110 protein-coding genes and 2 tRNA genes (2 of these 112 cut by a window edge) are annotated in these 113,851 nt (G+C 76.7%); 40 read left to right on the top strand and 72 right to left on the bottom strand.

The genetic code is table 11. The features are described from left to right. The 4 genes from WA616_RS04515 to WA616_RS04530 all read left to right on the top strand — a co-directional run. Nucleotides 1-722 carry the end of an NAD-dependent succinate-semialdehyde dehydrogenase gene (locus tag WA616_RS04515; protein ID WP_336027695.1) on the top strand. 742 nt of this gene lie to the left of the window's left edge, so only the last 722 of its 1,464 coding nucleotides appear in the window; its start codon lies off the left edge, out of view; it ends in the stop codon at nt 720-722. A gap of 38 nt (nt 723-760) precedes the next feature. Beyond that, complete coding sequence (gene aroA, locus WA616_RS04520; RefSeq protein ID WP_336027697.1) at nt 761-2,056, top strand: 3-phosphoshikimate 1-carboxyvinyltransferase; 1,296 nt, start codon at nt 761-763, stop codon at nt 2,054-2,056. Between the two features lie 143 nt (nt 2,057-2,199). After that, a complete protein-coding gene (rsgA, locus tag WA616_RS04525; RefSeq protein WP_336027700.1) occupies nt 2,200-3,072 on the top strand; it encodes a ribosome small subunit-dependent GTPase A in 873 nt (290 codons plus the stop codon). A 9-nt stretch (nt 3,073-3,081) separates the two neighbouring features. Then, complete coding sequence (locus WA616_RS04530) at nt 3,082-3,522, top strand: VOC family protein (RefSeq protein WP_336027702.1); 441 nt, start codon at nt 3,082-3,084, stop codon at nt 3,520-3,522. On the opposite strand, the gene WA616_RS04535 is transcribed toward WA616_RS04530, so the two are convergent. Both WA616_RS04535 and WA616_RS04540 read right to left on the bottom strand, forming a co-directional pair. Next, the gene (locus WA616_RS04535; protein ID WP_336027703.1) at nt 3,510-4,292 is read right to left on the bottom strand and encodes a hypothetical protein; all 783 of its coding nucleotides are present in this window, start codon (nt 4,290-4,292) and stop codon (nt 3,510-3,512) included. The two genes, WA616_RS04530 and WA616_RS04535, sit on opposite strands and share 13 nt — an antisense overlap. A gap of 92 nt (nt 4,293-4,384) precedes the next feature. After that, nucleotides 4,385-4,921, bottom strand: coding sequence for a DUF2087 domain-containing protein (locus WA616_RS04540; RefSeq protein ID WP_336027706.1), 537 nt, complete (start codon nt 4,919-4,921; stop codon nt 4,385-4,387). Between the two features lie 53 nt (nt 4,922-4,974). On the opposite strand from WA616_RS04540, the gene WA616_RS04545 reads away from it, so the two are divergent. Continuing rightward, on the top strand, nt 4,975-5,151 hold the full coding sequence (locus WA616_RS04545; protein ID WP_073421631.1) for a DUF2795 domain-containing protein: 177 nt from the start codon (nt 4,975-4,977) through the stop codon (nt 5,149-5,151). A gap of 22 nt (nt 5,152-5,173) precedes the next feature. Then, a complete protein-coding gene (locus WA616_RS04550) occupies nt 5,174-5,983 on the top strand; it encodes an inositol monophosphatase family protein (protein WP_336027708.1) in 810 nt (269 codons plus the stop codon). Between the two features lie 74 nt (nt 5,984-6,057). On the opposite strand, the gene WA616_RS04555 is transcribed toward WA616_RS04550, so the two are convergent. The 4 genes from WA616_RS04555 to WA616_RS04570 all read right to left on the bottom strand — a co-directional run bounded on the left by WA616_RS04555 (nt 6,058) and on the right by WA616_RS04570 (nt 9,240). Then, complete coding sequence (locus WA616_RS04555) at nt 6,058-6,237, bottom strand: hypothetical protein (RefSeq protein ID WP_336027709.1); 180 nt, start codon at nt 6,235-6,237, stop codon at nt 6,058-6,060. Between the two features lie 104 nt (nt 6,238-6,341). After that, nucleotides 6,342-7,703 (bottom strand): FGGY family carbohydrate kinase, encoded by a 1,362-nt coding sequence (locus tag WA616_RS04560; RefSeq protein ID WP_336027711.1) that lies wholly within the window; start codon nt 7,701-7,703, stop codon nt 6,342-6,344. Next, nucleotides 7,700-8,203 carry an XdhC family protein gene (locus WA616_RS04565; RefSeq protein WP_336027713.1) on the bottom strand — a complete coding sequence of 168 codons (504 nt, stop codon included), beginning with the start codon at nt 8,201-8,203 and terminating at the stop codon, nt 7,700-7,702. The genes WA616_RS04560 and WA616_RS04565 overlap by 4 nt, the downstream gene beginning before the upstream one ends. Continuing rightward, nucleotides 8,200-9,240: an aldo/keto reductase gene (locus WA616_RS04570; RefSeq protein ID WP_336027715.1), complete on the bottom strand. Its 1,041-nt coding sequence runs from the start codon at nt 9,238-9,240 to the stop codon at nt 8,200-8,202. The genes WA616_RS04565 and WA616_RS04570 overlap by 4 nt, the downstream gene beginning before the upstream one ends. 100 nt (nt 9,241-9,340) lie before the next feature. On the opposite strand from WA616_RS04570, the gene WA616_RS04575 reads away from it, so the two are divergent. Continuing rightward, nucleotides 9,341-9,883: a hypothetical protein gene (locus WA616_RS04575; RefSeq protein ID WP_336027717.1), complete on the top strand. Its 543-nt coding sequence runs from the start codon at nt 9,341-9,343 to the stop codon at nt 9,881-9,883. On the opposite strand, the gene WA616_RS04580 is transcribed toward WA616_RS04575, so the two are convergent. Beyond that, nucleotides 9,880-10,698, bottom strand: a complete 819-nt coding sequence (locus WA616_RS04580; protein ID WP_336027719.1) for an alpha/beta fold hydrolase — start codon at nt 10,696-10,698, stop codon at nt 9,880-9,882. The genes WA616_RS04575 and WA616_RS04580 overlap by 4 nt on opposite strands. 91 nt (nt 10,699-10,789) lie before the next feature. On the opposite strand from WA616_RS04580, the gene WA616_RS04585 reads away from it, so the two are divergent. Both WA616_RS04585 and WA616_RS04590 read left to right on the top strand, forming a co-directional pair. Further along, nucleotides 10,790-12,172, top strand: a complete 1,383-nt coding sequence (locus tag WA616_RS04585; RefSeq protein ID WP_336027720.1) for a cystathionine beta-synthase — start codon at nt 10,790-10,792, stop codon at nt 12,170-12,172. After that, nucleotides 12,169-13,317, top strand: coding sequence for a cystathionine gamma-synthase (locus WA616_RS04590; RefSeq protein WP_336027722.1), 1,149 nt, complete (start codon nt 12,169-12,171; stop codon nt 13,315-13,317). The genes WA616_RS04585 and WA616_RS04590 overlap by 4 nt, the downstream gene beginning before the upstream one ends. On the opposite strand, the gene WA616_RS04595 is transcribed toward WA616_RS04590, so the two are convergent. The 9 genes from WA616_RS04595 to WA616_RS04635 all read right to left on the bottom strand — a co-directional run bounded on the left by WA616_RS04595 (nt 13,314) and on the right by WA616_RS04635 (nt 22,626). Continuing rightward, the gene (locus tag WA616_RS04595; RefSeq protein ID WP_442901969.1) at nt 13,314-13,496 is read right to left on the bottom strand and encodes a ferredoxin; all 183 of its coding nucleotides are present in this window, start codon (nt 13,494-13,496) and stop codon (nt 13,314-13,316) included. The two genes, WA616_RS04590 and WA616_RS04595, sit on opposite strands and share 4 nt — an antisense overlap. A gap of 8 nt (nt 13,497-13,504) precedes the next feature. Then, nucleotides 13,505-14,800 (bottom strand): cytochrome P450, encoded by a 1,296-nt coding sequence (locus WA616_RS04600; protein ID WP_336027726.1) that lies wholly within the window; start codon nt 14,798-14,800, stop codon nt 13,505-13,507. 91 nt (nt 14,801-14,891) lie between these two features. After that, a complete protein-coding gene (locus WA616_RS04605; protein ID WP_336027728.1) occupies nt 14,892-15,788 on the bottom strand; it encodes a polysaccharide pyruvyl transferase family protein in 897 nt (298 codons plus the stop codon). Between the two features lie 28 nt (nt 15,789-15,816). Next, nucleotides 15,817-16,104 carry a GNAT family N-acetyltransferase gene (locus WA616_RS04610; protein WP_336027729.1) on the bottom strand — a complete coding sequence of 96 codons (288 nt, stop codon included), beginning with the start codon at nt 16,102-16,104 and terminating at the stop codon, nt 15,817-15,819. Nucleotides 16,105-16,191: 87 nt separating this feature from the next. Next, nucleotides 16,192-16,265, bottom strand: a tRNA-Met gene (locus WA616_RS04615). A 150-nt stretch (nt 16,266-16,415) separates the two neighbouring features. Further along, nucleotides 16,416-16,489: transfer RNA gene (locus WA616_RS04620), tRNA-Met, on the bottom strand. Between the two features lie 59 nt (nt 16,490-16,548). Next, complete coding sequence (gene pgi, locus WA616_RS04625; RefSeq protein ID WP_336027731.1) at nt 16,549-18,195, bottom strand: glucose-6-phosphate isomerase; 1,647 nt, start codon at nt 18,193-18,195, stop codon at nt 16,549-16,551. Between the two features lie 185 nt (nt 18,196-18,380). Further along, on the bottom strand, nt 18,381-21,368 hold the full coding sequence (locus tag WA616_RS04630; RefSeq protein ID WP_336028530.1) for a UPF0182 family membrane protein: 2,988 nt from the start codon (nt 21,366-21,368) through the stop codon (nt 18,381-18,383). Nucleotides 21,369-21,600: 232 nt separating this feature from the next. Continuing rightward, entirely contained in the window at nt 21,601-22,626 is a 1,026-nt protein-coding gene (locus tag WA616_RS04635) for a YlbL family protein (RefSeq protein ID WP_336027732.1), read from the bottom strand. Nucleotides 22,627-22,729: 103 nt separating this feature from the next. Between WA616_RS04635 and WA616_RS04640 the strand changes: the two genes are divergently transcribed. Beyond that, on the top strand, nt 22,730-24,112 hold the full coding sequence (locus tag WA616_RS04640; protein WP_336027734.1) for a zinc-dependent metalloprotease: 1,383 nt from the start codon (nt 22,730-22,732) through the stop codon (nt 24,110-24,112). A gap of 170 nt (nt 24,113-24,282) precedes the next feature. On the opposite strand, the gene WA616_RS04645 is transcribed toward WA616_RS04640, so the two are convergent. Continuing rightward, a complete protein-coding gene (locus tag WA616_RS04645; protein ID WP_336027736.1) occupies nt 24,283-24,867 on the bottom strand; it encodes a M48 metallopeptidase family protein in 585 nt (194 codons plus the stop codon). A gap of 371 nt (nt 24,868-25,238) precedes the next feature. Between WA616_RS04645 and WA616_RS04650 the strand changes: the two genes are divergently transcribed. From WA616_RS04650 to WA616_RS04660, 3 genes are all read left to right on the top strand, one after another. Next, a complete protein-coding gene (locus WA616_RS04650) occupies nt 25,239-25,391 on the top strand; it encodes a DUF5679 domain-containing protein (protein ID WP_012950213.1) in 153 nt (50 codons plus the stop codon). A gap of 119 nt (nt 25,392-25,510) precedes the next feature. After that, complete coding sequence (locus tag WA616_RS04655; protein WP_336027744.1) at nt 25,511-26,608, top strand: ThiF family adenylyltransferase; 1,098 nt, start codon at nt 25,511-25,513, stop codon at nt 26,606-26,608. Further along, on the top strand, nt 26,605-27,927 hold the full coding sequence (locus WA616_RS04660; RefSeq protein WP_336027746.1) for an ABC1 kinase family protein: 1,323 nt from the start codon (nt 26,605-26,607) through the stop codon (nt 27,925-27,927). The genes WA616_RS04655 and WA616_RS04660 overlap by 4 nt, the downstream gene beginning before the upstream one ends. 109 nt (nt 27,928-28,036) lie before the next feature. Here the strand turns inward: WA616_RS04660 and WA616_RS04665 are convergent, their stop codons facing one another. The 4 genes from WA616_RS04665 to WA616_RS04680 form a co-directional block, all read right to left on the bottom strand. Continuing rightward, a complete protein-coding gene (locus WA616_RS04665; RefSeq protein ID WP_336027747.1) occupies nt 28,037-28,279 on the bottom strand; it encodes a hypothetical protein in 243 nt (80 codons plus the stop codon). Beyond that, the gene (locus tag WA616_RS04670; RefSeq protein WP_442901970.1) at nt 28,276-28,623 is read right to left on the bottom strand and encodes a WhiB family transcriptional regulator; all 348 of its coding nucleotides are present in this window, start codon (nt 28,621-28,623) and stop codon (nt 28,276-28,278) included. Before WA616_RS04670 ends, WA616_RS04665 begins: the two co-directional genes overlap by 4 nt. A 141-nt stretch (nt 28,624-28,764) precedes the next feature. Then, nucleotides 28,765-29,094 carry a hypothetical protein gene (locus tag WA616_RS04675; protein ID WP_336027748.1) on the bottom strand — a complete coding sequence of 110 codons (330 nt, stop codon included), beginning with the start codon at nt 29,092-29,094 and terminating at the stop codon, nt 28,765-28,767. 192 nt (nt 29,095-29,286) lie between these two features. Further along, a complete protein-coding gene (locus WA616_RS04680) occupies nt 29,287-31,326 on the bottom strand; it encodes an ATP-dependent helicase (protein ID WP_336027749.1) in 2,040 nt (679 codons plus the stop codon). Between the two features lie 180 nt (nt 31,327-31,506). Between WA616_RS04680 and WA616_RS04685 the strand changes: the two genes are divergently transcribed. The 3 genes from WA616_RS04685 (at nt 31,507) to WA616_RS04695 (ending at nt 33,174) form a co-directional block, all read left to right on the top strand. Further along, complete coding sequence (locus tag WA616_RS04685; protein ID WP_217651293.1) at nt 31,507-31,770, top strand: mycoredoxin; 264 nt, start codon at nt 31,507-31,509, stop codon at nt 31,768-31,770. Nucleotides 31,771-31,891: 121 nt separating this feature from the next. Next, nucleotides 31,892-32,506 (top strand): ANTAR domain-containing protein, encoded by a 615-nt coding sequence (locus WA616_RS04690; protein ID WP_336027751.1) that lies wholly within the window; start codon nt 31,892-31,894, stop codon nt 32,504-32,506. A 95-nt stretch (nt 32,507-32,601) separates the two neighbouring features. Further along, nucleotides 32,602-33,174, top strand: coding sequence for a uridine kinase (locus WA616_RS04695; RefSeq protein ID WP_336027753.1), 573 nt, complete (start codon nt 32,602-32,604; stop codon nt 33,172-33,174). Between the two features lie 73 nt (nt 33,175-33,247). Here WA616_RS04695 and nudC read toward each other — a convergent pair whose 3' ends face one another. The 6 genes from nudC to WA616_RS04725 all read right to left on the bottom strand — a co-directional run bounded on the left by nudC (nt 33,248) and on the right by WA616_RS04725 (nt 41,192). Next, nucleotides 33,248-34,198, bottom strand: coding sequence for an NAD(+) diphosphatase (gene nudC / locus WA616_RS04700; RefSeq protein ID WP_336027755.1), 951 nt, complete (start codon nt 34,196-34,198; stop codon nt 33,248-33,250). Further along, nucleotides 34,195-35,571: a M16 family metallopeptidase gene (locus WA616_RS04705; protein WP_336027756.1), complete on the bottom strand. Its 1,377-nt coding sequence runs from the start codon at nt 35,569-35,571 to the stop codon at nt 34,195-34,197. The genes nudC and WA616_RS04705 overlap by 4 nt, the downstream gene beginning before the upstream one ends. Continuing rightward, on the bottom strand, nt 35,568-36,878 hold the full coding sequence (locus WA616_RS04710) for a M16 family metallopeptidase (RefSeq protein ID WP_073421607.1): 1,311 nt from the start codon (nt 36,876-36,878) through the stop codon (nt 35,568-35,570). The genes WA616_RS04705 and WA616_RS04710 overlap by 4 nt, the downstream gene beginning before the upstream one ends. Nucleotides 36,879-37,407: 529 nt before the next feature. Then, a complete protein-coding gene (locus tag WA616_RS04715; protein WP_336027758.1) occupies nt 37,408-38,124 on the bottom strand; it encodes a DUF2510 domain-containing protein in 717 nt (238 codons plus the stop codon). A gap of 60 nt (nt 38,125-38,184) precedes the next feature. Beyond that, nucleotides 38,185-39,792 (bottom strand): serine/threonine-protein kinase, encoded by a 1,608-nt coding sequence (locus tag WA616_RS04720; protein ID WP_336027760.1) that lies wholly within the window; start codon nt 39,790-39,792, stop codon nt 38,185-38,187. After that, complete coding sequence (locus WA616_RS04725; protein WP_336027762.1) at nt 39,789-41,192, bottom strand: M20/M25/M40 family metallo-hydrolase; 1,404 nt, start codon at nt 41,190-41,192, stop codon at nt 39,789-39,791. The genes WA616_RS04720 and WA616_RS04725 overlap by 4 nt, the downstream gene beginning before the upstream one ends. A gap of 60 nt (nt 41,193-41,252) precedes the next feature. Between WA616_RS04725 and WA616_RS04730 the strand changes: the two genes are divergently transcribed. Further along, nucleotides 41,253-42,089 (top strand): alpha/beta fold hydrolase, encoded by an 837-nt coding sequence (locus WA616_RS04730; RefSeq protein WP_336027763.1) that lies wholly within the window; start codon nt 41,253-41,255, stop codon nt 42,087-42,089. A gap of 116 nt (nt 42,090-42,205) precedes the next feature. Here WA616_RS04730 and WA616_RS04735 read toward each other — a convergent pair whose 3' ends face one another. The 9 genes from WA616_RS04735 to WA616_RS04775 form a co-directional block, all read right to left on the bottom strand. Beyond that, entirely contained in the window at nt 42,206-45,619 is a 3,414-nt protein-coding gene (locus tag WA616_RS04735; protein WP_336027766.1) for an ATP-dependent helicase, read from the bottom strand. After that, a complete protein-coding gene (locus WA616_RS04740) occupies nt 45,616-48,816 on the bottom strand; it encodes an ATP-dependent helicase (protein WP_336027768.1) in 3,201 nt (1,066 codons plus the stop codon). Before WA616_RS04740 ends, WA616_RS04735 begins: the two co-directional genes overlap by 4 nt. A gap of 56 nt (nt 48,817-48,872) precedes the next feature. Beyond that, entirely contained in the window at nt 48,873-49,418 is a 546-nt protein-coding gene (locus WA616_RS04745) for a dihydrofolate reductase family protein (protein WP_336027769.1), read from the bottom strand. A gap of 61 nt (nt 49,419-49,479) precedes the next feature. Beyond that, nucleotides 49,480-49,830 (bottom strand): MGMT family protein, encoded by a 351-nt coding sequence (locus WA616_RS04750; protein ID WP_073421599.1) that lies wholly within the window; start codon nt 49,828-49,830, stop codon nt 49,480-49,482. Then, on the bottom strand, nt 49,827-50,744 hold the full coding sequence (locus tag WA616_RS04755; RefSeq protein ID WP_336027771.1) for a hypothetical protein: 918 nt from the start codon (nt 50,742-50,744) through the stop codon (nt 49,827-49,829). Before WA616_RS04755 ends, WA616_RS04750 begins: the two co-directional genes overlap by 4 nt. 87 nt (nt 50,745-50,831) lie before the next feature. Then, on the bottom strand, nt 50,832-51,416 hold the full coding sequence (locus tag WA616_RS04760; RefSeq protein ID WP_336027774.1) for a TIGR03086 family metal-binding protein: 585 nt from the start codon (nt 51,414-51,416) through the stop codon (nt 50,832-50,834). A 99-nt stretch (nt 51,417-51,515) separates the two neighbouring features. Further along, nucleotides 51,516-52,676: an adenylyltransferase/sulfurtransferase MoeZ gene (gene moeZ, locus WA616_RS04765; RefSeq protein WP_336027775.1), complete on the bottom strand. Its 1,161-nt coding sequence runs from the start codon at nt 52,674-52,676 to the stop codon at nt 51,516-51,518. Nucleotides 52,677-52,767: 91 nt separating this feature from the next. Continuing rightward, nucleotides 52,768-53,727, bottom strand: coding sequence for a DUF3152 domain-containing protein (locus tag WA616_RS04770; protein ID WP_336027776.1), 960 nt, complete (start codon nt 53,725-53,727; stop codon nt 52,768-52,770). Between the two features lie 129 nt (nt 53,728-53,856). Beyond that, a complete protein-coding gene (locus tag WA616_RS04775) occupies nt 53,857-54,903 on the bottom strand; it encodes an alpha/beta fold hydrolase (protein WP_336027777.1) in 1,047 nt (348 codons plus the stop codon). Nucleotides 54,904-54,971: 68 nt separating this feature from the next. On the opposite strand from WA616_RS04775, the gene WA616_RS04780 reads away from it, so the two are divergent. Together WA616_RS04780 and WA616_RS04785 are read left to right on the top strand one after the other, a co-directional pair. Continuing rightward, nucleotides 54,972-55,622: a TetR/AcrR family transcriptional regulator gene (locus WA616_RS04780; protein ID WP_336027778.1), complete on the top strand. Its 651-nt coding sequence runs from the start codon at nt 54,972-54,974 to the stop codon at nt 55,620-55,622. A 96-nt stretch (nt 55,623-55,718) separates the two neighbouring features. Further along, nucleotides 55,719-55,958, top strand: a complete 240-nt coding sequence (locus WA616_RS04785) for a DUF3107 domain-containing protein (protein ID WP_073421593.1) — start codon at nt 55,719-55,721, stop codon at nt 55,956-55,958. 211 nt (nt 55,959-56,169) lie between these two features. Here WA616_RS04785 and WA616_RS04790 read toward each other — a convergent pair whose 3' ends face one another. Next, a complete protein-coding gene (locus tag WA616_RS04790) occupies nt 56,170-56,778 on the bottom strand; it encodes a ferritin-like fold-containing protein (RefSeq protein WP_336027781.1) in 609 nt (202 codons plus the stop codon). Here WA616_RS04790 and WA616_RS04795 point away from each other — a divergent pair. From WA616_RS04795 to WA616_RS04810, 4 genes are read left to right on the top strand one after another with little or no spacing between them, the layout of a single operon-like run. After that, entirely contained in the window at nt 56,659-58,902 is a 2,244-nt protein-coding gene (locus WA616_RS04795; RefSeq protein WP_336027784.1) for a DEAD/DEAH box helicase, read from the top strand. The genes WA616_RS04790 and WA616_RS04795 overlap by 120 nt on opposite strands. An 18-nt stretch (nt 58,903-58,920) precedes the next feature. Then, on the top strand, nt 58,921-60,099 hold the full coding sequence (locus WA616_RS04800) for an outer membrane protein assembly factor BamB family protein (protein ID WP_336027785.1): 1,179 nt from the start codon (nt 58,921-58,923) through the stop codon (nt 60,097-60,099). Nucleotides 60,100-60,144: 45 nt separating this feature from the next. Further along, complete coding sequence (locus WA616_RS04805; protein ID WP_336027786.1) at nt 60,145-61,047, top strand: alpha/beta fold hydrolase; 903 nt, start codon at nt 60,145-60,147, stop codon at nt 61,045-61,047. Then, complete coding sequence (locus tag WA616_RS04810; RefSeq protein WP_336027788.1) at nt 61,044-61,907, top strand: oxygenase MpaB family protein; 864 nt, start codon at nt 61,044-61,046, stop codon at nt 61,905-61,907. The genes WA616_RS04805 and WA616_RS04810 overlap by 4 nt, the downstream gene beginning before the upstream one ends. A 9-nt stretch (nt 61,908-61,916) precedes the next feature. Here WA616_RS04810 and WA616_RS04815 read toward each other — a convergent pair whose 3' ends face one another. From WA616_RS04815 to WA616_RS04835, 5 genes are all read right to left on the bottom strand, one after another. Further along, on the bottom strand, nt 61,917-62,762 hold the full coding sequence (locus tag WA616_RS04815) for a RecB family exonuclease (RefSeq protein WP_336027790.1): 846 nt from the start codon (nt 62,760-62,762) through the stop codon (nt 61,917-61,919). 29 nt (nt 62,763-62,791) lie between these two features. Then, nucleotides 62,792-63,649 (bottom strand): PHP domain-containing protein, encoded by an 858-nt coding sequence (locus WA616_RS04820; protein ID WP_336027792.1) that lies wholly within the window; start codon nt 63,647-63,649, stop codon nt 62,792-62,794. A 43-nt stretch (nt 63,650-63,692) separates the two neighbouring features. Beyond that, nucleotides 63,693-64,334, bottom strand: coding sequence for a PH domain-containing protein (locus WA616_RS04825; RefSeq protein WP_336027794.1), 642 nt, complete (start codon nt 64,332-64,334; stop codon nt 63,693-63,695). A gap of 7 nt (nt 64,335-64,341) precedes the next feature. After that, complete coding sequence (locus WA616_RS04830; protein WP_336027797.1) at nt 64,342-64,500, bottom strand: hypothetical protein; 159 nt, start codon at nt 64,498-64,500, stop codon at nt 64,342-64,344. 118 nt (nt 64,501-64,618) lie between these two features. After that, complete coding sequence (locus WA616_RS04835; protein WP_073421587.1) at nt 64,619-65,242, bottom strand: DUF6758 family protein; 624 nt, start codon at nt 65,240-65,242, stop codon at nt 64,619-64,621. Between the two features lie 80 nt (nt 65,243-65,322). Between WA616_RS04835 and WA616_RS04840 the strand changes: the two genes are divergently transcribed. Then, nucleotides 65,323-65,748 (top strand): NUDIX domain-containing protein, encoded by a 426-nt coding sequence (locus WA616_RS04840; protein ID WP_336027798.1) that lies wholly within the window; start codon nt 65,323-65,325, stop codon nt 65,746-65,748. Nucleotides 65,749-65,850: 102 nt separating this feature from the next. Here WA616_RS04840 and WA616_RS04845 read toward each other — a convergent pair whose 3' ends face one another. Beyond that, the gene (locus tag WA616_RS04845; protein WP_142459307.1) at nt 65,851-66,360 is read right to left on the bottom strand and encodes a MaoC family dehydratase; all 510 of its coding nucleotides are present in this window, start codon (nt 66,358-66,360) and stop codon (nt 65,851-65,853) included. 140 nt (nt 66,361-66,500) lie between these two features. Here WA616_RS04845 and WA616_RS04850 point away from each other — a divergent pair, with 140 nt between their 5' ends. Next, nucleotides 66,501-66,989 carry a hypothetical protein gene (locus tag WA616_RS04850; protein WP_336027801.1) on the top strand — a complete coding sequence of 163 codons (489 nt, stop codon included), beginning with the start codon at nt 66,501-66,503 and terminating at the stop codon, nt 66,987-66,989. Next, a complete protein-coding gene (locus tag WA616_RS04855; protein WP_336027802.1) occupies nt 66,986-67,909 on the top strand; it encodes an MFS transporter permease in 924 nt (307 codons plus the stop codon). Before WA616_RS04850 ends, WA616_RS04855 begins: the two co-directional genes overlap by 4 nt. Nucleotides 67,910-67,915: 6 nt before the next feature. Here the strand turns inward: WA616_RS04855 and WA616_RS04860 are convergent, their stop codons facing one another. Further along, the gene (locus WA616_RS04860) at nt 67,916-68,209 is read right to left on the bottom strand and encodes a WXG100 family type VII secretion target (protein WP_073421584.1); all 294 of its coding nucleotides are present in this window, start codon (nt 68,207-68,209) and stop codon (nt 67,916-67,918) included. A gap of 156 nt (nt 68,210-68,365) precedes the next feature. Here WA616_RS04860 and WA616_RS04865 point away from each other — a divergent pair, with 156 nt between their 5' ends. After that, a complete protein-coding gene (locus WA616_RS04865; protein WP_336027805.1) occupies nt 68,366-72,436 on the top strand; it encodes an FtsK/SpoIIIE domain-containing protein in 4,071 nt (1,356 codons plus the stop codon). An 8-nt stretch (nt 72,437-72,444) separates the two neighbouring features. Here WA616_RS04865 and WA616_RS04870 read toward each other — a convergent pair whose 3' ends face one another. The 4 genes from WA616_RS04870 to WA616_RS04885 form a co-directional block, all read right to left on the bottom strand. Next, complete coding sequence (locus WA616_RS04870; RefSeq protein WP_336027808.1) at nt 72,445-72,957, bottom strand: DUF6912 family protein; 513 nt, start codon at nt 72,955-72,957, stop codon at nt 72,445-72,447. A gap of 69 nt (nt 72,958-73,026) precedes the next feature. Then, a complete protein-coding gene (locus tag WA616_RS04875) occupies nt 73,027-74,409 on the bottom strand; it encodes a WS/DGAT/MGAT family O-acyltransferase (protein ID WP_336027810.1) in 1,383 nt (460 codons plus the stop codon). Nucleotides 74,410-74,500: 91 nt separating this feature from the next. Further along, nucleotides 74,501-75,796 carry an AAA family ATPase gene (locus WA616_RS04880; RefSeq protein WP_336027811.1) on the bottom strand — a complete coding sequence of 432 codons (1,296 nt, stop codon included), beginning with the start codon at nt 75,794-75,796 and terminating at the stop codon, nt 74,501-74,503. Further along, a complete protein-coding gene (locus WA616_RS04885; protein ID WP_336027813.1) occupies nt 75,796-76,734 on the bottom strand; it encodes an SAF domain-containing protein in 939 nt (312 codons plus the stop codon). Before WA616_RS04885 ends, WA616_RS04880 begins: the two co-directional genes overlap by 1 nt. Before the next feature lie 201 nt (nt 76,735-76,935). Between WA616_RS04885 and WA616_RS04890 the strand changes: the two genes are divergently transcribed. Beyond that, entirely contained in the window at nt 76,936-77,244 is a 309-nt protein-coding gene (locus tag WA616_RS04890; RefSeq protein ID WP_336027815.1) for a helix-turn-helix domain-containing protein, read from the top strand. 2 nt (nt 77,245-77,246) lie between these two features. Here WA616_RS04890 and WA616_RS04895 read toward each other — a convergent pair whose 3' ends face one another. Next, on the bottom strand, nt 77,247-77,816 hold the full coding sequence (locus WA616_RS04895) for a hypothetical protein (RefSeq protein ID WP_336027817.1): 570 nt from the start codon (nt 77,814-77,816) through the stop codon (nt 77,247-77,249). 83 nt (nt 77,817-77,899) lie between these two features. On the opposite strand from WA616_RS04895, the gene WA616_RS04900 reads away from it, so the two are divergent. From WA616_RS04900 to WA616_RS04925, 6 genes are all read left to right on the top strand, one after another. After that, nucleotides 77,900-78,601: a hypothetical protein gene (locus WA616_RS04900; RefSeq protein WP_336027819.1), complete on the top strand. Its 702-nt coding sequence runs from the start codon at nt 77,900-77,902 to the stop codon at nt 78,599-78,601. A gap of 146 nt (nt 78,602-78,747) precedes the next feature. Further along, nucleotides 78,748-79,290: an Rv3235 family protein gene (locus WA616_RS04905; protein WP_336027821.1), complete on the top strand. Its 543-nt coding sequence runs from the start codon at nt 78,748-78,750 to the stop codon at nt 79,288-79,290. Nucleotides 79,291-79,781: 491 nt separating this feature from the next. After that, complete coding sequence (locus WA616_RS04910; RefSeq protein ID WP_336027824.1) at nt 79,782-80,582, top strand: helix-turn-helix domain-containing protein; 801 nt, start codon at nt 79,782-79,784, stop codon at nt 80,580-80,582. A gap of 144 nt (nt 80,583-80,726) precedes the next feature. Then, complete coding sequence (locus WA616_RS04915; RefSeq protein WP_336027826.1) at nt 80,727-81,620, top strand: SDR family oxidoreductase; 894 nt, start codon at nt 80,727-80,729, stop codon at nt 81,618-81,620. A gap of 121 nt (nt 81,621-81,741) precedes the next feature. Continuing rightward, entirely contained in the window at nt 81,742-82,413 is a 672-nt protein-coding gene (locus tag WA616_RS04920; protein ID WP_336027827.1) for a class I SAM-dependent methyltransferase, read from the top strand. Beyond that, nucleotides 82,410-83,048: a hypothetical protein gene (locus WA616_RS04925; RefSeq protein ID WP_336027830.1), complete on the top strand. Its 639-nt coding sequence runs from the start codon at nt 82,410-82,412 to the stop codon at nt 83,046-83,048. The genes WA616_RS04920 and WA616_RS04925 overlap by 4 nt, the downstream gene beginning before the upstream one ends. A gap of 72 nt (nt 83,049-83,120) precedes the next feature. Here WA616_RS04925 and secA read toward each other — a convergent pair whose 3' ends face one another. Together secA and WA616_RS04935 are read right to left on the bottom strand one after the other, a co-directional pair. Further along, a complete protein-coding gene (gene secA, locus WA616_RS04930; protein WP_336027832.1) occupies nt 83,121-86,198 on the bottom strand; it encodes a preprotein translocase subunit SecA in 3,078 nt (1,025 codons plus the stop codon). Between the two features lie 69 nt (nt 86,199-86,267). After that, nucleotides 86,268-86,969, bottom strand: a complete 702-nt coding sequence (locus WA616_RS04935) for an SDR family NAD(P)-dependent oxidoreductase (protein ID WP_336027834.1) — start codon at nt 86,967-86,969, stop codon at nt 86,268-86,270. 42 nt (nt 86,970-87,011) lie between these two features. Between WA616_RS04935 and WA616_RS04940 the strand changes: the two genes are divergently transcribed. Next, entirely contained in the window at nt 87,012-87,404 is a 393-nt protein-coding gene (locus WA616_RS04940) for a pyridoxamine 5'-phosphate oxidase family protein (protein WP_073421570.1), read from the top strand. 93 nt (nt 87,405-87,497) lie between these two features. Further along, nucleotides 87,498-88,049 carry a GNAT family N-acetyltransferase gene (locus WA616_RS04945; RefSeq protein ID WP_073421569.1) on the top strand — a complete coding sequence of 184 codons (552 nt, stop codon included), beginning with the start codon at nt 87,498-87,500 and terminating at the stop codon, nt 88,047-88,049. A 36-nt stretch (nt 88,050-88,085) separates the two neighbouring features. On the opposite strand, the gene hpf is transcribed toward WA616_RS04945, so the two are convergent. The 13 genes from hpf to WA616_RS05010 form a co-directional block, all read right to left on the bottom strand. Further along, nucleotides 88,086-88,784 carry a ribosome hibernation-promoting factor, HPF/YfiA family gene (gene hpf, locus WA616_RS04950; protein ID WP_336027837.1) on the bottom strand — a complete coding sequence of 233 codons (699 nt, stop codon included), beginning with the start codon at nt 88,782-88,784 and terminating at the stop codon, nt 88,086-88,088. 67 nt (nt 88,785-88,851) lie between these two features. Further along, nucleotides 88,852-89,604, bottom strand: a complete 753-nt coding sequence (locus WA616_RS04955) for a ComF family protein (RefSeq protein WP_336027838.1) — start codon at nt 89,602-89,604, stop codon at nt 88,852-88,854. Nucleotides 89,605-89,661: 57 nt separating this feature from the next. Next, entirely contained in the window at nt 89,662-91,377 is a 1,716-nt protein-coding gene (locus tag WA616_RS04960; protein ID WP_336027839.1) for an LpqB family beta-propeller domain-containing protein, read from the bottom strand. Continuing rightward, nucleotides 91,374-93,149, bottom strand: a complete 1,776-nt coding sequence (gene mtrB / locus WA616_RS04965; protein WP_073421565.1) for an MtrAB system histidine kinase MtrB — start codon at nt 93,147-93,149, stop codon at nt 91,374-91,376. The genes WA616_RS04960 and mtrB overlap by 4 nt, the downstream gene beginning before the upstream one ends. 4 nt (nt 93,150-93,153) lie before the next feature. Then, nucleotides 93,154-93,861, bottom strand: coding sequence for an MtrAB system response regulator MtrA (gene mtrA, locus WA616_RS04970; RefSeq protein ID WP_073421564.1), 708 nt, complete (start codon nt 93,859-93,861; stop codon nt 93,154-93,156). 166 nt (nt 93,862-94,027) lie between these two features. Then, nucleotides 94,028-95,527 (bottom strand): adenosylhomocysteinase, encoded by a 1,500-nt coding sequence (gene ahcY / locus WA616_RS04975; protein WP_336027843.1) that lies wholly within the window; start codon nt 95,525-95,527, stop codon nt 94,028-94,030. A 119-nt stretch (nt 95,528-95,646) separates the two neighbouring features. Continuing rightward, nucleotides 95,647-96,483: an HNH endonuclease family protein gene (locus WA616_RS04980; protein ID WP_336027845.1), complete on the bottom strand. Its 837-nt coding sequence runs from the start codon at nt 96,481-96,483 to the stop codon at nt 95,647-95,649. Nucleotides 96,484-96,568: 85 nt separating this feature from the next. Then, complete coding sequence (gene manA / locus WA616_RS04985) at nt 96,569-97,744, bottom strand: mannose-6-phosphate isomerase, class I (RefSeq protein ID WP_336027847.1); 1,176 nt, start codon at nt 97,742-97,744, stop codon at nt 96,569-96,571. A 96-nt stretch (nt 97,745-97,840) separates the two neighbouring features. Next, the gene (locus tag WA616_RS04990) at nt 97,841-98,797 is read right to left on the bottom strand and encodes a DUF808 domain-containing protein (protein WP_336027849.1); all 957 of its coding nucleotides are present in this window, start codon (nt 98,795-98,797) and stop codon (nt 97,841-97,843) included. A gap of 96 nt (nt 98,798-98,893) precedes the next feature. Further along, the gene (locus tag WA616_RS04995) at nt 98,894-100,036 is read right to left on the bottom strand and encodes an SIS domain-containing protein (RefSeq protein WP_336027851.1); all 1,143 of its coding nucleotides are present in this window, start codon (nt 100,034-100,036) and stop codon (nt 98,894-98,896) included. Further along, nucleotides 100,033-100,248: a Trm112 family protein gene (locus WA616_RS05000; protein ID WP_336027854.1), complete on the bottom strand. Its 216-nt coding sequence runs from the start codon at nt 100,246-100,248 to the stop codon at nt 100,033-100,035. The genes WA616_RS04995 and WA616_RS05000 overlap by 4 nt, the downstream gene beginning before the upstream one ends. After that, complete coding sequence (locus tag WA616_RS05005; protein WP_073421557.1) at nt 100,245-101,606, bottom strand: phosphomannomutase/phosphoglucomutase; 1,362 nt, start codon at nt 101,604-101,606, stop codon at nt 100,245-100,247. Before WA616_RS05005 ends, WA616_RS05000 begins: the two co-directional genes overlap by 4 nt. Before the next feature lie 78 nt (nt 101,607-101,684). Next, a complete protein-coding gene (locus WA616_RS05010) occupies nt 101,685-102,095 on the bottom strand; it encodes a DUF3499 domain-containing protein (RefSeq protein ID WP_336027857.1) in 411 nt (136 codons plus the stop codon). 244 nt (nt 102,096-102,339) lie between these two features. Between WA616_RS05010 and WA616_RS05015 the strand changes: the two genes are divergently transcribed. Further along, nucleotides 102,340-102,819, top strand: a complete 480-nt coding sequence (locus WA616_RS05015) for a metallopeptidase family protein (protein WP_073421555.1) — start codon at nt 102,340-102,342, stop codon at nt 102,817-102,819. A gap of 11 nt (nt 102,820-102,830) precedes the next feature. Here the strand turns inward: WA616_RS05015 and WA616_RS05020 are convergent, their stop codons facing one another. The 3 genes from WA616_RS05020 to WA616_RS05030 form a co-directional block, all read right to left on the bottom strand. Beyond that, nucleotides 102,831-103,724, bottom strand: coding sequence for a hypothetical protein (locus WA616_RS05020; RefSeq protein ID WP_336027858.1), 894 nt, complete (start codon nt 103,722-103,724; stop codon nt 102,831-102,833). Nucleotides 103,725-104,634: 910 nt separating this feature from the next. Then, nucleotides 104,635-105,678: a GNAT family N-acetyltransferase gene (locus WA616_RS05025; RefSeq protein WP_336027860.1), complete on the bottom strand. Its 1,044-nt coding sequence runs from the start codon at nt 105,676-105,678 to the stop codon at nt 104,635-104,637. A 128-nt stretch (nt 105,679-105,806) separates the two neighbouring features. Then, nucleotides 105,807-106,058 (bottom strand): WhiB family transcriptional regulator, encoded by a 252-nt coding sequence (locus tag WA616_RS05030; protein WP_175562932.1) that lies wholly within the window; start codon nt 106,056-106,058, stop codon nt 105,807-105,809. 313 nt (nt 106,059-106,371) lie between these two features. Here WA616_RS05030 and cofD point away from each other — a divergent pair, with 313 nt between their 5' ends. From cofD to rfbA, 3 genes are read left to right on the top strand one after another with little or no spacing between them, the layout of a single operon-like run. Continuing rightward, a complete protein-coding gene (cofD, locus tag WA616_RS05035) occupies nt 106,372-107,331 on the top strand; it encodes a 2-phospho-L-lactate transferase (protein WP_336027862.1) in 960 nt (319 codons plus the stop codon). Further along, entirely contained in the window at nt 107,324-108,436 is a 1,113-nt protein-coding gene (locus tag WA616_RS05040; protein ID WP_442901971.1) for a coenzyme F420-0:L-glutamate ligase, read from the top strand. The genes cofD and WA616_RS05040 overlap by 8 nt, the downstream gene beginning before the upstream one ends. Nucleotides 108,437-108,465: 29 nt before the next feature. Continuing rightward, nucleotides 108,466-109,332 (top strand): glucose-1-phosphate thymidylyltransferase RfbA, encoded by an 867-nt coding sequence (rfbA, locus tag WA616_RS05045; protein WP_336027865.1) that lies wholly within the window; start codon nt 108,466-108,468, stop codon nt 109,330-109,332. On the opposite strand, the gene WA616_RS05050 is transcribed toward rfbA, so the two are convergent. The 5 genes from WA616_RS05050 to gmd form a co-directional block, all read right to left on the bottom strand. After that, nucleotides 109,329-110,297 (bottom strand): DNA-3-methyladenine glycosylase family protein, encoded by a 969-nt coding sequence (locus WA616_RS05050; protein WP_336027867.1) that lies wholly within the window; start codon nt 110,295-110,297, stop codon nt 109,329-109,331. The genes rfbA and WA616_RS05050 overlap by 4 nt on opposite strands. Before the next feature lie 40 nt (nt 110,298-110,337). Further along, the gene (locus tag WA616_RS05055) at nt 110,338-111,108 is read right to left on the bottom strand and encodes an SDR family NAD(P)-dependent oxidoreductase (protein ID WP_336027869.1); all 771 of its coding nucleotides are present in this window, start codon (nt 111,106-111,108) and stop codon (nt 110,338-110,340) included. A 157-nt stretch (nt 111,109-111,265) separates the two neighbouring features. Next, entirely contained in the window at nt 111,266-112,363 is a 1,098-nt protein-coding gene (locus tag WA616_RS05060; RefSeq protein WP_336027870.1) for a mannose-1-phosphate guanylyltransferase, read from the bottom strand. Then, entirely contained in the window at nt 112,360-113,352 is a 993-nt protein-coding gene (locus WA616_RS05065) for a GDP-mannose 4,6-dehydratase (RefSeq protein WP_336027871.1), read from the bottom strand. Before WA616_RS05065 ends, WA616_RS05060 begins: the two co-directional genes overlap by 4 nt. Nucleotide 113,353: 1 nt before the next feature. Continuing rightward, on the bottom strand, nt 113,354-113,851 hold the 3' portion of the coding sequence (gene gmd / locus WA616_RS05070) for a GDP-mannose 4,6-dehydratase (protein WP_073421975.1). It continues 483 nt past the right edge of the window; only the last 498 of its 981 coding nucleotides appear in the window; its start codon lies off the right edge, out of view — the gene reads right to left on this strand; the stop codon is at nt 113,354-113,356.

Genomic DNA, 113,851 nt, shown 5'->3' on the forward strand with positions numbered 1-113,851 from the left:
TGCTCGAGCTCGGCGGCAGCGACCCGTTCATCGTGCTCGACGCCGAGGACATGGCCGCCACGGTGAAGGCCGCGACCATGGGCCGGATGCAGAACACCGGCCAGGCCTGCACCGCCTCCAAGCGGCTGATCGTCACCGAGGAGAACTACGAGCCCTTCGTCGAGGGCCTGCGGCAGGCGTTCGGCACCTTCGCCCCCGGCGACCCGGCCGACAAGGCGACGTCGCTGGCCCCGCTGTCGAGCGAGCGCGCCGCGAAGGACCTGCACGCCCAGATCCAGGACGCCATCGACAAGGGCGCCACGGTCGTCACCGGCGGCGGGCGCCCCGACCACCCGGGTGCCTTCGTGGAGCCGACGATCCTCACCGACGTCACGCCGGAGATGCGCGCCTACCGCGAGGAGCTGTTCGGCCCGGCCGCCGTCGTCTACAAGGTGAAGGACGCCGACGAGGCGGTCGCGCTGGCCAACGACAGCGACTTCGGCCTCGGCGCCACCGTCATGAGCAGCGACGTCGACCGCGCCCGCGCGGTGGCCGAGCGGCTCGAGGCCGGCATGGTCTGGATCAACCAGCCCACCGGCTCCTCCCCCGAGCTGCCCTTCGGCGGGATCAAGCGGTCGGGTTACGGCCGCGAGCTCTCGGAGCTGGCGATGTTCGAGTTCGCCAACCGGCGGCTGGTCCGCACGGTGCCGGTGAAGAAGGCCGACCGCCCGGTCGGCGGCTGAGCGTGGGCGGCGTCGGCCGGGCCAGGCAGGATGGACCCGTGAGCCAGGTCTGGTCGACGCCGCACCGCAGCACCCCGGTCGACGCCGTGGTGGCGCTGCCCGGCTCGAAGTCGATCACCGCGCGGGCCCTGGTGCTCGCCGCGCTGGCCGACGGCCCGAGCCGGGTGGTGCGCCCGCTGCGCGCCCGCGACACCGACCTCATGGCCGCCGGGCTGCGGGCCCTCGGCGTGCGGGTCGACGAGGACGGCGCCGACTGGCTCGTCACCCCCGGCCCGCTCCGCGGCCCCGCCGAGGTCGACGCCGGGCTGGCCGGCACCGTGCTGCGCTTCCTGCCGCCGGTGGCCGCCCTCGCCGACGGCCCGGTGCGGCTCGACGGCGACCCGCGGCTGCGCGAGCGCCCGAACGCCGGGCTCATCGCCGCGCTGCGCGCCCTCGGCGTGGCGGTCGACGACGGCGGCCGCGGCCGGGCGCCGTTCACCGTGCACGGCACCGGCGGGGTCCGCGGCGGCGCGGTGACCGTCGACGCGAGCGAGTCCTCGCAGATCGTGTCCGGCCTGCTGCTGGCCGCCGCCCGCTTCACCGACGGGATCGACCTGGCGCTGGCCGGCGGGGTGCCGTCGATGCCGCACGTGGAGATGACCGTGGCCGCGCTGCGCGAGCACGGCGTCGACGTCGCGGCCACCGACCGCGGCTGGCGGGTGGCGCCCGGGCGCCTGGCCCCGCTGGACCGCGTCGTCGAGCCCGACCTGTCCAACGCCGCGCCGTTCCTCGCCGCCGCGCTGGTCACCGGCGGCCGGGTCACCGTGCCCGACTGGCCGGCGGCCACCACCCAGCCCGGCGCGCAGCTCGACGCGCTGCTGTCGCGGATGGGCGCCGAGGTGGAGCGCACCCCGGAGGGGCTGCGGGTCACCGGCACCGGCCGGATCGCGCCGCTGGTGGCCGACCTCGGCGACGTCGGCGAGCTGACCCCGGTGCTCGCCGCGCTGTGCGCGCTGGCCGACGGGACCTCCCGGCTCACCGGCATCGGGCACCTGCGCGGCCACGAGACCGACCGGCTGCAGGCCCTCGACGAGGTGCTCACCGCCGTCGGCGCGCGGGTCGAGCAGCTGCCCGACGGGCTGGTGGTCACCCCCGGCCCGGGCCGGGCCGCGCTCGTCGACTCCTACGCCGACCACCGCATGGTGCACGCCGCCGCCGTCCTGGGCCTCGCGATCGACGGCGTGCGGGTGTCCGGGCCCGAGGCGGTCACCAAGACGCTGCCGGACTTCCGGGAGCGCTGGGCGGCGATGCTCGGCGCCGACGTGTCCGGGGCTCCCGCCGGGGTGGGCACCTGAGCCCCCGCAGGCTCGACAGCCGGTCGGACGAGGACGACGTCCGGACGCGGCCGAGCCGGCGTGGCTCGCGGCCGCGCACCCGCACCCGCCCGGCGCACGGCGACGCCGTCCCGGGGCTCGTCGTCGCCGTCGACCGCGGCCGGATGACCGTCCGCGTCGAGGGCCCGGACGGTGCCCCCGTCGAGGTCACCGCGATGCGCGCCCGCGAGCTCGGGCGGCACGGCGTCGTCGTCGGCGACCGGGTGCGGCTCGTCGGCGACACCACCGGCCGCCCGGACACCCTGGCCCGGATCGTCGTCATCGAGGAGCGGGCGACCTCGCTGCGGCGCACCGCCGACGACACCGACCCCACCGAGCGGATCGTGGTGGCCAACGCCGAGCTGCTCGTCGTCGTCACCTCGGTGACCGACCCGGAGCCCGCGCTGGGCTTCCTCGACCGGTGCCTGGTGGCCGCCTTCGCCGGCGGCCTGCAGCCGCTGTTCTGCCTGACCAAGACCGACCTGGCCAGCGCGCAGCCGCTGCTGGACCGCTACGCCGGGCTCGACGTGGACGCGGTGCCGATGTCGCGCGAGGCGCCGCTGGAGCCGCTGCTCGACCGGATCGGCGGACGCACCAGCGTCTTCGTCGGGCAGTCGGGCGTGGGCAAGTCGACGCTGGTCAACCGGCTGGTGCCCGACGCCTTCCGGGCCACCGGCGACGTCAGCAAGATCGGCAAGGGGCGGCACACCTCGTCGTCGGCGGTGCTGTTCGACCTGCCCGGCGGCGGCACGGTCATCGACACCCCGGGCATCCGGTCGCTGGGGCTGGCGCACGTCACCGCCGACGACGTCGTCGCCGCCTTCGACGACCTCGCCGAGGCCGCGGTCGACTGCCCGCCCGGGTGCGGGCACTCGTCCGACGACCCCGACTGCGCGCTGGACGCCTGGGCCGCGGCCGGTCCCGACAACCGGGAGGAGCGGCTGGCCAGCGTGCGACGGCTGCTCGGCGCCGTCGGTCAGGTCGGCCCGGGGTACTAGGAGGTCACCGTGGAGCAGCAGGTCCACTTCCTCACCCTCGCCACCGCCGACCTCGACGCGGCGCGGCGGTTCTACGTCGAGGGCCTCGGGTGGACGCCGCTGCTCGACGTCCCCGGCGAGATCGTCTTCTTCCAGGTCGCGCCGGGCACGGTGCTGGCCTTCTTCGAGACGGGGAGCTTCGCCCGCGACCTCGGCACCGGCCCGGCGCGTCCGGAGGTGTCCGGGGTGACGCTGGCGCACAACGTCGCCGACCGGCCCGCCGTCGCCGCGCTGGCCGCCCGGATGGCCGCGCACGGCGGGACGGTGCTCACCCCGCCCGAGGAGGGCGCCTTCGGCGGCGTCTTCCACGCGCTGGTGCGCGACCCGAACGGCGTCGTCTGGGAGGTCGCGCACAACCCCGGCTGGTCCGTCGACCCCGACGGCACGGTGCGGCTGGCTCAGCCGGACTGACGGCCCGGAGCGGCTGCCGGACCCGGACCCGGGCCCGGCGGCCGGGGCAGCGGGACGAACAGGTCGTCGGCCATCGGCTCGTCGACGGCCTCGACCACCACCTCGTGGCCGTCGCCGGCGGAGGTGCCGTCGAGGGCCTCGACGAGGACGCAGACGCCGGTGCCGACGTCCAGCCGGATCCGGGAGGCGGTCGGGTACACGACGTCGCGCGCCTCCCCCCACTCGCGGCGGTCGACGTCCGGGTCGTGCAGCAGGGAGCAGCAGCTGCAGCGCGGCTCGTACGAGCCGGTCGTCGTGACGACGGCCTCCCAGGCGGGCCGGCCCCCGTGCTCGACCTCACGGACCGGGCCGATCTCCAGCGGCGGCCCCGCGGGCTCCCCGGTGTCCCGGTCGCGGCCGTCGGCGAACTCGACGGGGTCGAGCAGGGCGACGAAGCCGTAGTCCTGCCACATCGGGTCCTCGGCCTGCGCGCGGTCCCACGGGCGGACGGCGACCAGCCCGTCGGGGCGCCGGACCGGCTCCCCGGGCGGCTCGGGGGCCGGGGCGACCCCGCCCGCCCACGAGGTGAGCACGACGGTCCCGCTGCCGGGGGACTCGTGGACGACGTCCAGCAGGTCCCCGCCCAGGATCTCGACGCGCAGCCGGTCCGGGCGCCGCAGCCGGACCCGGACGGCGCCGCCGGACCGCCGGGTGCGGAGGGTGAACCGCAGCGTGCGGAACAGCCACGGCGAGGACCGGGCGAGCGCGCGGAGGTCGTCGGCGTCGGGCACGGGCGGGAGTGTGGCCCCCGGAGGACGGTCCTGTCCTGCGAGTACTCGTGCTCTGCCCCGCCCGGCGGGGCAGAGCACGACCCGCGCCGGGACTAGACGTCGACCCAGCCGCCGGAGCGCCAGTACTCCCCCGCGTCCCGCGACAGCAGCCCCTCGTCGACGAGGTACCGGCGCAGCGCCGCGGTGTCGGGGTGCCAGACCGCGAGCAGCGCGTTGACCTCCCGCTCGGGATAGCGGACGCCGACGTCGAACACGCGCACCACGTGCTCGAGCACCACGCGGCGCTTGCTCAGCTGGGCCGGGATGGTGGTCAGCCGGCCGTCGCGGATGAAGGAGGCGAGCACCGCGGACTCCGCCGGGTCGTCCGACAGCGGCTCGGCCGGCGGGGCGGAGGCGGCCGCGGCCCGCGCGGCGGCGCCGAACCGGTCGGTCAGCAGCTCGAGGCCGTGCCCGTCGCGGCGCACCAGCCCGGCGCGGGCCAGCCGGCGGGCGGCCAGCGCGACGTCCTTGAGCGAGAGCCCGGAAGCGTCGGCGACCTCCTCGATCGTCCCGGCGCCGAGCGCCAGCGCCGCCACCACCCTCAACCGGGTGGGGTCGGCCAGGAGCCCCACGATCGTCGCCGCCTCCACGCCCGCGACGGTATCCGCGCATCGACGGACGGGGGCGGGGGTAGCGGGACGCCATGGTGAGCCCGATCGACATCCAGAAGGCCCTCAAGGGCATCGAGTACCCGGCCAGCAAGGAGCAGCTCCTCGAGCACGCGAAGGGCGGCGACAAGGAGGTGCTCGACGCGCTGCAGAAGATCGAGGACCGCGAGTACGAGGGTCCCAGCGGCGTGAGCGCCGCGGTGTTCGACTGACGTCCCGCTAGGTTCGGTGCCCATGACACCGGGCCGGGACTTCACGGGGGACATGCACCTGGCGCACGTGCTGGCCGACCAGGCGGACTCCATCAGCATGGACCGCTTCAAGGCCCTCGACCTCGCCGTCGAGACCAAGCCGGACCTGACGCCGGTCACCGACGCCGACCGCGCGGTGGAGGAGCAGCTGCGGATCACCCTCGCCCGGGCCCGCACCCGCGACGCCGTGCTCGGCGAGGAGTTCGGCGTCACCGGGCACGGCCCGCGGCGCTGGGTGCTCGACCCCATCGACGGGACGAAGAACTTCGTCCGCGGCGTGCCGGTGTGGGCGACGCTCATCGCGCTGTTCGACGGCGACGAGGCGGTCGTGGGCCTGGTCTCCGCGCCCGCGCTCAACCGCCGCTGGTGGGCGGCCAAGGACGTCGGCGCGTGGACCGGCCGGCGGCTGGAGTCGGCCACGCGCTGCCGGGTGTCGGGCGTCTCCGACCTCGGCGACGCGAGCCTGTCCTACTCCAGCCTGTCCGGCTGGGAGGAGCGCGGCCTGCTCGACGGCTTCATCGGCCTCACCCGCGCGTCCTGGCGCACCCGCGCCTACGGCGACTTCTGGAGCTACGTGCTCCTGGCCGAGGGGGCGGTGGACGTGGCGTGCGAGCCGGAGGTCTCGCTGTGGGACCTCGCCGCGCTCGACGTCATCGTGCGGGAGGCCGGCGGCCGGTTCACCGACCTCACCGGCGTCCCCGGCCCGGCGGGCGGCAGCGCCCTGGCCACCAACGGTCTGCTGCACGACGCCGCGCTGGCGCACCTGCGGCTGCCCCCGGACGACGCGGCCTGACGCGCCGGCCCGCGACACGACGGCGGCCCCTCCCCGATTCGGGGAGGGGCCGCCGTCGTCTGCGGTGCGGAGGCCTACGGGCGCGGACCGCCCGTGCCGCGGCCGCCGGAGAACCGGCGGCGCGCGTCGTCGATGCGCGCCTTCGTCTTCGGGTCGCTCGCCAGCTTCTGGGCCTTGGCCGAGACCTGCTTGAGCGCCTGCTGGCCCTTCGGACTGCGGGCGAACTGGGCCACCTTGTCGAACACCGACGCCATGTCGGGTGCCTCCTCTCGCCGGGGCCCGCGGCTGGGCCCGCTCGTCGAGGTCAACGGATGCCCCGCCCCCGCCGTTCCATGCGGCTGCCCGGGCGTCGGCCCGGTCACTCCCGCGGGGACACCGGCTCGCCCGCCGCCCGCTCCGGCTCCACCGCCAACCCGACCCCCCGCCCGGCCAGCACGGCGACCCCGACCGCGGAGGCGCTCCGCAACGCGAGGGGCACCACCGGCCGCCCGAGCAGGTCGGCGAGCACCTGCCGCACCAGCGGGGAGCGCCCGCCGCCACCGGTGAGCACGACCGGCCCGTCCGGCGGCTCCCCGAGCAGCCCGGCGGCGTCGGCGACCGCGGTCAGCACCCCCTCGACGGCGGCGCGGGCGAGGTCGGCGCGCGTGGTGCCCGCCGACAGCCCGGTCCACGAGGCGCGGTCACCCGGACCGGCCACTCCGCCGCGCTCGCCGGTGAGGAACGGCCGGAACACCGCACCCCCGGCGCCCGGCGGCGACGACGCGGCGAGGTCGAACAGGTCCCCGGGGGCGACACCGAGGACGCCGGCCGCCCAGGCCCACGCCGAGCCGCCGTTCTGCAGCGCGGCCATCGCGTACCAGCCGCCCTCGGCGTCGGCGTAGCCGTGCACGGGCGGGTCGTCGGCGGGCGCGGGCGTCCAGCCGGGCCGCAGCACCTGCGCGCCGGTGCCCAGGTTCACCTGCAGCCTGCCGGTGGTACCGGCCGCGAGCAGCGCCAGCGGGGTGTCGGCGCCGCCGACGACGACCGGCACCCCCGCCCCGCCCAGCACCGCCGTCCCGCCCAGCACCGCCGTCCCGGCGACCGCGGCCGAGGACCGCACCGCGGGCAGCAGGCCGGGCGGCACCCCGGCCACGGCCCGGGCGGCGTCGGACCAGGTGTCGGCGACGACGTCCCACAGCAGAGTGCCGGAGGCGTCGCTGCGGTCGGTGACCCGCCAGTCGGCGCCGGGCAGCAGGGTGGCCCGCAGCGCGTCCTTGGGCAGCAGCACGCCGGCCGCGCGGGCCACCAGGTCCGGGCGGTGCGCCGTGAGCCAGGCGAGCACGGGGCCGGTCATCCCGGGCACGAGCGGGTTGGCCAGCGCGGCGCGGGCGGCGTCGGGCAGCGCCCGCCAGCGAGCGACCTCCGCCACCGCCCGCCGGTCCGGCCAGAGCACCGCGGGCGCCAGCGCCGCCCCGGCCTCGTCGACCAGGACGGTGCCGTGCATCTGCCCCGAGAGGCCGAGACCGGCCACCGGGCGCCCGCCCAGGGCGGGCAGCAGCCGGGCGAGGGCGTCGTCGAAGGCGGCCCGCCACGTGCCGACGGCGCACTCGGCCCACCCCTCGTGCGGGCCGTCGACCGGGTAGCCGGCCTCCGTCTCGGCGGCGATCCGGCCGTCCTCGCCGAGGGCCACCAGCTTGAGCCCGCTGGTGCCCAGGTCGGCGCCGAGCAGGACGGCGCTCACCGCGGGCCGTGCGCCGCCCCGCCGCTGCGGCCGTTGCGGTCGGCGAGCAGGCCGGCGAGCGTGCTGAGCGCGATCTCCGCGGGCGCCCGCGAGCCGATGTCCAGGCCGATCGGCCGGTGCACGCGGGCGACCTCCTCCGGCGGCACGCCGAGCGCGGCCAGCGCCGCGACGTGCGGTCCCTCGTGCCGCGGGTTGCCCATGACGCCCACCCAGCGCACCCGCCGGGCGAGCGCGTCGCGCAGCACCTCGCCGAGCTCGGGCCGGTGGTGGTCGGTGACCACGACGTCGGCGTCGGCGAGGTCCTCCGGCAGGTCGGCGAGGGTGAGGACCCCGGCGCCGCGGGCCGGGTCGGGGTCGAGCAGCACCGTGCGGAAGCCGAGCTCCGGCGCCCAGCGCAGCAGCACCTCGGCCACCGGCGAGTCGAACACCGCCACCAGCACCCGGCCCGGCGGCGCCTCCCCCGGCGCCCCGTGCGCGACGCCGCAGGCCGGGTCGGTCACGCCGCGCCCCGCTCCGGGCTGTCGCCGTAGGCGTAGCCCGCGTCGGCGTAGCGGCCGCCGACGGCCACCCCGGGTGGGGCGATCTCGCCGAGCCGGGCGAGGTCCTCGGGCGAGAGCTCCACGGCGAGCGCGCCGGCGTTCTCCTCCAGGTAGGACCGGCGCTTCGTGCCCGGGATCGGGACGACATCGGGGCCCTGCGCGAGCACCCAGGCGAGCGCCAGCTGCCCGGGCGTGCAGCCCCGCTCCTCCGCCATGGCCCGCACGGCGTCGACCAGCCGCAGGTTGGCCGCGAACGCCTCGCCGGTGAACCGTGGGTGGGTGCGCCGCCAGTCGTCCTCGGCGAAGTCGTCGGGGCCGGTGATCGCGCCGGTGAGGAAGCCGCGGCCGAGCGGGCTGAACGGCACGATGCCGATCCCCGCCTCCCGGGCGACGCCGAGCACGGTGTCCTCGCCCGCCCCGCCACCCCCGCCGACCTCCAGGTCCCGGGTCCACAGCGACCACTCGCTCTGCAGCGCCGCGATCGGGTGCACCGCCACCGCGCGCCGGACCGACGCCGCCGACGCCTCCGACAGCCCGAGGTGGCGGACCTTGCCCTGCTGCACGAGCTCGGCCATCGCCCCGACGGTGTCCTCGATCGGCACCCGCGGGTCCACCCGGTGCTGGTAGTAGAGGTCGATCACGTCGACGCCCAGCCGCCGCAGGCTGGCCTCGGCACAGGCCCGCACGTTCTCCGGCCGTCCGTCGATGTCCATGCCCCCTGAGCCGTTGCGGCGCAGCGAGAACTTCGTGGCCAGCTGCACCTCGTCGCGCCGGCCGCGGATCGCCTCGCCCACCAGCTCCTCGTTGTGCCCGTCGCCGTAGACGTCGGAGGTGTCGAGGAAGGTGATCCCGAGGTCGAGCGCGCGGTGCACGGTGGCGATCGACTCGTCGCGGTCGGCGGCGCCGTACATCTGGCTCATGCCCATGCAACCCAGTCCGAGCGCGGAGACGACCAGGCCGTCCCGGCCGAGGGTCCGGGGAGACGCAGGAGAGGTCATGCCCCGCATCCTCGTCCCGGCCGCCGACGGGACGCCACCGGCCGTTTCCCTCGGGGTGGCCCGGGTAGCCGCCCGGGGTCGCGACTCCCCGGGAGGACCCATGAGCCCGCGCCCCGCCCCCCGCACCGCCCGCCTGCTCGGGCTGGCCAGCCTCGGCCTCGGCACCACGATGCTCGTCGACCCGCGAGGTGTGGCCCGCTTCGCCGGCGTCGACGACTCCCCCGTGGCGCTGCCGGTCGTCACCGCCGTCGGGGCCCGGGAGCTGGCGCACGCCGCCGGCCTGCTCGCCGGGCGCCCGGGCTGGGCGTGGACCCGCGTGCTCGGCGACGCCGTCGACCTCGCCGTCATGGGCGTCGCGCTGCAGAACCGCCGCGGCGACCGGCACGAGCGGCTGCGCACCGTTCTCCTCGGCGCGTCGGTGCTCGCGGCGGTCGACCTGCTCACCGCCCTGCGCTCGCGCCGCCGTCGCGGCTCCTCCGACGGGCGGGCCGGCAGCCCCACCCCCGTGCAGCGGCGGGCGGCGGCCCCGGGACTGCTGGCCCCGCTGGTCGACGTCCGCCCCGCGCTGGCCGGCGTCGCCCGGCAGCCGGTGCGGCGGCCGGCCGGGACCGACGCCGCCGCCGACGTCCCCGCGGGGAGCTAGTCCGCCGCGGTCAGGAACGCGTCGACGACCGGCGCGAGCTCCGGGGCGGCGAACACGTCGTAGTGGGTGCGCCCCGGCAGGACCGCCAGCCGCGACGCCGGCCGGCCCGAGCCGTCCCAGCCGGCGTCGCGCAGCCCACCGCCGAGCAGGGCGAAGAACTCCGCCGCGTGGGCGGGCGGGATGGCGTCGGCGTCGCCGTAGGCCAGCAGCACCGGCAGCGTCAGCGCGCGGACCTCCTCGGTCCAGTCGTAGTCGCCGCTGATCAGCGCGCCGGTCTTGTCCATCAGGGCCGGGAAGGCGTCGACGTCGGGCGCGACGGCCGCGTAGGCCTCGTACATCGGCGTCTGCCGCATCCAGTCCAGCCCCGCTGAGGACACCGACTCCTGCCCCGCCCGGACGTCGGGGAACCAGCCGTCCCGCCGGCAGGGCGCCGACACCACGACCAGCCGGCGCACGGCCTCCGGGGACCGGATCGCCGTCCGCAGCACCACCCCGCCGCCGAGCGAGTAGCCGAGCAGGTCGGCCGGGCCGGGGCCGAGGGAGCCGACCAGCGCGGCGACGTCGTCGGCGAACGCGTCCCAGGTGAAGGGCCGGTCGACGTCCGCGGTGTGCCCGTGCCCCTGCAGCTCGACGGCGACCACCCGCCGCCCCGCGGCCAGCCGCCCGAGGACGTCGCCGAACATCTCGACCACGCCGAACCCGCCGTGGACGACGACCAGCGGCGGACCGCCCTCCCCGACGCTGCGCCAGTACATCCGCACGCCACCGGTCACCGGCGCGTACCCCTCCTCGACCCGCGGGCCCGTCGTCGTCATGCCGCTACGACGCCGCGGGCAGCCGGGACTCATCGGTGGTGGTGGGATGGGGGCAGCGCGCCCGACCGGGGCGCCGGGCGAGGAGGTCCGCGTGCAGTACGCCGAGTCCGTCGTCGACCTGATCGGCGGCACCCCGCTGGTCCGGCTGTCGTCGGTGACCGCCGACCTCGGCCCGGACGCACCTCTGGTGCTGGCCAAGGTCGAGTACATGAACCCCGGCGGGTCGGTGAAGGACCGCATCGCCGTGCGGATGGTCGACGCCGCCGAGGCCAGCGGGGAGCTGAAGCCGGGCGGGACCATCGTCGAGCCGACCAGCGGCAACACCGGCGTCGGCCTGGCGCTGGTCGCCCAGCAGCGCGGCTACCGGTGCATCTTCGTGTGCCCCGACAAGGTCAGCCAGGACAAGGTCAACACGCTGCGGGCGTACGGCGCCGAGGTCGTCGTCTGCCCGACCGCCGTCGACCCGTCCGACCCGCGCTCCTACTACTCGGTCTCCGACCGGCTGGCCCGCGAGACGCCCGGCGGGTGGAAGCCCGACCAGTACGCCAACCCGGCCAACCCCCGCTCGCACTACGAGACGACCGGGCCGGAGATCTGGGAGCAGACCGAGGGGAAGGTGACCTGCTTCGTCACCGGCGTCGGGACGGGCGGCACGATCAGCGGCATCGGCCGCTACCTCAAGGAGGCCTCCGGCGGCCGGGTGCAGGTGGTCGGCGTCGACCCCGAGGGGTCGGTGTACTCCGGCGGCACCGGCCGGCCCTACCTCGTCGAGGGCGTCGGTGAGGACTTCTGGCCCGAGGCCTACGACCGGTCGATCGCCGACGACATCGTCGCCGTCTCCGACGCCGACTCCTTCCGGATGACCCGCCGGCTGGCCCGCGAGGAGGGGCTGCTCGTCGGCGGCTCGTGCGGGATGGCCGTCGTCGGCGCGCTGCGCGCGGCCGAGCAGCTGGGGCCCGACGACGTCGTCGTGGTGCTGCTGCCCGACGGCGGCCGCGGCTACCTCAACAAGATCTTCAACGACCGCTGGATGGCCGACTACGGCTTCCTCGACGTCGCCACCGGCGAGACGGTCGGCGAGCTGCTGCACGGCAAGGGCGGGGAGACGCCGGAGCTCGTGCACACCCACCCCAACGAGACCGTCCGCGACGCGATCGACATCCTGCGCGAGTACGGGGTCAGCCAGATGCCGGTGGTCCGCGCCGAGCCCCCGGTGACCGCCGGCGAGGTGGTCGGCTCGGTCGACGAGAAGGTGCTGCTCGACGCGCTGTTCGCGGGCCGCGCCTCGCTGTCGGACCGGGTGGAGAAGCACATGTCCGCGCCGCTGCCGATCATCGGCTCCGGCGAGCCGGTGAGCGCCGCCGTCGCGGAGTTCGGCGAGGCCGACGCGCTCGTCGTGCACGTCGACGGCAAGCCCGCGGGCGTGGTCACCCGCCAGGACGTGCTCGGCCACCTGGCGGGGGTGACCCGGTGACCGAGTTCCCCGGCTTCGACACCCGCGCCATCCACGCCGGGCAGGACCCCGACCCGGCCACCGGCGCGGTCGTCGTCCCCCTGCACCTGGCCACCACGTTCAAGCAGGACGGCGTCGGCGGGCTGCGCGGCGGCTACGAGTACGCCCGCAGCGCCAACCCGACCCGGGACGCGCTGCAGGCGCTGCTGGCGTCGCTGGAGGAGGGCACCGCGGGGCTGGCCTTCGCCTCCGGCCTGGCCGCCGAGGACACCCTGCTGCGCACCGTCTGCGCGCCGGGCAGCCACGTCGTGCTCGGCGGGGACGCCTACGGCGGCACCTTCCGGCTCATCTCGAAGGTGGTCTCGCGCTGGGGCGTCGAGCACACGCCGGCCGACCTCAACGACGCCGACGCGCTGCGCGCTGCCATCCGCCCGGGGTCCACCCGCGTCGTCTGGTGCGAGACGCCGACCAACCCGCTGCTCAACGTCGCCGACATCGCGCGCACCGCCGAGATCGCGCACGAGGCCGGCGCGCTGCTCGTCGTCGACAACACCTTCGCCAGCCCCTACCTGCAGCGGCCGCTGACGCTGGGCGCCGACGTCGTCGTGCACTCCACGACGAAGTACCTCGGCGGGCACTCCGACGTCGTCGGCGGGGCGCTGGTCGTCCGCGACGGCGACCTCGCCGAGCAGCTGGCCTACTCCCAGAACGCCATGGGGGCGGTCTCCGGGCCGCTGTCGGACTGGCTGGTCGTGCGCGGCATCAAGACCCTCGGCGTGCGGATGGAGCGGCACCAGGCCAACGCCGCCCGGATCGCGGAGTACCTCTCCTCGCACGCGGCCGTCTCGCGGGTGCTCTACCCCGGCCTGCCCGACCACCCCGGCCACGAGATCGCGGCCCGGCAGATGTCCGGGTTCGGCGGGATGCTGTCGTTCCGGCTGGCCGGCGGCGAGGAGGCGGCCCTGCGGGTCTGCGAGCGGGCGCGGCTGTTCACGCTGGCCGAGTCCCTCGGCGGCGTGGAGTCGCTCATCGAGCACCCGCACCGGATGACGCACGCCAGCGCCGCCGGCTCCCCGCTGGAGGTGCCGGGCGACCTGGTGCGCCTGTCGGTGGGCATCGAGGACGCCGACGACCTGCTCGCCGACCTCGAGCAGGCCCTCGGCTAGGCGTCCTCGAGGAGGCTGATCGCCCCGGTCGGGCACTGCGACACCGCGTCGCGCACGGCGGCGGCGTCGTCCGGCCGCTCCTGCAGCACCCGGACGGCGCCGTCGTCGTCGACCTCGAACGCGTCGGGCGCGAGCAGCTCGCACGAGCCCGCCCCGACGCACACCTCCCGGTCGGCCACGACCCGCATCAGCGGTCCCCGCCCAGCCGCGCCGGCAGCCGCTTGAGGCCGTTGACGAACGACGACGCCAGCCGGTGCGGCGGGCCGGTGACCTCCAGGTCGGGCAGCTGGTCGAACACGGCCCGGAAGGTCACCTGCAGCTCGCGGCGGGCCAGGTGCGCGCCGAGGCAGAAGTGCGGCCCCTTGGACCCGAAGCCAACGTGCGGGTTGGGGTCGCGGCCGACGTCGAAGCGCTGCGGGTCGGCGAAGACCTCCGGGTCGCGGTTGGCGGCGGCGTAGAACAGCAGGAACTTCTCCCCCGCGGCGAAGCGGTGGCCGTTCAGCTCGCCGTCCTGCGTGGCGGTGCGGCGCATCCAGGTCACCGGGCTGACCCAGCGCACGACCTCCTCGACGCCGGTGCGGTCCAGCGCCGGGTCGGCGGCCCAGCGCGCCCACTCGTCGGGGTGCTGCGACAGCGCCAGCAGGCCCTGGGAGATCGCGTTGCGGGTCGTCTCGTTGCCGGCGACCAGCAGCAGGATGAAGAACGAGGCGATCTCCTGGTGCGACAGCCTCTCGCCGTCGACCTCGGTGCTGACCAGCGCGGTGGTGAGGTCGTCGCGCGGCTCGGCCAGCCGCTCGGCCGCCAGCCGCTCCATCAGGGCGGCCATCTCCATGCCCGCGGTGAGGAAGGCGGTCAGCGGGTCGTCGTTCTCGATGAGCTCCGGGTCGCCGCCGGACAGGATGACGTTCGAGTTCGCCAGCACGGAGGCGCGGTCGGCCTCCGGGACGCCCATCATGTCGCAGATGACCCGCAGCGGGATCGGCGCGGCGATGTCGGCGACGACGTCGATGCTCCCGTCGCCGGCCTCCGCCTTCGCCCGGGCGCGGACCAGGACGTCGTCGACGACGGCGCGCACCGAGTCCAGCGTCCGCTCGAGCATCCGCGGCGTGAACGTCTTCGACACGATGCGGCGGATCTTGGCGTGCCGCGGGTCGTCCATGCTGATCAGCGAGCCGTAGAACTCGTTGAGGTCGGCCGGCACGTCCTGCATGGACACCGCGCCCTTGCCGGAGCAGAAGACGGCCGGCTGGGAGCTGATCGCCTCGAGGTCGGCGTAGCGGGTGACCGCGTGGTAGCCGGGGCCGGGCGGGAAGCCGGGGATGTCGGGCTCGGCGAAGAAGGCGAACGGGCGCTCGCTGCGCAGCCGGTCGAAGGCGGCGTGGCGGTACTCCGGCGGGGTCGTCCACCAGTCCCGGTCGGACAGGTCGACGGTCGCCAGGTCGACGTCGCCTGCGTCGGCCGGGGGCACGGCTGCGATGGTCACGGGACGACTCCCTCGTCGAAACGGTCACCTCTGACCGCACGCTAGAGAGGACCGGGTGTGAGGGGCAACACACCCGGGCGCGTCGGACGGCTCAGGACCGGCCGAGTCGCCCGCCGAGCCAGGCGCGGGCCTCCACGCTGCCGCGCCGCCCGCGCTCGCGCGCCCCGGCCACCGCGCCGTCGAGCTCGCCGGACAGGCAGCGGGCCAGCGCGGCGTCGAGGGCCGCGGCGCCGACCTCCTCGGCCGGCACCACGAGCGGCCAGCCCAGCGCCCCGGCCTGCCGGGTGACCTTGGCGCCGCCGGCGATCGGGTCGCAGGCCACCACCGGCCGGCCGGCCTTGAGGCCCAGCACCAGCCCGTGCAGCCGCATGCTCACCACGACGTCGGCGCGGGCGATCAGCGCCTCCACCTGCGCGGGGCGCCGCGGGTGCGGCTTCTCGTACATGTCCATGCCGAGCTCGAACCAGGGCAGCTGCCGGTCGGCCAGCCACTCCTCGATCTCCTCGCGGACGCCCTCGGCACGGCTGCGGTCGCCGTACTCGGCCTGCGCCGGGGTGAAGGCCACCGCGACCACCGGCGCGGTGGCGGCCGGGCCGTCGGCGGCGAGGTCGGGGCGGGCGATCCCGTCGGCGTCGCGCTCCCACACCTCGTCGAACAGCGCCCGCCCGGCCTCCTCGACCACCGAGACGTTGACGGCGAGGCGGCGGCAGCCGGCGAAGGCGCCCGTGAGCTCGCGCAGCAGCGGCGAGTCGCGGACCGGCCCGGTGACGAAGACCAGGTGCGTGTACGCGGCAGGGTCGGCGTCGCGCCAGTCGACGCCGCGGCCGTCCGCGCCGCCCTCGAGGAACGGCGCGACGGCGACGTCGTACGGCACGCCCAGCTCGGTGAGCCAGCCGGCGACGACGTCCCCGCCCAGTTCGTCGCCGACGGTGGCGATCACCTCGTCGAAGCTGAACCACCCGGCCACGAGGACGCGCACACGGTCCACCCAACCAGGCGGGCCGCGGCGTCGCGCGTCAGGAGTCGCGCGCGACCAGGTCGCCGTACTCCGGGTGGCGCTCGATCCAGCCGCGCACGAAGGAGCACTGCGGGACGACGGCGCCGCCCCGGCTCCGCACGTCGTCCAGGGCGGCGCGGACGAGCTTCCCGCCGAGGCCCGAGCCCTCGGAGTCGGGGTCGATCTCGGTGTGGGTGAAGACCACCGTCTCGCCGCGGCGCTGGTAGGCGGCCAGGCCGAGCAGGCGGTCGCCGTCGCGGATCTCGTAGCGGTCGGCGTCGGGGGCGTCGTGGACGGTCGGCTCCATGCCGTGCGCCAACCGGCGCCGGGCCGTTCCTGTTCCGGGACGACGACGAGGGCCCCGGAGCGGTGTGCTCCGGGGCCCTCGTGCCAGTAGCGGGGACAGGATTCGAACCTGTGACCTCTGGGTTATGAGCCCAGCGAGCTACCGAGCTGCTCCACCCCGCGTCGGTAGATCCCACTCTACACGTGCTCCGGGGCTCCTCGGCGCGGGCCTCCGGTGACCTCCGTCGCCCTCCGCCCGGCACGGCCCCCAGGGCCGGCCCCGGACGCGGCGAGGGCCCCGGATCGGGTGATCCGGGGCCCTCGTCGTGCGAGTAGCGGGGGCAGGATTCGAACCTGCGACCTCTGGGTTATGAGCCCAGCGAGCTACCGAGCTGCTCCACCCCGCGTCGGTGAGACCACTGTACCCCGCGGGGACGGCGACCGCAGACGGGGGTCGCCGGGCCGGTCAGGCCGGCCGGCCCGCGCCCTCCCGCAGCAGCCGGACCAGCGCGTTCGTCGAGGAGTCGGAGTCGTAGTCGGGCGCACCCTCGCTCTGCAGCTTCGGCGCCAGCTCGTTGGCCATGACCTTGCCGAGCTCCACGCCCCACTGGTCGAAGCTGTTGATCCCCCACACCACGCCCTGGGTGAAGACGCGGTGCTCGTAGGCGGCCACGAGCTGCCCCAGCGTCGACGGCGTCAGCTTCGGCGCCACGATCGCGTTGGACGGGTGGTTGCCCGGCATGACCTTGTGCGGGACGACGTCGGCAGCGGTCCCGTCGGCGGCGACCTCCTCCGCGGTCCGGCCGAAGGCCAGCGCGCGCGGCTGGGCGAGGAAGTTGGACAGGAACAGGTCGTGCATGCCGTCGAGGTCCCTGCCGTGGGCGAGGTCGTTCGGCTGCGCGAAGGCGATGAAGTCCGCCGGCACGAGCACCGTGCCCTGGTGCAGCAGCTGGTAGAAGGCGTGCTGGCCGTTGGTGCCGGGCTCACCCCAGACGATCTCCCCGGTGGCGACGTCGACCGGCGACCCGTCGAGGCGCACCGACTTGCCGTTGGACTCCATGCACAGCTGCTGCAGGTAGGCGGGGAACCGCGCCAGGTACTGCGAGTAGGGCAGCACGGCCTGCGTCTGGGTGCCGAAGAAGTCGACGTACCAGACGCTGATCAGCCCGAGCAGCGCCGGCAGGTTCTCCTCCCAGGGCGCGGTGCGGAAGTGCTCGTCGACGGCGTGGAAGCCGTCGAGCAGCTCGCGGTACCGCTCCGGGCCGATGGCCACCATGAGCGACAGCCCGATGGCCGAGGTGAACGAGTAGCGGCCGCCGACCCAGTCCCAGAAGCCGAACATGTTCTCGGTGTCGATGCCGAACTCGGCGACCTTCTGCGCGTTGGTCGACACGGCGGCGAAGTGCTTCGCCACCGCCGCCTCGTCGCCGCCGAGCCCCTCGAGCAGCCAGCGCCGTGCCTCGCGGGCGTTGGTCAGCGTCTCCTGCGTGGTGAACGTCTTGGACGCGACGATGAACAGCGTGCTGGCGGGGTCGAGGTCGCGGGTGGCCTCGGCGAGGTCGGCCGGGTCGATGTTGGACACGAACCGGACGGTGATCGACCGCTCGGAGTAGTCGCGCAGCGCCTGGTGGGCCATCGCCGGGCCGAGGTCGGAGCCGCCGATGCCGATGTTGACCACCGCGCGGATCCGCTCGCCGGTGTGCCCGGTCCACTCCCCTCCGCGCACCCGGTCGGCGAAGGACGCCATCCGGCCGAGCACCTCGTGCACCTCGGCGTTGACGTCGTGCCCGTCGACGTCGAGGCCGCTGGTCCGCGGGTCGCGCAGCGCCACGTGCAGCACGGCGCGGTCCTCGGTGCTGTTGACGTGCTCGCCGCGGAACATCGCCTCGGTGCGCTCCCGCAGGCCGGCGGCGTCGGCCAGCGCGGCGAGCAGGCGCACCGTCTCGCGGGTCAGCCGGTTCTTGGAGTAGTCGAGGTACAGGTCGCCGGCCGTGACGACCAGGTCGGTGCCCCGCTGCGGGTCCTCGGCGAAGAGGTCGCGCAGGTGCCGGTGCCCGATCTCGCCGTGGTGCTCGGCCAGGGCCCGCCACTCCGGGGTCTCGCTGATCCGCATGTGTCCTCCTGCTCGCGCGCGTCGGCCGCGTACAGCCTTCCCTAGCGGCCCGCGGGCGGCCATGCGGCCCCGGACGGCAGGCGGCTCCGGACGGCAGGCGGCCCCGGACGGCAGGCGGCCCCGGACGGCAGCGGGCCCCGGCCCTCGCGAGGAGGACCGGGGCCCGGACTGCCGTGCCGGAGACGTCAGCCGGTGGGCGACGCCGGGGCCGCCGAGCCCGCCGCGGCCTGCGCCGCCTCGTAGGCCTCGACGGCGGACTGCAGGTCGGCCAGCGCCTGCCCCTGGGCGGCGAAGTCGCCCGAGCGCTGCGCGTCCTCGAGCCGCTGCAGGGCCGCGTCGAGGTCGGACACCGCCTGGTCGAGCTCCGGCGTCGACGTGCCACCGCCGTCCGGCGGGGTGGTCGGGTCGGCCGGCGCCGACGGGTCGGCCGGCGGCGTCGTCGGGTCGGCCGGCTCCTGCGGGTCGGGCGTGGTGTCCGCGTCGTCGGAGTCGGTCGCGGTGTCGCCCGCGCCGGCGCCGAACACCTGGTCCAGCGCGTCGGAGAGCGTGTCGGCGTAGCCGACGCGGCCGCCGTAGTTGACCAGCACCTTGCGCAGCAGCGGGAAGGAGTTCTCCCCGGTGCCCTCGACGTAGAGCGGCTGCACGTAGAGCAGGCCGTTGGCGCCGATCGGCAGGGTCAGCAGGTTGCCGAACACCGCCTGCGAGTCCTCGCTGTTGAACAGCGTGAGGTCGCGGGCGACCTGGTCGTTGGTGTTGAACGACTGCTGCACCTGCTGCGGCCCGCGGAACGGGGTGTTGCCCGGCAGCTGCAGCACCTGGATCGACCCGTAGCTGTCCGGGTCGCTCGACGCGGAGATGAACGCCGAGAGGTTCTGCCGGCGGAAGGCGTTCAGCGCGCTGGTGAGCTGGAACGTCGCGCCGTCCTCCCCCGGCCGCGCGGCCAGGATGTAGTACGGCGGCTGCGCCTCACCGGTGGCCTGCGTCTCCTGCGACTGCGTGGGGTCGGTCGGCACCGCCCAGCGGTCGTTCTGCTGGTAGAAGTCGCTCGGGTTGCTCACGTGGTAGCGCGTGAGGATGTCCCGCTGCAGCTTGAACAGGTCCTCCGGGTACCGGACGTGGCTGACGAGCTCCTCGCTCATGTCCCCGCGCGGCTGGATGACGCCGGGGAACGCGGCCTCGTAGGCCTTGAGGACCGGGTCCTCGGTGTCCCACTCGTAGAGCCGCACGGTGCCGTCGTAGGCGTCGACGGTCGCCTTGACCGAGTTGCGGATGTAGTTGAACTGCTCGTTGGGCAGCGCCGTCGTCCCCTGGCCGGTGAGCGCGTCGGCCGCGGCCTCGCCGAGCTCCATGCGCTCGGAGTACGGATAGGCGTCCGACGTCGTGTAGCCGTCGAGGATCCAGGTGACCCGGCCGTCGATGACCGCGGGGTACGGGTCGCCGTCGACCTCGAGGAACGGCGCGGCCTTCTCCACCCGCTCGCGCGGGTCGCGGACGTAGAGGACGCGGGAGGCGTCGTTGACCGCGCTGGAGAGCAGGAAGTTCCGCTCGCGGTAGTAGATGGCGAAGGTCAGCTGCCGGAAGAAGCTGCCGATCGCGACGCCGCCCTCGCCGTCGTAGGTGTTGTTGACCTCGCCCTCGGAGCCGTCCTCGGGCCGGTCGAACTCCTGCGGGTCGGCACCCTCCGGCGCGCCGACCACCGAGTAGTCCTCGATGAGCTCGCCGTAGTAGATGCGCCCCTGCTCGACGTCGATGTCGCCGACCGTCGGCAGGTCCCGGCTGGTGAAGTTGGGCTCGCCGCCCTCCTGGCCGGTGACCACCTGGTTGGCCGGCGCGGCCACGAAGCCGTTGCCGTGGGTGTAGACGGTGTGCCGGTTGATCCAGGTGTCCTGGTTCTCCGACAGGCTGCCGCTCTCCAGCTCGCGGACGGCGACCACGTAGTCGCGCGTCTCGCCGTCGACCGTGTACCGGTCGATGTCGAGCTTGTCGGGGAAGCCGTAGACGTTGCGGATCTGCTGGCGCGCCGTGAACGTGTCGGACAGGACGTTGGGGTCCAGGAGCCGGGCGTTGGGGATCGTCGCCTGGTCGTCGCGCAGCTCACCGGAGGCGGCGTCGGTGTCCGCGTTGTCGCCGGTGGTCTGCTGCGCGTAGTCGATGTAGTCGACGTCGGTGAGGTCGTAGGCCTCGCGGGTCGAGGTGATCGCCCGCTCGATGTAGGCGGCCTCCCGCTCGTTGGCGCTGGGGCGGACCACGAACTGCTGCACGATCGCGGGGTAGGCCACGCCGATCACCAGGCTCGACAGCAGCAGCAGGACCAGCGCCGCGGCCGGCAGCCGGAAGTTGCGGACGACGACGTTGGCGAAGAACGCGATGGCGCAGAACGCGGCGGCGAAGACCAGGATCGTCTTGGCCGGCAGCAGCGCGTTGACGTCGGTGTAGCTCGCGCCGCTGAACAGCTCGCCGCGGTCGGAGTAGACGAGGTCGTAGCGGTCGAACCAGTAGGCGACGGCCTTGAGCGCCACGAACAGGCCCAGCAGCACCGACAGCTGCACCATCGCCGCGCCGGTCAGCTTCTGGCCCGGCGTCTGGAGCCGCAGCCCGCCGAAGACGTAGTGCGTGAGCAGCGACCCGATGAGCGCCAGCAGCACGATCGCGAAGCCGAAGCTGATCAGCAGCCGGTAGAAGGGGTACTCGAAGACGAAGAACGACAGGTCGAGCCCGAACTGCGGGTCGACGGAGCCGAAGGGCACCGAGTTGCGGAAGGTCAGCCAGGTCTCCCAGCTGCCCTGCGCGGTGAACCCGGCGAACAGGCCGACGACGACGGCGACGGCGGTGAGCACCAGGGTGCGGCGCGGCTCGAGCGACTGGCGGTAGCGCTCGAGGTTCTGCTGCTCCAGCGACATCGGCCGGAAGGCCGGGCGGAACCGGTAGGCGAGGTACACGGCCAGCGCGGTCAGCCCGCCGGTGGCCACGCCGGCCACGGCGAACAGCAGCGCGCGCGTCTGGAGCTCGGTCCAGAACACCTCGGTGAAGCCGGTCTCGTCGAACCAGAGGTAGTCGACGTAGACGTTGGTCAGCGTCCCGATGGCCGTGAACAGCACCAGCAGCACGGCGATGGACCCGATGACCACCTTCGCGCGCCGTGACAGCGTCGGCACGGACACGGGGGGCCGCATGGCCACGAGCGGTCTCCTTCAGTTGCAGGTGCGGGGCACACCGGGAGGTGCGTTCCCGCGGTGGGGCGACCGCGTGCGGTCGGACGCGCGCCGCCGCGACGGCGCGGACACCGGTCCGCCGGACGGCCCGGTGTCGCCCCGACCAACGTCCGGCGCGGCACCGGGTTCCCCGGCGGGGCCCGTGCTGGCCGACAGCATCCCCCACGCGGGGCGTCCCGTGCCGGGGCCGGGGTCAGCAGCCCTGCGGCGTGCGCCCGGCGCGGACGTCCTCGAGGGCGGTGAGCGCGTCGTCCAGCGTCGCCACCCGCGCCAGGGTCAGGCCGGCGGCCGGGGAGCCGAGCGCGTCGGCGCAGTTGTCGGCCGGCACGAGGAACAGCTCGGCGCCGATCTCCTGCGCCGCCACCATCTTGAGCTGGATGCCGCCGATCGGGCCCACGGTGCCCTCGGCGTCGATGGTGCCGCTGCCGGCCACCACGGCGCCCTCGGTGAGGTCGGTGTCGCCGACGAGGTCGAGGATGCCGAGCGTCAGCATCAGGCCCGCCGAGGGGCCGCCGACGTCGGCCACGTCGATGTCGACGTCGAAGGGCGCCGAGGGCTGCTCGGTCACCAGCACGCCCAGCACCGAGCCCGCGCGCCCCTCGGCGGCCGCCGTCGTCAGGGTCGCGGTCCCCGGCTCGCCGAGGCGGGTGTAGCCCACCTCGACCTCGGTGCCGGGCGCGATGCCGCCGAGGACGGTGGTCAGCGCGGCCGAGTCCGGGGTGGCCTGCCCGGCCACCGACTCGATCGCGTCGCCCTCCTCCAGCAGGCCGTCCGACGGCGAGTCGTCCCCGGACAGCCCGCGGACGACGACCTTCACCGGGTAGCCGAGTTCGCCGAGCGCCGCGGCCTCGGCCGACTCCTCCGAGGTGAGGAAGGCCTGCCGGTTGGCCTGCTCGATCTCCTCCTCGGTCTGGTCGGGCGGGTACACCGACTCCTCGGGGACGACGCTGATCTCGTCGTCGAACCAGCCGCGGACCGCCTCGACGAGGCTCAGGCCCGCGCGGCTGACGCCGACGGTGGTGAGGTTCAGGTTGCCGCTGACCTCGTTGCGGTCGCGGCCCCGGACGCTGATCACGGGGTCGCCGTCGATGTCGCCGAGGGTGTTGAAGGTCGGGCCGGGCACCTGGGCCACGTAGGGCACCGGCAGCGCCGCCCCGAGCACGCCGGCCACCAGCAGGAGCACCACACCGACGGCGAGGACGGCGACGCGACGGGTCACGACCGGCCAGCCTAGGTGGTGATGCCGGCGGCGTCCGCTGACGGCGGACAGCGGGGCCCCCGATCCGCCCGCGACGGGGTGATCACGCGTCTACCGTGGGGGCATGAGCGACGTGCCGTTCGGCTTCGGGCTCCCCGACCGGGACCCCGAGCGCCGCGACCAGCCCAGCCCGAACGACCCGTTCGGGTTCTCCGCGCTGTTCGGGGCCGGTGGCGCCGGGGGCACGCCGGAGGAGCTGCTGGGCAAGATGCCGCTGTTCGCCGAGCTGCAGAAGCTCATGAACTGGTCGGGCGGCCCGGTGAACTGGGACCTCGCCCGCCAGGGCGCGATCAGCGGGCTGGCCACCGGCACGCAGCCGACGTCGGAGGCCGAGCGCGCCGCCGTCGCCGAGGCGCTGCGGCTGGCCGACCTGTGGCTGGACCAGGTGACCGACCTGCCCTCCGGCGTCGACCGGGCGGTGGCCTGGTCGCGCGTGGAGTGGGTGGAGCAGACGCTGCCGGCCTGGAGCCGGCTCATCGACCCGCTGGCCGAGAAGGTCGTCGCGGCGATGACCAGCGCGCTGCCGCAGGAGGCCATGGCGATGGCCGGGCCGCTGGCCGGGATCATGGGCCGGATGGGCGGGCTGATGTTCGGCGCCCAGGTCGGCCAGGCGATGGGCCGGCTGGCCGGCGAGGTGCTCACCGGCACCGAGGTCGGGCTGCCGCTGGCGCCGGCCGGGTCCGGGGTGCTGGTGCCGCAGAACGTCGCCGCCTTCGCCGAGGGTCTCGACCGCCCGGCCGACGAGGTGCGGCTGTTCCTCGCCCTGCGCGAGGCGGCGTCGCTGCGGCTGTTCGCGCACGTGCCGTGGCTGCGCCAGCAGCTGCACGACGCCGTCCACGCCTACGCGCGCGGGATCACCATCGACCGCGAGGCGATCGAGCGCGGGCTCAACGACGCGATGGGCTCGATGGGCGGCGGCTTCGACCCGTCGAACCCCGAGGCGATCCAGGAGCTGCTGGGCAGCGGCCTGCTCGAGCCGGAGGAGACGCCCGAGCAGCAGATGGCGCTGCGCCGGCTGGAGACGCTGCTCGCGCTGGTCGAGGGCTGGGTGGACGCCGTCGTCGCCGCCGCGGCCGGCGAGCGGCTGCCGGGGCACGGCGCGCTGGCCGAGACGATGCGCCGGCGGCGCGCCTCGGGCGGTCCGGCCGAGCAGACGTTCGCCACGCTCGTCGGCCTGCAGCTGCGCCCACGCCGCCTGCGCGACGCCGCGACCGTGTGGGGCGCCATGTCCCAGCGGTACGGGTCGGCCGAGCGCGACCGGCTGTGGTCGCACCCCGACCTGCTGCCCACGTCCGACGACCTCGACGAGCCGCTGGACTTCGTGGCCCGCCAGGGCGTCGACGACGAGCTGCGCGCCCTCACCGAGGAGGCCGAGGCACAGGGCGGTGCGGCCGACGACACGGACGACCCGGCCGACGGTGCGGAAGGGGACTCCCCCGCCCGCTGAGTCGACGAGCGGGGGCCCGAGGCCTCCGCGAGGGGAGCTCGCAGCGGCTCAGCGCGTCGATCGGCCTCGGTGCAGGGGCCCGCGCCGAGCTCGCGAGGCGCGGGGGGCACCGAGGTCCGTCCGGGAACCTGGCCGCGGTGTGATCCGGAGGATCACGATGTCACCGCGACTCAGTCGACGAGGTCGTCGTCCCCGGCCGGGGCGGGGCCGTCGGCGCGGGCGGACTCCACGCCCTCGAGGAACCCGCGGGCCCGCTCGGCCTGCGGGTAGCGCGCCACCAGCGCCCAGAAGCGGGCGTCGTGCGCGGCCTCCAGCAGGTGCGCCAGCTCGTGGACGAGCACGTAGTCGACGACGTAGGCGGGCATCGTGCGCAGCCGGCTCGACAGCCGGATGCTCCCGTCGGACGGGGTGCACGAGCCCCAGCGCCGCTGCTGGTTGTCCACCCACCGGACGCTGGCCGGGCGGGCGGCGCCGTCGAGGTGCGCCTCCGACAGGGCCCGGGCCCGGGCCATCAGGTCGTCGTCGCCGCCCATCGACCGGCGGCGGCGCTCCTCGCGGGTCTGCAGCTTGGCCACCATCTGCGCCACCCAGCGGCGCTCCTCCGCCGGCGTGAACGCGGCGGGGATGAGCACGACCGTGCGACCGGACTCGCGGTAGGCGGTCACCGTGCGGCGGCGCCGGGCGCTGCGGCGGACCTCGATCGGCCCGAGCGCGGAGGCCGGGTCGTTCGAGGAGTCGGGGGTCGTTCCGGGCACGGGAGGACCGTAGTTGCCCGCCCCTCCCCGACGCGCCCGGGGGAGCCACCCGCTCGGGTACGAGTCGCACGGACGGTGGACAGCCGGGCGCCCCGCCGGGCCGTCCGCCGTCCACAGCTCCGGCAGCGGCGTCATCGCAGGTGACGACCCCGTTCCCGACGGTGAGGCCGGCTCCCTCCCCCGCCCCGTCCCCGGTCCGCGCACAGCGACACGCCGCCGGGTCCCCACGCCGCCCACAGGGTTGTCCACAGGCTGTGGGGAACCGGCCGCCCGGGACCGCCCGCCGGGCCGGGGCGGACGATCCCGTCCGGGTAGCGTTCCCCGCGAGGGCGCCCGGAGCGGGGGTCGAGCATCCGGAGGGGAGACGGACCGTGGCGGAGAGCTACAACGGCTACTGCGTGAAGTGCAAGGAGAAGCGGGACTTCGACGGCGAGGTCAAGGTCAGCGAGTCCGGCCGCCGGATGGCCCAGGGCACCTGCCCGGTCTGCGGCACCAAGATGAACCGGATCCTCGGCAAGGCCTGACCGGCCTCCCGGGAACCGCCCGGCGACGGCGGCGTCCGCACGGCGGGCGCCGCCGTCGCCGTTCCCGGGTCTGTGGACAGCGCGGGCGGGAGCGCGCCGGCCGCTGGCACCCTGCGCCGGTGCCCGACGCCCATCCCCTCCTGCCGCCCGGCACGCCGCTGCTGCACCGCGCTCCCGACGCCCTCCAGGTCGGCGGGGTCGACGGTCCCGGCGCGGTGCTCAGCGGCACCGACCCCGCCACCCTGAGCGGCCTGCTGCGCGGCCTCGACGGACGCCGCACCCGCCGCGCGGTCCTGGCCGACGCCACCGCGGCCGGGCTGGACCCCGGCCCGGTCGGCGCGCTGCTGGACACCCTGCGCGACGCCGGCACCCTGGACGACCTCGACGCCGCCGACCTGCTGGCCTCGGACGCCGGGCCCGCCGCCGCCGCGCGCACCGCCGCCGAGCTGCCGGCCGCGCGGTCGGGCCCCGGGCGCTGGCGGGCGCGGCGGGCCGCATCGGTCGTGGTCGACGGCGCCACGCGGGTCGGCGTGCCGCTCGCGGCGCTGCTGGCCGCCAGCGGCGTGGGCCGCACCGTCGTGGCCGACGACGGCGTGGTCACCGCCGCGGACGCCGTCGTCGGCGGGCTGGGGGCCGACGACGAGGGCCGCCCGTGCGGGCCGGCCGCCGCCGACGCCGTGCGCCGTGCCGCCCCGCTCGCCGACCTGCGCCCCCTGCCGCCGGGCGTCTCTCCGGACCTGGTCGTGCTGTCGCGGCCGTGGTCGGCGTCGGACCCGCTGGTCGCCGGACTGCACGACGCCGGGGTGCCGCACCTGGTGGCCACGGTGCGCGGGACGAGCGGCGTCACCGGGCCGCTGGTGGTGCCCGGGGTGACCAGCTGCCTGCGCTGCGCCGACCTGCACCGTCGCGACGCCGACCCGCGCTGGCCGATGCTCGCCGCCCAGCTCGCCACGGGTACCGGTCCGGCCGGCGGGTCGACGCTCACCTGCTGGGCCACCGCGCTGGTCGCCGCCCAGCAGGTGCTGGCCTACCTCGACGGCAGCGGGAGCCCCGCGGCACTGTCCGCCACGCTGGAGCTGCGCCCGCCGGACCTCGTCCCCCGCCGCCGACCCTGGCCGCCGCACCCGTCGTGCGGGTGTACCGGCCCCTCCATCGGGGACCCGGTCGGCCGTCCCGCCAGCGGCGACGGTGCCCCTGAGGGGACAATGGCACGGTGAGCGACGACGCACGCGGGATCCCGGGCGGCTCCATCTCGCGCACCGCGCGGCTGGCCGCGCTGCCCCTCGGTGCCGCCGGTCGCGCCACGCTCGGTATCGGCAAGCGGCTGTCGGGGCAGTCGTCCGAGGCGGTCACCGCCGAGCTGCAGCAGCGCACCGCCGAGCAGCTGTTCGCCGTCCTCGGCCAGCTCAAGGGCGGGGCGATGAAGCTCGGCCAGACGCTGTCGGTGTTCGAGGCCGCGGTGCCCGACGAGGTGGCCGCGCCCTACCGCCAGGCGCTGGTCAAGCTGCAGGAGGAGGCACCGCCGATGCCGGTGCGGACCGTGCACGCGGTCCTCGCCCAGCAGCTCGGCGGCACCTGGCGCACACGGTTCCGCGAGTTCGACGACCAGCCCGCCGCGGCGGCCAGCATCGGCCAGGTCCACCGGGCCACCTGGCGCGACGGCCGCGACGTCGCCGTCAAGATCCAGTACCCGGGTGCGGCCACCGCCCTGATGGCCGACCTCAACCAGCTCGCCCGCTTCGCCCGGCTGTTCGCCGCCGTGTTCCCGGGCATGGACGTCAAGCCGCTGATCGCCGAGCTGAAGGCCCGGGTGGTCGAGGAGCTCGACTACGGCCTCGAGGCCGACGCGCAGCGGCAGTTCTCCGCCGCCTACGCCGGCGACCCGGAGATCGTCGTCCCGCGGGTGGTGGCCAGCGCTCCGAAGGTCATCGTCTCCGAGTGGCTCGAGGGCGTCCCGCTCTCGCGCGTCATCGTCGACGGCACCCGCGAGCAGCGTGACCGGGCCGGCCACCTGATGGCCCAGCTGCACTTCTCCGCGCCGCACCGCGCCCGGCTGCTGCACGCCGACCCGCACCCCGGCAACTTCCGGCTCGTCGACGGCGACCGGCTCGGCGTCATCGACTTCGGTGCCACCGCCCGCCTGCCCGACGGGCTGCCCGAGCCGATCGGCCGGCTGGTGCGGTGGGCGCTGGAGGGCCGCGCCGAGGAGGTCCTGACCGACCTGCGCGCCGAGGGGTTCGTCCGGCCGGGGGTCCAGGTCGACGCCCAGGGCGTGCTCGACTACCTGCGGCCGATGCTCGAGCCCATCGAGCGGGAGACCTTCCGCTTCACCCGCGCGTGGATGCAGGAGCAGGCCGCGCGGCTCGCCGACCCGCGCAGCGATGCGAGCAAGCTCGGCCGCCAGCTCAACCTGCCCCCGGCCTACCTGCTCATCCACCGGGTGACGGTCGGCTCGATCGGGGTGCTCTGCCAGCTCGACGCCGCCGCCGGTTACCGCAGCGTCCTCGAGGAGTGGCTGCCCGGCTTCCGCGGCTGAGCCGGCCCACCGCCGGACGACAGGAGGCCGGGTCCCCGACGCACCGGGAGCGTCGGGGACCCGGCCTCGTCCGGGAGGGGCACGCCGTGCCCCGGGTGGTCGCCGTCGGTCAGCGGACGGCGGCGCTCGCCCGCGCGGCACGCCGGCTGGCGTACTCCGCGCGCCGGGCCCACCGGCGCGCGGCCCGCAGGCGCCGGACGCGACCGGCGGTGTCGGCCTCCGCGCGCAGCTCGGTGAGCCGCGTGGTGGCCAGGTCGTACTCGTAGCCGTACATCGTGGGTCCTCTGTGCTCGTCGGGCGTCGGGGCCCGGTGGGTGTGCTCTCGCTGTTCGCTGTCGCCGTCCCCGCTCACGCGGCGACGACCTTGCGGGGACGACCCCGCGGACGCTTGCGGGCGATCACGACGCCCCGCTCGAAGATCTCGCCGCCCCAGACGCCCCAGGGCTCGCCGCGGTCGAGCGCGCCCGCCAGGCAGGCGTCGCGGACCGGGCAGTCGCCGCACAGCACCTTGGCCTGCTCGAGGGCCGCGGGGCTCTCGGCGAACCAGAGGTCCGGGTCGTCGGTCCCGCGGCACGGCAGGGGCCGCCGCACGGGGGCCGGGGCCAGGGGCGTGTGCGGCGTCCGCGGGGTGGCGCCGCCGGTCCGGGGGAGCCCGGGTCGGCGGTGGGACGTCGGGCGGTCGATCGTCTGCTGCACTGCCGCTCCTCCTCGTACTCGTCGTCTCGCAGCCGGCGGGGGCCCGCCGACCGGGTGGTCGGGGCCGGGTGCCGCGAGGAAAGACGAAGGCCGCGGATCCCGGGTTCGGGTTCCGCGGCCTCGAGGAGGACCGGTCGAGCGCTAGCTCTGCGGTCTCCCCGGGGAGTGGATCCCGAGGGTGGTGCTGTTGTCGATGTCGGTGCGGTGGCCGCCGAGGACGGTGGCGGCGGGCTGCTCGGTGCCGCGCGGGTCAGCGGGCAGACCGGTCCCCTGGAACGGGGCGGTGGGCGCAGCAACGGAGGTGCCGGTCAGGTCGAACGGCGTCATCGAGCGGACGACGGCGTAGCGCGGACGGGCCCAGCGGACGTCGTCCGCGACGACGCCACCGGCGACGCAGCCGGCCGGACGCACGTCGAGGCCGCCCGTTCCGGAGACCCCGGCGGGGGCGAGAGCGAAGCGCGTGTCGATCATCGGAACCCCTCCTCCCGGGGTCGGAGCCGGCGGTCGGGCCGGTCTCGGTCTGGCGCGCCGACGGGGTCCCCCGCGGCGCAGTCAGGACAGTAGGGAAGGCCACACGGGCGGCGCAACGCAATTAACGAGCGCGTCCCCGGGCCGGGGGACGCCACGCCGGAGGAGCGTGCGGTGCGCACGCTCCGTGATCGGTCACTCCCCGACGGTCGCGAGCACGTCCTCGCCGTAGAGGTCGAGCTTCCGGGCACCGATGCCCGGCAGGCTCGACAGCTCCTGGATGCTCGTCGGCCGCGCCTCGGCGATGGCCTGCAGCGTGGCGTCGGTGAAGACGACGTACGCCGGGACCGAGGCGGCCTGCGCGGTGCTGCTGCGCCAGGCGCGCAGCCGCTCGAACAGCTCCCCGGCCTCGCCCTCGAGGACGACCTTGGCCCTCTTCGGCTTCCGCTGGGGCGCCGGTGCGGTCGGCGAGGAGCCCGGGACCAGCCCGTCGAGGAAGCGGCTGCGCGGGCGCGGGCGCTTGGCGCCGGGGTTGCGCACCAGCGACCACGACAGCGTCAGCTGCTCGCGGGCCCGGGTGACAGCGACGTAGAGCAACCGCCGCTCCTCCTCCACCGCGTCGGGCCGCGACAGCGACTGCGAGATCGGCAGCACGCCGTCGACGAGACCGACGACGAACACCGCGTCCCACTCCAAGCCCTTGGCCGCGTGCATCGAGGCGAGCGTGACGCCCTGGACGGTGGGTGCGTGCTGGGCGTCGGCCCGCTCGGCGAGGTGGGCCACGAAGCGCGGCAGGTCGGTGCTCGGGTCCTCGGCGACCAGGTCGACGGCGAGGTCGACCAGCGCGGCCAGCGACTGCCAGCGGTCGCGCGCCGCTCCCCCGGGCGGCGGCCGGTGCTCCACCCAGCCGGTGGAGGCGAGGACGTCGCGCACGGTGGGCACGAGCATCCCGGGCTCGCTGCCGCCGGCGGCCGCCCCGCGCAGCAGGACGACGGCCTCGCGCACCTCGGGCCGCTCGAAGAACCGCTCGCCGCCCTTGAGCACGTAGGGCACACCGGCGTCGGCCAGCGCCGACTCGTACACCTGTGACTGGGCGTTGATGCGGAACAGCACCGCGATCTCCGACGCCGGCGTCCCGGCCTCGACCAGCGCGCGGCAGGCCTGGGCGACGGCGGCGGCCTCGGCGGGCTCGTCGGCGTGCTCGAAGAAGCGCGGCTCGGGGCCCTCGGCGCGCTGGCCGAGCAGCTTGAGCCGGAAGATGCTCTTGCGCTCCGGCGCCTGCCCGATGAGCTTGTTGGCCAGCCCCACCACCTGCGGCGTGGAGCGGTAGTCGCGCTCGAGCTTGACCACCTCGGCGTCGGGATAGCGGTCGGCGAAGCCGAGCAGGTAGTCGGGGTCGGCGCCGGTGAAGGAGTAGATGGTCTGGTTCGGGTCGCCGACGACGCACACCGACGCCCGCCCGCCCAGCCAGGCGTCGAGCAGCCGCTGCTGCAGCGGGTTGACGTCCTGGTACTCGTCGACGACGAAGTGGCGGTACTGCGCGCGCACCTGCCGGGCGACGTCGGGGTGCTCCTCCAGCGCGAACGCGGTGACCAGCAGCAGGTCCTCGAAGTCCAGCATCCCGTCGCGCTGCTTGGCCGACTCGTAGGACGCGTAGACCCGGGCGACGGCGGCGGCGTCGAAGGGGGGCTCGCGGCCCGCCGCCTGGGCGCGCGCCGGGTAGTCCTCGGGCGTGGCCAGGGTGGTCTTGGCCCACTCGATCTCGCTCGCGAGGTCGCGCAGGCTGGTGCGGTCGGTGGTCAGCCGGGCGCGGGCGGCGGCGGTGGCGACCACCCGCAGCTTGTTCTCCACCAGCGCCGGCATCGGCCCGCCGAGCACGCGCGGGGCGAAGTAGCGCAGCTGCCGCATCGCGGCGGCGTGGAAGGTGCGCGCCTGCACCCCGCCGACGCCGAGGCCGGCCAGCCGGGACCGAAGCTCGCCGGCGGCGCGGGCGGTGAAGGTGACGGCGAGGACCTGTTCGGGCACGAAGGCGCCGGCGTGCACGCCGTAGGCGATGCGGTGGGTGATGGTGCGGGTCTTCCCCGTGCCGGCGCCGGCGAGGATGCAGACCGGCCCCTCCACGGCCGACGCGGCGGCGCGCTGCTCGTCGTCGAGCCCGGCGAGCACGGCCTCCGCCCCGGCGGACGGGGCGGCGGAGGGGGCGGCGGACCCGGGCAGGTCGGCGGTCCGCGGCATGCGGTCGTACTCCTCGGGGGGACGGGACGGGGCGTGCGGCTCCGAGTCTCCCAGCCCCCGCCGACATCCGGCCGGGACACCCCGCGGCTGTGGAGGGAAGGTCCGGCGGCCCCCGGGCGTTCACGTACTCCGGGATGCGCTGCGTCCCGGACCGATCGACCGCTCCCCGGGAGGACCCGAGTGACTGCCGCACCCGCCGCCGTGACGATGTACACCACCACCTGGTGCGGGTACTGCGTGCGGCTGAAGAAGCTGATGCAGCGCGAGGGCATCCAGTACGCCGAGGTCGACATCGAGCGCGACCCCGCGGCGGCCGACGTCGTCATGCAGGCCAACGGCGGCAACCGCACCGTCCCGACGCTCGTGTTCGCCGACGGCAGCGCGCTGACCAACCCGAGCATCGACCAGGTGAGGTCCCAGCTCGCCTCCCAGCCCGGCGCCTGACCGGCGGGTGCTGCGCGGTCCGCGACCCCCGGCGGTGCATCATCTGCCCCGGCGGGTCGCGACCGTGACCGCCGCCGGAGCCCCGGCCACCCGGCCGGTCACCCCCACGGGAGCCGCTGACGTGACCTCGGACGCCGTGCCCTCCCCCGCGACCCTGCAGTCCGCCGGGGACGGCCCGTCGGTGGTCGTCGCCCGCACCGGCGGCGGCTGGCGCGTGCTCGCGCCCGGCCGCGCCCAGGACGTCGGCGACCTGCTCGAGGGGATGTCGCTGGCCGACCTGGTGGCCGAGGAGCTGGGCGGCGCCACCGACCCCGACCGCACGGCCCGCCGCGCGGCCCGCGGCAACGGGGACGCCGCGCCGGACACCGACCCCCGCGACGCGCGGATCGCCGCGCTGGAGCGGACCGTCGCCCAGCTCGAGCACGCCCTCGCCGCCCGGGTCGCCACCGAGCGCGCCATCGGCGTCCTCGCCGAGCGGCACGCCACCGCGCCGCGCACCGCCTTCGAGGTGCTGCGCGGTCAGGCCCGCTCGCTCGGGCGCCCGGTGCACGAGCTCGCCCGCGAGGTGATGGCGACCCTCGACCGGCTCGCCGAGCCGACGACCCCCGCCGTCCCGGCCGCCGAGCCCGTGCCCGTGACCGTGCTGCCGCCGGTCCCCCGGCGCCCGCCGGGCCGGCGGGTCGAGCGCGGCGCGCACCGACCCGGCTCCGTGGTCCCGGCGGACGGCCGCCCCTGAGCGGTCCGGAGCCGCTGACCCCGGGCGCGCTGGCCGACCGGCTGGCCGCCCTCCTCGCCGACGCCGACCCCGAGCCGGGCGCCGCCGCGCTGCGCGTGGCCGTCGACGGCCCCGACGTCGCCGGACCCGGGACGCTGGCGCGAGCGGTCGCCGAGCGGCTGCCCCCGCTGGGCCGCCCCGCCGTCGTCGTGCCCGCCGCAGGGTTCCTCCGGCCGGCGTCGCTGCGGCTCGAACACGGCCGCACCGACCCCGACGCGCGCTACACCGACTGGCTCGACGCCCGGGCGCTGGCCCGCGAGGTGCTCGACCGGGTGGGTCCCGGCGGCCCCGCCGAGTACCTGCCGGTGCTGTGGGACGTCGCGCGGGACCGCGCGGCGCGGGCCGGCTACGAGCCGATGCCCCCGCGCGGGGTGCTGCTCGTGCCGGGCCCGCTGCTGCAGGGGGTCGGGCTGGCGTTCGACGTCGTCGTCCACCTGCGGGTCGCCCCGGCCGCCCGCCGCCGGCGCTTCCCGCCGGAGCAGGCGTGGGAGCTGCCGGCCTTCGACCGCTACGACGACGAGGTCGACCCCGCCGCCCTGGCCGACGCCGTGGTGCTCGCCGACCGGCCGGAGCACCCCGCGCTGGTGCTCCAGGGCCGCTGGGCGTCGTCCGGGGACCAGGGGACCTGATCGGAGCACCTCCTCCCTCACGGTGGGAGGTGAGGGAGGAGGTCCGGCGGTGAGGGAGGACGCCGCGCCGGCGTCAGATCTCGCCGTCGACCCAGCGGTCGATGAGGTGCCGGGCGATCGAGACCGGCGGCGGCAGCGCGGCGGGGCCGTCGCCGGAGGCCAGCTCGTCGCGGGTCCACCAGCGGGCCTCCTCGATCTCCGTGGGGTCGAGGGTCAGCTCGAGGTCGCCGACCGCGCGGGCGACGAAGCCGAGCATCAGCGACTGCGGGAACGGCCAGGGCTGGCTGCTGACGTAGCGGACGTCGGTGACGGTGAGCCCGACCTCCTCGGCGACCTCGCGGGCGACCGCGCCCTCCGCGGACTCCCCCGGCTCGACGAACCCGGCGAGCACCGAGAACCGCCCGGGCGGCCAGACCGCCTGGCGGCCCAGCACACAGCGGTCGCCGCCGTCGTGGACGAGCATGATGACGGCCGGGTCGGTGCGCGGGAACAGCTCGACGCCGGTCTCGGGATCGCGCTGCACCCAGCCGGCCCGCTCGATCGTCGTCGCCGCCCCCGACACGGGGCTGAACCGGGCGCGCTCGTGCCACTCGAGGATGCCGATGGCCTCGGCGAGCAGGCCGGCGTCGAGGTCCCCCAGGTCGGTGCCGAGCTCGCGCAGCCCCGACCAGGCGTCGACCGGCCGGCCGTTGACGGTGAGCGCCCGCTCCCCGCGGACGGCAGCGTAGGGCACGCCGTCGGCCTCGCCGAGGTAGACCGCGCCGACCGGGAGGGTGGGCTGCTCGTCCCAGACCAGCGCGGGGCCGTCGGGCCCCTCGGCCACGGGGACGGCGCGCCGCCCGTCGACGGTGAGCACCCGCACCGGCCGCCCGCGGGTGGGGTCGGGCAGCGAGCGGCCGAGGTGGTCGCGGTCGTGCGCCGAGCGCGCGAGCACCGGCACGACGCCGGTGGTGCGCGGCGTGCCGGACGGCCAGTTCCCGCGCGTGACGTCCTCGGGCGTGCTGCCGCCCGGCGGGACGGTCACGCCGGGTCCGCCGCGGCGGCGCTCGCGGTGACGTCGACCGGGCCGAGCGCCCGCAGCCCCTCGGTGACCCGCTCGGCGTCGCCGACGACGACGGCGGTCAGCGCGGCCGGGGCGAGGTACCGGCGGGACGCCTCCTGCACCTGCTCGACGGTGACCTCGGCCAGCGCCCGCTGGTGCTCGGTCAGCCACTCCGCCGACAGGCCCGACCCGGCCAGAGCCGAGAGCGTGCTGGCCAGCCCGGCGTGGGTGGCGGTGGACAGCGCCATCGAGCCGAGGACGTAGCGGCGGGCGGCGTCGAGCTCGGCCTCGGTGACCGGCGCGAGCGCCATCCGGCCGAGCTCGGCCCACGTCTCGACGAACGCCGCGCCGGTGACCTCGGTGGCGACGTCGGCCTCGACGAGGAACGAGGAGGCCGCGGCCAGGTGGTCGACGGCGCTGCGCGGGCTGTAGGAGTAGCCGCGGCGCTCGCGGATGTTCTCGACCAGCCGCGAGGAGAAGTAGCCGCCGAAGACCATGCTGGCCAGCCGGACCGCGGGCAGGTCGGGGTCGGTGCGCCCGGGCGCGGGGCCGCCGAGGCGGATGTTGGACTGCACCGCGCCGGGCCGGTCGACCACCTCGAGGTGTCCGGGGGCGAGCGCCGGGGCGGGCGGGGCGCCGGCGGCGGAGCCCTCGCCGGTCCACTCACCCAGCGCCGCGGCGACGGCGTCGGTGGCCGCGGCGGCGTCGAGGTCGCCGACGAGGACCAGCGTGCTGCCGGCGGGCAGGACCCGCTCGCGGTGCAGCTTGCGCAGCGCCGCGGCGCCGACCTTGCCGACGAGCTCGGGCGCGGGCAGCTGCGCGGCGTAGGGGTGGGTGCCGTAGCGGCGGGCGGCCAGGGCGGACCGGGCGATGACGCCGGGCTGGGACCGCGCGATGGCGATCCGCTCGGCGACCCGGTCGCGCTCGCCCTCGACCTGGTCGGCCGGGTAGGCGGCGCCGGTCAGCACCTCGGCCAGCAGCTCGAGCACCGGCGTCAGGCCCTCGCTGAGCAGGGTGGTGGAGAACAGCAGCCGGTCGGGGTCGGCGGCCACCGTCAGCTCGGCGCCGTGGCCCTGCAGCGCCTCGGCGAGGCCGGTGGCGTCCCGCCGGGCGGTGCCGAGCAGGACGGCGCCGGAGAGCACCGAGGCGCGGGCGGTGTGCTGGGCGGCGCCGCGCGGGGTGGTGGCCGCGAAGGGCACCCGCAGCCGCAGCTCGACCAGCGGGACGCCGGGCCGCGGCACGGCGACGACGGTCAGGCCGCTGGGCAGCGTCGTCGTCGTGCCCTCGGGGACCGGGTGCGGGCGCGGCTCGCCCAGCGGCGGGACGAGGTCGAGGTCGAGGACCGGCGCGCTCATCGGGTGCCTCCGGTGGCCTTCAGCTCGAGGATCGCGGCGGTGCCGGGGTCGAGGCCCCGCGCGGCGGTCTGCACCTGGTCGGGCGTGACGGCGGCGAGCCGGGCGGCGATCTCGCCGGCCAGTTCGGCGCGGCCGTGCACCAGCTCGGCGCCGGCGAAGGCCAGCGTGCGGCCGAGCACCGAGTCGGCCTGGCGCAGCAGCTGCGCGCCGGTGCGGGCCTGCACCCGGGCCAGCTCCTCGGCGCTCACGCCCTCGGTGGCCACGCGGCCGATCTCCTCGTGCACGGCGCCGAGCACGTCGTCGACCCCGACGGCGGCCGGGTGGTGGACCTGGGTGGTGAGCAGCGTGGCGTCGCGGACGTCGAACGGGTCGCCGAACAGGCCGACGTAGCTGCTCTGGGCGACGGCGAGGCGGTCGTCGTGCACGAGCCGGCGCTCGAGGCGGGAGGCGTCGCCCTCGCTGAGCAGCTCGGCGAGCAGGACGGTGCCGAGGTAGGTGTCGAGGTCGCCGACCGGGTCGGGCACCCGCCAGCCGAGGGCGACGGCGGGCGCGGGGGCCAGCCGGTCCTCGACGACGTCGCGGCGCACCGTCGTCGGCGAGGGCTCGCCGGTGGGCGGGGTCGGCGGGACCTCGCGGGCCTCGACCGGCCCGAACCAGCGGCGCACCAGGCGCTCGGTCTCGGCGACGTCGAGGTCGCCGCCGATGCACAGCACCGCGTTGCCGGGGGCGTAGTAGCGGGAGAAGAAGTCGGTGGCGTCGTCGACGGTGGAGCTCTCCAGGTCGACGAAGGAGCCGTAGCCGTCGTGGGTGTTGGCGAAGCTCTCGAACGCGATCTGCGGCAGCTGCAGCCAGGGGAAGGCGCCGTAGGGGCGGTTGAGGACGTTGACCCGGATCTCCTCCTTCACCACGTCGATCTGGTTGCGGAGGTTCTCCTCGGTGATGGCCGGGGCGGCCATGCGGTCGGCCTCGAGGAACAGCGCGCGCTCGAGCGCCTCGGCCGGCAGCGCCTCGTAGTAGTTCGTGTAGTCCTGGTGCGTGGAGCCGTTGAACGTGCCGCCGGCGGCCTGCACCAGGCGGGCGTGCTCCATCTTCGGCACGTGCGCCGAGCCCTGGAACATCATGTGCTCGAAGAGGTGGGCGAACCCGGTGCGGCCCTCCGGCTCGTTGCGCATGCCCACGTCGTAGAAGACGGTCACGGCGACGACCGGCACGCTGCGGTCGGGTGCGAGGACGACCCGCAGCCCGTTGTCGAGCGAGAAGCGTTCCACCGGGTGCCGCAAGGTCAGATCGGCCCCTACTGCTGTCACGGACCGACCCTAACCACGCGGGCGCCGGGGCCGCCGGGCGGCCGACGAGCGGGACCCGGAGGGTCCCCGAGGAGGCCACGACCGCAGCCGCGTCGCAGCGGCCAGGAACGTCACCTGGTCGCGGCACACGACGCAGGACGCCCTGCGAGGGCCGTGCCCGGTGACGGGCCCGGAGGGTCCTCACCGGGCACGGCGGAGCGGCTCAGCGCAGCAGGGGTACGGCACCTGGCCGCGGTGCAGGGCCAGCGACGAGCGGGGCCCGGAGGGCTCCCGAGGAGCGCAGCGACCGCAGGGCTCAGCGCAGCAGGGGTACGGCACCTGGCCGCGGTGCGGTCCGGAGGACCGCCATGTCACAGCACGTCGATGTCGCCCACGACGCGGTCGATGACGCCGTACAGCTCGGCATGGGTGTTGGGGATGGAGACGTAGAGCAGCGCGGGGTCGGCGCGGCCCACGTCGATGACGAGCAGCGCCGCCCGCTCGCCGGTGGAGTCGTAGCCCTCGACGTCCCAGCTGAGCTGGAACTCGATCAGGTGGGCGTTGCGGCCGTCGACGGTGAGGGCCTCGTCGCGCAGGATCTCGCGCTCGTTCGGGTACGGGTAGTACAGGGTCCGGACGCTGTCGGCCAGCGCCGTGACCGTGGCCTGCTCGCTGCCCGGGCCGGTCCAGCCGTAGCCGTCGGCGACGGGGCCCGAGGTGCACTGGGCGATGAAGATGCCCCCGGAGGGGACCCCTCCTGGGTGGTGAAGTACTGGCCGGCGATGGTCCGCGTCTCGGCCATGTCCCCCAGGTCGTACTCGAACCAGCCGTTGCCGAGGAACGGGTAGGAGATGCCCGCCTCCTCGTCGACGATCCGCACCGTGCCGGGCGGGAACTCCGTGCCCGAGGGGCCGGCCGGCACCGGCGGGTCGTCGGCGACGGCGCGGCCACCCCCGCCTCCGGACAGCCCCACGACGAGCGCCACGACCACGACGGCGACGACGGCGAGCACGGAGCCGGCCACCCACCACGCCGTGCGCGGACGGCGGGCGGGGGGCGGGGGGACGTCGTCCCACTGGCCGGCGCCCCAGCCGGCCTGCGGGCGCGGCGCGGGGGCCACCGGCGGCGTCTGCACGGCGACGCCGGGGCCGGCCGGCGTCGTCACGTCCGACCAGCTCTCCCCGTTCCACCAGCGCACCATCCCGGGCGCCCCGTCGGGGTCGGGGTACCACCCCGCGGGCGCGGTCGTCAGCCCAGGTCCGGTCACGAGGGTCAGGGTAGGACGGCGACGCCGCCGGTCAGGGCTCCCGCGGCGCGACGTGTCCCATCAGTAGCCGCGGTCGGCGTCGTCCCACCAGCCGCGCAGGTCGTAGAGCCCCGAGGCGCCGCCGCCGCGCTGCTCGGCGATGCCGTAGGTGCCCAGGTCGTCCCAGGCCCAGGCGAGCACCGCGTCGCCGTCGCCGTCGACCCAGCAGGCGACCCGGCCGACCTCGGCGTCGTCGTCGTCGAGGACGGGGAACCAGCCGGAGGGGCCGGGCTGGCCGTCGAGCTCCTGGCCGCAGTCGTAGCGCTCGTCGAGCTGCTCGAGGCCCTCCCGCTCGATGTCGGCGGCGAGGGCCCGCGCGGCGCCGTCGCCGTCGTGTGCGCGGACGGTGCTGGTGGTGACCCCGGCCTCGTCGTCGGCCGGGCAGGTGACCTCGCGGAGGACGCCGTCGCCGGGGTCGGCGCCGGTGCAGTCGCCGATCGCGACGCCGGCCGGCAGGGCGGCGGCGACCAACCGCTCCCCCGCGCCGGCCGCCGCGTCGCCGGCGTCGTCGGACCGCAGCGCGACCACCACGAGTGCGACGGCGAGCGCCAGGGCGACCAGCCCGGCCAGGGCGGCGACCACCCACGGCAGCCGCGGTGCCCGGGCGGGCGCGGGGCCGGCGGGCGGGCGCGGCCCGACGGTGGTCGGCGGCGCGGGCGGGCGGGCGGCGCCCTGCTCGCGGGTGACCGCCCGGCCCGGGGCGCCGCCCGCGGCCGGACCCACGGCGGTGCCGGCGTCGGCCGGGACGGGGACGCCGCTCTGGGCGAGCGCCGCCCGCGCGGCGGCGGCCATGGCGCCGGCGGTGGGCCAGCGCTGGTCGCGGTCCTTGGCCAGGCCGCGGAGCACGACGCCGTCGAGGGCGGGCGGGATGCCGGGCGCCAGGGCCGACGGCGGGGGCGGCGGCTCGTGCATGTGCGCGGCCATGAGCGCCACCGGCTCGGCGGCCGGGAACACCCGGCGGCCGGTGAGCGCCTCGAAGAGCACGCAGGCGAGGGAGTAGACGTCGGCGCGGGCGTCCAGCGTCGCGCTGCTGAACCGCTCCGGCGCCATGTACTCGGTGCTGCCCACGGCGGTGCCGGTGCTCGTCAGCGCGGGGCCGGTGCCCTCGGTGGTGCGGGCGATGCCGAAGTCGGCGAGGTAGCAGAAGTCCTCGCCGGGGGCCGAGCGCAGCAGGTCCCCACCGTCGCCGCGGCCGACGAGCAGCACGTTGGACGGCTTGACGTCGCGGTGCACCAGCCCGCCGGCGTGCGCGGCGTCGAGCGCGCGGGCCACCTGCCCGACGACGTCGACCGCGCGGGCCGGGGCGAGCCGCCCGCCGCGGCGGAGGAGGGAGGCGAGGTCCTCCCCCTCGACCAGCCGCATGTCGAGGAAGAGCTGGCCGTCGATCTCCCCGAAGCGGTGGATGGGGATGACGTGCGGCTCGTTGAGCCGGGCGGCGATGCGCGCCTCGCGGCGGAAGCGCTCGCGGTAGCCCTCGTCGGCCGCCCACGCCGGGTGCAGCACCTTGAGGGCGACGTCGCGCTCGTGCTCGTCGTCGTGGGCGCGCAGCACCGCGCCCATCCCGCCACGGCCGAGCTCGCCGAGGACGCGGTAGGGCCCGAAGCGGCCGCCGACCTCGGGAGCGGTCACCGCGCCGCCAGCTCGCGCCACAGGTGGGCCGCCGCCTCCGCGCCGCGGTGCAGCATCGGCAGCAGGACCCGCTCGTTGGGCGAGTGGATGCGGTCGGTGGGCAGCCCCACGCCGAGGAACAGCAGCGGCGCGCCGAGCTCGCCGGCGATCGCCGCCTCGGGGCCGCTGCCGCCCTCCCGGGTGAGCAGCACGTCCTCCGGCGCGGTGTCGAAGGCCTGGCCGATGGCGGCCAGGAGCGCGTCCATGTGCGGGGAGTCCAGGTCGCTGGCGCACGGCGCGACGCCGCCGGGCGGGGCGTGCACCTCGGCCTCGATGCCCTCGGGGACGTTGGCCTCCACCCAGGCGCGCAGCATCGGCCCGATCTCCCCCGGCCGCTGGTCGGAGACCAGCCGGAAGGTCACCTTGGCGTGCGCCTCGGCCGGGATGATCGTCTTGTGGCCGGGGCCGGTGTAGCCGCCCCACATGCCGTTGACCTCGGCGGTCGGGCGGGCGCCGGTGCGCTCCAGGGTGCTGAAGCCGGCCTCGCCGTAGGTGGCGCGCGAGGCGGCCGGGCCGGCGAGCCAGGCCCGCTCGTCGAAGGGCACCCGCGCCATGAGCTCGCGCTCGCGGTCCGACAGCGGGCGCACCGCGTCGTAGAAGCCGGGGAGGGTGACCCGCCCCTGGTCGTCGTGCAGCTTCGCGATCAGCTCCGCCATGGCGTGCAGCGGGTTGGGCACCGCGCCGCCGAACGAGCCGGAGTGCAGGTCGACGGCGGGGCCGCGCAGCGTGATCTCGGCGTCGGCCAGCCCGCGCATGGCGGTGACCGCGCTGGGCACGTCGGGCGCGGCCATGCCGGTGTCGCTCACGACGACGACGTCGCAGTCCAGCCGGTCCCGCCGCTCCCGGAGCAGCGCCTCGAAGTGCGGTGAGCCGGACTCCTCCTCGCCCTCGACGAGCACCTTGACCGTGACGGCGGGGGTGTCGCGGCCGGTCGCGGCGAGGTGGGCCCGCAGCCCGAGCAGGTGCACGACCAGCACGCCCTTGTCGTCGCTCGCGCCGCGGCCGTGCAGCTCCGGGCCGTCGGGGCCCTCGACGCGGGTCGGCTCGAACGGCGGGTGCTCCCACAGCTCCAGCGGGTCGACCGGCTGGACGTCGTGGTGGCCGTAGACGAGCGCGACCGGGGCGCCGGCGTCGGCGCTGGGCCACTCGGCGTAGACGGCGGGCGCGCCGGCGGTCGGCCAGATCTCGACGGTCGGGAAGCCGGTCCGGCGCAGCGCCTCGGCCAGCCACTCGGCGCTCGCGGCGACGTCGGGGGCGTGGGCCGGGTCGGCCGAGATGGACGGGATGCGCACCCAGGCGTCGAGGTCGGCGTGCAGGTCGTCGAGGTGGGCCTGCACGAAGTCGCGTTCCGGGCTCGTCACGGTCGCCGACGGTAGCGGCGTCGACGGGCGCCGTCCGCCCCGGCCACTAGGTTCGGGGACATGGCCGGAGAGCTGCTGCGGGTGGACGTGGGCGACCTGACCTTCGACGTGCGGGCCGACGGCCCCGAGGACGGGCGGCCGGTGGTGCTGCTGCACGGGTTCCCGGAGACGTCGGCGTCGTGGGCGGCGGTGACCCCGCGGCTGGCCGAGGCGGGGCTGCGCACCTATGCCGTCGATCAGCTCGGCTACTCCCCCGGCGCCCGCCCGCAGGAGGTGGAGGCGTACGCGCTGACCAACCTCGCGCAGGTCACCGCCGACCTGATGACCGCGATGGAGGTGCCGGTCGCCGACGTCGTCGGGCACGACTGGGGCGCCAACGCCGCCTGGGCGCTGGCCGCCTGGCACGCCGACCGGGTGCGCTCGCTGACCGCCGTCTCGGTCCCGCACCCCACCGCGTTCACCGCCGCCTACCGCAGCGACCCGGAGCAGAAGGAGCGCTCGGCCTACATCCGGCTGTTCTGGCAGGAGGGCAAGGCGGAGGAGGTGCTGCTCGCCGACGACGCGCGGCGGCTGCGGCGCATGTTCGGCGACGTCGTCGACCGCGAGACCGTCGACGAGTACGTGGCCGTGCTGTCGGCGCCGGGCGCGCTGACCGCGGCGCTCAACTGGTACCGGGCGATGAGCTCGCAGACGCCGGTGGACGACGTGACCGTGCCGACGACGTTCGTGTGGAGCGACGCCGACATCGCGATCGGCCGCATCGCCGCGGAGGGCTGCGGCGAGTACGTGGCCGGCGACTACCGCTTCGTGCAGCTGCCCGGCGTGAGCCACTGGATCCCCGAGGAGGCGCCCGACCAGCTGGCCGCGGCGATCCTCGACCGGATCGCCTCCACCTGACCTGACCTGACCTGACCGGCCGTCCTCGCCGCGCGGTGCCCGACCTCGCGCTGCGGGGCGAGGTCGGGCACCGCGGCGTGAGATGGGGCGCGCGCGACGTCGAGGCGGCGGGCCCGTCAGCCGAGTTCGTCGTCCGGCGGGGGCGGGAGCTCGTCGTCGTCCGGCTCAGGCGGCAGGTCGTCGGGCAGCTCGGCGCCGGCCGCGGCCCGGCCGGTGACCAGCGCGAGCAGGCCGGCCTCGTCGAGCAGGTCGACCGGGCGCACGGTGACCCCGGCGGAGACGTGGTGGAAGCCGGCGCTGACCCGCTCGACCGGCACGCCGACCAGCCTCGACCAGCCCAGCCGGTAGGCGGCCAGCTGCACCGCGGCGGCCGACAGCTCCGTTCCCGACGACGGCGGCGGGCCGGTCTTCCAGTCGACCACCTCGAAGCCGCCCTCGGCGTCGCCGAAGACCGCGTCGATCCGCCCGCGCAGGGTCAGCGGGCCCAGCGGCGTCTCGAAGGGCACCTCCACCTCGACCGGCTGGCGCTCCGCCCACGGGCTGGCCAGGAACGCCTGCTGCAGCTCGGTGAGCGCGCCGTCGGGGGCCGCGGACTCGTCGCCGGAGCCGGGCAGCTCGTCGAGGTCGAGCAGCCGGGCGGCGCCGAAGCGCTCCTCGAGCCAGGCGTGGAAGGCGGTGCCGCGGCGGGCCAGCGGCGCGGGCGCGGCGGGCATGGGGCGGCGCAGCCGGCGGGCCAGCTCGGCGGGGTCGCGGCGCAGGGTGACCAGCTCCGACACCGACAGGTGCGACGGCAGCGCCACCTCGACCGTGGGCCGGGCCGTGCGCCGCCGCTCGCGCAGCAGCAGGTCGGCGTCGCGCACCCACCGCGCCACCTCGGGGTCGGCGGTGCCCAGGGCCGCGCTCGGGTCGAGCGGGTGCGGCGCGGCGCCGGCCACCAGCTCGGCGGCGGCGGTGAGGGCACGGCGCCGCGGCGCCGACAGCGGGTCGGCCGGCCAGACGCCGACCGGCCACTCCTCCAGCGCCGGGTTGGTGGCGCCGTCCTCGGGCCGCTCGGCCCACGCGACGACGACGCCCGCGCCCGCGGTGCACGCCCGGCGGACGGTGTCGAGCAGCACCGACGGGCCGTTGGGCTTCACGCCCTCCCGCCACCAGCTGCCCGAGCACACGAGCAGGTGCTTGGCGCGGGTGACCGCCACGTAGCCCAGCCGGATCTCCTCGGCCTCGCCGAAGCCCTTCCACTCCTCGACGTAGTCCTCGAGCGCCGCGCGCACCGCGGCCTGGTCGCCGGAGCCGGGCACGGGCAGGCGCAGCTGCGGCAGCTCCTCGCGGTCGGTGAGGCGCAGGTCGACGGGGACCGCGCCCGGGTCCTTCACCCACGAGTCGGCGGTGTCGGTGCGGGCGGGGAACTGGTCGGCGGTCATGCCGGGCACCGCGACGACGTCCCACTCCAGGCCCTTGGCCGAGTGGCCGGTGAGCAGCTGGATGGACTCCGGGTCGACGGCGACCTCGCCGGGCTCCAGGCCGCGCTCGCGCTCCTCGGCGTCCTTGAGGTAGCCGAGGAACGCCGGCAGCGAGGGCAGCTCGGCCAGCTCGGTGAACTCCGCGGCGACGGCGTGCAGCGCGTCGAGGTGCGCCCGCGCGGCGCCGGGGCTCACGCCGGGCGCGCTGGCCAGCTCGGTCTCCAGGCCGAGGACGCGGGCGACGTCGTCGACCATGTCGGGCAGCGACTCCCCCAGCCGGCCGCGCAGGTGCCCCAGCTCCGCGCCGAGCCGGCGCAGCCGGCGGTACGCGGCGGGCGAGTAGGCCGCCGGGTCGCCGAGGTCGTCGAGCGCCTCGACGATGCTGCCCCGCTCCGAGGGCCGGGGCGCCGCCTCGTCGTCGGTCTCGCGCGCGGGGCGGCGGCCGTGCACGAGTGCCCGGGCGCGGGCCTCGAGCGCGGCGAGGTCGCGCGGGCCGATCCGCCAGCGCGCGCCGGTGAGCAGCCGGCCGAGCGCGTCGCCGGCGGTGGGGTCGACCAGCACGGTGAGCGTGGCGACGACGTCGGAGACCTCGGGCACCTCGAGCAGCCCACCGAGGCCGACCACGGTGACGGGCAGCCCGCGGGCGCGCAGCGCGGCGGCGATACCGGGCAGCTGCTTGCGGGTGCGCACGAGCACCGCGGTGGTGGGCGGGCGGCCGTCGGGGCGCGGCGGCACGTCGGGGTCCTCGCCGAGCCAGCAGGCGGCCAGCCGGTCGGCGAGCGCCTCGGTCTCCTCGGCCACCGTGGCGTACAGGCCGGCGGTGACCAGGCCCCGCCCGGCCCCGGGCGCCGGCGCGAGGTCGGGCAGCGGCACGTCCGGCGCGGGCAGCATCCCGGCGACGGCGTTGGCGACGTCGAGCACGGCGCCGTCGTTGCGCCAGCTGGTGGCCAGGGTGAGCCGCTGCGCCTCCCGGCCGCGCAGGCCGGGGAAGGTGCGCGCGAACCGCTCGATCGTGCCGGCCGACGCGCCGCGCCAGCCGTAGATCGACTGCCGCGGGTCGCCGACGGCCAGCACCGCGTGCCCGCTGGTGCGGCCGAACAACGCCTCGAGCATGCGCAACTGGCCGACGCTGGTGTCCTGGTACTCGTCGAGCAGCACGATCCGCCAGCGCGCCCGCTCGCGGCGGCCGACCTCCGGCGCGCTGACCGCCACCTTCGCCGCGAGGGCGACCTGGTCGGAGTGGTCGATGGCGCCGGCGGCCCGCTTGCGCCCCTCGAAGGCCTCGACCAGCGGCAGCAGCGCCACGCGGGCCCGCTGCCGGGCGAGCATCTCGAGCACCGGCGCGTACGGGCCGCGCTTGCCCTTCGCGTCGGGGTAGCCGGCGACCTGGCGCTCCAGGCGCGCGGTCCAGGCGCGCAGCGCATCCGCGGAGACGTCGTGCTCGCCGAGCTCCCCGGCCAGCGCCAGCACGTCCTCGACGGTGGTGAGCGGGGTGAGCGGGACGTCGGCCATGTCGCCGGTCCACTGCGACACCACCGACGCCGCCTGGCCCCAGCACATGGCCGGGCCGAGGACGCCCGCGCCGGGCTCGACGCCGATCCGCAGCCCGTGCTCGCTGACCAGCGAGGCGGCGTAGCCGTGGTAGGTGGACACCGTCGGCATCGCGACGGCGAGCCGCTCCCGGAGCTCCGGGTCGGTGCCGGGGTGCCGTGCCAGCGCGCCGAGCCGGATGCGGATGCGCTCGTTGAGCTCGCTGGCGGCCTTGCGGGTGAAGGTCAGCCCGAGGACAGCGTCGGGCGCGACCAGCTCGTTGGCCACCAGCCAGCACACCCGGGCGGCCATCGTCTCGGTCTTGCCGGACCCGGCGCCGGCGACGACGACCAGCGGCCGGTCGGCCGGCGCCGACACCACGCGCGCCTGCTCGTCGGACGGCGCGTACTTCAGGCCGCACCGCTCGGCGACCTCGGCCGGGGTGAGCAGCCGCCGCGGCTCCGCCGGCTCGGGCGCGCCGCCGAACAGGGCGTCGTCGAAGGCCAGCTGGTCCTCGGCGGGCGTGGAACGTCGACTCACGCCGTGACCTGCCGGCCGCGCTCGTGCATCGGGCAGCTGCGGCGGGCCGGGCAGCGGGAGCAGTGGCTGCCGGTGCGCACCTCGAAGGTGCCCGCGCCCATCCCGTCGCCCACCTCCGCGACGAGCTCGCCGGCCCACGTCTCCCCCACCGGCACGTCGGCCGGGAGCGCGTCCTGCGCCTGCTCCTTGGCCTTCGCGCCGGACCCCACCTGCAGCAGCGCCGCCCCGCCGGGGGCGTCGCCGTGCTCGCCGAAGGCACCCGCCGCGACCGCCACCTGGTAGGCGGCGAGCTGGCCGTGGGTGTCGATGCCCTTGGCCTGGCTGCGGCCGGTCTTGAGGTCGACGACGACCAACCGGCCCGCCGAGTCCCGCTCGAGCCGGTCGACCTGGCCGCGGATGCGCGCCCGGCCCACCGTGACGTCGAAGTCGGCCTCGGCGGCCAGCAGCTCGCGCCGGTTGCCCGCGTGCCAGCGCAGGAACCGGTCGAGCATGTCGCGGGCGGCCACGCGCTGCCGCTGGTCGGCCCAGCCGGGGCCGAGGTCCAGCGCGTCGAGCTCCACGGCCAGCGCGGCCGGCGCCTCGGCGGCGGGCAGCCCCTCGGCCACCTGCTGCGCCACCGCGTGCACCGCCGAGCCGACGGTGCGGGTCGAGTCCGGCGACGCCTCGGCACCCACCGCGCCGAGCACCCACTTGAGCGGGCAGCGCTGGAAGGTCTCGATCGCCGACGGGCGCACCCGCACCGGCTCGCCCTCGGGCACCAGCGGCGCGTCGTCGGACAGCGGCGCCAGCCCCCACCAGTCGGCGGGCGAGGCACCGGGGACGCCCTCGTCGGCCAGCCGGCGCAGCACCGCCGCGGCCGCCGAGCGGCGCGCGGGCTCGGTCTGCGGGTCGCTGACCGTGCGCCGCAGGTCCGCGACCAGCGCGGGCAGGGTGAGCGAGCGCGGCAGCGGCGTGAGCGGGCGGCCCTCGTCGGGCGGCGCGGCGACGAGGTCGAGGAACCGCGAGGCGGTGGCGCCGGCGTCGGGGCCGTCGAGCGCGCCCTCCACCGCCGTGACCACCAGCCGCCTCCGGGCGCGGGTGCAGGCGACGTAGAACAGCCGCCGCTCCTCGGCGAGCATCTGCACGCGCCGGTCGACCGCCGCGCCGTCGATGCCCGCGACGCGCTCCACCAGCAGCTCGGTGCCGAGCAGCGTGCCGCGGTCGCGCAGGTCGGGCCAGATGCCCTCCTGGACGCCGGCGACGCAGACGACGTCCCACTCCAGGCCCTTGGACGCGTGCGCGGTGAGCAGCCGCACGGCGTCCGCGGCCGACTCCCGGCCGGCACCGGCGACGCCGGGCAGCTCCTGCGCCGCGAGGTGCTCGACGAACGCCCCGACGGTGGCCGAGGGCAGCCGGTCGACGAAGCCGGCCGCGGCGTCGAACAGGGCGACGACGGCGTCGAGGTCGCGGTCGGCGCCCGCGCCCGCCGCCCCGCCCGCGGCGCTGGCCCGCGCCCACCGGCCGGCCAGCCCGCTGCGCTGCCACATCGCCCACAGCACGTCCTCGGCCGAGCCGTCGCGGGCCAGCGCCACCCGGCCGGCGGCGAGCACGCCGGCGACCTTCCGGGCGGGCCGGGCGACGGCTTCGGGCAGCTCCTCGAGCAGCGCCTCGTCGGCGAGGGCGGCGGCCAGCGGCTCGCCGCGCTCGTCGGCGTCGACGCCGCGCTGGGCCTGCGCGATGCGCACCGCCCGCCGCAGCCGGCGCAGGTCGAGCACGGTGGCCCCGCCGAGCGGCGAGGTGAGCAGCGCCTCGGCGCCGGGCTCGTCGAGGTCGAGCGTGCCGGGCTCGGCGTCCCGCCGCGGCAGCAGCGCGCGCAGCGCGGCGAGCAGCGGCGCGACGGCGGGCTGGGCGGCCAGCGGGAGGTCGTCGGTGCCGACCTCCACCGGGACGCCGGCCGAGGTCAGCGCGCGCCGCAGCGGGCCGATGGCCAGGGCGTTGCGGACGACGACGGCCATCTCGCCCCACGGCACGTCGTCGACCAGGTGCGCCCGGCGCAGGGTGTCGGCGACGTAGGCGGCCTCCACCGACGCCGACCCGAAGACGTGCACCTCCGCGGCGCCCTCCTCGGCACCGTCGACGGCCGCGAGCCGGCGGTGCTCCCAGGGCCCGGGCAGCGCCTCGGCGACCCGGCGGCTCACCGCGAGCAGGGCCGGGCCCGACCGGCGGCACACCCCGAGCGAGACGCGCGGCGCGGGCTCCCCGCGGACGGTGCGGAAGGCGTCGGGGAAGTCGACGATGCCGCGCGGCTCGGCGCCGCGGAAGGCGTAGATGGCCTGGTCGGGGTCGCCCACGACGACCAGGTCCCCGCCGCCGCCGGCCAGCAGCTGCAGCAGCTCGACCTGCGCGGGGTCGGTGTCCTGGTACTCGTCGACGAACAGCCAGCGGGCCCGCCCGCGCTCGGCGCGCAGCAGCTCGGGGTCGTCCTCCAGCTCGGCGATCGCGGCGCGGACGAGCTCGGCGGGGTCGTAGCCGGAGGCGTCGCCGCCGCCGGCCGTGGAGAAGGCGGTGACCGCCTCGTACTGCTCGAGGAACGCCGCGGCGTGCAGCCACGCGTCGGTGCCGGTCTCGCGGCCCCAGGCGGCCAGCAGCTCGGGGTCCACACCGCGCTCGGTGGCCCGCAGCAGCAGGTCGCGCAGCTCGCCGCGGAACCCGGCGGTGGCGAGCGCCGGCATGAGCTGGTCGGGCCAGCGGACCGCGCCCTCCCCCGCCAGGTCACCGCGCAGCAGCTCGGCGACGACGGCGTCCTGCTCGGCGGCGGTGAGCAGCCGCGGCGGCGCCTCGCCGCGCAGCAGCGCCGCCCGGCGCAGCACCCCGTAGGCGTAGGAGTGGAAGGTGCGGGCCAGCGGCTCGCGGATGGTGCGCGCCACGCGCGCGGTGACCCGGTCGCGCAGCTCGGCGGCGGCCCGCCGGCTGAAGGTGAGGACGAGGATCTGCTCGGGGTCCACGCCGCGGTCGATCCGCGCGGCGACCGCCTCGACGATCGTCGTCGTCTTGCCCGTGCCGGGGCCGGCCAGGACCAGCAGCGGCCCGCCCGGGTGGTCGACGACGGCCTGCTGCGTGGGGTCCAGCCGCGGCCGCCGCGGCGGCTCGGCGGCCGGCTGCACGAGCCGGTAGACCGGCGCCCCGTCCCCGTGCGTCGTGTCCCCCCGCAGTGCCACCCCTCGATGACACCACGGCGGTCCGACATCGCCGCGGGCGCGCGCGGGGCGCGGCGTCAGCCGGCCAGCGCGTCCGGGTACCGGACCCGGTACCAGTGCTCGGTCTCACCGGGCACGCGGTCGAGCAGCACCTGCGTCCCGCCCGGGACGTCGAGGACCCGCGTCCCGTCGCCGAGGAGGACGGGCGCGAAGAACAGCAGCACCTCGTCGAGCAGGCGGGCGGCCAGGAGCTGGCGGGCGACGTCGGCCCCGAGCACGTTGGCCGTCCCGTCCCCGGCGGCCGCGCGGACCAGCTCGACGGCGTGGTGCAGGTCGTCGGTGAACGTGACGCCGTCGGGCGCCTGCGCGGGCGGGCGGTGGGTGAGGACGACGACCGGCCCCGACCACTGCCCGCCGAAGGCGCCCTCCCGGTCGGTGCCGCGGTTCGGGTCGTCGCCGCCGAAGGTGACGGCGCCGGCGAGGATCGCCGTCGTCCGCGCCATGAGCCGGTCGGCGGTCGGGTTCGGCGCGCCCAGGTGCGGCGTCAGCCAGGACATGTCCCCGCCCGGGCCGGCGATGAAGCCGTCCAGCGACGCGGTCGCGGAGTAGAGCAGCGTGGCCACGGGGTCCTCTCGGTCGGGCGGGGCACAGGACAGACCGGCCCGCGCCCCGGGACTCATCGCCTCAGGGCCAGCCGACGGCGGCGAGGTCCACCCGGCCCGCGCGCAGCGGGACGCCCTCGCCGGCCAGGAGCTCCAGTTGGCGCACGCGCACCGGCTCGGCGCAGCTGCCGTCGGCGCGCACGACCCGGTACCAGGGCACCGCCCCCCCGCCGCCGGACAGCGCGCGGGCGACGCGACGCGGGCCGACGCCGACCAGCCGGCCGATCGCCCCGTAGGTGCTCACCCGGCCCGGCGGGATGGCCTCGACGGCGTCGAACACGGCCTCGTCGACGTCGGCCGGGTCGACGTCGGCCGGGTCGGGGACCGCGCGGGCGCCCGGGGGCCGCGGCTCCCCGGGCGCCCGGCGGCTCACAGCTGGTAGTCGCTGTTCGCCGTCCACCACGTGTAGAGCGCGGCGAGGTCGGCCTGCGTGCTGCCGGGGGCGGTGACGACACCCTCGACCAGCGCGTTGTCGTCGGTCCAGATGATCCCGACCTGGCCGCTGGCGGCGTCGATCGCGCAGGCGACCGATCCGGAGTTGGTGTCCGACGACCACGTGCCGGCGCCCTGCGTCGTCGCGCAGTCCTGCCCGTCCGGGATGGCCGGGGCACCCTCGGTGTCGGTGGCGAAGACCGAGTCCATCGTCGCCGCGTCGGGGTAGGCGAAGAACTCCGCCACCTGGGGCCCGGGCTGGGTGGTGGCCGCGCCGCAGGACGCGTGGGCGACGTCGCCGTCGCCGGCCAGCGGGGCCTCGGCGCAGTCGGTGAAGTCCGCCGGGACGATCGCCAGCAGGTCCGCCGACCCGGCCCCGCCGGCGGGCGGCGGCGCGCTGGTGGTCGCCGACGAGCTGCTGCTCGACGAGCTCGACGACGAGCTGCTGGAGCTGCTCGACGTCGTCGTCGTGGTGTCGTCGGCCGCCGGCGCGGGGTCGTCGTCGCGGAGGACGAAGAAGAGCGTGACGGCGGCCGCGATCAGGACCACGAGACCCGCGACGAGGCCGACCACCAGCCCGCGCCGCTTCTTGCCTCCACCCGGGCCGCCGGGCTGGCCGTACGGCTGCCCGTACTGGCCGGGCTGACCGTACTGGCCGGGCTGGCCGTAGGCACCGGGCTGCTGGGGCTGGCCGTACGGGTCAGGTGTGCCGTACTGACCGGGCGCGCCGTACTGGCCCGGGGCGCCGTACTGACCGGGGGCGCCGTACTGCCCGGGCTGCTGCGGCTGGCCGTACGGGCCGGGCTGCGGCTGGCCGGAGCCGTCGGGGAACGGACCCGAGGGCGGCTGGCTCATGGGATGACCTCCTGCGTGCGTGAGCCCGCAGGATAGGGACGTGCGGGCGCCGCCGGGCCGTCCCGGACCGGCCGACACCCCAGCGGGTCAGACGCGGCGGCCGAGGCGGGCCAGCAGCCGCTCCTGCGGGGACGCGCCGTCGGGCAGCTCCACCGGCGGGGCGAACAGCCCCGGCACGCCGTCGGCGGGCAGCCGGCCGGCCAGCCGCTCCGCGGCGCGGACCAGCGCCGGGTCGAGCGCCTCGTCGCCGCCGGTGGCGCGGGCGAGGTCCCAGGAGTGCACGGTCAGGTCGGTGGTCAGCTCCTCGACGTACTCCCACGCCGGCGTCGGGCCGCGGGACAGGTGGACGGTGCCCGCGGCGAGGTCGGCGGCGGCGACGGCGGCCAGCGCCTCGTCGGCGACCGCCTCCCACGCGGTGAGCGGGTCGGCGCCGAGCAGCGCGCCGGTGCCCTCCGGCACGCGGGCGGCGACGTCGTCGAGGGGCTCGCCGGCGAGCAGGCCGGGGACCCAGTGGGCCTCGCCGACGAGGTGCGCGACGAGGTCGGCGACGGTCCAGCCGGGCAGGGCCTCGAGGTCCCACTGGCCCGGCTCGACGGCGTCGACGCGGTCGGTGAAGGCGGCCTGGGCGCGCTGGAAGAGCTCCAGCAGCTCGACGGGTTCGGGTGCGGACACGCGCCCCAGTCAACACAGACGCCGGGGGCCCGGCACCCGCAGACGCAGGTGCGGGGCCCCGGTGAGCCGCTGGGCGGATCCCCTGGAGGGGTCCTCCCGTCAGTACGTGGGCAGCGTCTTGTCGATCCGCGTGGCCCACGCCGTCACGCCGCCCTGCACGTGGACGGCGTCCTTGAAGCCGGCGTTCTTGACCGCGGCGAGCACCTCGGCCGAGCGGACGCCGGTCTTGCAGTGCAGCACGATCGGCCTGTCCTGCGGCAGCCGCGACAGCGCCCGGCCCGACAGCAGCTCGTCCTTCGGGATGAGCGTGGCGCCGGGGATGGACACGATCTCGTACTCGTTCGGCTCGCGGACGTCGATGAGCTCGAAGTCCTTGCCCGCGTCCATCATGTCCTTGAGCTCGTCGACGGTGATCGTCGAGCCGGCCGCGGCGGCCTGCGCCTCGTCGGAGACGACGCCGCAGAACGCCTCGTAGTCGATGAGCCCGGTGATCGGCTCGGCCTCGGGGTCCTTGCGCACCTTGATCGTGCGGAAGGTCATCTCCAGGGCGTCGTAGACCATCAGCCGGCCGAGCAGCGTCTCGCCGATGCCGGTGATCAGCTTGACGGCCTCGGTGGCCTGGATGGCGCCGATGGTCGCGCACAGCACGCCCAGCACGCCGCCCTCGGCGCAGGAGGGGACCATCCCGGGCGGCGGGGGCACCGGGTAGAGGTCGCGGTAGTTGGGGCCGTGCTCGGCCCAGAAGACCGACACCTGGCCGTCGAAGCGGTAGATCGAGCCCCACACGTAGGGCTTGCCGAGCAGCACGCACGCGTCGTTGACCAGGTAGCGCGTGGCGAAGTTGTCGGTGCCGTCGACGATGAGGTCGTACTGCTCGAAGATCCCCATGACGTTGTCGCTGTCCAGGCGGGTCTCGTGCAGCCGGACGTCGACGTAGGGGTTGATCTCCTTGATCGAGTCGCGCGCGCTCTCGGCCTTCGAGCGGCCGACGTCGGAGGCCCCGTGGATGATCTGCCGCTGCAGGTTGGACTCGTCGACGGTGTCGAACTCGACGATGCCGATCGTGCCCACACCGGCCGCGGCCAGGTACATGAGCACCGGCGAGCCGAGGCCACCGGCGCCGACGGCGAGCACCTTGGCGTTCTTGAGCCGCTTCTGCCCGTCCATCCCGACGTCCGGGATGATCAGGTGGCGGCTGTAGCGGCGGACCTCGTCGATCGACAGGTCGGCGGCGGGCTCCACCAGGGGTGGCAGGGACACGCTTGACTCCTCGGGTCGCGACCAGCGGCCCCGCGGGGGGCCGGCGTTCGTGCGCACAACAGCGTGGCACGCGCCGCTGTTCCCGCCGGGGTCAGGGGAAGGGCCAGGCGTTCTTCGTGCAGCCCTCGAGGCCCAGCGTCTGCTGCTGCATGACCGGTGCGAGCTGCCCCTGCCCGGGGCAGGGCTGGTGGCCGTTGCCGAGCGCGTGCCCGACCTCGTGGTTGACCACGTACTGGCGATAGGTGGCGATGTCGCCCTGGTAGTCGGGGACGGCGGTCTCCCAGCGGGCCAGGTTGATGACCGCGCGCTCGCCGTAGCGGCAGGAGGTGTAGCCGCCGGTGCCCACGCCCGGGCAGTAGCGCTCCATGCTGCCGGGGCTGACCAGGCTCACGCGGAAGTCGTAGGAGCCGGCGTCGGTGGTGTCGACCCGCTGGAACGACATCCGCCCGCCGCTCCCCCACGACCGGGGGTCCCCGAGGGTCGCCTCGACCGCGGCGGCGAAGGTCGGCCCGTCGACGCCGATGCCGCCCTCCACCTCGACGACGAAGCGCTGCAGCGGCCCGCTGCCGTACACGCCGGAGCTGCCGGGGACGACGGCGACCTCGCCGCTGCCCTGCTCCACGTAGGTGGCCGCCGCGGCCGGGGGGACGACGTCGGTCGGGCCGGCGTCGCCCTCGGCCGGCGCGGTCGGCGTGGCGGGAGCCGGGGCGGGCCCGGTGCTCGCCGGGGCCTCCGCCGGGGTCCCCTGCGAGGTCGGGGCGCCGGTGGAGGCGGCGGGCGTGGTGTCCGGGGCGCCGACGACGTCGACGAGGGTCAGCACGGTGGCGACGGCGAGCAGCGGGATCGCGTAGGCCCGCCAGCCGTACCGGCGGACGAAGCGGCGCAGCCGGCCCGGCCGCCGGCGCACGACCGGGGGGCGGGTGCGGTCCGCCCGCGGGTCGTCGCCCCGGGACCGGCCGGACGGCGGCAGGTCGCGGAGGCGCGGCGGGGGCGGCACCGGGGGGCGGGTGCGCAGCGGCTCGGGCTGCCGGCCGGACGGCGGACGTGCCACGGTGCCGCCTCCTCGCCGCTCGTCCTGCCGTCGCGCAGCGCACCCGGACGGCGACGCCGCGCTTCCCGGGGATCAGGCTCTCACGGCGGCGCGGGGATCGGACAGGACCGCGAGGGCGCGTCGGCCGGGTCAGCCGGCGCGGGCCTCCACGGCGGCGTCCTCCATCAGCCCGAGCACCGCGCGTGCCGTCTCCTCGGGCGCCTCGAGCATCGCCACGTGCCCGACCGTCTCGAGCACCAGCAGCCGCGCGCCGGGCACCACGGCGGCCAGCCGCGACGCCAGGCGCGGGTCGACGAGCCGGTCGCGGTCGCCCCACACCACGAGGGTCGGCATGCGCAGCGACGCGGCCGTCCGCCAGGCGTTGGCCCGGCCGACCCGCAGGTAGGAGGTGATGAGGCCGCGCATGCTGCGGGTCAGCGACCGGTTGGCCCAGCCCTGCGCCGCCCGCTCCCGCGCCTCCTCGACGGCGGCCTCCAGGCGCTCGCGCGGCACCCGGGCGGGCTCGCCGAAGCACATCTGCGTCATCCCGCGCACCGACTGCTCGGGCGTCACGCCGGCCAGCCGCCGCTCGGCCAGCGCGGGCACGCCCGGAAGCAGGAGCAGCAGCAGCGCCCGGCTGAACGCGGCGGGCACCCGGTAGACCGGCATCGCCGGGGAGACCAGCGTCAGCGACGCGACCAGGTCCGGCCGGCGCGCGGCCGCCACCAGGCTGACCAGCCCGCCGAGGCTGTTGCCCAGCAGGTGCACCGGCCGGCCGGCGGCCTCCCCCGGCTGGGCGGCGACGTGCTCGAGGACGTCGACCACGGCCCGCACGTGCCCGCGCACCGAGTAGGAGCTCCGCGGCGGCGGCTGGGAGCGGCCGAAGCCGGGCAGGTCCAGCGCCCAGCCCTCGCAACGGAGCGCGAGCAGGCCGGCGAGGTCGGTCCAGTTGGTGGAGGCGCCGCCGAGGCCGTGCACGTAGAGCGCCCGCTCGCGCGGCCCCTCGGGCGGCCCGGCGTACGGGGTGGCGCGGACGAACACCCGCCCGCCGGTCACCGCGACCTCCTCGCCCGGCCAGGCCGGTGGCGGCTCGGCCGGGAGCGCGAGGTCCGCGACGGAGGAGCGGGCGGTCGACGACGGCGACACGGTGGGGGGCGCGGGAGTCCGGCGGGTGCGCGCGCGGGAGGCCTCGGGCACGCGGCGACGGTATGCCAGGCGGCCGGGACGCGTGCGCCGGGTGACCCGCCGGTAACATCCCCGGCGCCATGCAGCCCTCCCGACCGGTCCCCGTGCGCCGCACGTCACGCCTGCCCCGGGGCGCGCGCCGGCTGCAGCTGCTGCAGGCCGCGCAGGAGGTCTTCGTCGCCCAGGGCTTCCACGCCGCCGCGATGGACGACATCGCCGACCGCGCAGGCGTCAGCAAGCCCGTCCTCTACCAGCACTTCCCCGGCAAGCGGGAGCTCTACCTGGCGCTGCTCGAGCAGCAGGTCACCGAGCTCACCGACCGGGTGCGCGAGGCCATGGCCGGCACCGAGGACAACCGGCAGCGCGTGCACGGCGCCGTCGGCGCGTACTTCGACTTCATCGACGCCGAGGGCGGCGCCTTCAAGCTCGTCTTCGAGTCCGACCTGCGCAACGACGACGACGTACGGGCGCTCGCCGACCGCGGCAACCGCGCCTGCGTCGAGGCGATCGCCGAGGTCATCGCCGGCGACACCGGCAGCTCGCCGGAGCAGGCCCACCTGCTCGCCTCCGGGCTGACCGGGCTGGCCGAGAGCAGCGCCCGCTGGTGGCTGGCGCAGAAGGGCACGGTCTCGCGCGACGACGCCGTGTCGCTGATGTCGGCGCTGGCGTGGCGGGGCATCTCCCGCTTCCCCCGGGTCGAGTGGGTCGAGGGCGAGCCGGCCGCCGGCTGAGCGCCGTTCGCTCTCGGCGCAGGTCCGCGGCGGGGCCGGGTCGCCCGCGCTGGACTAGCGTGGTCGGCAGCCGTGCAACACGAGGAGGCATCCCGAGTGGAAGTCAAGATCGGTGTCCAGCACTCCCCCCGGGAGCTGGTCGTCGACAGCCCGAAGACCCCCGACGAGATCGCTGCCGACGTGGCCTCCGCCATGTCCGGCGGCACCAAGGACGGGCTGCTGACCCTGGAGGACGAGCGAGGGCGCCGCGTCCTCGTCCCGGTCGACCGGATCGCCTACGTCGAGATCGCCCAGGCCGACCAGCGCCGGGTCGGGTTCGTCGCCGGCGGCGCCTGAGCACCGACGACGTCGTCCGGGAGGGCGTCCCCGCATCCGCGGGGGCGCCCTCCCGCCGTCTCAGGGGAGGGGGCTCGCGCAGAAGGTGAGCCGCCCCCGCGGGGGACGGAGCCGGTGACGGGCCCTGAGGGTCCTCGCCGGCTGCGGCGGCGGGGCTCCGCTCAGCAGGGGAACGGCACCTGGCCGCGGTGCGATCCGGAGGATCGCGGTGTCACGGGTTGAGGCCGAGGGTCCGCATGCGCTCGGTGTGCGCGGCGGTGATCCGGTCAACCAGCCGCGCGATGCCGGTGAGGTCGCCGGTGCCGGCGACGATGAGGCCGACCAATCCCTCCCGCTCGGCGATGACCGCCTGCGACTGGGAGATCGCCTCCCCCACCAGCCGCCGCCCCCACAGCGCCAGCCGGCCGGCGAGGGTCTGCTCCGCGGCGATGGCCGCGCGGACCTCGCGCACGGCGAAGTCGGCGTGGCCGGTGTCGGCGAGGACGTCGAGGATCAGCGAGCGGTCCGGCTCCGGCAGCGAGCCCGCGATCTCGCGGTAGAAGTCGGCGGCCAGCCCGTCGCCGACGTAGGCCTTCACCAGGCCCTCGAGCCACGTGCGCGGGCGGGTGCCCTCGTGGAAGCCGTCGAGCGCGGGCACGAACGGGGCCATCGCGGTCGCCGGGTCCGCGCCGAGCTCGGTGAGCCGGGCGGCGAGCCGGTCGTGGTGGTCCATCTCGGCGGCCGCCATGCGCGCCAGCGCCGCGCGGCCGTCGAGCGTCGGGGCCATCCGCGCGTCCTCGGCCAGCCGGTCGAACGCCGTCAGCTCGGCGTAGGCGAGCACGCCGAGCAGGTCGACGACGGCTCGCGGGTCGGCCGCGGTCACGGGCCACCTCCGGGCGGGGTCGGGGCCGGTGGGCACCGGCCACAGGGCCCGCCGCGGGGCCGGTCCGGGTGCGGGTGGCCCCGCGCGGCAGCCGAGGCTAACCGCTGCCCGCGCTACCATGGGAACAGGCGGGCCGCCAGGTCCGCTGGCATCTGTGCGCTGACGAACGTCGGAAGACGCCCCGAGGAGCCCCCACCGGGCACCGGGTGCGTCCCGGTCCTCCCCGGTCCGCTGGCCGCGTCGGCGCTGGAACGCATCCCGCGACACCCGACCGCGGAGCGCCCGGGCGACGCCACCGTCGCCCCCGGCCGCTCCCCCAGCCGACCAGAGGCGAGAACCCTGACCTCCACCGAGAACACCCCCACCGAGAACACCCCCACCACCCCCGAGATCGACCACGCCGAGAGCGGCGCGCCCGCCCCCGAGCAGGTCGAGCAGGCCGTCGAGGCCCTGGGCGGCGCCCCGGTCGCCGAGACCGCCCCGCTGTTCAGCGACTTCGACGTCCACCCCGACGTCGTCGCGGCGCTGGCCGAGGCCGGCATCACCCGCACCTTCGCCATCCAGGAGCTGACGCTCCCCCTCGCGCTGGCCGGCAACGACCTCATCGGCCAGGCGCGCACCGGCACCGGCAAGACCCTCGGCTTCGGCGTCCCGCTGCTGCAGCGCGTCGTCCCCGCGGCCGAGGGCGGCGACGGCGTCCCGCAGGCGCTGGTCGTCGTCCCCACTCGCGAGCTGTGCGTGCAGGTCGCCCGCGACCTCGGCACCGCCGGCGCCAAGCGCGGCATCCGGGTGCAGGCCATCTACGGCGGCCGCGCCTTCGAGCCGCAGGTCGCGGCACTCCAGGCCGGCGTCGAGGTCGTCGTCGGCACCCCCGGCCGGCTGCTGGACCTCGCGCAGCAGGGCCACCTGATCCTGGGCAAGGTCCGCGTGCTCGTCCTCGACGAGGCCGACGAGATGCTCGACCTGGGCTTCCTGCCCGACATCGAGCGGATCCTCGCGATGGTCCCGGAGAAGCGGCAGACGATGCTGTTCTCCGCCACGATGCCCGGCCCGATCGTCACGCTGTCGCGGTCGTTCATGACCCAGCCGACCCACATCCGGGCGCACGGCAACGACGAGGGCTCGACCGTCCCGCAGACCACCCAGTTCGTCTACCGGGCGCACAACCTCGACAAGCCCGAGCTGCTGTCCCGCGTGCTGCAGGCCCGCGGCCGCGGTCTGGCGATGGTCTTCTGCCGCACCAAGCGCACCGCGCAGAAGGTCGCCGACGAGCTCGTCGACCGCGGGTTCGCCGCGGCCGCCGTGCACGGCGACCTCGGCCAGGGCGCCCGCGAGCAGGCGCTGCGCGCCTTCCGCAGCGGCAAGGTCGACGTCCTGGTGGCCACCGACGTCGCCGCCCGCGGCATCGACGTGACCGGCGTCAGCCACGTCGTGAACTACCAGTGCCCCGAGGACGAGAAGACCTACGTGCACCGGATCGGCCGCACCGGCCGCGCCGGCCGGGAGGGCGTCGCCGTCACGCTGGTCGACTGGGACGACATCCCGCGCTGGCAGCTGATCAACAAGGCGCTGGACCTGCCGTTCGCCGACCCGCCGGAGACCTACTCCACCTCGCCGTGGGTCTACACCGACCTCGACGTGCCCGAGGGCGCCAAGGGCCGGCTGCCGCGCGCGCAGCGCACCCGCGAGGGCCTCGACGCCGAGGTCCTCGAGGACCTCGGCGAGACCGGCAAGAAGACGAAGGGCGCCGGCCGCGGTCCCGCGCGCGAGGAGTCCCGGGAGGACGGCGAGCGGCCCGCCCGCTCGCGGTCGCGCTCGCGTCGCCGCACCCGCGGCGGCGAGTCCGCCGACGGCCCGGCTCCCGCGGAGGCCGGCACCGCGTCGGACGTCGCCCCGGCCGACGGCGCGCCGTCCGACGCCGCCGACGCCGGTGACGGCGCGCCCGCCGGCGATGGCACCCCGCGCCGCCGCCGTCGCCGCCGCGGTGGTTCCCGTCGCCGCTCCGGGGGCGCCGAGGCCGGGGGCGAGTCCTCCGGCGACTCCGGCGACGGCCCGGGCGGCGACTCCGAGTCCGCCGCCTGACGGCGCCCGCGTCCGCAGGTGGCGCTGCGTCCCCCGCCGCTGCGGGTCTGGATCTGGACGGCGGGCACGCTCGTGCTGGCGCTCGTCGCCGTCCTGCTCTATCGCGGCTCCAGCGTCGCGGCCACCGACAGCACCACCGCGCCGGCGTCCCCGCTCCCCGGGGGGACGCCGGCCGGGCAGGTCGCGCAGGCATGGTCGGCCGATGGCCAGGACCTGCCCGTGCAGCTGGTGCAGGAGGGCCGGGTCGTGGTGCCCCGCGAAAGCGGCCTCGTGGCCCACGACGCCGTCAGCGGTGAGGAGGCGTGGCACTACCGCCGCGACGACGCCGAGCTGTGCGGCGCCACCGCCGTCGACGGGCTCGTGGTGGCGGTGTTCCGCACCGCCGGCCGCTGCGACGAGGCACTCGCCCTCGACGCGGCCACCGGTGTCCGGCAGTGGACGCGCAACCTGAGCCTGCGCGGCGACGCGACGATCCAGGGCACCAGCCAGGCCGTGCTGGCCAGCAGCGCCACCGGCGTCGTGGTGATCGACCCGACCGGTGACAACGTCCGCTGGCGCACCGCCGCGGACGAGGGCTGCCGGCTCACCGACACCGCCGTCGGCAGCTCCGGGGTGGCGCTCCTGCAGCGGTGCCCGGGCTCCGACGCCGTCCGGCTGCGGCTGTTCGACTCCTTTACCGGCCAGGCGCGGTGGAGCCGCGACGTCGCCGTGCCCGACGGCGGGGAGGTGACGCTCGTCGGCGCCGACCGGCTGGTCACCGTCGCCGCCGGCGGCACGCTGCTGGCCTCCCGGCCCGACGACGGCTCCGAGGCGGCGGCGCTGCCCCTCCCCGAGGGCGATGGCGATGGCGATGGCGATGGCGATGGCGATGGCGGCCTCCTGCAGGGCGGCGCCGGCGACCTCGCGCTGCTGTGGGCCCGCGGCACGCTGTGGGCGGTCGACCCGGCCACCGGCGAGGTCCGCTGGGAGCGGCCCGCCCGGGGCCTGCCGGCCACCGCGGACGCGGCGAAGACCGCGGCCGGGGACGTCGCCGTCTGGGTGCCCGAGGAGGGCGGCTTCGTGCTCCGCGACCTCGCCACCGGCGAGGAGGCCGGACGGGCCGACGTCGACGGCGGCCTGGAGCCCGGCGGGCGCACCTCCGTGACCGGGGCGGCGCTGGTGTACCGGCTCGAGGACCGGGTGCTCGGCTACCGCTGAGGGGCCTCGGCGGCACGCCGCGCCGGGTCGGGGTTCACTGGGTGCATGGTCCTGCCCGGGAGCCCCGAGCCGTCCGCCACCCTCGCCGTCCCCACCGACGACCTGCGTCAGCTCGCCGACCACGACGCCACCCCGCGCACCCTGCCCGGCCGGGCGGGCCCGCTGGCCGCGCTGGACACCGGCGGCGACGGGCCGAGCGGGACCGTCCTGATGGTCGCGGGCTACACCGGCAGCAAGGAGGACTTCGCGCCGCTGCTCGCGCCGTTGGCCGCCGACGGCTACCGCGTCGTCGCGATCGACCAGCGCGGGCAGTTCGAGTCCCCCGGCCCCGACGACCCGGCCGCCTACACCGTCGCCGAGCTCGCCGCCGACCTCGTCGCGGTCGCCCACCTGCTCGCCGGTGAGACCGGCCTCCCGCACCTCGTGGGGCACAGCTTCGGCGGCCTGGTCGCCCGCGCCGCCGTGCTCGCCGACCCCGCCGCGTTCCGCTCGCTCACCCTCCTCGGCTCCGGCCCCGCCCGGCTCACCGGACCGCGGGTGGCGCTGCTGGAGCACCTCGGGCCGCTGCTCGACTCCGGCGGCGTGCCGCTGGTGCAGGCCACCCTCGAGCAGCTGGCGATGACTGACGAGCGCGCCCAGGCCGTGCCGGAGCCCACCCGCGCCTTCTACGCCCGCCGCTTCCTCGGCAACACCGCCGCCGGGCTGCGCGGCATGGCCGACGCGATGACCACCGAGCCCGACCGGGTGGCCGAGCTGGCCGCCACCGGCGTCCCGGTGCTCGTGGCCCACGGCGAGGCCGACGACGCGTGGTCCCCGGCCGAGCAGGCCGACATGGCCCGGCGGCTCGGCGCTCGCCACGAGGTGGTCCCGCACGCGATCCACTCCCCCGCCGTCGAGAACCCACCGCGCACGCTGCAGGCGCTCGAGGACTTCTGGACGTCGCTGTGAGCGGCGTGCGGCCGTCGGCGCGGGACTGGACGCCGGAGGAGGACCTGCTCGGCTTCTTCGGCCCGGACAGCGTCACCTGGCGGGTGCACGCCGATCCCGTCTACAGCGTCGGCGGGCTGCGCGCGCTGCTGCTGCAGGCGCTGCACCCGGTCGCCATGGACGGCGTCGCCCGCAACTCCGTCTTCCGCGAGTCGCCGTGGCAGCGGCTCACGCGCACCGCCGAGTACGTGGACACGCTGACCTTCGGCACCCGCCGGGAGGCGATCCGGGCGGTGCGCCGGGTGCGTGGCCTGCACCGCCGGCTCGGCGGCACGGAGGAGACGACCGGGCGCACCTACCGGGTCGACGACGCCGACCTGCTGCTGTGGGTGCACGCCTGCGAGGTCGACTCGCTGCTCGACGTCGCCCGCCGCGCCGGCGTCGTCTCCCCCGCGGAGGCCGACCGCTACGTGGCCGAGCAGGTCACCGCGGCGGCGCTCATCGGCGTCGACCCGGACGACGTCCCCGCGTCCGTCGCCGAGCTCGAGGCCTACTTCGCGCGGGTCCGCCCGCAGCTCGCGCTGACGCGCGCCGCCCGCGAGGCGTGGCGGTTCCTCGTCGTCCCCCCGATGCCGCGCTGGGTACAGCTCCTGACGCCGGCCCGCCCGGCCTGGGGGTCGCTGGCCTCGCTGGCGGTCGCCACCCTGCCGCCGTGGGCTCGCCGGCTGGCCTCGATGCCGGGCCTGGCGCTCACCGACACGGCGGCGACGGCGGCGCTGAAGGCGTTCCGCACCGGCCTGCTCGCGGTCCCGGAGCGGGCGCGGCGCTCACCGATCGTGCGCGCCGGCTTCGACCGCACCGCGGCGGCCGAGGCGGTCTGACCGACCGGGTCAGACGACCGCGTCGTCGTCGGCGGGCAGGCTGCTCCACGTCTCCCGCGCCGGGGTCGCCGCCTGGCCGGTCGGGCAGCTGGGCCGGAAGTCGCACCAGCCGCACTGCCGGCCCGGCGCGGTCGGGAACGCCTCGTCGGGGGACGCGCCGTCCTCCACCCGCTGGGTGGCGACGGCGATGTCGGCGGCGATGTCCTCGGCGCGGCGGACGTGGTTGGCCAGCGAGCGCTCCGTGTGCTCGAACGCCGCGACCGTGCCGCTGGGCAGGTGGTGCAGCTCCACCCGGCGGCAGGGCCGGCGCAGCGTCCGCTGGACGCCGAGCACGTACAGCGCCAGCGCCGGTGAGCCGCGCGCCTCGTCCTCGGTGCTGGGCACCCGGCCGGTCTTGTAGTCGACGACGACCAGCTCGTCGCCGCGCTGGTCGATGCGGTCGACCCGGCCCGACACCGCCAGCGCCGCCGTCGTCGCCGCGACCTGGCGCTCGGTGCCCACCGGCTCGTCGTCGGGGTCCAGGGTGGGCACGTAGTCGGTGAGCCAGCCGGCCGCGCGGGCCCGCCACGACGCCGACTGCTCGGCGTCGCGGAAGCCGGTGTCGGACCAGACGCCGTAGAGCAGCTGGCGGGCCGCGGCGGCGGTGCGGCGGTCGCGCGGCAGCTCCCACCACGAGCGCAGCGCCGCGTGCACCGCGGAGCCGACCGTGTTGTGCGCCCACGGCGGGCCCTTGGGCGGCGTGGGCCGGTCGACGTAGGCGAACCGGTAGCGGCGCGGGCAGTCGGCGAACGCGGCCAGCTTGCTCGGGGTGGCCGGGAACAGCCGCCGCGGCATGCCGGGCATCTCCAACTGCACGCCCCCACGCTAGCCGGGCGCGCCGACGATCAGCCGGAGAACACGGTGCTGCCGGTGCCGGCGGCCAGCAGCGCCTCGTACTGCCCCGGGTCGGTGCGGCAGGCGGCGATCGGCGTCGTCTTGTTCGTGCCGTGGTAGTCGCTGGACCCGGTGGTCAGCAGGCCCAGGTCGCGGGCCAGGCCGCGCAGGTGGTCGCGCTCGGCGGGGCTGTGGTCGGGATGGTCGACCTCCAGCCCGAGCAGCCCGGCGCCGGCCATCGCGGCGATCGCGGCGTCGTCGACCACCCGCCCGCGCTTGGTGGCCAGGCCGTGGGCGAAGACGGGCACCCCGCCGGCGGCGCGGACCAGCGCGATGCCCTCGAGGACGTCGGTGTCGGCCTTGGCGACGTAGTACGGGCTGCGGTGGCTCAGCAGGGTGGCGAACGCCTCGTCGACCGATCCGACGACGCCCGCCTCGACCAGCGCGCGGGCCACGTGCGGCCGGCCGACCACCCCGCCGCCGGAGGCCTGCACGATCCGGTCCCACACCACGGGGTACCCGGCGGTGGCGAGCGCGGTGACGATCCGCTCGCCGCGGCCGAGCCGCTCTGCGCGCAGCCGGCCGAGCTCGGCCGACAGCTCGGAGTGGTCGGGGTCGAACAGGTAGGCCAGCAGGTGGACGCTGACCGGCGGCTGGTCGGCGGGGAACCAGCGGCAGGACAGCTCCATGCCGGGGACGACGGTGAGCCCGGCCGGCCGGGCCGCGGCGGCGACGGCCCAGCCGGCGGTGGTGTCGTGGTCGGTGAGGGCGACGACGTCGAGGCCGGCGGCGCGGGCGGTGGCCAGCAGCTCGGCGGGGGTCTCGGTGCCGTCGGAGACCGACGAGTGGGTGTGCAGGTCGATCAGCATCGGCGTCCAGCCTCCCCCAGCGCGGCGGCCCGCGCCGGGAGCCTCACGCGCCGGGCGGGTCCTGGCGGGCGCCGGGGATGGGTTGGGTGTCGTGCCGCACGCGGGGTCGCTGCCGCTGCGGCACGGCCGGCTCCGGGTTGCCCTCGTCGTCGCCGCTGGACGCGCCGCCGTGGTCGCTGCCGAACAGCAGCCCGCTGACCTCGTGGTACAGCAGGTCGGCCCGCGGCAGGTAGGTGATCTGCGAGAGCGCCTGCTGCGAGCCGGCGGACTCGAAGCGGAAGGTGCCGTAACCGAGCACCTGGCCCAGCAGCGTCTCCTTCCACGTGAGGTCGGTGATCCGGCGCAGCGGCAGCAGGGTGACGGTGCGCGCGACGATCCCCGAGGTCAGCAGCACGCGGCGGCGGGTGACGATGAAGTGCCGCATCCACCACTCGCCGGCGCGCAGCGCGAACCAGCCCAGCGCGCCGACGGCGACCAGCAGGCCGACGCCGGCGGAGAACCGGTTGTCGGGGTCGAGGGTGAGCACCCAGACGCCGATCGCGAACGCCGGCAGCGCGCGGGCCGCCGGCGACAGCAGCACCGCCCAGTGCCGGCGGGTGGCGACGACCGCCTGCTCGCCGGGCAGCAGGTACTTGGCGGCGTCCTTGGCCCACCGCGGCGGGCGGCCGTCGGCGGGGCCGGACACGGCCCGGCTAGCCGAGCGAGGTGACGAAGTCGGCGATCGAGGACGCCGCGTCGCCGAGCGCCTCCCCGGCGCTCTTGACCATCTCGGCCGAGGACTCCGGCTGCTGGATCACGTAGAAGACGACGAAGGCGATGGCCAGCCAGACGAGCACCTTCTTCAGGTTCACCGCCACCTCCGGAGTGCGCGCGGACCGGCGGGCACGGTGCCCGCGCGGGTCGGCCCGGAGGCCTGCCCCATGGGTAACACGTGTCCCAGCCGGGGCGACGGCGGACACGCCGGTGCGGTCACTCCCCGGGCAGGAAGTGCTCGCTCGGCGGTCCCAGCGGCAGGTCGGGGTAGAGCCGGTCGCGCAGGTCGAGCAGGCGCAGCGGCTCGGCGACCAGCCAGCCCGCCGCCATCGGCCACATCACCAGCCACAGCCACACGCCGTAGGCCTCACCGACGAACGCGGCCCGGTCGTCGGAGGTGGGGACCGCCCACAGCGGCGCGTGCTGCCCGGCCGCCTCGACCGAGGCCACCGACGGGCCGGTGATGACGTCGCCGGGGTCGAGCCCGGGCAGGCCCGCGTAACCGCAGCCGACACCGGTGCCCGGCTCCTCGGCGACCAGCACCATCTCCGCGGGACCGCCGAGCGGCGCGGGGCCGGCGCAGCCGACGACGATCGCCCGCGCGCCGGGCTCCCCGCCCCACGCCAGGCCGGTGACCGACCAGCCCGCGGGCACGGGGTCGGGCACCCAGGCGGGGACGCGGGCGTCGGCGGTGACGGCGGCGATCGCGTCGTGGGCGATGACGGCGGTGTGGTGCAGCGGGGTGACGGCGCCGTGCAGGTGGCACCAGGCCTGCGCCGAGTCCCCCGGCCGGACGACGAGCGGCTCGCCGCAGCGGGGGCAGACCGGGGAGGCGCTCATCGGAGACACCGTCCTGTCACGCGCGGTTCCCGTCAAGCGGGGGCGGACGGTCCCGGTCCGTGTCGCCGTACCCTGCGCGGGTGCCGCCCGACTCCCCCGCCGCCGGCCCGCCGGTACAGGCCTGCGTGGGCGCGGTGGTGCTCGACGACGCCGGGCGGCTGCTGCTGGTGCGCCGCCGCAACGAGCCGGGCCGGGGCCTGTGGTCGGTGCCCGGCGGGCGGGTGGAGCCGGGTGAGTCGCTGGGCGCCGCGGTGGCCCGGGAGGTCCGCGAGGAGACCGGCCTGGCGGTGACCGTGGGCGCCGAGGTCGGGCGGGTGACCATCCCCGGCGACGGCGTCGTCTACGAGGTCGCGGACTTCGCCTGCACGCTCGCCGGCCCGGCCGACCCGGTGCCGGGCGACGACGCGGACGCCGTCGTGTTCGCCGACGCGGCCGAGCTCGACCGGCTGGCCTGCACGCCGCGGCTGCTGGAGACGCTGCGCGGCTGGGGCGCGCTGCCCGGCTGAGCGGGCGGCGCGCCCCGGCGCGTCGGCTGCAGGGTCCCGGCTGGGCCTGAACCGCGGGGCCCAGCTCCGGGACCTCAGCCGCGGGACCTCAGCTGCGGGGCCTCAGCTGCGGGGCCTCGGCTCCGGGCGCCCGGGCTGCTCGCCGCCGCGGGCCTCGCCGTAGGAGCGCTTGGGCACCATGACCTTGCGGCGGAAGACGCACACGACCGTGCCGTCCTGCTTGTAGCCGATCGTCTCGACGTACACGACGCCGCGGTCGTCCTTCGACCTCGACTCGGTCTTGTCGAGCACCGTCGTCTCGCCGTAGATCGTGTCGCCGTGGAAGGTCGGCGCGACGTGCCGCAGCGACTCGATCTCCAGGTTGGCGATGGCCTTGCCCGAGACGTCGGGGACGCTCATGCCGAGCAGCAGCGAGTAGACGTAGTTGCCGACCACCACGTTCTTGCCGAAGTCGGTGGTCTCCGCCGCGTAGTGGGTGTCCAGGTGCAGCGGGTGGTGGTTCATCGTGATGAGGCAGAACAGGTGGTCGTCGTACTCGGTGACGGTCTTCCCGGGCCAGTGCTTGTAGACCGCGCCGACCTCGAACTCCTCGTAGTACCGACCGAACTGCACGTGTGCTCTCCCGACGTCGTCGTGCGGTGAGAGGGCGCGGCGCACGCGCACGGACGGGCCCCGTGGGACGGGTGGGGCCAGTTGCCCACCACGCGGCGCCGGTGACCCATCTGGACGGCCGCCGATCCTACGATGCCCGGGTGGTCCGCCCGCTCCGCACCGGCGACCCCGCGGAGGGCGACGTCATCAGCCTGTCCCCCGCCGGTCGCCGCGCCCGCCTGGCCGCCGCGCTGGTGGTCCTCGCGCTGCTCCTGGCCGGCACGGTCTGGGGCACCGACGCCCACTTCCCGTTCGGCCCGTTCAAGATGTACTCGACCCGCGCGTCCAACGACGCCCCGGTGGTCTCCACGCGTGTCGTCGGCCTGACCGGTGACGGGCGCGAGGTGCGGCTGTCCGGCGGCGAGGTGGGCCTGCGCCGCGCCGAGTTCGAGGGCCAGCTGCCGCGCCTGGTCGACGACCCGGCGCTGCTGGTCCTGCTCGCCGACACCTACGCCGAGCACCACCCCGGCGGTCCGGAGCTGGTCGAGGTGCAGGTGGTCCAGCGCCACTTCGAGCTCGTCGACGGCGAGGTCACCGGCGCGTGGACCGACGAGGTGCTCGTCGAGCAGGAGCTGGAGGTCGGCCCGTGAGCGCCACCCTGCCCGCCGAGGCGCCCGCGGGTCCGCGCCGGCGCACCCCGCTGCGCGGCTTCTGGACGCAGCCGGTGCCGCTGGCCCGAATCGCGGTGTTCCGCACCATCGCCTACCTGTTCGTGCCGGTCGACGTCTTCCTCACCACCGCCTGGGTGAGCGCGCACGCCGACGTCCCGACCGCCTACTACCAGCCGCTGGTCATCGGCCGGCTGCTGGACCTGCCCACCCCGACCTCGACCGTCGTGCACGTCGTGCAGTGGGCCCTGGTGGCCTGCGCGCTGGCGGCAGCGACCGGTCGCGCACCCCGCCTGCTCGGTACCGCGGTGTTCGTCCTCTACCTCGAGTGGATGGTCATCGCGATGAGCTACGGCAAGGTCGACCACGACCGCATCGCCTACCTCGTCGCGCTCGCGGTGCTGCCCACGATCGGCGTCGCCCGCTGGCGGGACCGCCGCTCGTCGGAGGCCGCCGGCTGGGCGATGGCCGCGGTGATGGTGACCGTGATGCTCACCTACTTCCTGGCCGCCTGGGCGAAGATGCGCTTCGGCGGCTGGGACTGGGCGACCGGCTCGACGATCACCCGCGCGGTCATCCGCCGCGGCACCGTCCTGTCGGAGTGGACGCTCGACGTCCCCGGCCTGCTCACCGCCGTCCAGTGGTCGATGCTCGTGCTCGAGTTCGCCGCGCCGCTGATGCTGCTCGTGCGGTCCGACCGGGCGCGCACCGCGCTGGTGCTCTTCCTGCTCGGCTTCCACCTCATGGTGTTCGGCGGCCTGCGGATCATCTTCCTGCCGCACTGCGTCGCGATCCTGTCGATCCTGCCGTGGGAGCGGTTCCCCGACGCCGTCGCCGCCGTGCGCGGGCGGCTGGGGCGGGGACGGGCACCGGCCGCCCCCGCCGCCGTGCCACCGGGCTGAGCCGGCTCAGACCAGCGCCCCGATCCGGGCCGCGACGTCGGCCTCGTGCTGCTGGTAGGACGCCGCCACCGCGGTGAGCAGCCCGCCCATGCCGGTGAGCGCGTCGCTGACCGACTGCGCCGAGGCCCGCCACTGCTCGTAGAGCGCGCTGAACTGCACGGCCGCCTGGCTGTCGGTCCACCCGTCGAGCACCGAGCCCGTGACGCTGCTGGACAGGGTGGCGTGCCGGGCGGCGGTGTCGGCCGCCTCCGCCTGGCACTGCCCGGCCAGCGACTGCAGCGTGGCGATGTCGACCCTCATGACCCCTCCGTTCCGTCCCGGGCACCTCCCGGGACCTGGGGGCGGACGCTAGGCCGGGACCGCGACGGCGCCCGCTCCCCCGTCCACAGCCCGCCTCCCGTCCACAGTCCGCGCCGGCGGCCTCCGCCCGGGCGCGTGGGACCGCACGGTCGCCGGGTGCCCGCTCCCCCGCCGGACGTCCCCCCGCGCTGCTGGACCGTGGTCGGCCCCGAGGGCGCCGTCGACGTCGAGGTCTCCGCCGCCGACGACGATCCGCTCGGCGCCGTGCTGCCCGTGCTCACCGCGGCGCTCGGCGTCCCGGCGGCGGGCGTGTGGTCCGGGTCGACCCGGCTCGGCGACGACCTGCCGCTGACCTCGCCGCTGCTCGCCCATGGCGCCGTCCTGGGCCTCGGGCGGCCGACGCCCCGCGACGAGCGGCCGCCGAGCCCGCTGGAGCTGCACGTGGTGGGCGGCCCGGCGGCCGGGACGACCGTCGGCCTGGCCTCCGGGAGGCACGTGGTCGGCCGCGGCGCCGGCGCCACGCTGCCGCTCCCCGACCCGGGGGTGTCCCGGCGGCACGTGCGGCTCGACGTCGGCGCCGGCGGCACCACCGTGACCGACCTCGGCTCGACCAACGGCACCCGGCTCGACGACCGCGACCTCACCGGCCCGGCGGCCTGGCCCGACGGGGCGCCGCTGCGCGTGGGCGCCACCACGCTGGCGGTCACCGGTCCGCGGGACGCCCCGGCAGCCACGCGTCCGGCCCCGGGCGGGCGGGTGCTCCTGCAGCCGGGCGTGGCGCCGTCCGCCGGGCGTCCCGAGACCGAGGTGGTGCTGCCCGGCCCGCCGGAGGACGCCCCGCGCCGGAGGCTGGCCTGGGTGGCAGTGCTGCTGCCCGCCGTCGCCGGCGCGTTCCTGGCCTGGGCGCTGGCGACCCCGACGTTCCTCTTCTTTGCGCTGCTCTCGCCGCTGGTCGCGGTGGGCACCTGGGTCTCCGACCGGTGGACCGGCCGGCGGTCGGTGCGCCGGGCGGCCGCCGCGCACGCCGAGGAGGTGGCGGCGGCGCGGGCCCGGCTGGCCGGGGCCGTCCGGGCCGACGTCCGGGCCGCCGCCCGGGCGCTGCCCGACCTCGCCGCCCTGGCCGGCGCGGCCCGCCGTCGCACTGCGCTGCTGTGGTCGCGTGGCGCCGACGACCTGGTCGTCCGGCTGGGCCTGGGCCCCGGACCGACCCGGGTGGTCCGGGTCGAGGAGGGACGGCGGCACGCGGAGACCGCCGGTGACCTGCCCGTCGACCTGGACCTGCTGCGCGCCGGCGGCCTGGGGGTCACCGGCCCGCGGGCGGCCGCCCTCGGTGTCGCGGCGGGCGTGCTCGCGCAGGTGGCGGCGCTGCACCCGCCCGGCGACGTCGACGTCGCGCTGCTCGCGGCGCCCGACCGTGCCCGCGACTGGGCGTGGGCGCGGTGGCTGCCGCACCTGGCGCCCGGCGCGGTACACGCGCGGGCGGGCACGGCGGCCGGGTGGCTGGCGGCGCTGGTGGTCCGGCCGGGCGGGCGGCTGCTGCTCGTCGTCGACCGCCCGGTGGACGACGAGGAGCGCGACGCCCTCCGCCGCTGCCGCGCGGCCGGGGCGCTGCTCCTGTCGGTCGCCGGGCGCATCGGCGAGCTGCCCGTGTCCGGCGGCGCCGCGGTGCAGGTCGGGGGCGAGACCGGCGACACCGGCCTCCTCGACCGCGGGGACGGGTCCGCCCGGGCCGACTTCACCGCCGACCGCCTGCCCCGGCCGGTCGCCGCCCGGCTCGCCCGCGACCTGGCCGCGCTCGACGCGGGCCGCGCGGCCCCTCCCCTGCCGCGCACGGTCCGGCTGCTCGACCTCGTCGGGCCGGACGACGGCGGCCCGGTGGCGGTCGCCTGGTCGCGCGCGCGGGACTCGCTGCGCGTCCCGCTGGGGCGCACGGCCGAGGGGACCGCCGTGGTCGACCTCTGCCGCGACGGGCCGCACGCGCTGGTCGCCGGCACGACCGGGTCGGGGAAGTCCGAGCTGCTGCAGACGCTGGTCGCCGGGCTCGCCCTCGCCTCCCCGCCCGACCGGTGCTCCTTCCTGCTCGTCGACTACAAGGGCGGTGCCGCCTTCGCCGAGGCCGCGTCGCTGCCGCACACCGTGGGCCTGGTGACCGACCTCGATGCCGCAGCCACCGCCCGGGCGCTGCGCTCGCTCACCGCGGAGCTCACCCGCCGGGAGGCGCTGCTCGCGGCGGCCGGCGTCGCCGACCTGGCCGCCCTGCCCGACGACGTGGCGCTGGCCCGCCTGGTGATCGTCGTCGACGAGTTCGCGGGCCTGGCCGAGGAGCTGCCGGAGTTCGTCAGCGGGCTGGTCGGGATCGCGCAGCGCGGCCGGTCGCTGGGCGTGCACCTGGTGCTGGCCACCCAGCGGCCCGGCGGCGTGGTGTCCCCCGAGATCCGGGCCAACTGCTCGCTGCGGCTGTGCCTGCGCACCACCGACGAGGCCGACTCCCGTGACGTCCTGGGCGGCCCCGAGGCGGCGCGCGTCCCGGCCGACCGGCCCGGCGGCGGGCTCCTGCGCGTCGGGTCGACGCGTCCGGTCGCCTTCCAGGCCGCCCGGGTGGCGAGCACCCCTCCGCCGCGGGCCACCGGTCCCGCCGTGCGCCGCCGGCCGTGGCCGCCCGGGCCCGCCTCCGACGGCGGGCCGGGGACGCCGCGGGGCGTGACGGACCTGGCCCGCATCGCGGAGGCCGTGACGCGGGCGGCCGGGTCGGCCGGCGGGGCACCGCCGCACCGCCCCTGGCAGCCGGCCCTGCCCGACCGGCTGCCCGCCGCCGACCTCCCGGCCCCGGCCGGCCCGGGCACCCGCCTGCCGGTGGGCCTCGTCGACCGCCCCGACCGGCAGGCCCGCGAGGTGCTCGCACTGGACCTGACCGGCGGCGGGGGCTGGCTGGCCGTCGGCGGGCCCCGCAGCGGCCGCACCACCCTCCTGCGGACGGTGCTCGCCGAGGCGGTCACCCGGCTCACACCGGACCGGCTGCACGTGCACGTCCTCGACCACGGCGGCGGCGCGCTGGCCGCCGAGGCGGCCCGGCTGCCGCACACCGGCACCGTCGTCGGCGCGGGCGACGCCCTGCGCACCGTCCGGCTGCTGGCCCGGCTCACGGAGTCGGTCGCGGCCCGCCGCGCGTCCCCGGAACACGGCGGTCCCCCCGTGCTGCTGCTCGTCGACGGCGTCGAGTCGCTGATGGCGCAGCTCGACGAGGCCCTGCCGGGACAGGGGTCGGCCGAACTGCTGCGGCTGCTGCGCGACGGCGCCGCGGCGGGCCTGACCGGCGTCCTCACCGCCGACCGGGCGGTCCCCGGCGGGCGGCTGGCCGCGGTCGCCGGCACCCGGCTGGTGCTCCCGCTGCCCGACCGTGCCGACTACGCCGTCGCCGGCGTGCCGGTGCGTGCCGTCCCCGCCACCCGGCCGCCGGGCCGGGCGCTGCTCGGCGAGGACGCGCTCGAGTGCCAGCTGGCCCTCCCGCGACCGCTGCCCGCGCCGCTGCCCGCGCCGTTCGCCGGGCCGGCCGCGTCCACGGCCCTGCGCATCCCCGAGCTGCCGCCGGCGCCGGTGCTGCCGCCCGGCGGCGGCGCCGGCGACGACCCGCTGGCCGCGGTGCCGCTCGGACCGGGTGGCGACGAGGGGACCGTGCTGCACGCCGACCTGCGCCGCGGCGGCGGGCTGCTCGTCGTCGGGCCGCCGCGCAGCGGCCGCACCGGCGCACTCGCGGCGGTCGCCGGCACGCTCGCGGGCTCCGGCGTCCCGGTGGCGCAGCTCGTCCGCGGCCGGCAGCCCGTCGTCGCGCCGGGCGCGCTGGCCCTCGCCGCCGACGACGTCGCCGGCTGGCACGCCTGGCTGCGCGCCCTCGACGGCGGCCCCGGGGTCCTCCTGGTCGACGACGCCGGCCCGCTCGCCGACGCGCCGGTCCTCAGCGCCACCAGCGGGCCCTCGGGGCGGGACGTCGTGACGCTCGCCGCCGGCACCGCCGGTGAGTTGTCCGGCGCCTTCCGCGGCCCGGTCGCCGACCTGCGCCGCAGCCGCAGCGGGCTGCTGCTGTGCCCGGGTCCCGGCGACGCCGAGCTGCTCGGCATCCGGCTGCCGCGCACTCCCGTGCCGGTGCGCCCGGGATCGGGCTGGCTGGTGACCGCCGGCGTCGCGCAGCGGGTCCAGGTCGCCCGGCACGCCGCCGGCGGCGGGCCGTGACCGGCGGGTCAGAGCAGGTCGAGCGCCGGCCCGATCTCCTGCGTCGCGTACCAGGCCAGCTCGTGCCCCTCGGCCTGGTCGACGACGAACTGCGCCTCGTCGCTGCCGAGGTCGGCCTCCAGGACGACGCCGACCGCGGCCCGGACGTCGTCCTCCGCGTCGGCCCCGTCGACGTGCGCGCTGGCCACGTCCGCGAGCGCGACGTCCCCGGTCACCCGCACCGCGCCGGGGTCGGTGTCGGCGTCGTCGACCTCGGTGACAGTCGTGTCGGGTACGTCGGCGGCCAGCACCACCCGGCGCCGGGCGGCTCCCGGGTCGACGTCGATCAGCCGCAGGCTCGCCCGGGCGCCCGCCAGCAGCGCCGCGTACTCGAGCTCCTCGACGTCGGCCGCGGCGTCGCTGAGCGCGTAGTACCCGCGCAGCCGGGCGGTGACGGCGAAGGCCGTGTGCGGTCCGGCGAGGCGGCCCTCGTCCACCAGGCGCCGCAGCACCGTGGTCGTCGCCGGCAGGTAGATCCGCACCCGGCCGCTCCTCTCCTGTCGGGGACCGCGACGGTATCCCGCGCCCCAGCGCAGGCCGCGGCCAGCGGGTCAGCGCACGGACTCGGCGAGCGCCGCGACCTCCTGCTCGACGAGGTCGGCGAGCACGTCGACGTCGCCGACGCCGTCGCGGTCGGCGTTGAGGCCCACGTACACGGAGCCGTCGTAGCTGGTCATCCCGACCGACAGCGCCTGGCCGCCCACCAGCGGCACGACCGGGAAGACCTCCAGCATCCGGCTGCCCGCGGCGTAGAGGGGCTGCTGCGGGCCGGGGACGTTGGTGACGACGAGGTTGAACATCCGCCGCGACAGGCCCCGCGCCGCGCGGGCGCCCAGCGCGTGCAGCGTCGGCGGCGCGAAGCCGGTCAGGGCGATGAGCGCGTCGGCGCGCACCGAGCGGCCCGAGTCGGTGACGCCGCGCATGGCGTAGCTCAGCCGGGCCAGCCGCACCCACGGGTTGGGCTCCCCGACGGGCAGGTCGACCAGGTAGGCCGCGACGCTGCCCCCGGGCGCCCGCTGTTCCTCGCCCTGCACCGACACCGGCACCAGCGCGCGCACCGCCGTCGAGCCGAGGACGGGCTCCCCGCGCGAGAGCAGCCAGTCGCGCAGCGCGCCGGTCAGCACGGTGAGCAGGACGTCGTTGACCGTGCCGCCGTGCGCCTTCCGGATGGCCTTGAGGTCCTCGAGGTCGGCGCGCGCCACCGCGACCCGGCGCTGGGTGCCCAGCGTCCGGCCGAGCGGGCCGTGCGGGGCCGCGAGGATCGCCGAGCGTGCGGCGCGGGCGAGCCCCTCGGCCACCCCGGCGACGCGGGCGGCGGTCGAGCGCAGGTCCCCGACGGCCGCGCGCGCGTTCTCCAGCACCGCCGTCGGCCGCTGCACGGACTCCACGAGCGCGTCGCGGACCAGACCGACTCGGCCCGGCAGCCGCCGCGGCACCCAGGAGTCCGCGGCCGGCGGGGACGCCTCGGGGGTGGTGTCGAGCAGGACCTGCGCGATGTCCACCGCACCCAGCCCGTCGACCAGCGCCGGGTGGGTCTTGGTGACCACCGCGACCCGGCCCTCCTCGAGCCCCTCGACGAGGTAGACCTCCCACAGCGGCCGGTCGCGGTCCAGCGGCCGCGAGGTCACCCGGGAGACGAGGTCCAGCAGCTGCGCCCGGGTGCCGGGACGGGGCACCGCCGAGCGCCGCACGTGGTAGGCCACGTCGAAGTCCGGGTCGTCGGCCCAGACCGGGTTGGCCAGGCGCCCGGGCACCGGCACGATCCGCTGCCGGTAGCGCGGCACCAGCGGCAGCCGCGCCTCCAGCAGCTCCGCGAGCGCGTCGAGGCCGCCCTGGACCGGCTCGAGCACCAGGACGCCCGCGACGTGCATCGGCGCCCCGGCGTCCTCCAGGTACAGGAACGACGCGTCCAGGGTCGTCAGCCGCTCGGCCATCGTCCTCCTCCGGATCGGTGCCCCACGCTACGGGGCCGGGCGGCGGCGCCCCAGTCCGCGCGGCGGTCCCCGTCCCGGCCGGGGGTGCGGGTCACCCGGCGCGCCGGCGGCGCCACCCGCGGCGTCCCGGTGCCGGCTCGGGCACCCGGGCCAGCACGGCGGCCAGCCCTCGCAGGCCCGCCCGCAGCGGCGAGCCCGGCGCCACCTCGGCGAGCGTCCGGCCCGAGGCGAGCGCCGCGTCGGTGGCACCGCGGTCGGCCGGGAGGAAGGCGCGCACCGGCCGGCCGGCGAAGCGCTCGAGCGCCTCCCCGATCTCCCGGCGGGCGTCCCCGGGCACCGGCCCGCGGCGCACCTGGTTGACCACCACCACCGGCTCCACCTCGGGCAGCAGGTCACGCAGCTGGCCCAGGGCGCGGATGGTGCGCTGCAGGCCGACCGGGTCCGCGCCGCTCACGCACAGCACCTCGTCGGCACTCTCGAGCACCGTCACGGTGGCGCCGTTGCGCCGTGGTGCGGCGGTGTCGAAGGACAGCTCCTCGTCCTCCTCGAGGTTGAAGGCGCAGTCGACGACGGTCAGGTCCGCCACCCGGCGGGCCTCGTCCAGCACGGCGCCGACCGCGCGGGGCCGCAGCTCGGGCCAGCGGTCGGCCCGCGCGAGCCCGGTGAGCACCGACAGCTGCGGCCGCACCGACCAGGCGAGCCGGAGCAGCGCCGCCTCGTCGAGCGTGCCGGCGGCCGCCTGCCGCGCGGCTCCGGCCAGCCCGGGTGACTCGTCGAGCAGCCCGAGCACCTGCGCGACGACGCCCCCGTAGACGTCGGCGTCGACCAGCAGCGTCGGCACGCCGAGCCGGGCCGCCTCGTCGGCGAGGCCGACCGCGACCGTGGTCCGCCCGGGCGCCCCGGTCGGTCCCCACACCGCGACGACCCGGCCGCGGGCGGGCCGCCGGTCGGCCGGTCCGGGCCCGTCCCCGCCGGCTCCTGGGAGCGCCGCACGCGGGTCGGCAACGTCGTGCCCGCCCGCCGGACCGCCGGTGACGGCCTCGCGCAGGGCCCGCACCACCTCCTCCGGAGCGGCGTCCGCGGGCAGCACGGTCGTGACGCCGAGTGCGCGCAGCCGGTCGCCGGCCCGCTCGTCGCCGGGGTCGACGAGACCGACGACGGCCACCCCTCCGGCCTTCAGCCGGGCGACGGCGTCGACGTCGAGCCGGTGCAGGTCCGCCGACAGCAGCGCCGCCTGCGCGGTGCCTGTCGCCGCCGTGGCCAGCAGGTCGGAGGCGTCGACGCAGCGGCGGACCACCGTGACGCCGTGGTCGGCGCGGTCGAGCGCGCCCACCAGCGCGGCCTCCCAGGGGGCGCCGGTGACCGCGGTGACGACCTGCAGCGCCATCAGAGGGTGGGCCCGGCGGGAGCGCCCGGGCCGGCGACCGGCGCCGGGGCGGGCTGGACCGCGGGAGGCGCGGCCGCCGTCGACGGCGCGGCGGGCGCCGGCAGCGGACCGCCCGCGGCGGGCGCGCCGGTCGTCGGGGTGCTGGTCGAGGAGGCGCCCGTCGTCGGGGCGCCCGTCGTCGGGGCGCCCGTCGTCGGGGCGCCCGGGGACGGGGAGGCCGACGGCCGAGCCGCGGAGGGAGCACCGTCCACCGGGCCGTCCACCGAGCCGTGCACCACGACGACCAGCGGCCGCCCGCCGATCGACCCGAGCACCGCGGCCGCGTCCGCGGTCGGGACGCCGACGACCACCTGCACCGTCGTCGTCGCCGTCGACAGCACGCCCTCGGCGCGCCCGCTGACCGCCTGCACCGTCGCTCCCTCGACCACGGGGACGACGCCCTCGCCGGTCGTGGTGCCGGCGGGGTCGGTCACGCCGTAGACGTCGACGACCTGTCCGCGGGTCAGGCCCGGCGGGACGTAGCCGGCCTGCACCGGGAGGGCCACCTGGACCAGGTCGGCCGGCTCCTCCAGGGCGGCGCGCGGCAGCAGCTCCCCGGCCCGCACCGCCCGGGCGAGCGTGCGGCCGGCGGGGTCGGTGCCGCTGGACAGGTAGGCGCCGGCGGCGTCGCCGAGCCGGACCTGCACGGCGACGAGGTCGGCGGCCTGGATCTCGGTGCCCGCGGCGAGGTCGGCGGCCACGGACCAGACGGGCACGGTCGCGTCGGCGGCACCGACCACCCGCGCGCCGAGCAGCACCGACCCCAGCACGAGCAGGACCCCGAGGACCAGCCGCAGGTCCAGCCACCGCGGCGGGCGGACGCGGCGCGGCACCGGGCCCGCCGCCGTCCCCGTGGCCGGCGTGGCCGTCGGCGGCACCGTGCGCGTGGCAGCGCTCACCGGGCGCTCCTCTCAGTCCCCGGAGCCGTGTGCGGCTCCCCCGCACCGGCGGGCGTGACGACCGGCGTCCCGCGCGGTCGGACGCAGATGATGCGATACGGGTGCGGATGGACGCACGGGTTGTCCACACGTTCGGGTGTGGACGGGATGCACGCGGACGGTCGCGGTGCTGACAGACTGGCGGCGACCGGACGGAGAGCCATGCCCACACCGCGATTCCTGACCCTCGACGACGTCGCCGAGGTCCTCAACGTCTCCTGGTCGCAGGCCTACGCGCTGGTGCGGCGCCGGGAGCTGATCGCCATCCAGATCGGCGGCCGTGGCCAGTGGCGGGTCGAGGTCGACGAGCTCGAGCGGTTCATCCAGCGGAAGTACGCCGAGGCGCGCGCCGGTGCGGTCCCCGCCGCCGAGGAGCTCGCGTCCGCCGACGCCCCCCCGGCGGGCGGGGACGCCGAGGCCGAGACACCGGCAGAGGCCGGCCCCGTCCGCGGACGGCGCACCCGCCGCTGACCTCAGGCGGCGCCCGGGGTCAGCGTCCGCACCACGGCCACCGCCGCCAGCACCACCGCGCGCACCGAGCGCACGGCCCCGGCCCGCCGGAAGTCCTCCGGCGCGTGCTCGGCCAGCTCGACGAAGTCCGCGCCCACCCGGTCCACCGTGCCCGTGAGCACCGCGCCGTCGTCCAGGACGACGGCCACGGCGGCGCGGTCGCGCGCCAGCCCGCGGAGCGCCCGCCGCAGGTCCAGGGCCGCGCGCACCGGCGACGCCGGCTCCGCGGCCGCCGTCGACCGCACCAGTCCCGACACCGCCAGCACCGCCGGCAGGGCCACCAGCACCTCCCGCCCGGCCTCGTCGGTCAGCAGCGCCCAGTCCGGCCCCACCTCCTCGAGCCGGCCCGCGACCTCGCCCGCCCCGCGGCAGCGGAGCGACACCCGCGCGCCCACCGCGCCGCCGAGCCGCCCGGTCAGCCGGACGGCCGCCGTCTCGGCCCGCGACCGGGACGGCAGCTCGGCGCGCTCCTCCGCGGCGGCGGCCTCCTCGAACTCCGCCTGCAGGTCGGTGAACAGCTGCTGCCAGCGCATGACCGGAGCGTAGATCCACAGCATTCGTTGCGTTTGCGTGCGTTTGTCTGGTCTAGTACGCCGACGCGTGCAGAGGAGGAGACATGTCGATGCGTCGGCTCGTCGTCACGACGGCGGCGATGGCGGCGGTAGCGGCCGTGCTGGCCGTGCTCACCCCGGACCCGTCCTGGCTCTCGGCCGGGAGCCTCCAGCGCGCCGTCGACACGGCCGGCCCGGAGGCCGTGCTGCTGTCCGCGGTCGCGGCCGCCGCGTGGCTGGCGTGGGCGTGGGGCGCGCTCGGGCTGGTGCTCACCGCCCTCTCCGCGCTCCCCGGCCTCGCCGGTGCGGCCGCCGCACACGTCCTGCGCGGAGTCCTGCCCGCCGCCGGCCGGCGGGCCGCCGCGCTCGCGCTCGGCGTCGGTCTCGCCGCGACGCCGGTGCTCACCGGCTGCACCGGCTCGGCCGCCGTCGTCCCGGCCGCCGCCACCGCCTCGGCCGGAACGCCCGCCGCCACCACACCGGCCGCCGTGCCGGACTGGCCCACCGCGCCGGCGGCCACCCCCACCGGCACTCCGACGACGCCGGTCCCCGACTGGCCCCTCCCCGCACCGGGCGACCACGTCGTCCTGCGCGGCGAGTGCCTGTGGTCGATCGCCGAGGCCGACCTCCGCGAGCGGACCGGGCGCGAGCCGGCCGACGCCGAGGTGGCCGAGGCGGTCGGCCGGTGGTGGTCGGTCAACGCCGACGTCATCGGCACCGACCCCGACCTCCTGCTGCCCGGCCAGGTGCTGCGCCCACCCGCCTGAACCACCCGCCTGAACCACCCGCCCGTCCCGCCTGCCCGCACCGCCTGCCCGCACCACCTGCCCGCACCACCTGCCCCCACCACCTGCACCGCCCCGTCCCGGCCGCTCCCCCGGCCCACCCCTCCGACCTGCCCCCGGGAGCCCCCGTGACCGCCGCCTCCCCCGCCGGCCCGCAGCCGGCCGTCGCCGCCCCGCACCTCACGCTCGTCCCGGCCCTGCACCCGCCGCTGCGCGGGCCCGCCGCCGTGCTGGTCGACCCGACCACCCCGCCGCCACGGCCGCCGCACCGCCCGGGTCCGCGCCCGGCCGCGGACGGCGGACCCGCGCGCCGGCCCGACCTGCTCGGTCCCGCGTGGTCGGTGCGCGCCGGGCTGCCCGACCCGCGCGCGGCAGGGCGGTTGCTGTTCACCACCGTGCTCGAGGCGCTCGCCGGCCGCCGCCCGATGGGGCAGGTCCAGCGGCTGACCGCGCCGGGCGTGCACGCCGCCCTGCTGGCCGGGCGTCGGCCGGCGTGGTGCAGCCACGGCGCCGGACCGCTCCTGCTCGGGCCGGTGTCGGTCTGCGAGCCGGTCGACGGCGTCGCGGAGGTCAGCGCCGTGGCGCGCCGGGCCGGCCGGGCGCACGCCGTCGCCGCCCGGCTCGAGGAGAACCACGGCCTGTGGCGCTGCACCGCGCTGTCGATCGGCTGACGACCGGCCGGGGGCGTCCGTCCGGGGCGCCAGGTCAGGCCGGCAGGTCAGGCCGTCCGATCGCGGCGTCCGGTCGGGACGCCCCGGCGGGACGCCCCGGCGGGACGTCCGGGCGGGCCCCCTGCTGGACCCACCCGGACGGCGTCTCGCCGCCCGACCCGGGCTGGACCCGACGCGGTCCCACGATGCAGCGGCGCCACGCGACGGCCAAGGGGTCCCTGGTCGAGGCTTCGCCCACGGGCCCGCACGTGCGTAATCTGTCCGGCGGGACCAGCAGGCCGCCGGTCCCCCTCCGCACCCCGGGACGCGGCATGCCGGCACCTGAGACAGCGACCGTCCAGCGGTCGTCGTTCACCTCCGCCGACGAGGCCGAGGTCACCGACTTCATCCGGCAGACGTAAGCCGACAACACGGCGAGGTTCGCCCCCATCCGGAACGGCGCGCGCTTCTCGGCACTGGTCCACGACACGCCGTTCGTCCGCGCGGACCGGGTGCGCACGTCCATCGACTGCAGCGGCCACTCCGCCGACGGCTTCGCCGACCACGTGTTCTTCGTCGTGCACGCCGGCAGCGTGCAGGTGGACAGCCGTCACGCCGGCACGGTGGCGACCGCCGGGGACGTCTCCCTCTACCCGCTCGCGGTGCCGGTCGACTTCGTGATGAACGGCTTCGACGTGACCACCCTGCGGCTGCCGGCCGAGCGCGTCGGCCGGGTCGCCGAGGACACGACGGGGACGTCCGCCGCCGACGTGCGGTTCACCGGCATCACGCCGGTCTCGCCGTCGATGCACCGCTACTGGCGGTCCCTGGTCGGTCTGGTCAGCGGCGCACTGATGGACCCGCTGTCCCCGCTCGGCTCCCCGCTGCTCGCGGAGGAGATGGCCCGCACCGTGGCCACCGCCGCGCTGCACGTCTTCCCGAACACGGCGCTCGGCCGGGAGCACGTGCCCGGCCCGGGCGCCGTCGCGCCGGCCACGGTCCGCCGCGCCGTGGCGCACATGGACGCCTGCGCACACCTGCCGCTGCAGCTCGGCGACATCGCCGCGGCGGCCGGCACCAGCGCGCGGGCCCTGCAGTACGGGTTCCGCCGGTACCTCGGCACGACCCCGCTCGGGTACCTCCGCCGCGTCCGGCTCGAGCACGCACGCCGCGAGCTGCAGCGCGCCGACCCGACCCGCGGAGACACGGTCGCGGCCGTCGCCGCCCGCTGGGGCTTCGCCAACCCCGGCCGCTTCGCCGCCGCCTATCGCGCCGCCTACGGCGTCTCCCCGGGACAGACCCTGCGGGACTGACCCTCCGCAGCCGGAGCGGTGCCCCCGTCCCGGCCGGCCCCCGTCGGACGGGGGGACCAGCAGGTCCTGCCTCGCGCCGGCCGGAGCGCCGACGGTGGGGACACGGCGCGGACAGCGCCGACCCCACGAGCACAGGAGCCTGAGATGGCCCGCACCATCGACATCCCCGTCCCCGACCTGTCGGGCAAGCGGGTGGTCCTCACCGGAGGCAGCGACGGCATCGGCCTGGTCCTGGCCCGCCGCCTGGCGCAGGCCGGTGCGGACCTGGTCCTGCCGGTCCGCAACCGAGGCAAGGGCGAGGCGGCGACGGCGGAGATCCGCGCCCGCGTCCCCGGGGCACGGATCACCCTGCACGCGCTCGACCTGTCCTCCCTCGCCTCGGTGGACGACCTGGCCGGCGTCCTGCTCGCCGAGGGCCGCCCGATCGACGTCCTGATCGCCAATGCGGGCGTGATGACGCCGCCGGAGCGCCGGACGACGGCCGAGGGGCACGAGCTGCAGTTCGGCACGAACCACCTCGGCCACTTCGCCCTCGTGGCGCGGCTGATGCCCCTGCTGCGTGCCGGCCGTGCCCGGGTGACGACGCAGCTGAGCATCGCGGCGAACAGCAATGCGATCAACTGGGACGACCCGGACTGGGAGCGGTCCTACGACGGGATGCGCGCCTACAGCCAGTCGAAGATCGCCGCCGGGCTGTTCGCCCTCGAGCTCGACCGGCGCAGCGTCGCCCACGGCTGGGGCGTCACGAGCACCCTGAGCCACCCCGGCGTCGCCCCGACCAGCCTGCTCGCGGCGCGGCCGGAGATCGGCCGGGCGGACGAGGGGCGCGAGCTCCGGATCATCCGCCGGCTGTCGGCGCTGGGCATCGCGGGGACGCCGGAGACCGCGGCCCTCCCCGCGCTGCTCGCCGCGACGGCGCCCGACGCCGTCGGCGGCCGTTTCTACGGCCCCAGCCGGTTCTGGCACGTGAGCGGCCCGCCGGCCGAGCAGCGCCTGTACCGCACCCTGCGCAGCGCCGAGGACGCCGCGCGCATCTGACGGCTCTCCGAGGAGCTGACCGGCCTGGCCTTCCCCGCGGACGGTGCCGGGCACGTCGCCGGACCGGCCGGCGACCGTCGTGCACCTGCCTGACGGCGTCGCGCCGAGGCCCGGAGGTCCCGTGACCGGCGCCCCGGCCGCCGGGTCGCCGTCCGCCCCGCGGGGTGGGCGGCGACCGTCCGGCACCGGCCTGTTCGTCCGCGAGTTCGCCCGCGCGCCGCTGCGCACCGCCTCGCTGGTGCCGAGCTCCCCCGCCCTGGCCGAGCGCATGGTCGCCCCGCTGCGCCGGCCGTTCCTGCACCCGCCGGTGATCGTGGAGCTGGGGCCGGGCACCGGGTCCTTCACCGCGGCCCTGCGCGCGGCGGCGCCCGCGGCGCGCTACCTCGCCCTGGAGCTCAACCCGGCCATGGCCGACCACCTCGAGGCCCGCTTCCCGGGCATCGACGTCGTCCGCGGCTCCGCGTCCGGGCTGGCCCGCGCCCTCGCCGAGCGGGGGCTCGGGCCGGTCGACCTCGTCGTCAGCGGGCTGCCGTGGCAGGCCTTCGCCGGTCCGGAGGGCGACGCGCTGGTCGCCGACGTCGCCGCCTGCCTGGCGCCGTCCGGTGCCCACACCCAGTTCACCTACAGCGCGACCCGCTGGGCGCCGCCCGGCCGTCGCCAGCACCGGCGGCTGCGGCGGCACTTCGGCAGCGTCGACCTGTCGCCGACCGTCTGGCGCAACCTGCCGCCGGCGGTCGTCTACACCGCCACCCGGCCCGTGCGCGCCGGCGACCCCTGCCTCGCCGGCCGGTGAGCGGCTGGGCTGCCGACCCGTCCGCCGCCGGGACGGCGGTGCTCGTCGCCGTCCTCCTGACGGCGGAGGCGGGCCTGCTGGTCGGCGTCGTGATGCCGGCGTCGTCGCTGGTCCTGGGGCTGGGCGTGCTGGCCGGCGCCGGCGCGCTCTCCCCGGCGGCGGCCGTGCTGACGGCGGCGGGGGCCACCGTCCTGGGCGCGGCCCTGGGGCACCACGCCGCCGCCCGCGGCGGGCCGGGGTCCCTGCTGCCGACGGCGGGACCGCTCGGCCGGCTGCTCCCCGCGCGGGCGCGCGCCCTCGCCGAGCGGCTCTCCGCGCCCTGGGTCGAGGCGGTCGGCCGCGGGCCGGTGCGGGCGGCGGCCGCGGCCCAGTTCGTCGCCGGGGCGCGCACGCTCGCCCCCCGTGTCGCCGCCCGGGCCGGGGTGCGCCCCGCCGAGATGCTCCGCGGGACCGTCCCGGCGGCGCTGGTCTGGGCGTCGTGCCTCGTGTCGGCCGGCGCGCTGGCGTCCTCCGCGCTGCCGCTGGTCCGCAGCGCCTCCACCGCGCTCGGCCTCCCGCTGCTCGTGGTCGCGACCGCCGTCCTCCTCGTCCGGCGGCGGGCCGGGTCGCGCCGGGCGGGACCGCGCCCGGCCTGAGCACCGCCCCGCACACGACGGCGCCCCGCCGACCACGGAGGTCGGCGGGGCGCCGTCGGCTGCGGGGAGCGGTCAGCGACCGGCCGCTCCGTGGCAGACCTTGTACTTCTTCCCCGAGCCGCAGGGGCACGGCGCGTTGCGCGACGGCTCCTTGGTGCCGGTGACCGTGGCGGTCTTGGCCGCCTTGGCCGGGCCGCTCTCCTTGGGCGATGCGTCCAGCGACGGCGCCGAGTAGCTCAGCTCCTCCTGGGGCCGCCGCGGCTCGTCGAGGCCCTTGACCGCCAGCTGCGGGCCGGTGCCCGACGGCGACGGGGCCTCGGGGGCCGGTGCGGGCGGCGTCGTGCGCGCAGCCGGCCGGTTCGCCGGGCCGCCGGTGGAGCGGCGGGCGGCGGGCTTGGCCGACGGCTTGGACACCGACACCGGGGTCGCGGGAGCGGGGGCCGCGGCAGCCGGGGCGGAGCCGTCGCCGTCCACGGCGGGGGCCGGAGCAGCGGGTGCCGGGGCGGCAGCGGCGGACGCGGCCGCCTCGCGGGCGGCGGCCTCCTGCTGCGCGCGCTGGCGGGCGAGCACGCGGGCGGTGCCCTCCTGCGCGGCGGCCAGCGCCTTGGCCTCGGCCTCGGCCTGCTGGGCCCTCGCCTCGGCCTCCTGCTGCTCCTTGGTCTTGACCTCGAGGTTGAACAGGAAGCCGACCGACTCCTCCTTGATGCCGTCGAGCATCGCGTTGAACATGTCGTAGCCCTCGCGCTGGTACTCCACGACCGGGTCGCGGTTGGCCATCGCGCGCAGGTGGATGCCGGCCCGCAGGTAGTCCATCTCGTAGAGGTGCTCGCGCCACTTGCGGTCGAGGACCGACAGCAGCACCCGCCGCTCGAGCTCGCGCATGACCTCCGAGCCGAGCGCGGCTTCCCGCTCCTCGTAGGCGCGGTGGACGTCGTCGAGCAGCTCCTGCCGGAGCACGTCCGCGGTCAGCGCGGCCTGCTCGCCGTCGGCCACCCGGCCGAGCAGCTCGGTGCGGTCGAGGCCCACGGGGTAGAGCGCCTTGAGCCCGTTCCACAGGACCTCGAGGTCCCAGTCCTCGGCGTAGCCGGTCTCGGTGGCGCCGTCGACGTAGGCGCCGACGACCTCGTCGAGCACGTGCTGCACCTGGTCGTGCAGGTCCTCGCCGTCGAGGACCTTGCGGCGCTCCTCGTAGATGACGGTGCGCTGCCGGTTGAGCACCTCGTCGTACTTGAGGACGTCCTTGCGGACCTCGAAGTTCTGCTGCTCGACCTGCGTCTGCGCCGAGCGGATGGCCCGGGTGACCATCTTCGACTCGATCGGCTGGTCGTCGGGGACCCGCAGCGTGGTCATCATCGACTCGAGCATCGGGCCGTTGAACCGGCGCATCAGGTCGTCGCCGAGGGAGAGGTAGAACCGCGACTCCCCCGGGTCGCCCTGCCGGCCGGAGCGGCCGCGCAGCTGGTTGTCGATGCGGCGGCTCTCGTGCCGCTCGGTGCCCAGCACGTACAGGCCGCCGGCGTCGACGACCTCCTCGTGCTCGCTCTCCACCTGGTCCTTGGCGGCCTGCAGCGCCTCGTCCCAGGCGGCCTCGTACTCCTCCGGGGTCTCCGACGGCGACAGGCCGCGGGCCCGCAGCGTCTCGTCGGCGAGGAACTCCGCGTTGCCGCCGAGCTGGATGTCGGTGCCGCGGCCCGCCATGTTGGTGGCCACGGTGACCGCGCCGAGCCGACCGGCCAGGGCGACGATCGCGGCCTCCCGCGCGTGGTTCTTGGCGTTGAGGACCTCGTGGGGGATGCCGCGGCGCACGAGCATCTTCGACAGGAGCTCCGACTTCTCCACGCTCGCGGTGCCCACGAGGATCGGCTGGCCGGCCTCGTTCCGCTCGGCGATGTCGTCGATGACCGCCTCGAACTTGGCCTTCTCCGTCTTGTAGATGACGTCGGAGCGGTCCTCGCGGATCATCGGCCGGTTCGTCGGGATCGGCACGACGCCGAGCTTGTAGGTCTGGTTGAGCTCGGCCGCCTCGGTCTGGGCGGTGCCGGTCATCCCGGAGAGCTTCTCGTAGAGCCGGAAGTAGTTCTGCAGGGTGATCGTGGCGAGCGTCTGGTTCTCGTCCTTGATCTGCACCTTCTCCTTGGCCTCGATGGCCTGGTGCATGCCCTCGTTGTAGCGGCGGCCGGCCAGCACGCGCCCGGTGAACTCGTCGACGATGAGCACCTCGCCGTTGCTGACGATGTACTGCTGGTCGCGGTGGAAGAGCTCCTTGGCCTTCAGCGCGTTGTTCAGGTAGCCGATCAGCGGCGTGTTGACCGCCTCGTAGAGGTTGTCGATGCCGATCTGGTCCTCGACGAACTCGACGCCCTCCTCGGTGACGGCGACCGTGCGCTTGGACTCCTCCACCTCGTAGTGCACGTCGCGCTTCATCAGCGGCACGATCCGCGCGAACTCGACGTACCACTTGCCCGCCGACTCGGCCGGGCCGCTGATGATCAGCGGGGTGCGCGCCTCGTCGATGAGGATCGAGTCGACCTCGTCGACGATGGCGTAGTTGTGCCCGCGCTGCACGAGGTCGGCCTTCGACCAGGCCATGTTGTCGCGCAGGTAGTCGAAGCCGAACTCGTTGTTCGTGCCGTAGGTGATGTCGCAGGCGTACTGCTCGCGGCGGTGCGCCGGCTTCTCGCCCGACAGGATCGTGCCCACCGACAGGCCGAGGAACCGGTGCACCCGGCCCATCTGCTCGGCGTCGCGGCGGGCCAGGTAGTCGTTGACCGTGACGATGTGCACGCCCTTGCCGGACAGGGCGTTGAGGTAGGCCGGCAGCACGCCGGTCAGGGTCTTGCCCTCACCGGTGCGCATCTCGGCGATGTTGCCCAGGTGCAGCGCCGCCCCGCCCATGAGCTGGACGCGGAAGTGCCGCTGGCCCAGCGTCCGGGTGGCCGCCTCGCGGACGACGGCGAACGCCTCGGGCAGCAGCTGGTCGAGCGTCTCGCCGTCCTCGTGGCGCTGCTTGAACTCGTCGGTCTTGGCACGCAGCTCGGCGTCGGTCAGGTCGGCCACGTCGTCGGACAGGGAGTCGATCGCGTCGGCGATCCGCTCCAGTCGACGGACGAGCTTTCCCTCTCCGGCCCGGAGGATCCTCGAGAACACCACGACCCCAGCGTAGGCGGCCCACCCGGCGTGCCGGGGACGCCGCACGTACCCTCCCGGCCCATCCGCAGGTCAGCGGACGACGAGGCGCCTCTCGCGCGGGTCGACGACGACCTCCCGCGCGCCCTGCCGCATGCCGTCGAGCACCGCGGCCACCACCTCGCCGCGGTCGTGCCCGGCGGGCAGCCGCGGCGGCGTCCCGGCCAGGGCGCGGTCGACCAGGCCGGTGTCGACGTGCGGCGGGCGCACGTCCAGCACGGCCACCGACCGGCCGCGCAGCTCGCGCCGCAGCACCGACGCCCAGGCCGACAGCGCCGCCTTGCTCGCCGAGTACTCGGCCATGCCGAGGGTCGGCGCGTCGGCCACGACCGCCGACAGCAGGACCACCGCCCCGCCGTCGGCGAGGTGGGGCAGCGCGGCGCGGACCAGGCTCATCGGCGCGAGCGCGTTGACGGCGAACAGCTCCTCGGTGACCGCGTCGTCGGCGTCGGCGGCCGGGCCGAAGGCCACCACGCCCCACGCGACGACGACGGCGTCGAGCCCGCCCAGCGACCCGGCGGCGGCGTCGACCGCGGTCCGCACGGCGTCGACGTCGACGGCGTCCACGGCGGACGCGGGCGCACCGCCGAGCTCCGCGGCCAGCGCCTCCAGCCGGCCGCCGTCCCGCCCGGCGAGCGCCACCCGTGCCCCGGCGTCGGCGAGCGCGCGGGCCAGCGCCCCGCCGAGCACCCCGGTCGCGCCCGCCACCAGCACCTTCGCCCCGGTCAGCTCCACGGGCCGCCGGTGCCCGCCGCCGCGGCGACCTAACCTCTCGGCGTGGCCCACGACCCGCACGACCTCGCGCCGGACCTGCTCACCTTCCTCACCGAGCGGCACCTGGCCACGCTCACCACGCTGCGCGCCGACGGCAGCCCGCACGTCGTGCCGGTCGGCGTCACCTTCGACCCGGACACCGCCACGGCCCGGGTGATCACCTCCGGCACGTCGGCCAAGGCCCGGCACGTGCGGGCCGGGCAGTCGCGGGTGGCCGTCTGCCAGGTCGACGGCCGGCGCTGGCTGACCCTGGAGGGGGCGGCGGTCGTGCGCGACGACCCGGCGTCGGTCGCCGACGCCGAGGCTCGCTACGCCCGCCGCTACCGGCAGCCGCGGGAGAACCCGGCGCGGGTCGTCATCGAGATCTCGGTCGACCGGGTGCTGGGCAACGCGTGATCGAAGGACCCCGTCCTCCTCACGCCTCGCGAGCTCGGCGCGAGCCTCGGGACGGGGCCGACAAACGGCTGGACACTGCGTGACGATCATCTGGTGGACCTCTCCGGCACCGACCTGACCACCGCGGTGGTGCGCACCGCCCGCCTGGTGCTGCGCCCGCCGACCACGGATGACGCCGCCGCGGTGACCCGCGCGATGCAGGACCCCGAGACGCAGCGCTGGGTCACCGGGGCGCCGGTCCCCTACACCGAGGACGACGCCCGCGCGTTCCTGGACACGGTGCTGCGGCAGCGCGCCGAGGGCACCGGCCTGCCGGTGGTGGCCGAGGCCGACGGCGGGTTCGTGGGCACCGGCGGCCTGCTGCTCGGCGGCGCCCGCCACCTGGGCCCCGAGATCGGCTACTCGGTGGCGCCCTGGGCGCGCCGCCGCGGTTTCGCGGCCGAGGTCGCCGCCGGCCTCGCCGGCTGGGCGTTCGCGCACGGTGCGCCGCGGGTGCACCTCGTCGTCGACGTGGACAACGCCGCCTCGCAGGCGGTGGCCCGGCGCGCCCGGTTCACCGAGGAGGGCGTGGTGCGCGGCTGCCTGCCGCTGCGCGACGGCCGCTACTCCGACGCGGTGCTGTTCGGGCGGCTGGCGACCGACTGAGGCAGGGGCCCGGAATGCCGGGCCCCTGCCCCCGGGTCAGCGCGGGACGGCGGCGGGCTCGGCCGCCGGGGCCGCCGCGGACGTGGCCGCGCCGAGCGGCTGGTCGACGAGCCGGATGAGGCCGTAGTCGAAGGCGTGCCGCCGGTAGACGACGGTCGGCTGCCCGGTGTCGGCGCAGTGGAAGAGGAAGAAGTCGTGCCCCACGAGCTCCATCTCGTGCAGGGCCTGGTCGACGGTCATCGGGGTGGCCGGGTGGTGCTTCTCCCGGACGATCTGCCCCGGCAGGTGCTCGTCGAGGTCGGTGACCACCGGCTCGCTGTCGGCGAACCGGTCGAGGGCGCCGTCGGCGAGGCCGAGCGAGGGGGTGGCCAGCGGCGCGGCGTCGGCCGGGCCGCCGCCCACGCGCACGCTGGCCGGGGTCCTCCGGCCGTGGTGCACGCGGCGCCGGTCGTTGGCCCGGCGCAGGCGGTTGTCGAGCTTGCCGCAGCTCAGGTCGAGCGCGGCGTAGAAGTCCGGCGCACTGGCCTCGGCGCGGACCACGGGCCCCTTGCCGCGCAGCGTGATCTCGACGCGCTGGCAGCTGGCGGACTGGCGGGGGTTCTTCTCGTGGAACAACTCGACGTCGATGCGGGACAGCTTGCCGTCGAATCTCTCGAGCTGGCCGACCTTGTCCTCGACGTGCTGCCGGAAGTGCTCCGGCACCTCGACGTTGCGGCCACGGACCACGATCTCCATAGGACCTCCCGGTCGTCGGGTGTGACCAATGGCACGCTAGTCGCTGTCACGTTGCCGGGACAGTCGATCAGCCGGGGCGCCGGGGACCGGTGCGCGCGCCCCGGGACGGGACCGCTGGTGGCGCCGCGGGAACGCGCGGGAGGACCGGCCGTGGCGTCGCGGCGACGACGGCACCGAGCACCGGCGTGTCGCCGTCCGGGCGTGTCGCGGCCAGCACGCCCGCCGCCGCGGTGAGCGTGGTGCCGCTGGTGACGACGTCGTCGACCACCACGAGCAGCGCCCCGGGCGGCGCCGCGCCCCGGACGGCGAAGGTGCCGGCGAGGTTGGCCCGGCGCTGCGCCACCGTCAGCCCGGCCGAGTCGCGGACCCGGCCGGCGCGGGCGAGCAGCCGCGCCTCGGCCGCCTCCACCCCGGCGGCCCGCAGCTCCGCGACGGCGGCGCCGGCCAGCTCCCGCACGTGGTCACGGCCTCGCTCGCGCAGCGCGGCCCGGGTGGCCGGGACCGGCACGAGCACCACCGGGCGGCCGGGCAGCAGCGTGGCGTGCACGGCGACGGCGAGGGCCAGCGCGGTGCCCAGCGGCCCGGCCAGCTCCGCGCGGCCGCGCTCCTTGAACGCCACCACCGCCGGGCGCACCGGCCCGGCGTAGGCGCCCGCCGCGACGGTCGGCGGCATCCCCCACGGCACGCGGCGCGGGGCGGCCTCCCGCGGGCGGGCGAGCAGTCCCGCGCAGCGGCGGCACAGCACCGGCCCGGGCACGCCGCAGCCGGCGCAGGTGCGCGGCAGCACCAGGTCGGCGAGGGCCGCCGCGAGCGCGCGCACTCCGCCACCCTCCGGCCGGCGCGGCCGTGGCGGGCGGGCGCCGCCCGATCTGTGGACTCAGACGGGGTAGAAGGGCTCGATGCCGGGCACCGGCTGCTGCCCGCGCACCAGCGTCACCCACGTGCCGCCGGCCAGCACCCAGACCGACCCGCCCGCGCTGACCAGCGGCTGCTGGCCGGGCGCGGCCGCCACCGCGGTCGGCTGGCTCGGCAGGCCCGCGGTGGGCACCTCCGTGAGGCCCCAGCCGTCGACGCCGACCTCGTAGGGCACGGTGCCGTCCTCCCCGCCGGCGGCGGCGAGGACGACGAGGGTGCCCGCGTCGCGCCAGGCGACGTCGGTGACGCCGGTCAGCGACGGGGCGATCTCGCGCAGGTCGCGCAGCGCGACCGGGCCGTCGTCGGAGCGGACGACGGTGCCCACGAGCAGCGAGGACCCGTCGGCCGCGCCGACGACGAGCGCGGCCCGCACGCCGTCGGGCGAGAGCTGCAGCGCCGTCGCGCGGCCCTGCTGGGGCAGCGTCGGCGCGTTGACCGGCTGCGGCGAGCCGCCGGCGGGCACCCGCACCACGGTCGTCTCGTCGCGGACCACCCAGTACTCCGACCGCGTCGCGGCGACCGTGGGCACCGAGAGCCGCCCGGCGGTGAACACCGTCGTGAGCTCCCGGCCGTAGTCGCCGGCCAGGAAGGTGGCGGTGCCCCCGGACACCGAGACGCCGACCATCGACGTCAGCGCGCTGGTGCGCGCATCGGCCGACACCGCCGCGGAGGCCAGCCCGTAGGCGCCCTCCCCCGCCGGCCCGGGCGCCGGCCGGCCGTCGACGGTCATGAGCCGGCCGCCGTCGAGGTAGTGGCCGGCGGCGTCGGCGGGCACGGAGTCCGGGCTGGAGCCGGCCCAGTCGTCGGTGCGCTGCACGGTCGGGACGCCGTCGAGCGGGAGGGGGTCGCCGCCGCTGGTGATCTCCACGGAGCTCACGCCGTCGAGCTGGTCGAGGGTCCAGACCAGCTGCGCGCACAGGGTGGACAGCTGGGGAGCCGGCAGGTCGTCGAGGCCGGCGAGGTCGACGGTGACGGTGGCCCCCGAGACGGTCACCGCCCGGGTGAGCGTCACGCCCGACAGGGCGTTGCCCACGCCCGCCGACAGCGCCGGGGAGGGGCCGTCGAGCAGGCGCTGCACCAGCGTCGTCGGCTGGGCGCCGCCGCCGAGCAGGTAGCGCCGGTCGGGCACGACCCGCTGGCCGGTCGGGTCGACGAAGTAGGCGGCGAGGTCGTCGTAGAGCCGCTCGAAGTCGGGCACGAGCATGACCAGGCCGTCGGGCGGGTTGGCGATCCGCCACTGCCCGCCCACCTCGGTGAGCGTGAACTCGTGGGTGAACGGCTGGCCGGCGGAGGCCTCGAACACCCCGCGCGGGTCGACCGTGCCGACCAGGTCGCCGGTGAGCGCGACGGTGCCCTCCTCGACGGTGACCGTGGCGTAGTCGGCGCCGACGAGGGTGATGCCCGACTCGTCGGACCAGGAGGCCGCGGCCTCGGGGGTGAGGTGGTCGCGGGCGACGGGGTGGCGCTGCACGCTGCTGGCGGCGGCGTCGACGAAGCCGCGCACGATCTCCTCCGGGGAGGCACCGGCGGCGGGCCCGACCGGCTCGATGCCGACCTCGCCGGCCGGCCGGGTGGGCGCCTCGGTGATCTGCACCGGCGGGGAGCCGGTGGGCACCGTGGAGCAGGCGGTGAGCAGCCCCAGCACGAGCGCGGCGAGGACGGCGCGGCGTCGGGTCACGGCCGGTACACCGCCGGGAGGGCCGGGCGGGTCGCCGGCTGCGCGGCCGACCGGGCCGTCGCGCCGGCCGGGCGCCGCACGATCGTGGGCCGCAGCGGCAGCGGGGAACTGGTGAGGTCGGTGCCCGCCGTCAGCGGGACGGTGAGCCGGAACTGCGCGCCGAGGCCGGGCTGTCCCCACACCTGCAGCCAGCCGCCGTGCAGCCGCGCGTCCTCCAGGCTGATCGACAGGCCGAGGCCGCTGCCGCCGACGGTGCGCACCCGGGAGGGGTCGGCGCGCCAGAACCGGTCGAACACGTGCTGGGCGTCGGCGGAGGTGAGGCCGACCCCGTGGTCGCGGACGGTCACCGCGGCCGCCGTCCGGTTGGCCGCGAGCGTCACCTCGACCGGCTTGCCGTTGCCGTGCTCGATGGCGTTGCCGACGAGGTTGCGCAGGATCCGCTCCACCCGCCGGGCGTCGACCTCGGCGATCACCGGGTCGCGCGGGCAGGTCACCTGCAGCTCGCAGCCGTGCCGCTCGGCGAGCGCCGACATGCCGTCGGTGACCCGGCCGACGATGGCGGCGAGGTCGGTGGGCGCCCAGTCCAGGACGGCGGCGCCGGCGTCGTAGCGGCTGATCTCCAGCAGGTCCGACAGCAGCCGCTCGAAGCGCTCGAGCTCCTCGTGCAGCAGCTCGGCCGACCGCGCCACGTGCGGCGCGAAGTCCTCCCGCGACTCGTGCAGCACGTCGGCGGCCATCTGCACCGTGGTGAGCGGGGTGCGCAGCTCGTGGCTGACGTCGGAGGTGAACCGCTGCTGCAGCTGCGAGAGGCCCTCGAGCTGGGTGATCTGCCGCTGCAGGCTGTCGGCCATCGCGTTGAAGCTGGTGGCCAGCCGGGCGAGGTCGTCCTCGCCGCGCACGGCCATCCGCTCCTCGAGCTGGCCCTCGGCCAGCCGCTGGGCGGTGCCCGCCGCGCGGCGCACCGGGTCGACGACCAGCCGGGTGACGAGCACGCCGATGCCGGCGACGAACAGGGTGAGCGCGATGCCGCTGATCGCCACGGTGCTGCGGATCAGCGAGAGCGTCTCCTCCTCCTGGTCGAGGGGGAAGGCGTAGTACAGCTCGATCTGCCCGGACGACGACGCGCCGCCGGGCACCGGGGAGCCGACGAGCAGCGTCGGGCGCTCCTGGCCGGCGGCGTTGGGGACCATCGCGTACTGGTAGGACTGCCCGCCGCCGCGCACGTCGGCGCGCAGCCCGTCGGGCAGCGCCGGGTAGATGCCGCGCTGGCTGACCGCGGGCGGCCGCTCGGTCTCACCGGCCCGGTAGACCATGACGACGTCGAAGTCGCCGGCCGATCCGCCGCGGGTGAGCAGCTGCTGCACGGTGCGGTCCAGCGTGGTCCGCACGCTCGCGGCATCGCCGGCGGCGATGCCGACCACCTCGGTCTGGGCGTAGAAGACGCCCGACTGCACCTGGTCGATCGCCGCCTGCTGCTTGACGGTGAGCAACTGGGTGCGGATCTGGCTGAACAGCACCAGGCTGACGATGACGACGACGGTGCCGGCGACGACCATCGTGATCGCGCCGATCCGCACGTGCAGCGACGAGCGCCAGGCCGACAGCGCCGCGGCCAGCAGGGCACGGCTGATCCGGCGCGCCCGCCCGGCCCGCCGGCGCACGCCGCGCCGCAGGGTCGGCAGGTCCCGGGGCAGCCGGCGCCGCGCCGCCGACCGGGGCGACTCGAGGACCTCGGCGTCCGCCGGCGCGGCGGCCCGCTCGGTCGTGCTCATGCGGTCACGGCGGGCCGGCCTTGTAACCCACCCCGCGCACGGTCAGCACGATCTCCGGCTTCTCCGGGTCGCGCTCGATCTTGGCGCGCAGCCGCTGCACGTGGACGTTGACCAGCCGGGTGTCGGCCGCGTGCCGGTAGCCCCACACCTGCTCGAGCAGCAGCTCGCGGGTGAACACCTGGCGCGGCTTGCGGGCCAGGGCCACCAGCAGGTCGAACTCCAGCGGGGTGAGCGCGATCGGCTGGCCGTCGCGGGTCACCTGGTGGGCCGGGACGTCGATCTGCACGTCGCCGATCGCCAGGGACTCGGCCTGGCCGGTCTCCCCGCGGCGCAGCTGGGCGCGCACCCGGGCGACGAGCTCGACGGGCTTGAACGGCTTGGTCACGTAGTCGTCGGCGCCGGCCTCGAGGCCCTGGACGACGTCGATGGTGTCGCCCTTGGCGGTGAGCATGACGATCGGGACGGTGGACTGGGCGCGGATGTCCTGGGCGATCTGCAGGCCGTTGCGGCCGGGCAGCATCAGGTCGAGCAGGACGATGTCGGGGCGCGTCTGCTGGAACACCGACACCGCGCGGTTGCCGTCGGAGACGAAGGCGGGGTCGTAGCCCTCGCGCCGCAGCACGATGCCGAGCATCTCGGCGAGGGCGGCGTCGTCGTCGACGACGAGGACGCGGCCGCGGCTGGGCCCGGTGTTCGCTGCGGTCGGAGGCACGGACCCATTCTGCGACGTCACGGGCCGATAACGGCGGCGCCGGACCGGAGAGTCCCGGTCCGGCGCCCCCATCAGCCCCAGGTTCCCCCTGGCGAGGGACGGGAACGGCCCCCTCGCAGGGTCCCGCGCCGAGCGTGCGAGGCGTGGGGGGCGAGGGGGTCCTTCGTCAGTAGCGGTAGTGCTCGCTCTTGTACGGTCCCTCGACCGGCACGCCGATGTAGTCGGCCTGCACCTTGGACAGCTCGGTGAGCTTCACGCCGAGCGCGTCGAGGTGCAGCCGGGCCACGTGCTCGTCGAGCCGCTTGGGCAGCACGGTGACGGTGGGCTCCTTGCCCTCGTACGCCGCGCGGTTGGCCCACAGCTCGATCTGGGCGAGCACCTGGTTGGAGAACGAGGCGCTCATGACGAAGCTCGGGTGCCCGGTGGCGTTGCCGAGGTTCAGCAGCCGGCCCTCCGACAGCAGGATGATCGTGTGGCCGTCGGCGAACCGCCACTCGTCGACCTGCGGCTTGATCTGCGTCCGCGTGATGCCCGGGGTGCGGGCCAGGCCGGCCACGTCGATCTCGTTGTCGAAGTGGCCGATGTTGCCCACGATCGCCTGGTGCTTGGTCTGCCCGAGCTGCTCGGCGGTGATGATGTCGCGGTTGCCGGTGGCCGTGATGATGATGTCGGCCTTGCCGATGACCTCGTCGAGCGTGGTCACCTCGTAGCCGTGCATCGCCGCCTGCAGGGCGTTGATCGGGTCGATCTCGGTGACGATGACCCGGGCGCCCTGGCCGCGCAGCGACTCCGCGCAGCCCTTGCCGACGTCGCCGTAGCCGCAGACCACGGCCACCTTGCCGCCGATCATGACGTCGGTGGCGCGGTTGATGCCGTCGATCAGCGAGTGCCGGCAGCCGTAGAGGTTGTCGAACTTGCTCTTGGTGACCGAGTCGTTGACGTTGATCGCCGGGAACAGCAGCCGGCCGTCGCGGGCGAGCTCGTACAGGCGCATGACGCCGGTGGTGGTCTCCTCGGTGACGCCCTGGATGCCCTGCCCGATGCGGGTCCAGTAGCCGGCGTCGGCGGCCAGGGTGCCGCGCAGCACGTCGAGGATGACGCCGTACTCCTCGGAGTCGGCCTCGGTGGTGTCGGGCACGGCGCCGTCGGCCTCGAAGCGGGTGCCGAGGTGCACCAGCAGGGTGGCGTCGCCGCCGTCGTCGAGCAGCATGTTCGGGCCGACGACGTCACCGGCCTCGTCGCGGAACTCGAAGAGGCGCTGGGTGCACCACCAGTACTCCTCGAGCGTCTCGCCCTTCCAGGCGAAGACCGGGACGCCGGCGGGCGCCTCGGCCGTGCCCTCGGGGCCGACGACGATCGCCGCGGCCGCGTGGTCCTGGGTGGAGAAGATGTTGCAGGAGACCCAGCGGACGTCGGCGCCGAGCGCGACGAGGGTCTCGATGAGGACGGCGGTCTGCACGGTCATGTGCAGGGAGCCCGCGATGCGGGCGCCGGCCAGCGGCTGCTCGTCGCCGTACTCGGCGCGCAGCGCCATCAGCCCGGGCATCTCGTGCTCGGCGAGCTGGATCTCCTTGCGGCCGAACGGCGCCAGGGAGAGGTCGGCGACCTTGAAGTCGGCCTCCCCGCTCGGGGTGGTCAGGGGACGTGTGCCGGTAGAGGCGGTCATGTCGCTCCAGGGTCGATGCCCCGCGCCAGGAGGGCGGGGCTCGGGGTCACTGAGATGAGCGAGCATGCCGAGGCTTCGGCGGGGCTCGTGCCGTCGTCCAGGGTAGCCCAGCGCGCCGGTCAGGACTCGCAGCCGACCCCGTCGCCGTCGCCGTCGAGGTCGGGGTTCCAGCCCGGCTCGCCCTCCCGGAGGGGCGCGGCGCCGGCGGCGCGCGCCGCGGCGCAGTCTGGGAAGGGCCCCTGCGGCGTCTCCTGCGCGGGCAGCGGCTGCCCGCCCGGCAGCGGCTCGCCGGGGCAGGTGCCGAGCACCGCGGCCATCGCGTCGCGCTCGGCCTGGGTCACCCACAGGCCGTAGGTGGCCTTCACCGCCACCTGCCGGGCGACGTAGGCGCAGCGGTAGGAGCGGTCCGGCGGCAGCCAGGTGGCGGCGTCGCCGTCGCCCTTCTGCATGTTGAGCGGGCCGTCGACGGCGAGCAGGTTGAGCGGGTCGTTGGCGAACTGCGTCCGGCGCGCGTCGTCCCACTGCCGGGCGCCCTTCTGCCAGGCGTCGGACAGGGCGACGACGTGGTCGATCTGCACGGCCTCGCTGGTGCCCTCGCCGCGGCGGAACGCGATGGTGCGGCCGGAGTACGGGTCGTCGAGGGTGCCGGTGGCGACGACGCAGTCGCGGCTGCCCGGCACGAACGTCTCGCCGGTGAGGTCGCGGGCGAGGACGTCGTTGCGGGTGTCGCAGCCGTTGCGGTCGGTGTCCACCCAGCCGTCGCCGTACTCGTCCCGCTCGTAGCCGGTCCGGGGGCCGCGGCCGCGGACGTCGACCGTCGCGAGGGTCTCCAGGGCGCTGCCCGGCGGGCCGGTCACCGGGGCGGGCGCGGCACCGGTGACCAGGTCGCAGCCCGACGTCAGGGCCACCGCGACGCCCAGCGCGGCGAGCGCGCGGCGGGACGACGGGGAGGGCACGACCGACGCTACGTCGGCCGGCGGACCCTCCCCCGCCGCGACACGCGGCCCCGGTCAGCCGGTCGTCGGCGCAGGTCCTGTCGCGTCAGCGCAGGTTCGTCGTCGCCCGGTAGAGCACGGCGGGGCCGCGCGCGGTGACCGGGGCGCCGGCCGGTACGAACGCCGACGAGCCGCGCTCGAGCACCACCTCGCCGTCGGCTCCGGCGAGCACCGCGCGGCCCTCGGTGCACAGCACGACCTGCGGGCCGCGGGTGGTGAGCGGGCCGGCCTGCTCGTCGAGCTGGACGCGGGTGAGGTCGAAGTCGTCGACCGGCACCGGGTAGCGCAGCCCGCCGGGGCCGAGCACCGGGTGCAGGACCGGGATCTTGCCGTCGGAGAAGTCGAGGACCTCGATCAGCGCGGCGAGGTCGACGTGCTTGCTGGTCAGGCCGCCGCGCAGCACGTTGTCCGAGCTGGCCATCACCTCGACGCCGGCCCCGGACAGGTAGGCGTGCAGGTTCCCGGCGGGCAGGAACACCGCCTCACCGGGAGCGAGCTTGAGGTGGTTGCACATCAGCGAGATGACGACGCCCGGGTCGCCGGGGTAGGCCTCGGCCAGGGTGGCCGCCCACCGGTAGGTGTTGATGAACTCCGGGTCGTGCGCGGCGACGAAGCCGGCGGCGCGCTCGGCCACCACCTCCACCAGGTGCGTGCGCCGCTTGCCCGACAGGGCCAGCAGCTGCGGGATGGCCGCCTGCAGCCCGCCGCGGGCCAGCGCCGCGATCGTCGGCTTGAGGTCGGGCAGCTGCAGCTTGGCCAGGCAGTGCAGCGACTCCTCGATCGGCCGGAAGCCGCACAGCGCCTCGAAGGTGGTGAGCGCGAGCAGCAGCTCGGGCTTGTGCCACGGGTCCTTGAACGTCCGCGTCGGGTCGTCCTGCGGGATCCCCGCCGCCTCCTCGGCCGCGAAGCCCGCCCGGGCCTGCGCCATCGTCGGGTGCGCCTGCAGCGACAGCGGCGACTCGGCGGCCAGCACCTTCATGAGGAACGGCAGCCGGGCGCCGAAGCGCTCGACCACGGAGGCGCCGAGCAGCCGCTCGGGGTCGGCGGAGATCGCCGCGTCGAGCGGGCTGCCGTCGGGCAGCACGCTGGGCTGGTCGGGGTGCGCGCCCATCCACAGCTCGGCCTCGGGCTGCGCGGCCGGGCTGGGCCGGCCCAGGAGTTCGGGGATGACGGTGCGGCTACCCCAGGGGTAGTTCCGGACCGCGCTGCTCAGCTGCCACATCACCGAGCAGGCTAGCGGCGGACGGGCCCGGATCGGCCCGTCCCACCCGTCTCTCCCGCCACATCACCCGGTCGGGCTGGGTGACGCGCCACCCGTTCAGTGGGCGGCCGCGCCCTCGGCCTTCTGCCCCTTCCGGCGGTGCAGCGTCAGGCTCAGCACGGCCACGACCACCGCCCCGACGACGAGACCGACGACCGCGCTCGCCAGGGTGTTCACCAGCCAGCCGACGACGCCGCCGAGGGCGCCGGTCGCCTCGTGCGCGGCCTCCTCCCAGTGGTGGACGACGTCGTAGAGGGCGTGCCAGCCGAGCTCGTCGGTGCCGACCAGCAGGATGTGGCCGCCGACCCACAGCATCGCCACCGTGCCGATCACGGTGAGCGCCGCCAGCAGCCGCGGCATCGCCTTGACCAGGCCCCGGCCGAAGCCGGCGACGCCCCGGCTGTCCGACCGCGACAGCCGCAGCCCGGCGTCGTCCATCTTCACGATGAGCGCGACCACGCCGTAGACGAGGACGGTGATGAGCACGGCGACGACGACGAGGATCGCCGCCCGGGACCAGAAGCCCTCACTCGCCACCTCGTTGAGCGAGATCACCATGATCTCCGCCGACAGGATCAGGTCGGTCCGCACCGCGCCGCGCACGAGGGTGTCCTCGTCCGGCGGGTGGTTCTCCGCGTCGCCGTGCGCGGCCGAGTGGCCGCGCAGCCGGTGCCAGATCTTCTCGGCGCCCTCGTAGCAGAGGTAGGCGCCACCGACCATGAGGATCGGGGTGAGCAGCCACGGCAGGAACTCGCTGAGCAGCAGGATCGCCGGGAGGATGATCAGCAGCTTGTTGCGCAGCGACCCGATCGCGATGCGCCGGATGATCGGGATCTCGCGCTCGGCGCTGATCCCCTGCACGTACTGGGGCGTGACGGCCGTGTCGTCGACGACGACACCGGCGGCCTTCATGCTCGCCTTGCCCGCCGCGGCCCCCACGTCGTCGATCGAGGAGGCGGCGGCGCGGGCGATGAGCGCCACGTCGTCGAACAGGGCCACGAGTCCACCGGCCACGGGAGGTCCTTCCAGTCGGTCAGCAGTCGGGTGCGCTGCACGGTCGATCGCGAGCCGGTACCCCGGCCGGGCGCCGGGGACACGGGCCGGTGGACGTCACCGGCGCTGCGCGCGCTCCTGGTCCAGCGCCAGCGCCAGGTAGACGGCGGCGAAGTCGGCGACGGCGAGCTGGCGGGCGAGCCGCGGCAGCCGGCCCCAGCGCTCCGGCTCGCCGTGCTCGGCCAGCCCGCTCACCGGCACGTTGTTCGCTGCGGCGGTGCGCAGCACCTCGGCCAGGGCCTCCGGCGCCGAGCGCGGCTCCCGCTCCCCCGCGCCGTCGTGCGAGGCGGCGTCGGTGTCGCGGATGGTGAGCAGCCGCAGCCGCCGGCCGGTGTCCTCGGCGCGGTCGCGGAAGAAGTCGTCGGCGTCGGGGGTGGCCAGCGGCCCGCCGAGCACCGCGCAGGCCGCCACCCGCTGGTCGGGCAGCCGGAACCCGCTGGTCGGCAGGCCCGCGAGGGTGGCCAGCTGGTCGGCGAAGCGCGTGGCGGCGGTGTCGGCCATCGGACCCTCGGCGGCGATGACCGGCAGGGCGTCGAGCAGCTCGAGGGCGAGGGTCTTCGCCGGGTTGACGAAGGACTCCTGCGCCGGGCCGCACTCCACGGCGACCTCGTCGAGCGCGGCGGCGATCGCCTCGGGGTCGGCCACCTCGGGCCGGACCAGCTCCAGCTCGGTGGCCAGCCGCAGCATCGGCGTGAGCAGCGACCACAGCGTCGTGTGCCGGACCCGCGTACCCGGCAGCGGGACGTAGGGCATCCGCGCCGTCGAGCAGGCGGCCCGCAGCGGCGCGTCCTCGGCGCCGATGCCGAGCAGCGTCACGCCGCGGCGCGCGGCCTCGTAGGCCGGGGTCACCGCGTACCGGCCGGCGCCGGTGCGGGTGGCGACGACGGCGATGTCGGCCGGGCCGGTCCACACCGGCAGGTCCGGGCCGGGGACGACGTCGACGGTGACCGGGCTCGCCGGGCCGAGCAGCGCGCGCAGCACCGACGCCGCGACCGCGCCCTCGCGCCGGGCGACGACCACCAGCCCGCGGGGACGGCCGCCGCCGACGACCCGCCCGAGGCCCGCCTCGTCGACCAGCCGGGAGGTCTCCCGCACCTGCGCGCCGGCGCCGGCCACGGCCGGCAGCAGCCCGCGCGGGTCGCGGGCGCGCAGCACGTCGAGGTCGTCGAGGACCTCCTCGGCCAGCTCCGGCGAGGTCATGCTCCCCCGCTCCCCCCGCGGTGGCGCGCCTCGTCGAGCAGCAGGACCGGGATCCCGTCGCGCACGGGGAAGGCCCGGTCGCACTCGGTGCACAGCAGCTCGCCCGCCGCCTCGTCGACGGTGAGCGGCGCGTGGTGGGTGTCGGGGCAGGCGAGGATCTCCAGCAGCACCGGGTCCAGGCCGAGCGGCCCCTGGGTCGTCCCCTGCGTCATGCGCGCACCATCCCGAGCACCCGGTCCCGGAGCTCTGCCATCCGCGCCGCGTCGGGCGCCTCCACGTTCAGCCGTAGCAGCGGCTCGGTGTTGCTCGCCCGCAGGTTGAACCACGAGCCGTCGGGCAGGTCGACGGTGAGCCCGTCGAGCTCGTCGAAGGTCGCGCCCTCGGCCTCGAACGCCTCGCGGACCGCCGCGGTGCGCCCGGCGGCGTCGTCGACCCGGGAGTTGATCTCCCCGGAGGCGGCGTACCGGCTGTAGGCGGCGGTGAGCTCCGACAGCGGCCGGGACTGCTCTCCGAGGGCGGCCAGCACGTGCATCGCGGCGAGCATGCCGGTGTCGGCGCGCCAGAAGTCGCGGAAGTAGTAGTGCGCGGAGTGCTCGCCGCCGAACACGGCGTCGGTGCGGGCCATCTCGGCCTTGATGAACGAGTGGCCGACGCGGGTGCGCACCGGCTGCCCGCCGTGCTCGCGCACGATCTCGGGCACCGCGCGCGAGGTGATCAGGTTGTGGATCACCGTCGTCCCGTGGCCCTTGGCCAGCTCCCGGACGGCGACCAGCGCGGTCACCGCCGAGGGGCTCACCGGCTCGCCGCGCTCGTCGACGACGAACACGCGGTCGGCGTCGCCGTCGAAGGCCAGCCCGATGTCGGCGCCCTCGCGGACGACGGCCGCCTGCAGGTCGACCAGGTTGGCCGGGTCCAGCGGGTTGGCCTCGTGGTTGGGGAAGGTGCCGTCGAGCTCGAAGTACAGCGGGACGACGTCGAGCGGCAGCCCGTCGAGCACGACCGGGACGGTGTGCCCGCCCATGCCGTTCCCTGCGTCGACGACGACCCGCAGCCGCCGGACGGCCGACAGGTCGACCAGGCGGTTCAGGTGGGCCGCGTACTCGGCCAGCAGGTCGCGCTGGGTGACCCCGCCGGTGCGGCCGGGGTCGCGGTCGTAGGAGTCGACCTCGGCCCACTCGCGGATGGTGGCCAGCCCGGACTCCTGCCCCACGGGGGCGGCGCCGGCGCGGCAGAGCTTGATGCCGTTGTACTGCGCCGGGTTGTGGCTGGCGGTGAACATCGCGCCGGGCACGTCGAGCGAGCCGGCGGCGAAGTAGAGCAGGTCGGTGGAGCCGAGGCCCGCCTCGACGACGTCGACGCCGCGGGACAGGACGCCCTCGGCGAAGGCGCGCGACAGCGGCACCGACGAGGGGCGCATGTCGTGCGCGGTGACGACGGTCGTGGCACCGCTCTCGGTGACCACGAACTCGGCGAAGGCGGCGCCGATGCGCCGCGCCACGTCCTCGTCCCACTCGTCCGGGACCACGCCCCGGACGTCGTAGGCCTTGATGATCGACGACAGATCCGCCACAGCCCACCCTCGCGCCGGCCTCGCCCCGGGCCGACCCCGGTGCCGGACGACCCTATCCGGAGCCCCGGGCGAACGCGCCTAGTCGAGGTCGGGGAGCACCCGGAGGTGTCCGCGCCGGGTGCCGCGGCCGTCGTCGGCCGGGTTGCGCGGGGGCTCGGGACGGGCGGCCTCGCGGACCGCGTCGGCCAGCGCGAGCAGGTCGTCGCCGGTCGGGCCGGAGTCCTCGACGTCGATCTCGTGCCGGACGACCTCCCAGCCGCGCGGCACGGTCAGCCGCTCGGCGTGGAACTCGCAGAGGTCGTAGCTGTGCGGCTCCGAGTACGTCGCCAGCGGACCCACGACGGCGGTCGACTCGGCGTACACGTAGGTCAGGGTCGCCGCCGCCGGTTGCGCGCAGCCGCTGCGCGAGCAGCGACGTGACTGCCTCACCACCGGTTCCTCACGCGAGGCACAGTAGCCGCGCCCGCGGGGTCCGGCGAGCAGGCGCACCGGCCCGGCGCACCACCTCTCCCATCCAACCCGACGTCCCCGCGCGCCCCGGGACCGGGTCCGCGCAGGCCCGCGGCGGGTGGTCCCGGGGCACGACGTCCCGCGCCGTGTCCTGCGCGCCGTGTCCTGCGCGCCGTGTCCTGCGCGCCGTGTCCCGCGCGCCGTGTCCCGCGCGCCGTGTCCCGCGCGCCGTGTCCCGCGCGCGCTGCCCGCCCCCGCGGGCGCGCCGTACGCTCGGCGCGCCATGAGCCGACCCGCCCCGCGACCCTCCCCCGGCCGATCCCGCTCCCGCCGCGACCGCCACGGCCGCGGCCTGCGCGGGCGCCTCGTGCCCGAGGAGGTCCCGCTCTCGCGCAGCCGCGCCGAGCAGTTCGACGACCTGGTGCTCGACGCGGTCGAGGACATCGAGCGCCGCTGGGAGCGCGAGCTCGCCGGCGTCGAGTTCGCCGTCGAGGACGTGCCGTGGGTCGACCACACCAGCCCCGACGAGGTGGTGCTCGACCCCGACGTCCTCGACGACGGGACGGTGCCGCTGGCCCGGGTGCTGCCGGCGCACCGCGAGGACGGCCGGGAGGTCCCGCCGCGGATCGTCGTCTACCGGCGTCCGCTGGAGATCCGGGCGCACGACCGCGACGACCTGGCCGACCTCGTCCGCGACGTCGTCGTCGACCAGGTGGCGGTGCTGCTGGGCCGCGACCCCGAGGAGATCGACCCCACCGGCTGAGGCCCCGGCGGTCAGCGCTCGACCGGGCTGCCCAGCTCCTCGGCCATCCCGCGCGCCTCGTCGAGGCGGGCGCGGGCGAAGGCGGCGTCGAGCCCGTCGCCGCGGTCGGCGCGGGTGAGCCGCGCGACCAGCTGCTCCAGCGCGACGGCGTGCCACAGCAGGCCGACGTCGGGCTCCTCCCAGCCGGCGGTGCGCGAGAGCACCACCTCGCCGACCTGCGCGCGGTCCTGCGCGTCGGGAGTGGTCGCCCACAGGGTGAGCAGGTCGCGGTGCCGCGGGGCCGCGCGCACGCCCGACCACTCGAGGACGACGACCCGGTCCCCCTCGTCGGCGCCGTCGGCGTCGAGGACGACGTTCGCGGCGCGGTAGTCGCCGTGCCCGACCTCCGACAGCGGCAGCTGCGCCGCGGCCGCGCGGACCGCCCGCAGCTCCCCCATCCGCAGGCCGCCGCGCAGCAGCCGGCCGGTGTCGCCGACGGTGGCGCGCGCCCGGCGCAGCGCCGGCCCCGCGGGCGGGGACCACGGCTGCCCCGGCGGGACGGGCAGCGGCGCGATGCGGACGGCGGTCTCCACCGCCGCGGCCGTCCACCGCTGGCCGCCGGAGACGCCGGGGTGCACGCGGCGGGACAGCAGCCAGCGGCCGTCGTCGGCGGCGGCGAGCACCTCGGGGACGCCGACCTGCCGCTCCTCGGCCCAGCGCCGGCCGCGCAGCTCCGCCCGCAGCCGGCGGCGGCCGCTCTCGGTGACGGCGAGGTCGAGGACGCGGTCGGCGAGCACCCCCTGCACCACGCCCAGGCGGGCGCTGAGGTCGGCGACCGCGGTCACGGGCTGGGTCACCCCCAGCTCGGCGAGCAGCGAGGTCACGCGGTCGCGGACACCGGACGACGTCGATCCGTTGTCTGCCACAGCGGGATCGTGTCAGGCGCCCCGCCCGGCCGCGATGGCTGATCCGGCCGCGGCGCCCTGCGATGCTCTGCGGGATGGAGTCCACCGCGCCGGTCGCCGCCTGGCTGGTGCTGGGCCTGGCGCTGGCGGGGCTGGCCGCCGCCGCGGTGCTCCTGGCGCGCACCCGGCCGGCGGGCCGCCCGGCCCAGCGCACGGCCGCGCCCGCGCCCGCCCCGGCCTCCCGCTGGGCGCAGGACGACCTCCCCGCCTTCCACGAGGCGCCGCCCGGGACGCCCCGGCCGCCGGTGGCCGCGCCGCCCGAGCCGCCGCTCGCCGGGCCGGACGACGACGGCGACGCGGGCCGCGCGGTGGCCGCGCTGGCCGCGGCGGCGCTGGCGCTGGTCGCCGTCCTGGCCGGCGTGGCCCTGGCCGCCCGCGAGGACCCCAGCCCCGCGGCCGCTCCCCCGCCGGTCGCGACGGCCGCTCCCCCGCCGCCGGCGCCCGCCCCGGCCGCGCCGGACCTGCCGCTCCCGCCGGCCGACCCGCTGCCCGGCGAGCGCGGCGCGGGCCTGCTCGCCGCGCGGTCGGTGCCCCTCGGCGACGGCGGCGTCAGCGCCCGGCTGGCCCTCGGCGGCCTGGTGCTCGAGCGGCGCGCGGTCGGCGTGAGCGTCGGCTACCCGGCCGTCAGCGTCACCGCGGGCGAGGGCGGCGCGGCGCTGGCGCACCTGCGGCTGGTCACCTGGAACTGCCTCGGGAGCACGGCGCCGGAGGACCCGGCCGCCGCCGGCTGCGCGGCCACCGGCGTCGAGTACGCCGACCTGCCGACGCCGGCGCTCGGGGTCACCCGCGACGGCGACGCCCTCCGGCTGACCGGCCGCTTCCCCACCTACACGCGGCCCACCGGGACCCCGCCCGCCTACACCGGGCGGGTCTACGACCTGAGCGTCACCGTCGCCCCGGCGGGGCCGCCGCGCGACGGCGAGGCGCCGGCGGAGGGCACGCTGTTCCTCGGCACCGAGCGGGCGGACTCGCTGCCCGACCCGCTGCTCAGCCGGTTCCGGCCGGCCGGCTGAGGGGCCGGGGGGGGTGGAGAGCCCCCGGGCAGCAGCGGGACCACCCGGTCCACGACCGCCCGGACGACGCTGCCGCGGCCGGAGAGCGACACGCCGACCAGCGGCGCGCCCCGCTCCTCGCGCAGCCCGCCGACCTCGGAGCGTCCCCACCAGGGCAGCCGGTCGCCGCCGTCGAGGAGGGTGAGCAGCCCGGCGCACAGCCGGCCGCCGTCGCGGACGGTGGCCACCTCGAGCCGGCCGGCCGCGGCGTGCAGCCGGGCGGCGGCGCGGACCAGGTCGGTGGTGCGGCGGTCGCGGACCCCGGCGAGCAGTCCGGGCAGGGCGGCGTCGAGGTCGCGGGCGTCCCGGCTGCGGACGAGACCGCCGGCGGGCAGGGCATCGGCGGGCAGGGCGTCGAGGTCGTCGACCAGGCGCGCACTGCGGGCGCTGGCCACCACGGCGTCGGGCCGCCGCCGCACCAGCGCGCGCACGGTCGGGTCGCCGAGCGGCAGCCCGGTCAGGCGCATCCGCCAGGGCCGGCGCAGCGCCGTGAGCACGCCGAGCATCCCGGCGGCGAGCCGGTCGGCGGCGTCGTCGTCGCGGGCCAGCAGCCGGGCGGCGGGGCGGCCGCCGGGCACGGGCAGCCCGTCGCCGAGGAGCGTCGCGGTGACCACGGGGCCCGCGGTCGCCAGCGCCAGCAGCGCCAGCCCGTCGGGGCCGCCGGACCCGCGCGGCCCGGCGACCACCGCCACGGGCGTCAGCCGGGGCCGGCGGTGCGCCGACTGCACCGACAGGACGGTGGTGAGCCAGGGCGCCGAGGCGGTCAGCGGCGCCCGGAGGTCGCGGGCCAGCGGCACGGCGGCGTGCAGCTCGCGCACGACCTCCGCCCGGCCGCGTGCGACCCCGGTGTGCGCGTCCCCCACCCGCTCATCCGACCACAGGGACGCCGCAGCCCCCGGCGGCGGTGCCGCCGGGGGCCGGTGAGGGGCTGGAACGGCCTCCCTGCAGGGGCCCGCCGCGAGCTCGCGAGCGGGGGCAGGGAGGTCCTTCGTCAGATGGCGCGACGGCGCAGACGGCGGCGCTCCCGCTCGGAGAGCCCGCCCCAGATGCCGAACCGCTCGTCGTTGGCCAGCGCGTACTCGAGGCACTCGGCCTTGACCTCGCAGCCGGTGCAGATCTTCTTCGCCTCGCGAGTGGAGCCGCCCTTCTCGGGGAAGAACGCCTCCGGGTCGGTCTCGGCGCACAGCGCGCGCTCCTGCCAGGACGCGATGTCGTCGGTCAGGCCCATGCCGAGCATGCCCATCAGACCCTGGTCGGCGGCGCCGGCACCCCGGCCGGGCCGCTCGGCTCCGCTGACGTAGTCACTCAGCCACGAGACCTCTGCCATGACGATGCGTCCCCTCTCGCTGTCGTCCGGAGCGCGGGTCACCGGGTTCCTCCCGGCGCTCCCTGCGCCTCACACCGCCGGAATTACACGCGTGTCGTTGCCCGAGCGTCAACATCGCCCGGTGTAAGCGGTTGACCACACCCGTCCCACGCGTCACGGATCGTTCGTCAGTTCTCGTGCACCTACGCAACACGCCCGTCGAACAGTGGACAAGTGCCCATGGGGCACGATGACTTTCGTGGAGATCGTCGTCCTCGCCGGAGGTGTCGGAGGAGCCCGTTTCCTCACCGGACTGCGGGACGTGGCACCACCGGGGTCGGTCACCGCGGTGGTCAACACCGGCGACGACGTGACGATGCACGGCCTGCGGATCTGCCCCGACCTCGACAGCGTGGTCTACACGCTGGGCGGTGGCATCGACCCGGAGCGTGGCTGGGGCCGCACCGGCGAGACGTGGACGGTCAAGGAGGAGCTGGCCGCCTACGGCGCCGAGCCCACCTGGTTCGGCCTCGGCGACCGCGACCTCGCCACCCACCTCGTGCGCACCCGGATGCTCGACGCCGGCTACCCCCTCTCCGACGTCACCGCCGCGCTGGCCACCCGCTGGGAGCCGGGCGTCACGGTGCTGCCGATGAGCGACCAGCGCGTCGAGACGCACGTCGTCGTCGACGACCCCGCCACCGGCCGCCGCGGCGCCATCCACTTCCAGGAGTGGTGGGTGCGCCACCGCGCGCAGCTCGACGCGCACGCGTTCGTGCAGGTCGGCGCCGAGCGCGCGCGCCCGGCGCCGGGCGTGGCCGAGGCCCTGGCCCGCGCCGACGCCGTCCTCCTGGCGCCGTCGAACCCGGTGGTCTCGATCGGCACGATCCTCGGCGTGCCCGGCCTGCGCGAGGCCCTGCTGGCCACCCCGGGCCGGATCGTCGGCCTGTCCCCGATCGTCGGCGGCGCCGTGGTGCGCGGGATGGCCGACCGGTGCCTGCCGGTGGTCGGCGTCGAGGTCAGCGCCGAGGGCGTGGGCCGGCACTACGGCGCCCGCTCCGACGGCGGCCTGCTCGACGCCTGGCTGGTGCACACCGGCGACCGCGCCGAGGTGCCCGGCGTCGACGTGCGCGCCGTCCCGCTGCTCATGGACTCCCCGGAGACCACCGCCGCCATGGCCCGCGCCGCCCTGGACGCCGCGGGTGTCTGACGAGGGACCCCTCCGTCCACGGCCGCCGGCGAGCTCGCGACGGGTCCCTGCGGAGGGGCCGACGGTCGGCATCTCCGTCCATCCGGTCCCGGGGCTGCCCGAGTTCACCGCCGGTGACGACCTGGCCGGCGCCGTGGCCGCCGCCGCGCCGTGGCTGGCCGACGGCGACGTCGTCGTCGTGACGTCGAAGGTCGTGTCGAAGGTCGAGGGCCGGGTGGTGCCGGTGCCCCCGGGCGCCGACCGCGAGGCGGTGCGCCAGCGGGCCATCGACGAGGAGACCGTGCGGGTGGTGGCCCGGCGCGGGCCGCTGAAGATCGTGGAGACCCGGCACGGCTGGGTGGTGGCCGCGGCCGGCATCGACGCCTCGAACGTGCCCGGCGACTCCCTCGTCCTGCTCCCCGAGGACGCCGACGCCTCCGCCCGCGGCCTGCGCGCCCGACTGCGGGAGCTGCTCGGCGTCGACGTGGCGGTGGTCGTCAGTGACACCTTCGGCCGCACCTGGCGGGAGGGGCTCACCGACGTCGCGGTGGGGTCGGCCGGGATCGCCGCGCTGACCGACCACCGCGGCGACGTCGACGCGCACGGCAACCGGCTGGAGACCACGCAGGTCGCCGTCGTCGACGAGCTCGCCTCGGCCGCCGACCTGGTGAAGGGCAAGCTCGGCGGGGTGCCGGTCGCCGTCGTCCGGGGGCTGCCGTTCGCGCGGCCCGCCGACGACGCCGGCACCCGGCCGCTGGTCCGGCTCGGTCCCGGCGACCTGTTCCCCTACGGGAGCCGCGACCTGGTGGCCACCCGCCGGGCGGCCGCCGACCTGGTGCCGCGGCCCGGCGACCGCGAGGCGGTGGCCGAGGCGTTCCGGGTGGCCAGCGCCGCGCTGCCGGAGTTCCCGGTGGTGCTGCGGCACGGCGGGGAGGGCGACGGCGCCGTCGACGTGCACCTGACCGAGCGCGCCACCACGACGGCGGCGCTCAACCTCGGTGCGCTGGTGGGCGCGGTCGTCGTCCAGCTGCACGCCGAGGGCTGGTCGACCCGCTGGGAGCCGGTGGGCACGCCGGGCGGCTCCTCCCTCGTCGGGAGGTTGTGGCTGGGCTCCCCGCGCGCCTGACCAGCCCGCTCTCGGTAGCGTCCGCCGTCATGCGGGGGATCATCCTGGCCGGGGGCACCGGCAGCCGCCTGTTCCCGATCACGCAGGCGGTCAGCAAGCAGCTGATGCCCGTCTACGACAAGCCGATGGTCTACTACCCGCTCTCGACGCTGATGATGGCCGGCGTCCGCGAGGTGCTGGTGATCACCACCCCCGGCGACCAGGCGGCGTTCCGCGCCCTGCTCGGCGACGGCGGCCGGCTCGGGATGCGGATCGAGTACGCGGTGCAGGCGCGCCCCGAGGGCCTCGCGCAGGCGTTCCTCATCGGCGCGGACTTCGTCGGGGACGAGGCGGTCGCGCTGGTCCTCGGCGACAACATCTTCTACGGCGCGGGCCTCGGGACGGCGCTGGGGCGCCTCCCCGAGCCCGACGGCGGGCACGTGTTCGCCTACCACGTGGCCAACCCGGCCGACTACGGCGTCGTGGAGTTCGACCCGTCGGGCCGCGTGCTCTCCGTCGAGGAGAAGCCCGCCCGGCCGAAGAGCTCCTACGCGGTGCCCGGCCTGTACTTCTACGAGTCGTCGGTGGTCGAGGTGGCCCGCTCGATCCGGCCCAGCGCCCGCGGCGAGCTGGAGATCACCGCCGTCAACGAGCACTACCTGCGCGAGGGCCGGCTCACGGTGACCGTGCTGGACCGCGGGACGGCCTGGCTGGACACCGGGACCTTCGCCTCGTTGCGTCAGGCGACGGAGTTCGTCTCGGTGGTCGAGGAGCGGCAGGGCCTCAAGATCGGCTGCATCGAGGAGGTCGCCTGGCGGCAGGGCTGGCTGGACGACGACGGCCTGCGCCGCGCCGCCGAGCCGCTGGCCAAGAGCGGCTACGGCGACTACCTGCTGGGCCTGCTCGAGGACCGCTAGATCCGCTTGTAGTTCGTCGGCGCCGTCCGGGGCCCGCGGCGGGGCGGCATGCTGCCGCCCAGGTGCAGCAGCCGGACGACCCGCTGGCGGTGCCCGCGCCACGGCTCGAGCAGCACCATCATCCCGTCGTCGTCGGTCTTGCGGCCGGCCAGCGACCAGCCCACCAGGTTCTTGAGGTGGTAGTCGCCGTAGCTGACGGTGTCGGGGCAGCCGAGCGTGCGCTGCACGACCTCGGCCGCCGTCCACACGCCGATGCCGGGGACGGTGCGCAGCCGGCGCTGCAGCGTCGGGGAGTCGCAGCCGCCGTCGGGCTCGAGGGCGTGGGCTACCGAGGCGACGTGCCGCAGCGCCCGCCGCCGGGCGCCGTCGAGGCCGGCGCGGTGCCACTCCCAGTCGGGGATCTCCAGCATCCGGCGCGGCGAGAACAGCACCCGCATGCCCTCCGGCGCGGGGCCCGGGGCGGGCTGGCCGGCCAGCCGCAGCAGCGCCCGCCAGACCCGGTGCGCCTCGATGACGGTGACCTTCTGCTCCAGCACCGCGGGGACGAGGGCGTCCCAGGTGCGCCCGGTGCGGCTCAGCGGCAGGTCGGGCGTGCGCCGCGCGATCTCGCGCAGCAGCGGGTGGCCGCTCGGGTCGAAGCCGGCCGGGTCGTCCTGCGCGCCGAGCCACCCGGGCACCGCCGTCCCGGCCCACTCCGCGCCCGGGCCCCACGCCAGCACCTGCACCTCGCCGCCGCGGTGCGTGATCCGGACGGTCGCCGGCCCGCAGGGCGTGGTGGTCGTGCGCCAGACGGCGTCGCCGTCCCACCGCATGGTGGGGTCGCTCGCGCTGCGCTGGTGCGGGCGGAGGACGGCCCTGAGGTCGAAGGTCCAGTCCGGCCGCCAGCAGTCGGCGAAGTCGGCGCCGGCCGGGGCCGGTGCGGGGTGGTGCGCCGGCGGGGTCGGGGCCGGCAGTGCTGTGGTCACGCGGTTCTCCGGGGAAGAGGGAGAGGAGCAGCGGCCCCCGTCAGCGGGGCGCCATGCGCAGGGCGCCGTCCATCCGGATGGTCTCGCCGTTGAGGTAGCCGTGCTCGATGATGCCGAGCGCCAGCCGGGCGAAGTCGTCGGGGCGGCCCAGGCGCTTCGGGAAGGGGATGCCGGCCGCCAGCGCGGTCCGCGCCTCCTCGGGCAGGCTGCCGAGCAGCGGGGTGTCGACCAGCCCGGGGGCGATGGTGCACACGCGCACGCCGACGCTGGCCAGGTCGCGGGCCGCCGGGAGGGTCATGCCGACGATGCCGCCCTTGGACGCGGCGTAGGCGATCTGGCCGATCTGCCCGTCGAAGGCCGCGATGGAGGCGGTGTTGACGACGACGCCGCGCTCGCCGTCCTCCTCCGGCTCGGTGGCGGCCATCGCCGCGGCGGCCAGGCGCAGCACGTTGAAGGTGCCGACCAGGTTCACCTGGACCGTGCGGAGGAACGGCTCGAGGTCGTGGGCGGTGTTGCCCTTGCCCACGGTGCGCTGCGCCCAGCCGATGCCGGCGCAGTTGACGGCGATCCGCAGCGGCCGGTCCTTGCCGGTGGCGTCGGCGACGGCCGCGGCGACCTGGGCCTCGTCGGTGACGTCGGTGCGCACGAACGTCGTGTGACCGCCCAGCTCGCCGGCCAGCGCGGGCCCGCGCTCCTCGTTGAGGTCGGCGATGGTGACCGCGGCGCCACGCGCGGCGAGCGCGCGGGTGGTGGCCTCCCCGAGGCCCGAGGCCCCGCCGGACACGACAGCTGCGACGTCGAAGCTCTGCATGCCGGCATCCCATCACGCGGAGGCGCGGACCCGGCACCGGGTGCCCGGGCTCTGCGTGCCGAGTGCACACGCGCGCCGGTGCCGGCGCGGTGATGTGCGGTGACGGCGCATCCCCTCAGCGGAATGCGCCGCATCCGCACATCCCCAGCGTCACCGCTCAGCTGAAGCGGCCACCGAAGCGCTCCTCGACGGCGGCGAGCAGCTGCTTGACCCGCTCGGCGTCGGACACCGGGCAGACCATCGTGACGTCGCGGGTGGCCACGACGACGCTGTCGCGGACGCCGACCAGCGCGACCAGGTGGTCGGGCTCGTCGCTCAGCACGATGTTGCCCGCGCTGTCGAGGGCGACCGCGAGCCCGGAGACGGCGTTGTCGCCGGTGACCGCCAGCGTCTGCGCCAGGGCCGGCCACGAGCCGACGTCGAGCCACTCGACGTCCAGGTCGGCCACCAGCACCCGGCCGGGCTCGGTGGCCGCGGGCTCCAGCACCGCGTAGTCGACGCTGGTCTTCGGCAGCGTCGGGAACACCTCGGCGAGGACGGCGTCGCGCTCGGGGCCGGCCGGCGCGGCCACCACGCGGGCCAGCCCCTCGGCTGAGGCGGGCAGGTGGTCGGCGAGCGCGTCGAGCACGGTGCGCGCCCGCCAGACGAACATGCCGGAGTTCCACAGGTACTCACCCGACGCCAGGTAGCCCTCCGCGGTGGCGCGGTCGGGCTTCTCCTTGAACGCGGCGGCCTCGGCGACGCCGGGCACCTCGGTCGCCGGGCCGCGGCGGACGTAGCCGAAGCCGGTGGCCGGGGCGGTCGGCGTGATGCCGAGGGTGACCAGCGCCCGCGGCCGCGCGGCCAGCGCGTCGAAGGCGGTGGTCAGCGTGGCGGCGAAGCGCTCGACCGGGCGGATCACGTGGTCGGCGCTGACCACGGCGAGCTCGGCGTCGGGGTCGGCCTCGGCCACCAGCGCGGCGGCCAGCCCGACGGCGTTGGCGGTGTCGCGGGCGACCGGCTCGAGGACCAGCCGGTCGGGGCGCAGCCGCGGCAGCGCGGCGCGCACCTGCTCGCCGTAGCGCGCCGCCGTGCACACCCAGATCCGCTCGGCCGGCAGCACCGCCTCCAGCCGCTCGAACGCCTCGGCGAGCAGGCTGTGCGCCCCTCCCCCGGGCTCGGCGACGACGTCGAGCAGCTGCTTGGGCCGGGCCGCCCGCGACAGCGGCCACAGCCGCGTGCCCGAGCCGCCGGCCATGATGACCGCGTGCCTCACCGGCGCGTCTCCCCCTCGTCGGCGGACAGCTCCGCCAGGTCGGTCCGGACCATCGTCGCCACCATCTCCTCGAAGCCGACCGTGGGCGCCCAGCCGAGCCGCTCGCGCAGCCGGGACGGGTCGCCGACCAGCACCTCGGCGTCGGCCGGGCGGACCAGGCCGGGGTCGGAGGCCAGCAGCGGCTCCCAGTCGGCGACGCCCACCTCGGCGAAGGCGGCGGCCACCAGGTCGCGCAGGCTGTGCGCCACCCCGGTCGCGACGACGTAGTCGCCGGCCTCGGGCGCCTCGGCGGCGAGCAGCATCGCGGCCGTGTAGTCCGGCGCCCAGCCCCAGTCGCGGCGGACGTCGAGGTTGCCGAGCACGAGCCGGTCGGCCCGGCCCGCGGCGATCGCGGCGACGCCGCGGGTGATCTTGCGCGTGACGAACCGCTCGGGCCGGCGCGGGGACTCGTGGTTGAACAGCACCAGCGAGCTCGCGTGCAGGCCGCGCTCCCGGTACATGCCCACCGACCGGTGCGCGACGGCCTTGGCGACGCCGTAGGGGTTCACCGGCGAGACCGGGGACGCCTCGGTGACCGGCCCGCCCGTGGCGCCGGCGAACACCTCGCCGCTGGAGGCCTGCACCAGCCGGACCTCCGCGCCCTCCTCCGCCCGGCGGAGCAGGTGCTCCAGCAGCGCGAGCACCGCCCGGCCGTTGACGTCGAGGGTGCCGACGGGATCGGCCCAGCTCGCCGCCACGCTGGACGCGCCGGCGAGGTTGAACACCCAGTCGGGCGCGACCTCGTCGACCAGCCCCGGCAGCGCGCCGGGGTCGCGCAGGTCGGCGGTGTGGACCGTCAGGGCGTCCCCGAGCGCGGCCAGGTGGGCGGGCAGCGGACCGCCCGCTCCCCCGCTGACCGTGCCGTGGACCCGGTGCCCGGCCGCGACGAGCTGCTCGGCGAGGTAGCCCCCGTCCTGGCCGCCGATCCCGGTGACCAGTGCGAGCGCCACGTCAGCCGGCCAGCGCGCGCTGCTCCGCGAGGTCGTTCTCGACCATCATCTGGACCAGCTGCTCGAACCCGACCCTCGGCTCCCAGCCGAGCTGCTCCTTCGCCTTGGAGGCGTCCCCGATGAGCAGGTCGACCTCCGCCGGGCGGAGGAAGGCGGGGTTGAGCTTCACGTACTGGTCCCAGTCCTCGATCCCGACGGCCGCGAAGGCGACGTCGAGCAGCTCGCGGATGGAGTGGGTCTCCCCCGTGGCGACGACGTAGTCGTCGGCCTGCTCCTGCTGCAGCATCCGCCACATGGCGTCGACGTAGTCGCCGGCGAAGCCCCAGTCGCGGCGGGCGTCGAGGTTGCCGAGCTCCAGGTCCTTCTGCAGGCCGAGGGAGATGCGGGCGACGGCGCGGGTGACCTTGCGGGTGACGAACTCCGGCCCGCGGCGCGGCGACTCGTGGTTGAACAGGATCCCGGAGGACGCGTGCATCCCGTAGGACTCGCGGTAGTTGAT

This window comes from Geodermatophilus sp. FMUSA9-8 (assembly GCF_037034165.1).
GTDB lineage: Bacteria > Actinomycetota > Actinomycetes > Mycobacteriales > Geodermatophilaceae > Geodermatophilus > Geodermatophilus nigrescens.

Bases quoted from the DNA above. Each gene is read 5' to 3' on its own strand.
- rsgA (WP_336027700.1), top strand. From the start codon at position 2,200: ATGACCGTCCGCGTCGAGGGCCCGGACGGTGCCCCCGTCGAGGTCACC.
- WA616_RS04545 (WP_073421631.1), top strand. From the start codon at position 4,975: ATGGTGAGCCCGATCGACATCCAGAAGGCCCTCAAGGGCATCGAGTAC.
- WA616_RS04550 (WP_336027708.1), top strand. From the start codon at position 5,174: ATGACACCGGGCCGGGACTTCACGGGGGACATGCACCTGGCGCACGTG.
- WA616_RS04555 (WP_336027709.1), bottom strand. From the start codon at position 6,237: ATGGCGTCGGTGTTCGACAAGGTGGCCCAGTTCGCCCGCAGTCCGAAG.
- WA616_RS04570 (WP_336027715.1), bottom strand. From the start codon at position 9,240: ATGACCTCTCCTGCGTCTCCCCGGACCCTCGGCCGGGACGGCCTGGTC.
- WA616_RS04575 (WP_336027717.1), top strand. From the start codon at position 9,341: ATGAGCCCGCGCCCCGCCCCCCGCACCGCCCGCCTGCTCGGGCTGGCC.
- WA616_RS04580 (WP_336027719.1), bottom strand. From the start codon at position 10,698: ATGACGACGACGGGCCCGCGGGTCGAGGAGGGGTACGCGCCGGTGACC.
- WA616_RS04610 (WP_336027729.1), bottom strand. From the start codon at position 16,104: ATGGAGCCGACCGTCCACGACGCCCCCGACGCCGACCGCTACGAGATC.
- pgi (WP_336027731.1), bottom strand. From the start codon at position 18,195: ATGCGGATCAGCGAGACCCCGGAGTGGCGGGCCCTGGCCGAGCACCAC.
- WA616_RS04630 (WP_336028530.1), bottom strand. From the start codon at position 21,368: ATGCGGCCCCCCGTGTCCGTGCCGACGCTGTCACGGCGCGCGAAGGTG.
- WA616_RS04640 (WP_336027734.1), top strand. From the start codon at position 22,730: ATGAGCGACGTGCCGTTCGGCTTCGGGCTCCCCGACCGGGACCCCGAG.
- WA616_RS04675 (WP_336027748.1), bottom strand. From the start codon at position 29,094: ATGATCGACACGCGCTTCGCTCTCGCCCCCGCCGGGGTCTCCGGAACG.
- WA616_RS04680 (WP_336027749.1), bottom strand. From the start codon at position 31,326: ATGCCGCGGACCGCCGACCTGCCCGGGTCCGCCGCCCCCTCCGCCGCC.
- WA616_RS04705 (WP_336027756.1), bottom strand. From the start codon at position 35,571: ATGAGCGCGCCGGTCCTCGACCTCGACCTCGTCCCGCCGCTGGGCGAG.
- WA616_RS04730 (WP_336027763.1), top strand. From the start codon at position 41,253: ATGGCCGGAGAGCTGCTGCGGGTGGACGTGGGCGACCTGACCTTCGAC.
- WA616_RS04755 (WP_336027771.1), bottom strand. From the start codon at position 50,744: ATGAGCCAGCCGCCCTCGGGTCCGTTCCCCGACGGCTCCGGCCAGCCG.
- WA616_RS04780 (WP_336027778.1), top strand. From the start codon at position 54,972: ATGCAGCCCTCCCGACCGGTCCCCGTGCGCCGCACGTCACGCCTGCCC.
- WA616_RS04805 (WP_336027786.1), top strand. From the start codon at position 60,145: ATGGTCCTGCCCGGGAGCCCCGAGCCGTCCGCCACCCTCGCCGTCCCC.
- WA616_RS04820 (WP_336027792.1), bottom strand. From the start codon at position 63,649: ATGCTGATCGACCTGCACACCCACTCGTCGGTCTCCGACGGCACCGAG.
- WA616_RS04835 (WP_073421587.1), bottom strand. From the start codon at position 65,242: ATGAGCGCCTCCCCGGTCTGCCCCCGCTGCGGCGAGCCGCTCGTCGTC.
- WA616_RS04860 (WP_073421584.1), bottom strand. From the start codon at position 68,209: ATGAGGGTCGACATCGCCACGCTGCAGTCGCTGGCCGGGCAGTGCCAG.
- WA616_RS04875 (WP_336027810.1), bottom strand. From the start codon at position 74,409: ATGGCCGAGCGGCTGACGACCCTGGACGCGTCGTTCCTGTACCTGGAG.
- WA616_RS04880 (WP_336027811.1), bottom strand. From the start codon at position 75,796: ATGGCGCTGCAGGTCGTCACCGCGGTCACCGGCGCCCCCTGGGAGGCC.
- WA616_RS04890 (WP_336027815.1), top strand. From the start codon at position 76,936: ATGCCCACACCGCGATTCCTGACCCTCGACGACGTCGCCGAGGTCCTC.
- WA616_RS04895 (WP_336027817.1), bottom strand. From the start codon at position 77,816: ATGCGCTGGCAGCAGCTGTTCACCGACCTGCAGGCGGAGTTCGAGGAG.
- WA616_RS04900 (WP_336027819.1), top strand. From the start codon at position 77,900: ATGTCGATGCGTCGGCTCGTCGTCACGACGGCGGCGATGGCGGCGGTA.
- WA616_RS04915 (WP_336027826.1), top strand. From the start codon at position 80,727: ATGGCCCGCACCATCGACATCCCCGTCCCCGACCTGTCGGGCAAGCGG.
- hpf (WP_336027837.1), bottom strand. From the start codon at position 88,784: ATGGAGATCGTGGTCCGTGGCCGCAACGTCGAGGTGCCGGAGCACTTC.
- mtrB (WP_073421565.1), bottom strand. From the start codon at position 93,149: ATGAGCACGACCGAGCGGGCCGCCGCGCCGGCGGACGCCGAGGTCCTC.
- ahcY (WP_336027843.1), bottom strand. From the start codon at position 95,527: ATGACCGCCTCTACCGGCACACGTCCCCTGACCACCCCGAGCGGGGAG.
- manA (WP_336027847.1), bottom strand. From the start codon at position 97,744: ATGTGGCAGCTGAGCAGCGCGGTCCGGAACTACCCCTGGGGTAGCCGC.
- WA616_RS04995 (WP_336027851.1), bottom strand. From the start codon at position 100,036: ATGACCTCGCCGGAGCTGGCCGAGGAGGTCCTCGACGACCTCGACGTG.
- WA616_RS05000 (WP_336027854.1), bottom strand. From the start codon at position 100,248: ATGACGCAGGGGACGACCCAGGGGCCGCTCGGCCTGGACCCGGTGCTG.
- WA616_RS05015 (WP_073421555.1), top strand. From the start codon at position 102,340: ATGAGCCGACCCGCCCCGCGACCCTCCCCCGGCCGATCCCGCTCCCGC.
- WA616_RS05030 (WP_175562932.1), bottom strand. From the start codon at position 106,058: ATGGGCATGCTCGGCATGGGCCTGACCGACGACATCGCGTCCTGGCAG.
- cofD (WP_336027862.1), top strand. From the start codon at position 106,372: ATGACTTTCGTGGAGATCGTCGTCCTCGCCGGAGGTGTCGGAGGAGCC.
- rfbA (WP_336027865.1), top strand. From the start codon at position 108,466: ATGCGGGGGATCATCCTGGCCGGGGGCACCGGCAGCCGCCTGTTCCCG.
- WA616_RS05055 (WP_336027869.1), bottom strand. From the start codon at position 111,108: ATGCAGAGCTTCGACGTCGCAGCTGTCGTGTCCGGCGGGGCCTCGGGC.